Source organism: Rhizobium sp. C104 (genome assembly GCF_022354505.1).
GTDB classification, from domain to species: Bacteria; Pseudomonadota; Alphaproteobacteria; order Rhizobiales; family Rhizobiaceae; genus Rhizobium; species Rhizobium redzepovicii.
The window spans coordinates 173,014-288,356 of the sequence record NZ_CP092350.1 but is presented as its reverse complement, the minus strand read 5'-3'; the positions used below and the strand labels follow the sequence as shown (position 1 = coordinate 288,356).

Annotated in this window: 103 protein-coding genes, 12 pseudogenes and 1 riboswitch (2 of these 116 only partly in view); of the genes and pseudogenes, 51 read left to right on the top strand and 64 right to left on the bottom strand. The window is 61.0% G+C overall.

Annotated elements, in window-relative coordinates:
* Positions 1-582, top strand: partial view of an SDR family oxidoreductase gene (locus MF410_RS25825; RefSeq protein WP_131710870.1) — the 3' portion only. The gene continues 210 nt to the left of window position 1, outside the view; the window shows 582 of its 792 coding nt (coding positions 211-792); its start codon lies beyond the left edge, outside the window; its stop codon occupies positions 580-582.
* A 363-nt stretch (positions 583-945) separates the two neighbouring features.
* Here the strand turns inward: MF410_RS25825 and ugpC (MF410_RS25820) are convergent, their stop codons facing one another.
* From ugpC (MF410_RS25820) to MF410_RS25800, 5 genes are all read right to left on the bottom strand, one after another.
* The gene (gene ugpC, locus MF410_RS25820; RefSeq protein WP_097629062.1) at positions 946-2,079 is read right to left on the bottom strand and encodes a sn-glycerol-3-phosphate ABC transporter ATP-binding protein UgpC; all 1,134 of its coding nucleotides are present in this window, start codon (positions 2,077-2,079) and stop codon (positions 946-948) included.
* A gap of 90 nt (positions 2,080-2,169) precedes the next feature.
* Positions 2,170-3,375: an extracellular solute-binding protein gene (locus tag MF410_RS25815; protein WP_097629061.1), complete on the bottom strand. Its 1,206-nt coding sequence runs from the start codon at positions 3,373-3,375 to the stop codon at positions 2,170-2,172.
* A gap of 73 nt (positions 3,376-3,448) precedes the next feature.
* Positions 3,449-4,306: a carbohydrate ABC transporter permease gene (locus MF410_RS25810; protein WP_003594798.1), complete on the bottom strand. Its 858-nt coding sequence runs from the start codon at positions 4,304-4,306 to the stop codon at positions 3,449-3,451.
* Positions 4,303-5,187 (bottom strand): sugar ABC transporter permease, encoded by an 885-nt coding sequence (locus MF410_RS25805; RefSeq protein WP_049735830.1) that lies wholly within the window; start codon positions 5,185-5,187, stop codon positions 4,303-4,305. Before MF410_RS25805 ends, MF410_RS25810 begins: the two co-directional genes overlap by 4 nt.
* 13 nt (positions 5,188-5,200) lie before the next feature.
* The gene (locus MF410_RS25800) at positions 5,201-6,358 is read right to left on the bottom strand and encodes a Gfo/Idh/MocA family oxidoreductase (protein ID WP_239620495.1); all 1,158 of its coding nucleotides are present in this window, start codon (positions 6,356-6,358) and stop codon (positions 5,201-5,203) included.
* A gap of 330 nt (positions 6,359-6,688) precedes the next feature.
* On the opposite strand from MF410_RS25800, the pseudogene yghX reads away from it, so the two are divergent.
* Positions 6,689-7,577 (top strand): annotated as a pseudogene (gene yghX, locus MF410_RS25795) (YghX family hydrolase).
* 68 nt (positions 7,578-7,645) lie between these two features.
* On the opposite strand, the pseudogene MF410_RS25790 reads toward yghX, so the two are convergent.
* A pseudogene (locus MF410_RS25790) lies at positions 7,646-8,216 on the bottom strand (MmgE/PrpD family protein); the annotation flags it as partial.
* Here MF410_RS25790 and MF410_RS25785 point away from each other — a divergent pair.
* The 11 genes and pseudogenes from MF410_RS25785 to MF410_RS25735 form a co-directional block, all read left to right on the top strand.
* Positions 8,215-9,066, top strand: a pseudogene (locus MF410_RS25785) (amidohydrolase); the annotation flags it as partial. The pseudogenes MF410_RS25790 and MF410_RS25785 sit on opposite strands and share 2 nt — an antisense overlap.
* Before the next feature lie 142 nt (positions 9,067-9,208).
* Positions 9,209-10,342: a transporter substrate-binding domain-containing protein gene (locus tag MF410_RS25780; RefSeq protein ID WP_097629049.1), complete on the top strand. Its 1,134-nt coding sequence runs from the start codon at positions 9,209-9,211 to the stop codon at positions 10,340-10,342.
* A gap of 1 nt (position 10,343) precedes the next feature.
* Complete coding sequence (locus MF410_RS25775) at positions 10,344-10,967, top strand: ANTAR domain-containing protein (RefSeq protein WP_097629048.1); 624 nt, start codon at positions 10,344-10,346, stop codon at positions 10,965-10,967.
* A gap of 194 nt (positions 10,968-11,161) precedes the next feature.
* Positions 11,162-12,007 (top strand): nitrilase family protein, encoded by an 846-nt coding sequence (locus MF410_RS25770; RefSeq protein ID WP_131710809.1) that lies wholly within the window; start codon positions 11,162-11,164, stop codon positions 12,005-12,007.
* Positions 12,008-12,037: 30 nt separating this feature from the next.
* Positions 12,038-13,186 carry a substrate-binding protein gene (locus tag MF410_RS25765; RefSeq protein WP_131710810.1) on the top strand — a complete coding sequence of 383 codons (1,149 nt, stop codon included), beginning with the start codon at positions 12,038-12,040 and terminating at the stop codon, positions 13,184-13,186.
* Between the two features lie 51 nt (positions 13,187-13,237).
* A complete protein-coding gene (locus tag MF410_RS25760; protein WP_222134797.1) occupies positions 13,238-14,071 on the top strand; it encodes a branched-chain amino acid ABC transporter permease in 834 nt (277 codons plus the stop codon).
* On the top strand, positions 14,058-15,821 hold the full coding sequence (locus MF410_RS25755) for an ATP-binding cassette domain-containing protein (RefSeq protein WP_206099931.1): 1,764 nt from the start codon (positions 14,058-14,060) through the stop codon (positions 15,819-15,821). The genes MF410_RS25760 and MF410_RS25755 overlap by 14 nt, the downstream gene beginning before the upstream one ends.
* Positions 15,814-16,521 (top strand): ABC transporter ATP-binding protein, encoded by a 708-nt coding sequence (locus tag MF410_RS25750; RefSeq protein ID WP_097629043.1) that lies wholly within the window; start codon positions 15,814-15,816, stop codon positions 16,519-16,521. The genes MF410_RS25755 and MF410_RS25750 overlap by 8 nt, the downstream gene beginning before the upstream one ends.
* Before the next feature lie 10 nt (positions 16,522-16,531).
* Positions 16,532-17,692, top strand: coding sequence for an amidase family protein (locus tag MF410_RS25745; protein ID WP_131710813.1), 1,161 nt, complete (start codon positions 16,532-16,534; stop codon positions 17,690-17,692).
* Between the two features lie 180 nt (positions 17,693-17,872).
* Positions 17,873-18,765: pseudogene (locus tag MF410_RS25740) on the top strand (pirin family protein).
* Positions 18,766-18,787: 22 nt separating this feature from the next.
* On the top strand, positions 18,788-19,006 hold the full coding sequence (locus MF410_RS25735) for a hypothetical protein (protein ID WP_097629041.1): 219 nt from the start codon (positions 18,788-18,790) through the stop codon (positions 19,004-19,006).
* A 42-nt stretch (positions 19,007-19,048) separates the two neighbouring features.
* Here MF410_RS25735 and MF410_RS25730 read toward each other — a convergent pair whose 3' ends face one another.
* Entirely contained in the window at positions 19,049-19,489 is a 441-nt protein-coding gene (locus MF410_RS25730) for a DMT family transporter (protein ID WP_131710815.1), read from the bottom strand.
* On the bottom strand, positions 19,486-19,971 hold the full coding sequence (locus tag MF410_RS25725) for a DMT family transporter (RefSeq protein ID WP_131710816.1): 486 nt from the start codon (positions 19,969-19,971) through the stop codon (positions 19,486-19,488). The genes MF410_RS25730 and MF410_RS25725 overlap by 4 nt, the downstream gene beginning before the upstream one ends.
* Positions 19,972-20,150: 179 nt before the next feature.
* On the opposite strand from MF410_RS25725, the gene MF410_RS25720 reads away from it, so the two are divergent.
* Positions 20,151-20,390, top strand: coding sequence for a hypothetical protein (locus MF410_RS25720; protein WP_097629038.1), 240 nt, complete (start codon positions 20,151-20,153; stop codon positions 20,388-20,390).
* 66 nt (positions 20,391-20,456) lie between these two features.
* Here the strand turns inward: MF410_RS25720 and MF410_RS25715 are convergent, their stop codons facing one another.
* Positions 20,457-22,223, bottom strand: a complete 1,767-nt coding sequence (locus MF410_RS25715; RefSeq protein WP_097629037.1) for an SLC13 family permease — start codon at positions 22,221-22,223, stop codon at positions 20,457-20,459.
* Positions 22,224-22,415: 192 nt separating this feature from the next.
* Between MF410_RS25715 and ligD (MF410_RS25710) the strand changes: the two genes are divergently transcribed.
* From ligD (MF410_RS25710) to MF410_RS25675, 8 genes are all read left to right on the top strand, one after another.
* Complete coding sequence (gene ligD / locus MF410_RS25710; RefSeq protein WP_097629036.1) at positions 22,416-25,058, top strand: DNA ligase D; 2,643 nt, start codon at positions 22,416-22,418, stop codon at positions 25,056-25,058.
* A 181-nt stretch (positions 25,059-25,239) separates the two neighbouring features.
* Positions 25,240-25,965, top strand: coding sequence for an FCD domain-containing protein (locus tag MF410_RS25705; RefSeq protein ID WP_131710871.1), 726 nt, complete (start codon positions 25,240-25,242; stop codon positions 25,963-25,965).
* A 50-nt stretch (positions 25,966-26,015) separates the two neighbouring features.
* Positions 26,016-27,005 carry a D-erythronate dehydrogenase gene (denD, locus tag MF410_RS25700; protein WP_097629034.1) on the top strand — a complete coding sequence of 330 codons (990 nt, stop codon included), beginning with the start codon at positions 26,016-26,018 and terminating at the stop codon, positions 27,003-27,005.
* Positions 27,006-27,152: 147 nt separating this feature from the next.
* Entirely contained in the window at positions 27,153-28,220 is a 1,068-nt protein-coding gene (gene ugpC, locus MF410_RS25695; RefSeq protein ID WP_097629033.1) for a sn-glycerol-3-phosphate ABC transporter ATP-binding protein UgpC, read from the top strand.
* A 156-nt stretch (positions 28,221-28,376) separates the two neighbouring features.
* Positions 28,377-29,681, top strand: a complete 1,305-nt coding sequence (locus MF410_RS25690) for an ABC transporter substrate-binding protein (RefSeq protein WP_131710818.1) — start codon at positions 28,377-28,379, stop codon at positions 29,679-29,681.
* Positions 29,682-29,825: 144 nt separating this feature from the next.
* Entirely contained in the window at positions 29,826-30,758 is a 933-nt protein-coding gene (locus tag MF410_RS25685) for a sugar ABC transporter permease (protein WP_097629031.1), read from the top strand.
* Between the two features lie 10 nt (positions 30,759-30,768).
* Positions 30,769-31,686, top strand: coding sequence for a carbohydrate ABC transporter permease (locus tag MF410_RS25680; protein WP_097629030.1), 918 nt, complete (start codon positions 30,769-30,771; stop codon positions 31,684-31,686).
* A gap of 123 nt (positions 31,687-31,809) precedes the next feature.
* Complete coding sequence (locus MF410_RS25675) at positions 31,810-32,490, top strand: redoxin domain-containing protein (RefSeq protein ID WP_131710819.1); 681 nt, start codon at positions 31,810-31,812, stop codon at positions 32,488-32,490.
* A gap of 35 nt (positions 32,491-32,525) precedes the next feature.
* Here MF410_RS25675 and MF410_RS25670 read toward each other — a convergent pair whose 3' ends face one another.
* Positions 32,526-33,119 carry a TetR/AcrR family transcriptional regulator gene (locus MF410_RS25670; RefSeq protein WP_097629028.1) on the bottom strand — a complete coding sequence of 198 codons (594 nt, stop codon included), beginning with the start codon at positions 33,117-33,119 and terminating at the stop codon, positions 32,526-32,528.
* Between the two features lie 157 nt (positions 33,120-33,276).
* Between MF410_RS25670 and MF410_RS25665 the strand changes: the two genes are divergently transcribed.
* The 3 genes from MF410_RS25665 (at position 33,277) to MF410_RS25655 (ending at position 34,921) form a co-directional block, all read left to right on the top strand.
* Entirely contained in the window at positions 33,277-33,675 is a 399-nt protein-coding gene (locus MF410_RS25665) for a RidA family protein (protein WP_179612893.1), read from the top strand.
* Between the two features lie 326 nt (positions 33,676-34,001).
* A complete protein-coding gene (locus MF410_RS25660) occupies positions 34,002-34,466 on the top strand; it encodes an NUDIX domain-containing protein (RefSeq protein ID WP_131710821.1) in 465 nt (154 codons plus the stop codon).
* Between the two features lie 173 nt (positions 34,467-34,639).
* Positions 34,640-34,921 carry a hypothetical protein gene (locus tag MF410_RS25655; RefSeq protein WP_054184529.1) on the top strand — a complete coding sequence of 94 codons (282 nt, stop codon included), beginning with the start codon at positions 34,640-34,642 and terminating at the stop codon, positions 34,919-34,921.
* A 42-nt stretch (positions 34,922-34,963) separates the two neighbouring features.
* Here MF410_RS25655 and MF410_RS25650 read toward each other — a convergent pair.
* Positions 34,964-35,942, bottom strand: a pseudogene (locus MF410_RS25650) (SPFH domain-containing protein); the annotation flags it as partial.
* Positions 35,943-35,953: 11 nt separating this feature from the next.
* On the opposite strand from MF410_RS25650, the pseudogene MF410_RS25645 reads away from it, so the two are divergent.
* Positions 35,954-36,239: pseudogene (locus MF410_RS25645) on the top strand (dioxygenase); the annotation flags it as partial.
* 99 nt (positions 36,240-36,338) lie between these two features.
* Here the strand turns inward: MF410_RS25645 and ligD (MF410_RS25640) are convergent.
* The 10 genes and pseudogenes from ligD (MF410_RS25640) to MF410_RS25595 form a co-directional block, all read right to left on the bottom strand.
* On the bottom strand, positions 36,339-37,391 hold the full coding sequence (gene ligD, locus MF410_RS25640; protein WP_097629026.1) for a non-homologous end-joining DNA ligase: 1,053 nt from the start codon (positions 37,389-37,391) through the stop codon (positions 36,339-36,341).
* A 65-nt stretch (positions 37,392-37,456) separates the two neighbouring features.
* A pseudogene (locus MF410_RS25635) lies at positions 37,457-37,607 on the bottom strand (transposase); the annotation flags it as partial.
* A pseudogene (locus tag MF410_RS25630) lies at positions 37,593-37,739 on the bottom strand (SOS response-associated peptidase); the annotation flags it as partial. The pseudogenes MF410_RS25630 and MF410_RS25635, both read right to left, overlap by 15 nt.
* A gap of 114 nt (positions 37,740-37,853) precedes the next feature.
* Positions 37,854-39,059: an MFS transporter gene (locus tag MF410_RS25625; protein ID WP_239620630.1), complete on the bottom strand. Its 1,206-nt coding sequence runs from the start codon at positions 39,057-39,059 to the stop codon at positions 37,854-37,856.
* 203 nt (positions 39,060-39,262) lie between these two features.
* Positions 39,263-40,447: an MFS transporter gene (locus MF410_RS25620; protein WP_183854503.1), complete on the bottom strand. Its 1,185-nt coding sequence runs from the start codon at positions 40,445-40,447 to the stop codon at positions 39,263-39,265.
* A gap of 337 nt (positions 40,448-40,784) precedes the next feature.
* Positions 40,785-41,699: an SMP-30/gluconolactonase/LRE family protein gene (locus MF410_RS25615; protein ID WP_183778170.1), complete on the bottom strand. Its 915-nt coding sequence runs from the start codon at positions 41,697-41,699 to the stop codon at positions 40,785-40,787.
* 17 nt (positions 41,700-41,716) lie between these two features.
* Entirely contained in the window at positions 41,717-42,664 is a 948-nt protein-coding gene (locus MF410_RS25610) for an ABC transporter permease (protein WP_183778168.1), read from the bottom strand.
* Positions 42,661-43,608: an ABC transporter permease gene (locus MF410_RS25605; RefSeq protein ID WP_183778166.1), complete on the bottom strand. Its 948-nt coding sequence runs from the start codon at positions 43,606-43,608 to the stop codon at positions 42,661-42,663. Before MF410_RS25605 ends, MF410_RS25610 begins: the two co-directional genes overlap by 4 nt.
* Positions 43,605-45,056 (bottom strand): sugar ABC transporter ATP-binding protein, encoded by a 1,452-nt coding sequence (locus MF410_RS25600; protein WP_183778164.1) that lies wholly within the window; start codon positions 45,054-45,056, stop codon positions 43,605-43,607. Before MF410_RS25600 ends, MF410_RS25605 begins: the two co-directional genes overlap by 4 nt.
* A gap of 72 nt (positions 45,057-45,128) precedes the next feature.
* Positions 45,129-46,145, bottom strand: coding sequence for an ABC transporter substrate-binding protein (locus MF410_RS25595; RefSeq protein ID WP_183778162.1), 1,017 nt, complete (start codon positions 46,143-46,145; stop codon positions 45,129-45,131).
* 279 nt (positions 46,146-46,424) lie between these two features.
* Here MF410_RS25595 and MF410_RS25590 point away from each other — a divergent pair, with 279 nt between their 5' ends.
* Both MF410_RS25590 and MF410_RS25585 read left to right on the top strand, forming a co-directional pair.
* Positions 46,425-47,663 carry a sensor histidine kinase gene (locus MF410_RS25590; RefSeq protein ID WP_183778160.1) on the top strand — a complete coding sequence of 413 codons (1,239 nt, stop codon included), beginning with the start codon at positions 46,425-46,427 and terminating at the stop codon, positions 47,661-47,663.
* Positions 47,664-47,676: 13 nt separating this feature from the next.
* Positions 47,677-48,399, top strand: a complete 723-nt coding sequence (locus MF410_RS25585) for a response regulator transcription factor (RefSeq protein WP_183778158.1) — start codon at positions 47,677-47,679, stop codon at positions 48,397-48,399.
* Positions 48,400-48,439: 40 nt separating this feature from the next.
* On the opposite strand, the gene MF410_RS25580 is transcribed toward MF410_RS25585, so the two are convergent.
* The 8 genes and pseudogenes from MF410_RS25580 to MF410_RS25545 form a co-directional block, all read right to left on the bottom strand.
* Positions 48,440-50,764, bottom strand: coding sequence for an EAL domain-containing protein (locus tag MF410_RS25580; RefSeq protein ID WP_239620629.1), 2,325 nt, complete (start codon positions 50,762-50,764; stop codon positions 48,440-48,442).
* A 199-nt stretch (positions 50,765-50,963) separates the two neighbouring features.
* On the bottom strand, positions 50,964-51,785 hold the full coding sequence (locus MF410_RS25575) for a DUF1206 domain-containing protein (protein ID WP_183778154.1): 822 nt from the start codon (positions 51,783-51,785) through the stop codon (positions 50,964-50,966).
* 417 nt (positions 51,786-52,202) lie between these two features.
* The gene (locus tag MF410_RS25570) at positions 52,203-53,162 is read right to left on the bottom strand and encodes a sugar phosphate isomerase/epimerase (protein WP_131710827.1); all 960 of its coding nucleotides are present in this window, start codon (positions 53,160-53,162) and stop codon (positions 52,203-52,205) included.
* Positions 53,159-54,161, bottom strand: a pseudogene (locus MF410_RS25565) (Gfo/Idh/MocA family oxidoreductase). Before MF410_RS25565 ends, MF410_RS25570 begins: the two are co-directional and overlap by 4 nt.
* Before the next feature lie 93 nt (positions 54,162-54,254).
* Positions 54,255-55,079: an ATP-binding cassette domain-containing protein gene (locus MF410_RS25560; RefSeq protein WP_239620626.1), complete on the bottom strand. Its 825-nt coding sequence runs from the start codon at positions 55,077-55,079 to the stop codon at positions 54,255-54,257.
* A 10-nt stretch (positions 55,080-55,089) separates the two neighbouring features.
* Positions 55,090-55,899: an ABC transporter permease gene (locus MF410_RS25555; RefSeq protein ID WP_239620624.1), complete on the bottom strand. Its 810-nt coding sequence runs from the start codon at positions 55,897-55,899 to the stop codon at positions 55,090-55,092.
* A gap of 59 nt (positions 55,900-55,958) precedes the next feature.
* A complete protein-coding gene (locus MF410_RS25550) occupies positions 55,959-56,141 on the bottom strand; it encodes a hypothetical protein (protein WP_239620622.1) in 183 nt (60 codons plus the stop codon).
* A gap of 98 nt (positions 56,142-56,239) precedes the next feature.
* Complete coding sequence (locus MF410_RS25545; RefSeq protein WP_222148546.1) at positions 56,240-57,205, bottom strand: substrate-binding domain-containing protein; 966 nt, start codon at positions 57,203-57,205, stop codon at positions 56,240-56,242.
* Between the two features lie 314 nt (positions 57,206-57,519).
* On the opposite strand from MF410_RS25545, the gene MF410_RS25540 reads away from it, so the two are divergent.
* From MF410_RS25540 to MF410_RS25530, 3 genes are all read left to right on the top strand, one after another.
* Entirely contained in the window at positions 57,520-58,563 is a 1,044-nt protein-coding gene (locus tag MF410_RS25540) for a LacI family DNA-binding transcriptional regulator (protein WP_239620619.1), read from the top strand.
* 448 nt (positions 58,564-59,011) lie between these two features.
* Positions 59,012-59,404, top strand: coding sequence for a hypothetical protein (locus MF410_RS25535; RefSeq protein ID WP_222148547.1), 393 nt, complete (start codon positions 59,012-59,014; stop codon positions 59,402-59,404).
* Positions 59,405-59,638: 234 nt separating this feature from the next.
* On the top strand, positions 59,639-59,938 hold the full coding sequence (locus MF410_RS25530; protein WP_239620617.1) for a hypothetical protein: 300 nt from the start codon (positions 59,639-59,641) through the stop codon (positions 59,936-59,938).
* A gap of 150 nt (positions 59,939-60,088) precedes the next feature.
* On the opposite strand, the gene MF410_RS25525 is transcribed toward MF410_RS25530, so the two are convergent.
* A complete protein-coding gene (locus MF410_RS25525) occupies positions 60,089-60,496 on the bottom strand; it encodes a carboxymuconolactone decarboxylase family protein (protein ID WP_222148548.1) in 408 nt (135 codons plus the stop codon).
* 306 nt (positions 60,497-60,802) lie between these two features.
* Here MF410_RS25525 and MF410_RS25520 point away from each other — a divergent pair, with 306 nt between their 5' ends.
* On the top strand, positions 60,803-61,726 hold the full coding sequence (locus MF410_RS25520) for a TauD/TfdA family dioxygenase (RefSeq protein WP_275593036.1): 924 nt from the start codon (positions 60,803-60,805) through the stop codon (positions 61,724-61,726).
* 46 nt (positions 61,727-61,772) lie between these two features.
* Here MF410_RS25520 and aspA read toward each other — a convergent pair whose 3' ends face one another.
* The 5 genes and pseudogenes from aspA to MF410_RS25495 all read right to left on the bottom strand — a co-directional run bounded on the left by aspA (position 61,773) and on the right by MF410_RS25495 (position 67,645).
* Positions 61,773-63,200, bottom strand: coding sequence for an aspartate ammonia-lyase (aspA, locus tag MF410_RS25515; RefSeq protein WP_222148550.1), 1,428 nt, complete (start codon positions 63,198-63,200; stop codon positions 61,773-61,775).
* 99 nt (positions 63,201-63,299) lie between these two features.
* Positions 63,300-64,402, bottom strand: a pseudogene (locus tag MF410_RS25510) (asparaginase).
* Between the two features lie 71 nt (positions 64,403-64,473).
* Positions 64,474-65,943 carry an amino acid permease gene (locus tag MF410_RS25505; RefSeq protein ID WP_222134787.1) on the bottom strand — a complete coding sequence of 490 codons (1,470 nt, stop codon included), beginning with the start codon at positions 65,941-65,943 and terminating at the stop codon, positions 64,474-64,476.
* A gap of 223 nt (positions 65,944-66,166) precedes the next feature.
* A complete protein-coding gene (locus tag MF410_RS25500; protein WP_222134786.1) occupies positions 66,167-66,874 on the bottom strand; it encodes a FadR/GntR family transcriptional regulator in 708 nt (235 codons plus the stop codon).
* Positions 66,875-66,934: 60 nt separating this feature from the next.
* A complete protein-coding gene (locus tag MF410_RS25495; protein WP_183854529.1) occupies positions 66,935-67,645 on the bottom strand; it encodes a FadR/GntR family transcriptional regulator in 711 nt (236 codons plus the stop codon).
* A gap of 598 nt (positions 67,646-68,243) precedes the next feature.
* Here MF410_RS25495 and MF410_RS25490 point away from each other — a divergent pair.
* Entirely contained in the window at positions 68,244-68,558 is a 315-nt protein-coding gene (locus MF410_RS25490) for a hypothetical protein (protein WP_239620616.1), read from the top strand.
* Positions 68,559-70,313: 1,755 nt separating this feature from the next.
* Positions 70,314-70,604: a ribbon-helix-helix protein, CopG family gene (locus tag MF410_RS25485; RefSeq protein ID WP_097629070.1), complete on the top strand. Its 291-nt coding sequence runs from the start codon at positions 70,314-70,316 to the stop codon at positions 70,602-70,604.
* 193 nt (positions 70,605-70,797) lie between these two features.
* Here the strand turns inward: MF410_RS25485 and MF410_RS25480 are convergent, their stop codons facing one another.
* The 7 genes from MF410_RS25480 to MF410_RS25450 form a co-directional block, all read right to left on the bottom strand.
* The gene (locus MF410_RS25480) at positions 70,798-71,619 is read right to left on the bottom strand and encodes a bifunctional allantoicase/(S)-ureidoglycine aminohydrolase (protein ID WP_097629005.1); all 822 of its coding nucleotides are present in this window, start codon (positions 71,617-71,619) and stop codon (positions 70,798-70,800) included.
* A 79-nt stretch (positions 71,620-71,698) separates the two neighbouring features.
* Complete coding sequence (locus MF410_RS25475; protein WP_183778140.1) at positions 71,699-73,534, bottom strand: ABC transporter ATP-binding protein; 1,836 nt, start codon at positions 73,532-73,534, stop codon at positions 71,699-71,701.
* A 21-nt stretch (positions 73,535-73,555) separates the two neighbouring features.
* Positions 73,556-74,752, bottom strand: a complete 1,197-nt coding sequence (locus MF410_RS25470) for an aminotransferase class V-fold PLP-dependent enzyme (RefSeq protein ID WP_097629003.1) — start codon at positions 74,750-74,752, stop codon at positions 73,556-73,558.
* Positions 74,753-74,821: 69 nt separating this feature from the next.
* Positions 74,822-75,334: a RidA family protein gene (locus tag MF410_RS25465; RefSeq protein ID WP_041672209.1), complete on the bottom strand. Its 513-nt coding sequence runs from the start codon at positions 75,332-75,334 to the stop codon at positions 74,822-74,824.
* 48 nt (positions 75,335-75,382) lie between these two features.
* Positions 75,383-76,252 (bottom strand): ABC transporter permease, encoded by an 870-nt coding sequence (locus MF410_RS25460; RefSeq protein ID WP_097629002.1) that lies wholly within the window; start codon positions 76,250-76,252, stop codon positions 75,383-75,385.
* Positions 76,252-77,193, bottom strand: a complete 942-nt coding sequence (locus MF410_RS25455) for an ABC transporter permease (RefSeq protein ID WP_165503881.1) — start codon at positions 77,191-77,193, stop codon at positions 76,252-76,254. The genes MF410_RS25460 and MF410_RS25455 overlap by 1 nt, the downstream gene beginning before the upstream one ends.
* Before the next feature lie 81 nt (positions 77,194-77,274).
* Positions 77,275-78,801, bottom strand: coding sequence for an ABC transporter substrate-binding protein (locus MF410_RS25450; protein ID WP_097629001.1), 1,527 nt, complete (start codon positions 78,799-78,801; stop codon positions 77,275-77,277).
* Between the two features lie 66 nt (positions 78,802-78,867).
* Here MF410_RS25450 and MF410_RS25445 point away from each other — a divergent pair, with 66 nt between their 5' ends.
* Together MF410_RS25445 and MF410_RS25440 are read left to right on the top strand one after the other, a co-directional pair.
* On the top strand, positions 78,868-79,032 hold the full coding sequence (locus MF410_RS25445; RefSeq protein WP_165503882.1) for a hypothetical protein: 165 nt from the start codon (positions 78,868-78,870) through the stop codon (positions 79,030-79,032).
* Positions 79,029-79,613, top strand: coding sequence for a DUF1349 domain-containing protein (locus MF410_RS25440; protein ID WP_097629000.1), 585 nt, complete (start codon positions 79,029-79,031; stop codon positions 79,611-79,613). Before MF410_RS25445 ends, MF410_RS25440 begins: the two co-directional genes overlap by 4 nt.
* Positions 79,614-79,681: 68 nt before the next feature.
* On the opposite strand, the gene MF410_RS25435 is transcribed toward MF410_RS25440, so the two are convergent.
* The 13 genes and pseudogenes from MF410_RS25435 to MF410_RS25370 all read right to left on the bottom strand — a co-directional run bounded on the left by MF410_RS25435 (position 79,682) and on the right by MF410_RS25370 (position 95,162).
* On the bottom strand, positions 79,682-79,996 hold the full coding sequence (locus tag MF410_RS25435) for a colicin (RefSeq protein WP_097588476.1): 315 nt from the start codon (positions 79,994-79,996) through the stop codon (positions 79,682-79,684).
* 22 nt (positions 79,997-80,018) lie between these two features.
* A complete protein-coding gene (locus MF410_RS25430) occupies positions 80,019-80,270 on the bottom strand; it encodes a MafI family immunity protein (protein WP_097628998.1) in 252 nt (83 codons plus the stop codon).
* A 167-nt stretch (positions 80,271-80,437) separates the two neighbouring features.
* Positions 80,438-80,920: a hypothetical protein gene (locus MF410_RS25425; protein ID WP_239620615.1), complete on the bottom strand. Its 483-nt coding sequence runs from the start codon at positions 80,918-80,920 to the stop codon at positions 80,438-80,440.
* A gap of 8 nt (positions 80,921-80,928) precedes the next feature.
* Positions 80,929-81,375: a hypothetical protein gene (locus tag MF410_RS25420; RefSeq protein WP_239620614.1), complete on the bottom strand. Its 447-nt coding sequence runs from the start codon at positions 81,373-81,375 to the stop codon at positions 80,929-80,931.
* Between the two features lie 108 nt (positions 81,376-81,483).
* Positions 81,484-81,861 carry a hypothetical protein gene (locus MF410_RS25415; RefSeq protein WP_131710846.1) on the bottom strand — a complete coding sequence of 126 codons (378 nt, stop codon included), beginning with the start codon at positions 81,859-81,861 and terminating at the stop codon, positions 81,484-81,486.
* A 280-nt stretch (positions 81,862-82,141) separates the two neighbouring features.
* Positions 82,142-82,771, bottom strand: a complete 630-nt coding sequence (locus tag MF410_RS25410) for a hypothetical protein (RefSeq protein WP_239620613.1) — start codon at positions 82,769-82,771, stop codon at positions 82,142-82,144.
* Between the two features lie 421 nt (positions 82,772-83,192).
* Complete coding sequence (locus MF410_RS25405; RefSeq protein ID WP_183778128.1) at positions 83,193-83,696, bottom strand: hypothetical protein; 504 nt, start codon at positions 83,694-83,696, stop codon at positions 83,193-83,195.
* Positions 83,697-83,867: 171 nt separating this feature from the next.
* Complete coding sequence (locus MF410_RS25395; protein ID WP_239620631.1) at positions 83,868-84,134, bottom strand: toxin C-terminal domain-containing protein; 267 nt, start codon at positions 84,132-84,134, stop codon at positions 83,868-83,870.
* Between the two features lie 1,035 nt (positions 84,135-85,169).
* Positions 85,170-91,641 (bottom strand): annotated as a pseudogene (locus tag MF410_RS25390) (hemagglutinin repeat-containing protein); the annotation flags it as partial.
* Between the two features lie 91 nt (positions 91,642-91,732).
* Positions 91,733-92,287 carry a hypothetical protein gene (locus MF410_RS25385; protein WP_097628993.1) on the bottom strand — a complete coding sequence of 185 codons (555 nt, stop codon included), beginning with the start codon at positions 92,285-92,287 and terminating at the stop codon, positions 91,733-91,735.
* A 44-nt stretch (positions 92,288-92,331) separates the two neighbouring features.
* Positions 92,332-92,799 (bottom strand): hypothetical protein, encoded by a 468-nt coding sequence (locus tag MF410_RS25380; RefSeq protein ID WP_097628992.1) that lies wholly within the window; start codon positions 92,797-92,799, stop codon positions 92,332-92,334.
* A gap of 13 nt (positions 92,800-92,812) precedes the next feature.
* Complete coding sequence (locus tag MF410_RS25375) at positions 92,813-94,534, bottom strand: ShlB/FhaC/HecB family hemolysin secretion/activation protein (protein WP_239620610.1); 1,722 nt, start codon at positions 94,532-94,534, stop codon at positions 92,813-92,815.
* A 13-nt stretch (positions 94,535-94,547) separates the two neighbouring features.
* Positions 94,548-95,162 (bottom strand): invasion associated locus B family protein, encoded by a 615-nt coding sequence (locus MF410_RS25370; protein ID WP_097628990.1) that lies wholly within the window; start codon positions 95,160-95,162, stop codon positions 94,548-94,550.
* Positions 95,163-95,866: 704 nt separating this feature from the next.
* Positions 95,867-95,963: riboswitch (TPP riboswitch) on the top strand.
* A 50-nt stretch (positions 95,964-96,013) separates the two neighbouring features.
* On the opposite strand from MF410_RS25370, the gene thiM reads away from it, so the two are divergent.
* The 10 genes and pseudogenes from thiM to MF410_RS25320 all read left to right on the top strand — a co-directional run bounded on the left by thiM (position 96,014) and on the right by MF410_RS25320 (position 105,368).
* Positions 96,014-96,817 carry a hydroxyethylthiazole kinase gene (gene thiM, locus MF410_RS25365; RefSeq protein ID WP_222148554.1) on the top strand — a complete coding sequence of 268 codons (804 nt, stop codon included), beginning with the start codon at positions 96,014-96,016 and terminating at the stop codon, positions 96,815-96,817.
* Positions 96,814-97,449, top strand: a complete 636-nt coding sequence (gene thiE / locus MF410_RS25360) for a thiamine phosphate synthase (protein WP_222148555.1) — start codon at positions 96,814-96,816, stop codon at positions 97,447-97,449. The genes thiM and thiE overlap by 4 nt, the downstream gene beginning before the upstream one ends.
* The gene (gene thiD, locus MF410_RS25355; protein WP_097628987.1) at positions 97,446-98,279 is read left to right on the top strand and encodes a bifunctional hydroxymethylpyrimidine kinase/phosphomethylpyrimidine kinase; all 834 of its coding nucleotides are present in this window, start codon (positions 97,446-97,448) and stop codon (positions 98,277-98,279) included. The genes thiE and thiD overlap by 4 nt, the downstream gene beginning before the upstream one ends.
* A 216-nt stretch (positions 98,280-98,495) precedes the next feature.
* A pseudogene (locus tag MF410_RS25350) lies at positions 98,496-98,974 on the top strand (GNAT family N-acetyltransferase).
* Between the two features lie 24 nt (positions 98,975-98,998).
* Positions 98,999-100,021: a glycoside hydrolase family 3 N-terminal domain-containing protein gene (locus MF410_RS25345; RefSeq protein ID WP_222148556.1), complete on the top strand. Its 1,023-nt coding sequence runs from the start codon at positions 98,999-99,001 to the stop codon at positions 100,019-100,021.
* A gap of 42 nt (positions 100,022-100,063) precedes the next feature.
* Positions 100,064-101,707 carry an ABC transporter substrate-binding protein gene (locus MF410_RS25340; RefSeq protein ID WP_183778112.1) on the top strand — a complete coding sequence of 548 codons (1,644 nt, stop codon included), beginning with the start codon at positions 100,064-100,066 and terminating at the stop codon, positions 101,705-101,707.
* A gap of 107 nt (positions 101,708-101,814) precedes the next feature.
* Positions 101,815-102,792 carry an ABC transporter permease gene (locus MF410_RS25335; RefSeq protein ID WP_222148557.1) on the top strand — a complete coding sequence of 326 codons (978 nt, stop codon included), beginning with the start codon at positions 101,815-101,817 and terminating at the stop codon, positions 102,790-102,792.
* Position 102,793: 1 nt separating this feature from the next.
* The gene (locus tag MF410_RS25330) at positions 102,794-103,672 is read left to right on the top strand and encodes an ABC transporter permease (protein WP_239620608.1); all 879 of its coding nucleotides are present in this window, start codon (positions 102,794-102,796) and stop codon (positions 103,670-103,672) included.
* Positions 103,669-104,472 carry an ABC transporter ATP-binding protein gene (locus tag MF410_RS25325; protein ID WP_222148559.1) on the top strand — a complete coding sequence of 268 codons (804 nt, stop codon included), beginning with the start codon at positions 103,669-103,671 and terminating at the stop codon, positions 104,470-104,472. Before MF410_RS25330 ends, MF410_RS25325 begins: the two co-directional genes overlap by 4 nt.
* A complete protein-coding gene (locus MF410_RS25320) occupies positions 104,469-105,368 on the top strand; it encodes an ATP-binding cassette domain-containing protein (protein ID WP_239620607.1) in 900 nt (299 codons plus the stop codon). Before MF410_RS25325 ends, MF410_RS25320 begins: the two co-directional genes overlap by 4 nt.
* Positions 105,369-105,374: 6 nt before the next feature.
* Here MF410_RS25320 and MF410_RS25315 read toward each other — a convergent pair whose 3' ends face one another.
* Positions 105,375-105,812 carry a VOC family protein gene (locus MF410_RS25315; RefSeq protein ID WP_012555158.1) on the bottom strand — a complete coding sequence of 146 codons (438 nt, stop codon included), beginning with the start codon at positions 105,810-105,812 and terminating at the stop codon, positions 105,375-105,377.
* A gap of 243 nt (positions 105,813-106,055) precedes the next feature.
* On the opposite strand from MF410_RS25315, the gene MF410_RS25310 reads away from it, so the two are divergent.
* The gene (locus tag MF410_RS25310) at positions 106,056-106,736 is read left to right on the top strand and encodes a hypothetical protein (RefSeq protein ID WP_222148561.1); all 681 of its coding nucleotides are present in this window, start codon (positions 106,056-106,058) and stop codon (positions 106,734-106,736) included.
* A gap of 14 nt (positions 106,737-106,750) precedes the next feature.
* Here the strand turns inward: MF410_RS25310 and MF410_RS25305 are convergent, their stop codons facing one another.
* From MF410_RS25305 to MF410_RS25295, 3 genes are all read right to left on the bottom strand, one after another.
* Positions 106,751-107,545 carry an aldolase/citrate lyase family protein gene (locus MF410_RS25305; protein WP_222148562.1) on the bottom strand — a complete coding sequence of 265 codons (795 nt, stop codon included), beginning with the start codon at positions 107,543-107,545 and terminating at the stop codon, positions 106,751-106,753.
* Positions 107,546-107,606: 61 nt separating this feature from the next.
* Positions 107,607-107,807, bottom strand: coding sequence for a hypothetical protein (locus MF410_RS25300; RefSeq protein ID WP_222148563.1), 201 nt, complete (start codon positions 107,805-107,807; stop codon positions 107,607-107,609).
* Positions 107,808-107,895: 88 nt separating this feature from the next.
* Positions 107,896-108,801 (bottom strand): LysR family transcriptional regulator, encoded by a 906-nt coding sequence (locus tag MF410_RS25295; protein ID WP_183778098.1) that lies wholly within the window; start codon positions 108,799-108,801, stop codon positions 107,896-107,898.
* A gap of 94 nt (positions 108,802-108,895) precedes the next feature.
* On the opposite strand from MF410_RS25295, the gene betC reads away from it, so the two are divergent.
* Positions 108,896-110,410 carry a choline-sulfatase gene (gene betC, locus MF410_RS25290; RefSeq protein WP_239620604.1) on the top strand — a complete coding sequence of 505 codons (1,515 nt, stop codon included), beginning with the start codon at positions 108,896-108,898 and terminating at the stop codon, positions 110,408-110,410.
* 18 nt (positions 110,411-110,428) lie between these two features.
* On the opposite strand, the gene MF410_RS25285 is transcribed toward betC, so the two are convergent.
* Entirely contained in the window at positions 110,429-111,289 is an 861-nt protein-coding gene (locus MF410_RS25285; protein ID WP_097628973.1) for a TIM barrel protein, read from the bottom strand.
* A gap of 65 nt (positions 111,290-111,354) precedes the next feature.
* Positions 111,355-112,725, bottom strand: a complete 1,371-nt coding sequence (locus MF410_RS25280) for an amidase (RefSeq protein ID WP_239620603.1) — start codon at positions 112,723-112,725, stop codon at positions 111,355-111,357.
* A gap of 274 nt (positions 112,726-112,999) precedes the next feature.
* Between MF410_RS25280 and MF410_RS25275 the strand changes: the two genes are divergently transcribed.
* Positions 113,000-113,278, top strand: a complete 279-nt coding sequence (locus MF410_RS25275) for a hypothetical protein (RefSeq protein WP_179867176.1) — start codon at positions 113,000-113,002, stop codon at positions 113,276-113,278.
* 89 nt (positions 113,279-113,367) lie between these two features.
* Complete coding sequence (locus tag MF410_RS25270; RefSeq protein WP_097628971.1) at positions 113,368-113,799, top strand: DUF1810 domain-containing protein; 432 nt, start codon at positions 113,368-113,370, stop codon at positions 113,797-113,799.
* Between the two features lie 101 nt (positions 113,800-113,900).
* Here the strand turns inward: MF410_RS25270 and MF410_RS25265 are convergent, their stop codons facing one another.
* Positions 113,901-114,098 (bottom strand): hypothetical protein, encoded by a 198-nt coding sequence (locus MF410_RS25265; protein ID WP_097628970.1) that lies wholly within the window; start codon positions 114,096-114,098, stop codon positions 113,901-113,903.
* A gap of 70 nt (positions 114,099-114,168) precedes the next feature.
* Positions 114,169-114,792 carry a TetR/AcrR family transcriptional regulator gene (locus MF410_RS25260; protein WP_097628969.1) on the bottom strand — a complete coding sequence of 208 codons (624 nt, stop codon included), beginning with the start codon at positions 114,790-114,792 and terminating at the stop codon, positions 114,169-114,171.
* A 124-nt stretch (positions 114,793-114,916) separates the two neighbouring features.
* Here MF410_RS25260 and MF410_RS25255 point away from each other — a divergent pair, with 124 nt between their 5' ends.
* Positions 114,917-115,132: a hypothetical protein gene (locus tag MF410_RS25255; RefSeq protein ID WP_097628968.1), complete on the top strand. Its 216-nt coding sequence runs from the start codon at positions 114,917-114,919 to the stop codon at positions 115,130-115,132.
* Positions 115,133-115,187: 55 nt separating this feature from the next.
* Here MF410_RS25255 and MF410_RS25250 read toward each other — a convergent pair whose 3' ends face one another.
* Positions 115,188-115,343: the 3' portion of a winged helix DNA-binding protein gene (locus tag MF410_RS25250; protein ID WP_222148567.1), read on the bottom strand. It continues 375 nt past the right edge of the window; the window shows 156 of its 531 coding nt (coding positions 376-531); its start codon lies beyond the right edge, outside the window; it ends in the stop codon at positions 115,188-115,190.

Here is a 115,343-nt window from a genome sequence, read left to right as displayed (position 1 = left end):
GAAGGGTGTGACGCTCTCGTCGCCAAGGTTCCTCATGTGGACATCCTCATCAACAACGCGGGTATTTTTCAACCGCTCGACTTCTTCGAGGCGAACGACGAGGTGTGGGATCGCCACTGGCAGGTAAACGTCATGTCGGCCGTCAGGCTTTCGCGTGCCTACCTTCCGGGCATGCAGAACGTCGACTGGGGTCGCGTCATCTTCATCGCGTCGGAATCCGGCTTTAACATTCCGGTGGAGATGATTCACTACGGCGTCAGCAAGACCGCCGATATCGCGGTTGCCCGCGGGCTCGCCAAGCGCATGGCTGGTACCGGCGTTACCGTGAACTCGGTCCTCCCCGGCCCAACACTGTCCGAAGGCGTCGAGGCGATGCTTGCCGAAGAGCGTGCGAAGACGGGCAAGCCGATCGAGGAGGTAGCGGCGGACTTCGTCAAGAAGCATCGTGGCAGTTCGATCATCCAACGAGCTGCAAGCGTCGAGGAAATCGCCAACCTCGTAACCTATCTGGCGTCGCCTTTGGCATCCGCGACGACCGGGGCTTCCATGCGCGTCGATGGAGGACTGATCGACACGCTCTGAGGTGATGCCTCGCCTGCTGGTCGTGATTGCCGGCCTGCGAAAGTCGGAGCACGACCGGGGCAGCGTTGGCGTGTCGATTGGATGACCGCAATCGTGTCCAGATGCTCTACGTCAAAACGAACGGAAGTCCGCTCTGCGGCAATGGCAAGGTCTGCCATTGCGACTGATAAGGAGGCGCAATGCAGTCATATCCCCCGATGACATCCCAAATGTGCACGCGAGATTCTGCTATCTGCGGGAGATCCGCCAATAAGTTCGTTAGTGAAAAACAGCCCTCCTGCCGACGGGGCAAGCAATTGCTTCGAGTGTCACGTCCCCCCGCTTAGCCGACTGGCAAGCCGAACCGCCGACACACCGTCAGCTTCAAGCCGCCGTCGGGTTGATGACGTTCATATCGATTTCAGTCAATTCCACCCGCCGCTCAAACGCAATACCCGCCTCGTCGAAGAGATGGCAGTCGGCGGCATTGATGCCCGTGGCAACCGGGGCATCGGCGCGGATGCCGACGCTGCCGGGCAGCATCGCGCAGAAATTCTCGGCCTCGCCGTTGAGCGAGGCATAGGCGACCGTATTGGCGCCGAGGCGCTCGATGACGGTCGGGGTCACGGTGAAGACGATATCGCCGCCGTTCAGCTGGATATGCTCCGGGCGGATGCCGAGCGTCAGGGTTTTGCCGGCCATGCCGTCGCGCGCCGTCACCGGCAGGACGGCGGTCTGGCCGAGATAATCGACTTCGACGCCGGCGGCGCTGACGCCCCTGCAGGTGACGGACAGGAAATTCATTTTCGGGTTGCCGATGAAGCCGGCGACGAACTGGTTGGCGGGCTTGTGATAAAGCTCCAGCGGCGCGCCGGTCTGCGAGATATTTCCGGCATCGAGCACGACGATGCGGTCGGCCATGGTCATCGCCTCGACCTGGTCGTGCGTCACATAGATCATCGTCGCCTTCAGCTGCCGGTGCAACTTGGCAAGCTCGATGCGCATGTCGGCGCGGAGTGCTGCGTCAAGGTTGGAGAGCGGCTCGTCGAACAGGAAGATTTTCGGTTCGCGCACGATGGCGCGGCCGATCGCGACGCGCTGGCGCTGGCCGCCGGACAGCATGCCGGGTTTCTGTTGCAGCCGCTGTTCGAGGTGAAGGATGCGCGCCGCGTTTTCCACTTTGGCCTTGAGCTTTTCCTCTTCCATCCTCTCGACCCGAAGCGGGAAGGCGATGTTCTCGAAGACCGTCATGTGCGGATAAAGCGCGTAGGACTGAAACACCATGGCGATGCCGCGCTTGACCGGCGGCAGGTCGTTGACCCTGATGCCGTTGATGACGATATCTCCAGCCGTCGTCGCATCGAGGCCGGCGATCATCCGCAAGAGCGTGGATTTGCCGCAGCCCGACGGCCCGACGAAGACGACGAACTCGCCGTTCTTCACCTCGAGCTGCACGCCCTTAAGAACTTCGTAGTCGCCGTAGAATTTCTGAACTTTGTTGAGAAGGAGCTGTCCCAAAAATCTGTCTCCGCCGGCGGTCTTCGTCGCACATTCAATAGAGGGAGGGGCCGCGGCTCGTGCCGCGACCCCAGGGAGCCTCAGGAGGGCTTATTTGAAGGCTTCGATTTCACCGGCAGCCTTCTTCAGCGCTGCTTCCGGTTCGGCCTTGCCGGTGACGACCGACTGGATCATCTCGATCATCGAGTTCTGGAAGCCCTTATAGTCGGTGAACAGCGGCTCGGGACCACCATAGCTGATGCCCTCGATGAGCGGCTTCCAATAGGGATCCTTGGCGACGAACTCGTCGACCTTTGCCGAAGGACGCAGCGGGGTGAGGCCGGCGCCGCCCTGCAGCTCGTATTCCGACTGGACGTCGGGCGAGGTGATGAACTTGGCGAACTCGGTCGCCTTGTCCTCGACGCCGGAGCCCTTGAAGATCGCCAGGCTGTCGGTGATCAGCAGCGTGCCGGGGCCCTTGGCATCGGGGCCGAGCGGCAGCGTCGTGATGCCCCAGCTGATCTGCGTTTTCTTCAGGCGGTCGGCGGCACCCGAACCAGCCTGGATCATCGCCACCTTGCCATCGAGGAAGATGGCGCGGACTTCGTTCTGCTCATAGGCCGTCGGGCCTTCTTCGGAGTAGGGGACGATATCCTTGTAGGCCTTCAGCGCGGCGAGAATCTGCGGGCTGTCGAGCGTGACCTTGCCGTCGGCATCGGTCACCGCGCCGTTATTGGTATAAACCCAATGCATGAACTGGTGCATCGTGTTGTCGAAGGTCTTGGCGGAAAGACCGAAGCCCGGAATGCCAGTCTTTTCCTTGATGGTTTTGGCCATTTCGATTTCTTCGGCCCAGGTCTTCGGCGGCTTCTCGGGGTCAAGGCCGGCCTGCTTGAAGAGATCCTTGTTCCAGTAGAGCGCCTTGGTGGAGAAGGCGATCGGAACGCCCCACTGGTTGCCCTCGAAGGTCACCGTATCGACGATGTGGGGGTAATAGGTCTTCTTCTCATCATCGGTCATCGGCACCGGAACGATAAGGTCGTTCTGCGCGAATTCCTTCAACGTGCGCGAGCCGACATAGGCCATCGCCACCGGCGTGCCGGCGGCAGCGAGCGTCGTTGCCTTGTCCTGGCACTGCGCCCAGCCGACCACCTCAGGCGTGATCTTCCAGCCTGCGTTCTTTTCTTCCCACTGCTTGATGTATTTGGTATGGACCGGGTCGATCGTGTCGCCGCAATAGATCCAGCTGATTTCCTTGTCGGCCGCATGGGCAGTGACCGCAGTCAATGCCGTCGAACCGAGCAAAGCGAGCGCCATAAGGCCTGTCTTGATTGTTATGCTCACGTCGTGACTCCCGTTCTTGTGTTAGCTGTTCACTCGTTTTTTGGTCTTATTGTTTCACCGCACCGGCGGTCAGCCCGCCGACAAGGTAGCGCTGAAGGAAGAAGATGACGACCATCGCCGGCGCGATGCCGACGAAGGAAGCCGCCATCAGTTCGTTCCAGATGACCTCCTGCTTGCCGAAATAAGCAAAGAGACCCACCGGAAGGGGCATGTATTCGGTCTTCGAGTTGAAGGTCAGCGCGAAGATGAATTGCTGGGCGTAAGCGCCGATGAAGGTGGTGATGGCGACGACGATGATCCCCGGCATCGCAATCGGCAGGATGACGCGGCGCAGCGTGTAGAAGTGGCTGGCGCCATCCATATAGGCGGCTTCGTTGAGTTCCTGCGGGATACGGATCATGTAGGTACGCAGCAGCCAGATCGCCGAGGGGATCAGGAAGGCCACGCCAGGCACGATCATGGCGAGATAGGTGTTGAGCACGCCCATGCTGCGCATCAGCCGGAAGAGCGGGATCAAGAGCACGGCGCCGGAGAACATGTTCACCGTCAGGAAGGCGCCGAGCAGGATGCCCATGCCCTTGAACTCGAACTTCGCGAAGGCGTAGGCCGCCGGAATGACGAGGCAGAGCACGATCAGCGTGACGATGATCGAGATGAAGAACGAGTTGAAGATATAGCGCCCGAAACCCGGCACGCTGACCCACATCGTCCGATAGGCTTCGAAGGAACCGTTCTCCGGCCAGAAGCGGTAGGGCGAGGAGAAGAGCTGGCTGAGCGGCTTCAGCGACACCATGAAACCTTCGAAGAAGGGCGCCAGCACGAAGAACAGAAACAAGGCGATGCCGCAATAGATCAGGATGATTTCCCACCAGCGGTAACGGTCGATCATGGCAGCACTGCTCATGCGCGCTTCTCCGGGTTGAGGCGGCGGGTGACGCGGAAATAGGCAAAGCAGAAGAGCGACAGGAAGATGCAGATCAGCACGGCGCGCGCCGCCCCTTCGCCGTATTTCTTCGAGCCGATGGCGGTCTGATAGGTGTCGATGATCATCGTCGTCGTCTCGCCGCTCGGCCCGCCCTGCGTCAGGATCCAGATAATGTCGAAGGAGTTGAAAGTGGCGATCAGCGACAGCATCGACATGGTGATGATGGCGGGCACCATCAGCGGCAGAGTGATGCGGCGGAAGCGGTACCAGCGGCCGGCGCCGTCGGTCCAGGCCGCCTCGTAGAGATCCTTCGGAATCGACTGGATCGCCGCCAGGAAGTAGATCGTCACCAGCGGTACGCCGATCCACACGTCGGTGACGATCGTCGCCCAGAAGGCGGTGCTGCCATAGGCGAGGAAGGCGACCGGACCGTCGACCAGACCGAAGCGCTGCAAAACGCCCGATATCATCCCGAACTGGCCATTATACATCCAGCCCCACATGAAGATGCCGATCGCCATCGGCACGATCCAGGGCGGCATGGTCAATAGCCGGAACAGCGAGCGGCCGGGTACGGCGGCATTCAGCATCGTCGCGCCGAAGGTGCCGATCACCATTTTCAGCGCGACCGAAAAGAAGGTCCAGACGAAGGTGCGGAAGATGACCTCGGCAAAGGTGGCGTTGAAGATCTTCTCGTAATTGACCCAGCCGACCCAGTTGGTGGTCTTCTTCAGCGACGCATCGGTGAAGGAGAGAATGAAGGTATCGACGAGGGGATAGGCGACGATGGCGAGAACATAGAGAACGGCCGGAAGGAGGAGGATCCAGGCGAAGATGAAAGCGCTTCTTTGGACACTCATCTTGCCGTCGTCCTCAAGCCGCTCTTGCGTGAAGGGCCTCGTCGAAGCGGTCCCAGATGGGACGCAGGTCGACGACGGTTTTCTTCATCCTCGCTTCGTCCATCGCCAGCGCCAGGATGCCGGCTTCGAGCGCATTCAGCGTGGACACGGGCAGTTCGAGCCCGGTGCGCACGCTTTCCAAAAGGTCGCTCGCCATCTGCTCATCGGCGCCGTAATGCTGGGAGAGCTCAGTGGCGGCATATTTGTTTTCAACCACCTTGTTGCCGGTCAGCTGCTCATGCACATCGAGATAGCCGCGCACGAAATCGCCTTCGGCCATGCCGCGCGAGCCCATGATGGCGAAGCGGCGGAATTGATCGGGCACATTCAGATTGGTGTGGAAGTTCATGCCGACGCCGTTTTCATATTCGACGATCGCCACTTGGTAATCAATGATGTCGGCATCGCTGTCGAAGACCTTGTCGGAGCCCATCCAGCCGCTCGGTTTGCGATGGAAAAGCTCGAGGTCGTTGATACCCTCGCGGGCCGGATCGTTGGCCGGAATGAAGCTCTTGCGGCCGCCGAAACTGGCGACCCGCTCCGGCCTTGCGCCGACGACGCCATTATAAAGGTCGAGGTCGTGGCAGCATTTCTCCAGCATGAAGCTGCCGGAATAGCGCTCGTAGCGGCGCCAATCGCGCATGAAGAAGGCGCCGTGATAGGGCTCGATATGTTCGGAAGCCTCGATCGAGACGATCTGGCCGAGTTTGCCCTCGGCCTGGATGGCGCGCAGATCCTTGTAGAGGGGCGAATAACGCAGCACCAGACCGACCATCAGCCGCTCATGGCCGAACTTCGCCATCAGATGGGCAAGCTCGATGCTCTCGGCGATTGATGTGACGATCGGCTTTTCGCAGAAGACCTTGAGGCCGGCCTGCAGCCCGAGCCTGATATGATCGAGATGCATATGATTGGGGGAGCCGATCATCAGCAGATCGAGCTTTTCGGAGGCGAGCAGTTCCTCCGGCGACCCATAGGCCTTGCCGACCGAAATTCCCTTTTCCGTCAATCCGGGAAGCCCGGCGGGATCCGGATCCACATAGCCGACAATGTCGAAGCTGCTATCGATCGCTTTGAAGACGTAGCCGAGATAGCCGAGCCGGAATCCGAGCCCGATGATTCCCACTTTCATGCCGATCAAGTTCCCAGTTTAGGTAATTTATTTTCTTTAAGTTGGGACAAAAAACGAGAGGCGTCAATAGAAAACGGGCCTCACAGCACGAGTATGAAATTTATTTTCATAGATCGGTAGGCGGCTGCCGATTGCCGGCTGCGACAGGCAGGGCGCGGATTGCAAATGGAAAAGCGCGCACCGCTTGAGGCGGCGGCGGCGAAATCAGCCTCTGCCGCCGCAAGTGGCGATCGCTGCGGCAAGCTCACGCCAAACTCGCGAAATGTTGAAAAGGGTCACGATTTTGCGTGTGTAGGATGGTGCGAAACCCAAAGCCAAGGAGGAGCCATCATGACCCGCATGACAGCCAAGGACTTCCCGCAGGAAATTCTCGAACTCTACGATTACTACGCGCACGGGAAAATCACCAAGCGCGAGTTTCTCGACCGGGCCGGCAAATTCGCCGTCGGCGGGCTGACGGCAGCCGCCATCCTCTCGTCGCTGAGCCCTGATTACGCGCTGGCAACCCAGGTCGAGTTCACCGATCCGGACATCGTGGCCGAATACATCACCTATCCCTCGCCGAAAGGAAATGGCGACGTCCGCGGCTATCTCGTCCGTCCTGAAGAACGCCACCGGCAAAGTCGCGGCCGTGGTGGTCGTGCACGAGAACAGAGGCCTGAACCCCTATATCGAGGATGTGGCACGGCGTGTGGCGAAGGCCGGCTTCATCGCGCTAGCGCCGGATGGCCTCACTTCGGTCGGGGGTTATCCCGGCAATGACGAAAAGGGACGGGAACTGCAGCAGAAGGTCGACCCGGAAAAGCTGATGAACGACTTCTTCGGGGCCGTCGAGTTTCTGATGAAGAGCGACCTCACCACCGGCAAGGTCGCCATCACCGGCTTCTGCTATGGCGGCGGCGTCGCCAATGCCGCGGCAGTCGCCTATCCGGAACTTGCCGCCGCCGTGCCGTTCTACGGCAGGCAGCCGCGCGCCGAAGATGTGCCGAAGATCAAGGCGCCCCTGCTTCTGCATTATGCCGGGCTGGACAAGGGCATCAACGAAGGCTGGCCGGCCTATGAAGCGGCGCTGAAATCCTCTCAGAAAACCTACGAGGCCTATGTCTATCCCGACGTCAACCACGGCTTCCACAATGATTCCACGCCGCGCTACGACGAAGCGGCCGCCAAGCTCGCCTGGCAGCGAACCGTCGACTGGTTTACGAAATACCTTGCTTGAGAGGGGCGTGGCCTGAACGATGCAGTGGGCGGGGCGGGTTCCCCGCCTTCTATCCGTGTCGTGGCTTGTCAGAGCGACTGATGGCCTGCAATCAGGCTCCAGAAGGGATCGTCGCCGGACAGGTTTTCAAAACCGGCAAGCTTGCGAAGTTGCAGGAAAAAACAGCGTCGTACCCATTCCGATTTCCCCAGCGCAAGCAGTCCATGAACTTAACTTCACGTTCGTGATCACTCATCGGCGCTTCGAGCGACCCCTTGGCGTGCAAACGTGATTTCCGATAGATGCGCCCGTCGCGCAACGTGACCGTGACGACATGCGGGAGCCGCTCCACGCCTTTTTCCTCTTCGGCCGAATAGGACTCCATGCCGATGCGCGGCATGAATTCCCGGATTTCCGGCCGTCCGATCCCCTGCCGCGTAAGTCCGAAAGGCTGAGAGCCCCATTGAGGAAAGCTGTCGCCAGGCAGTATTGCATCGAGAAGCGGGCCTGCATCTCATCGGTGGGCTCGGGATAAGCGAGGTTGCGGACGGCGGATATGCCGACTTTCGCCTCGATCCTGGCAATGTCGCCCGCCAAAAGTCCATGCTCCTGCTTCAGATCCAGAAGCGCATCGATCGCGCGATGGGTGGAGGCGCAGCATGCGGCCAACAGCGCCCATCTCGGCCGTTCGGCGCTCGATGCGGTCGAACTCATGAATGTCGGCGTCAATTTCCTGCGTGAACACATGCCGCAGGATTGTCGCGTTCACTACGCGATTACCGACACCGGCGGCAGGGCCGCCAATGTCGTGCAGGCCAGCGCCGAGGTTCTCTATCTGATCAGGGCGCCTGACATGCCGCAGGCGCTTGCGCTTGCCGGGCGCGTCGAGAAAGTTGCACGAGGTGCTGCGATGATGACCGAAACCGAAGTCGAGATCGTGTTCGACACCGCCTCGACGAACCTTCTTCCCAACATTACGCTTGAAACCGCAATGCACGACAACATGGTCACGCTCGGGCCGATAGCCTTCGACGAGGCTGACATCGCCTTCGCCCGGAAAATCCAGGACACCTTCACTGAGGAAGCGATCAAGAGCAGCATCCGCCTCTATCAGATCAGGGGCGATGTGTTCTCCAATGCCAAGGTCGATGGCTCGACGCCCTTGCACACCGGTCTGCGCGATTTCGAGGGACAATCGCATTTCCGCGCCGGATCGACCGATGTCGGCGACGTCAGCTGGGTGACGCCGACCGCGCAATGCTGGGCGCCAGCCTGGGCGATCGGCACCAATCCCCATACATGGCAGGTCGTCGCACAGGGAAAAAGCCCGGCCGCGCACAAAGCCATGGCGCATGCGGCCAAGACGCTTGCGACGACGGGGCTCGCATTGATGACGTCATCGGACCTCCTGGCAGCCGCGAAAGCCGAGTGGCGGGAAAGGACCGGCGGCAAAGCCTATACATGTCCGATCCCCGACAATGTGATGCCCGCAACGGTTCATGGCCGGTAGTTCCCGTGTCCGTCTGTGGCAACGACCTGCATCGCACCCGCTTGCAGGATCCCATGGAAAAGCACTAAGGGTATGGGAGTCGAAAGTGCGGAACTGAGGCATTCACCGCGTTCGAACCTCCAACATTTCGGAAAAGGCAAAGATGACAAGCTCCGAATGGCGGGTGGGAGTGCTGTTTTCCAGAAGCGGAATTAGCGAAATCACGGAAACCGAGCACTTTCTTGGCACCGCGCTTGCGATCGAGGAAGTCAATGCAGCAGGCGGCGTGCTTGGCAAGCCTATCGTTCCGATCGCCTATGATCCGGGCGGGGACCAGGCCGCTTATCGCAATCTGGCGCGGCGGCTGCTCGCAGACGACGACGTCAACATCATCTTCGGCGCGTCGATGTCGGCCAGCCGAAAGGCGGTGCTGCCGATTGTTGAGCGGCACAACGGACTGCTGTTTTATCCGTCGATGTATGAAGGCTTCGAATATTCGGAGAATGTGGTCTATACCGGCGCCACCCTCAACCAGAACACTTTCGCGCTGGCAGAATATCTGCTGCGCCACCATGGACGCCGCATCCTCTTCGTCGGCGCGGATTACATCTATCCGCGCGAATCCAATCGGGTGATGCGGGATGTGCTCGAGGCAAAAGGCGGTGAAGTCGTCAGCGAGCGATATCTTCCACTTCATGCCGACGAACAAACCTTGCGGTCGGTTATTTCCGATATCGTCCGTCTTGAGCCCGATGCCATTTTCTCGACGATCGTCGGCCGGCCGGCACAGCGCTTTTACCGCATGTATGCCGACGCGGGGATCGATCGCAAACGGGTTCCGATTGCCAGCCTGACCATGGCCGAGAGCGAGATTCGCGAGATCGGAGCCGACGCTTGCACCGGCCATATTCTTTCGGCGACCTATTTCCAGACGGTCGAAAACGAGGCGAATGAGCGCTTCGTGGCGGCGTTTAAAGCCCGCTTCGGCCAGGACTTCACCACCAGCGTATGGTCGCAGCCGGCCTATGCGCAGGTTCACCTTTTCGCCCGCGCACTCGCCCGGGCCGGCTCGCTCGAGACCCATCGCATTTCCGAGGAAATTCTCCTGGAGGATTTTTCTGCTCCGGAAGGGCGGATCAATTTTGACGCCGATACCCGGCATCTCTGGCTGCATCCCCGCATCGGCGTGGCGCGGGCCGACGGGCTTTTCGATATTGCCTGGCAGGCGCCCGGCCCGATCAGGCCGGACCCGTACCTGACCGCTTCGCGGTTCGAAGATGTTTGGTTGGGGGCCTGAGATGGCGGGACCAAGCCGGATCGTTCAGGATCTGCGGCGCGCACGCGTTCTGGTTGTCCATCCGCGCGACGAGGACGGCAATTTGCTGATCGCCCACCTCAAACGCCTCGGCTGCGAGGTTCGCGCGACCTGGCCGCTCCCGCCTGCCTTGCCGCCCGACATAGACACCGTCTTCCTGCATGTCGAGGATGTCCAACTCGAGCATGCGCTCGAGATCATCGATCTCCAACAGACGGCGGTCATCGCCATCCTGACATATGAGAGCCCGACGGCACTCCAGGCGATCATCGATCTCAACGCCCACGGCGTTATCAGCAAACCGCTGCGGCCGCTCGGCATTCTGACGCAATTTGCGCTTGCACGCTATCGGCAAAGCTACGAAAAACGGCTCGCCGGCAAGGTGCAAAAACTCGAGGAAACGTTGAAAAGCCGGCGGCTGGTCGAAAAGGCCGTTTCGGCGCTGCGGGTCATGAATGGCCTCGATGAAGAGGCGGCCTATAAGCTCTTGCGCGATCAGGCGACGTCAAGGCGCGTTCCGATGGCGACGATCGCCGAATCGATCATTGCCGCGCAAGACACGATGAAAAGCCTTGGACTGTCGATCGGCGCAAAAACGCAAATTTAAGCCTTGAGTTGTGGTCGCGCACGTCTTGAAAATATTGAATAGAGCGGCTTGACGGTCGTATTCTTTCGTGCCAGCCTAAAGATAACGAGCAGGCTTGCTCAGCGGCAGGGCTGCCGCATTCACATCATGGCTACGTAGCCTCTGGTTCACGGATTGAATTCCGTGCCAGAGGTTTTTTGCGTTTGGAGACGAGATTGAGCATCAAGACCTCGACCGCACGGATGGCAACCGTCGCAACCGTCCAGTTCGAACCCATCGTCGGCGATCGTGCCCATAACCTCGCCGCAATCGAGCGGCTGGCGAGGGCAGCAAAGGCCAAGGGCGCAGAGATCGTCGTTCTGCCGGAACTGGCCGACAGCGGCTACAGCTTCCGTGACGGCGACGAGGTTGCCGTATTGGCCGGTCCGGTACCCGGCGGCCCGACTGCCGAGACGCTCTGCCGCGTTGCCGGGGAACTTGGCCTTTACATCGTCAGCGGCGTTGCCGAGCAGGATGGCGAGCGGTTTTATAACAGCGCTCTTCTCTGCGGTCCGGAGGGATATATCGGCAAATACCGCAAGCTCCATCTCTGGAACAACGAAAACCGTCTTTTCAAAAAGGGTGATATCGGGCTGCCGGTATTTGACTTGCCCTTCGGCCGTATCGGCATCGCCATCTGCTACGACGGATGGTTTCCGGAAACATTCCGCGAGTTGGCGCTGGCCGGCGCGGAACTGGTCTGTGTGCCCACCAACTGGGTGCCGATGCCCGGTGCGGAAAGCGTTGCGGAGCCGATGGCCAACATCCTGCACAAGGCAGCCGCTCACACCAATGGCCTTTACATCGCCTGCGCCGACCGGATCGGCGTCGAGCGCGGCCAATCCTTCATCGGCCGCAGCTTTATCGTCGGCCCGCAAGGCTGGCCTATCTCCGGTCCGGCCAGTGCCGATCGCGAGGAAATCCTGATTGCAAAAATCGATCTGTCGAGCGTCACGGAGACCCGCACGCTCAACAGCTTCAATCATCTGCTCAGCGACCGCCGAGCCGATGTCTACGGGTAATCTCGACCCAACTCAAGAAAGGGGAACAAAATGCAAATGAAAACCATCATCCTGACACTGGCATCAGCGGCATTCGCCACCGCAGCTTTTGCCGAGGATCCAATCAAAATCGGCGTGCCGGTGGGGCTGTCAGGCGCAAACAGCGTGGTCGCCCCGTCGGTCGTCCAGGCTGCCGAACTCGCCGTCGAAGAAATCAATGCCAAAGGCGGCGTGCTCGGGCGGCCACTGGCGCTTGAGATCGCCGACGATGCATCCGGGGCCGCCGGCGCGCAAAAGGCCTTCGATTCCCTGGTTTTCCAGAAGGAGGTGAACGCCGTCATCTCCATGGAAACGAGTGCTGCACGCAATGCCGGACTGCCGATCATTTCCAAGGGTGACGTGCCGTATATCTACACGTCTTTCTACGAAGGCAAATCCTGCAACGCCAAGCTTTTCGTCAATGCCTGGGTGCCTGAACAGCAGGTGCCGCCTGTCGTCGACAATTTCATCGGCAAACAGGGCGCCAAGAAGTTCTTCTTGATCGGTTCGGACTATTCTTTCGGGCGCGGTATGCTGACCTTCGCCAAAGCCTATATCGAAAAAGCCGGCGGAGAGGTCGTTGGCGAGGAATATCTGCCGATGGACGGCAGCGACTGGACGGCCATCATCTCCAAGGTCCGCTCCTCCGGCGCCGACGCCATCATCACCTCGACGGCCGGCGGCGCACCGAACGTGACCTTGACCAAGCAGCTGCGTTCGTCCGGCGTCACCCTGCCTTACGGCAATCTGGCGGTCGACGAAGGCACCGCCAAGAGCATGGGCGCGGATGCCAAGGACATCTTCCTCTCCGCTTCCTACGTCACCGGCATCGACAGCCCCGAGAACAAGGCATTTCTCTCGGCCATGGAAAAGAAGTTCGGCAAGGAACTGCGCACGCCGAACGATCTTTCGGTGCCGCAATATGAGGCGATCTACCTCTATAAAGCGGCCGTCGAGAAGGCCGGCAGCACCGATACGGCTGATGTGCTCAAAGCCCTTCCCGACGTCTCCTTCACCGGTCCGCGCGGCAAGATCTCCATGAACAAGCAGCACCACGCGCCGCTGACGATGTATCTTGGCCAGGTAAAGGACGACGGCAGCGTTGCAGTCGTCGATAGCTTCAAAGATGTCGATCCTGGCGATCAGTGCCCGAATCTCTGAAACCAGCGAGGCGGGGCAGGGTGCCCCGCCTCCAGCATCGGAGTTCTAGAAATGACCCTCTTTCTCGATATCGTCAGCACCGCGGCCATCCTTTTCATCGTTGCCGCCGGGCTGCTTGCGATCTTCGGCGTGCTGAAGATCATCAATTTCGCGCACGGCGCGTGGCTGACCATCGGGGCTTACTGCGCTGTCGTCGTCAGCGGGTTCGGCCTCAATCCGTGGCTTGCCATTCCCTTCGCGTTTCTCGTCGGAGCGATCCTCGGCGGTATCGCCGAACGCTTCATCGTGCGGCCTCTCTATCGCCGGCCGCTCGACGCCATTCTCGCAACCTGGGGCCTTGGCATCGTCATCGGCCAGTTGATCACGCTCTGGTTCGGCCGCGACGTGCAGTTCACGCCGGCGCTGCTGCCCGGCACCTTCGATCTCTTTGGCACCGGCTACTCGGCCTACCGCCTTTTCGCCATTGCCGCGGCTATCGGTCTGGGCCTCGGTTTCACCTTGCTGCTCGATGGGACAAGGCTTGGCCTTTCCGCCCGGGCAGTCATCATGAATGAAACACTGGCGCGCGGACTCGGTATCGACACCGAAAAGGTGCGGCTCGCGACCTTCATGATCGGCACCGGCCTTGCCGCCCTGGCAGGCGTACTGCTGGCGCCGCTGACCAGCGTCTATCCCAATATGGGCGTCGCCTGGCTGACGGGCGCCTTCATGCTGGTGATGGTCGCGGGCTCTTCGTTCGCCGCGCTCGCCGGCGCCTGCCTCATCTTCGGGGCCGCCCAGGTGCTCGTCAGCACCTATTTCAGCCCAATCCTCGGCGGCATCACCGTGGCCGTCCTCTGCGCAATCACACTGCGCATACGTCCGAAAGGATTTGCCCGTGCGTGACAGACAAAAACTCCGGCTTGTCCTTCTACTGGCGCTGGCGCTTGCAGCCCTCCTGCTGATCGTCTTGGGACCGACGTTTCTCGGCCGCTTCAGCCTCAACGTCCTGACGCGTTCGATGATCTACGCCATGCTGGCGATCACTGTCGACTTGCTCTGGGGCTATACGGGTGTTCTCACCTTCGGGCAGGCGGCATTCTTTGGCGTCGGCGCCTATGCCACCGCCATGGTTCTCACCCATATCGGCGCAAGCCCGGCGCTTTTCGTCGTCGCCCTTGTGGCCGCCGTGCTCGTTCCGCTCGTGCTTGGCCTCGCCGTCGGCTGGCTGTCGTTCTATCACGGATCGACACCGCTTTACGCCACCGTGATCTCGCTCGTTGTGCCGATCGTCGTCACACAGCTCGTCTTTTCGGGCGGCACCTGGACCGGTTCATCGAGCGGCCTTGTCGGTTACGACACTCTGCCGCTCGGGCTTCCCGGCTACTTCCGCCTGTCGGGCGCCTGTCTACTGGCATTGGCGATTGTTGCGATCGTCTTTGTCCGGTCGGATGCCGGCCGTCTGCTTGTGGCAATCCGCGACAATGAAGCCCGAGTCGCCTATCTGGGCATGAATCCGGCCCGATTGAAGATCGTCCTGACGGGCGTTCTTGCCGGCGTATGCGGCCTTGCGGGCTTCCTTTATGCCAATGCATCCGGTGTCGTCGCACCAGAGAATACCGGTTTCGTCTTCGGAACCGAACTCGTCGTCTGGACGGCGCTCGGTGGCCGGGGAACGATCATCGGGCCGTTGTTCGGCGCAATCGGTATCGACTATCTGAGCGCTAGTCTTTCGGGCGATCTGCCCTTCCTCTGGCAGCTGATCGTCGGTGCGCTGTTCGTCGTCATGATCATCCTTCTGCCGGGCGGCCTCGCCTCCTTGGTGACGCGTTTCCTCAAGTCCGCAAGCTCCAACAGCGCCCTGAAGTCCTTGCCGACGCGCATCGTCGCCAGGAATGGTGCGGTGGCAGGCAAAAGCCTTCTGTCGATCCGCGGTCTCGGCAAGTCCTATGGCAGCTTGGCCGTGCTGAAGGGCATCGACCTGGAAATCGGCGCCGGAGAACTCGTCAGCCTGGTCGGCCCGAACGGCGCCGGCAAGACCACGCTGATGCGTTGTCTTTCGGACGGTACCGAGCAGATCGAAGGTCAAGTGGATATCATCGGCACCAATATCGCCGGTCGTGCACCCGAACGGATCGTCGCACTCGGCGTCGGCCGGAAATTCCAGGTCGCCAGCATCTTCGACAGCATGACCATCGGCGAATGCCTGAAGATGGCGCGTCTCAGCCGCGAGACGCCCAACCCGATGCGATCGTCCGCCGAGATCATGCTGCCGGCCGCTGCGGCCGAAATCCTGACGCTCACCGGCATGGCCGGCATGCTGGACAAACCGGTCTCGCTGCTGTCGCACGGTCAAAGGCAGGCTCTGGAACTGGCGATGGTCGTCGCTCTGGAACCTCGCATCATTCTTCTCGACGAGCCAACGGCGGGTCTTACCAAGACCGAACGCATGACCATCGGCGCCATCCTCAAGAAACTGACGGACGAGATCGGTTTCGCCGCCATCCTGGTCGAACACGATCTGGATTTCGTGCGTGAGATATCGAGCCGCATCGTGGTTCTCCATCAGGGCAAACTGGTTCTCGACGGCACGGTGAATGACGTGGTCAATTCCGAAACGGTTCGCACCATCTACGCAGGAGGCGCACATGGCTGACGCGTTCAAACTCGAGCTCAGCACTGTGTCGAGCGGATATGGCGCGGTCGATGTCGTCAATGGGGTGTCGCTCGCCATCCGGCCCGGCGAGATCCTCACCCTCATGGGCAAAAACGGCATGGGCAAAACGACGCTGCTGAAGACGATCCTCGGCTTCCTGCGGGTCGGCAAAGGCAAGATCGAGGTCGATGGCGCCCCTATCACCGACAGGAAACCGGCGGAGCTGATCGCTTCCGGAATCGGCTATGCGCCCCAGGAATTGCCGTTGTTTCAGGATCTTTCCATCCGCGACAATCTGCGCCTGGCGCTAAAGGGCGACCGGGACCTGGCATCCGCCCTGGAGAGGGTCTACGGCTATTTCCCGTTCCTAAAGGACCGGTTGACCCAGAATGCCGGCACGCTATCGGGCGGTGAGCAGAAAATGCTGATCCTGGCACGGGCGCTGATGCTGCGGCCAACGCTGCTGCTAATCGACGAAATCTCCGAAGGCCTGCAGCCCTCCGTCGTCCAGAACATCGCCAAGGCGTTGAGGGACGACCGTGAGAAACGCGGCACGACCATCCTGCTGGTCGAACAGAACCTGGATTTCGCCCTTTCGGTAGCGGATCGCTGGGCCATTCTCAAACTTGGAGCGATCGAAGACGAAAGCGCCAATGGTCCGGACAGCCGCAGCCGTGTCTTGCAACATCTGAAGATCTAGGGAGCGGTAAGTGCAGGACCGGTGGAATGCATTCATGCCCTATCCCGACGTCGATGTCGGCCATGCGTCCACCGGCCCACTTTCCGGCCTTCGCCTGGCGGTAAAGGACCTTTTCGACGTTGCCGGCTATCCAACTGCGGCCGGCAATGCCGCGGTGCTCGCTGCATCGGGCATCAGGGCAGCGACGGCGCCTTTGGTCCAGGCGCTTCTGGATGCCGGCGCCTGTTTCGTCGGCAAAACCAATACGGACGAACTCGCCTATTCCCTCATCGGCGGCAACGTCCATTTCGGCATGCCGAGAAACCCGCGCGATCCTGACCTTATTCCCGGTGGATCGTCTTCCGGTTCGGCCGTCGCAGTTGCCGCCGGCCTTGCGGATATCGGGCTTGGAACAGACACGTCCGGCTCCATCCGGCTGCCCGCCGCCATCAACGGCCTCATCGGCTGGCGGCCGACACATGGAAGCCTCGACAACAGGGCACTGCGTGCGCTGGCGCCAAGTTTCGATGTGCCGGGTTTCATGACGAGAAGTCTGGAACCCATGGACGCGGTGATGAGCGCCGTCGGCATGCCCGCGGCAAATGACCGACCAATATCCATTCTCATTCCCGCAGATATCTTCGAAACCATCGACGGCGCGATCGCCGATGAGATGATCGCCAGCATTCGATCGGCGGTCATGCCTATTCGCAAGATCGACTCTATTTCCTCATTCAGCCTCGCGGATCTTGCTGTGGCGTTCATCACCATCCTGCAAAAGGAGGCCTGGGAAAGCAACAAAACGCTCTTCGAGCAGGCCCCGGAGGCAATTGCGCCCGATATTGCCGCGCGCCTTTTGTCAGGATCTCGCCTCGAAGACTGGGAAGTGCGCGAGGCGCGTGCGATTGCCAAGCTCTTTTCCGGGGAAATCGACCGATTGCTGGGCGAAAATGTAGTCGTCGCTCTTCCGACCTTGGCCATGAGCGCGCCAACCCGCGATGCCGAACCGGAAAGTTTTGCCGCATTTCGTTCCGCTTGTATCAAGCTTCTGTGTCTCTCGGGCCTCAGCGGCTGCACGCAGTTGGCGTTCCCAATCACCGATTGCGCGGGCAATATTTCGCTTTCGTTGCTCGGCGCAAGGAGCACCGACAGGATGCTTGTCTATGTGGCTCGACAAATAAGAGCTGAGTGAACGAGCATGCGACGGGCGGGGAGGATCGCGTGGTCGGCGATCGCATCGGTCGTGCTCTTCTGGTGCAAGACTGCCGTATAATATATCCTCGAGCAGCAATTTAAAACGGCCCTTTCTCAATGGAGGCGCGGCGCTGTCATGGCCTAGTGTCGTCACTGCCTTGCAAGCACGGAGGATGCGATGCTGCTTAAGGGCGAACGGACATTCGTGGTGCGAGACTCGGGCGGCTTCGTCGTGCACGTCAACATGCCGGGATGGCTGAGGCCGAAGCCGACCGATCACGGCCATGGCCCTCTCGCCATGGTCGTCGAATCTCTCCTTGATCCCGGCCGGCAGATCGCGATGCACGAGCACCGGAACGACGAGATCATTTCCTGGGTGCCTGACGGCGTCATGCGTCACGACGACAGGGCCACCGGCCGGCTGGTGATCGACCGCGACCACCTGATGGTGATGAATGCCGGAGCAAGCTTCTGGCATTCCGAAGAGACGCTGGCATCCGATCCGCCGCTGCGGATGCTGCAGATCCTTATTCGACCGCGTGCAACCGATCTCGAGCCGAAAATCCAGTACGGACCGCTGCCGGCGGCCGCGGCAAACGCCTGGCGGCACCTGGTCGGGCCCGAGGGGAAGACGCGCCGTTTTATGTCCGCAGCGCGGTCGACGTCTTCGACATCCGGCTGGAGGCGGGCGCAAAGGTGGAATTCCTCTATAGGCAGGACCGGGACCTCTATTTCTACGTCTTCACTGGGTCCGTTGTCGTCGGTTCACAGATGTTCGCCGAAGGCGAGCAGGGGCTGTCTTTATCGGGTGGCGGGCTCGACGCCGAAGCGGCGGTCCCGAGCATGCTGGTCGCCTTTCTGCTCGATCCGGACGCCCCGGTCACTAGGCAGGGGACGATCGGCGATCACAGGAAGATCCCGTCGGCAATTTTCATCCGCGCATTTCTAAGGTGGAGGAAATTTCGCCATATGTGGTATCGTCTTTTTCGCAACGCCGCCCGAAGGGCAAAAAAGCGATGTGAAGCGAAACAAGACGGAACAAGGATGCCCCTAATGGGTTTCGAACCTTAGCGTTCAATAGGAGGAGCATTTCATGCCTACGGTTGCCGCGACATCCATCACTCCCCCGGACCAGCATCTTGTCACAGCGCGCGAAGCCCTTGAGCCGCTTTACGAGAAGCTCGAGCTTCAAACGGAATCGCTGGTGCTGGCTGCCGCGCTGGAGGCGGGATGGTCTCCGGATGAGGCGACGGAGGCGCTTGCGGCACTCAGACTGCAGGACGCCCTTTCCACCCTTGGACGCACAAATTAGCCCAGATTCCGTCCCTGACAGCTTCGGCAAAATTGCCGGCGGCTATTGCGAGCCGCCGCTTTTGCGTCGCCTCCGGCTGACCATCATTCCGCCGACGATCAGAAGAATTCCGGTCGCATTCGCCCAGAACGAGGTCGGAGCGGCGCGCGCATAATCCAGCGCCACGCTGGTGACCATCTGGCCGCCAATGATCAGCAGAGCCGTATTGACCGCGCCGATGCGCGCAATCGCCCAGGTGCCTGCCGCCACGAAAACGACGCCGATCGGACCACCGAGATAGATATACCAAGGCGCCTCGCCGGCGCCGGCAGGAAGCAGGCCTCCGACAACGAGACCGAGGCAAGTCAGCACAGCAAAGCCGACGGCATGGTTCCAGAAGGATGCGATGAGCGGCGTGGTCGATATGCTCAACCGCCCATTGAGCTGACGGCTGAGGCCGACGAGCACGCCGCCAAGGCAAGCAATGAGAATGAACACCGTCATGCCCCACCTCGCCCAAACAGGATAATCAGCGCGCCGCCGGTAACCACCAGGCCGAGCGCGACGATGTCCCGGACATCCGGGCGCCGCTTTGGCAGACCGAACAGTCCCCAATTGTCGGCCGCCAGGCTGAAAGCGACCTGACCTGCCAAACCCAAAGCCAAGGTGCCGGAGAGCCCGAGCGGCGAGTTGACCGCTGTCGAGGTCAAAATGACCGTTGCGGCGCCGGATACCCCACCGAGATAGGCCCACAAAGGTGCGCGGCCGGGCTTTCCCGCCATCGGCGTGCGTCGGCGGTAGAGCGCCAAAAGAAGAACGACGGCGGCGACCATGCCTGTGCCGTGCGCGGTCCAGGATGAAAACAGCGGATTGCCGTAACGTGCCAGCTCCCCATTCAGATGCACCATGAATGTCAGAAGCCCACCGGTCGCAAAAGCGCCGATGAAATGAATGGGATGCGAATTACGTCCTGCTTGGATGGTCATTGCAGATCCCGTCAAAGAATCGATTGCGGCCGGTATTTTTCAGATTGCTACCACAGCAGGCGCAGCTTTTCAGGAGGCGCAAAAGACGCTGCAGAATCGCAGCATCTTGCATCCGGCCGGAGCTTTCAGCTTCGACATCGGAGTGCTAAACGGCGGCGTTTGCACTTAAAGGAAATATGATGAGAAAATTGCTTCGCCTGCTGCTGGTAATCGCTCTGGCCGTCGTCGTCTTTACCGGTTTTCGCTGGTATCGCTATGTCAGCAACACCGACAGTCCCTATGATGAAATCGGCATCACCCTCAACAATGCCATGCCCGGCCCGATCAACAGCTGGGGCTGCGCCAAGCTGAAAACCACCTTCGCCGGCTCCCTGCCACCTTTGGGCTGCGCCGGCGCCGACGGGACGCAGTGGAAGTAATGCTGCCAGGCTGCGCCAAGGGGCGCAGCCTGAATTGCCTCGCAGGGGTTAACGGAATTGGCCGGGTCAAATCGGCCAGACGGCTAGCAGGGCAGGCACGCTGACGAGCACGACGATGAGCGAGAGTGGCAGGCCCAATCGCGAATAGTCGCCAAATCGATATCCGCCCGGCGCCATGACCAGCGTGTTGCACTGGTGGCCGATCGGCGTGAGGAAATCACAGCCGGCTCCGATGGCCACTGCCATCAGAAACGCATCCGGCCGAAAGCCTAGCTTGGCGGCAAAGGTCGCGGCGATCGGCGCCATGACCAGAACGGTCGCGGCATTGTTCAAAAACGGCGTCACCGCCATGGCGGCAACCAGGATGAGAGCCAGGGCGCCGAATGGCGGAAGCATTTCGGCGGTCCTCGACAGGAGATCAGCGATGATTTCAGTGGTTCCGGTGGTTCTGAGCGAATCGCTGATCGGGATGAGAGCGGCCAGCATGATCAGGATTGGCGCATCGAGATGATGGTAGACTTCGCGCAAGGGAACGGATCCGGTGACCACCATCAGAAAGGCGGCGGCAAAAAATGCCGTCGCGACGGGAACGCCGCCGAAGGCCGTCGCCCCCATCGTCGCCAGCAGGATCATGACGGGGATCAAGCCGTTACGGGCATTGCCGAGCTTTAAATCGCGTTCAACCAGCGGCAAACATCCCCATTCACGCAGGAGATCCGGCAGCTTCTGCAAGTCGCCCTGCAGCACCACAACGTCGCCGTTGCGGATCTTGATCTCGCCCAGACGCTCGGTGAAGCGCCTGTCCCGGCGGCTGACGGCAAGAAGATTGAGGCCGGTATTGTGGAAGAGGGAGACGTCCTTGGCGCTGACGCCGATCAGGCGGGAATGTTCGCCGACGATGGCTTCGACGGAACTGATATCCTGGCGCATCTCGGACTCATGTTTACGATCGGACAGTTGAAGCTTGGCTTCACTGACGATCTTGTCGAGGGCGCTTTGCTCGCCCTCGATGATAAGAAGGTCGCCATCCTTGAGCACGGTGTCGGGAAGAGGCGTTCGTCTTTGGCCGCTGCCGCCGATAATCGCGGTCACCATCGCATCTCCGCCGGCCGGCTTCTGCAGCCAGCTGACGGACCGGCCAATCGCCCCCGACGGCGTGATGACCTTCGCCTCGGTCGTGTAGTTCTTGATCGCCACCGCCTCGTCCATCGACGTTTCCACCCGCGATCTTTCAGGAAGCAGCTTGTAGAACAGCCCTAGAAAGACAATGCCGGCGACCGACAGCGCCAGGCCGACAGGCGTATAGTCGAACATCGTGAACGGCTGCCCGGTAATCTCCTCGCGCACCCGGGAAACGATGATATTCGGCGATGTGCCGATCTGAGTCATAAGCCCTCCGAGCAGCGAGGCGAAAGACATCGGCATCAGGAACATCGACGGTGATACGCGTGATTTCCGGGCCATCTGCACGGCAACCGGGATCATGATCGCCAGCGCACCGATATTCTTGACGAAAGCCGACAGGGCCGCGACGATGGCAACCAAGATGATCAGTTGCATCCGCGGCCCGCGTTTTTCTGGAGAAAATCGGCGCAGCGCCAGATCCATGATCCCGGATCGCGATATCGCCGCACTGACGATCAGCGCACTGCCGACGATGATGACAATGTCATCTGAGAAACCGGAAAAGGCGATTTTGGCAGGAACGATGCCGGCAATGACGGCAACGAGAAGCGAACTCACGGCGACGACGTCGTATCGGTAACGCCCCCACACAAAGGCGCCCATCATGAGCGCGATGATGAGAAGAGAGAGCCATTGGTCAACGCGCATGTTTGCATCCCGGTGGTAGGAATTAACGTTTGAAGGAGGAGAACGATACGACACGATGGCGATTTTTTTCATCGCCTCCGGTCGCCGGCAAATCGGAAGGGCTGAACAGCGGTCGCTGCGATGCGGCCATCATGGAACTTCCAGCCGGCAGCCCGCATTTCGTGCTTTGGGGATGCTGATTCGGAAACGACCATGGCCAGTGACAACCTCTCGACATACCGATCGAAGCGCGACTTTAAAAAAACGGCTGAGCCGAGCGGCGAGAAGCAGATCGCGCGCAGCAATCGCCGTCGCTTCGTCATCCAGAAACATGACGCCACCCGGCTGCATTACGACCTGCGACTGGAACTCGACGGCGTCTTCAAATCCTGGGCTGTCACCAAAGGCCCATCGCTCGATCCGCACGACAAGCGGCTGGCCGTCGAGGTCGAAGATCACCCGCTCGATTATGGCGACTTCGAAGGCACGATCCCGAAAGGCCAATATGGCGGTGGTACGGTGATGCTGTGGGACCGCGGCTATTGGGAGCCCGAGGGAAAGAAGAGCCCGCAGCAGGCGCTCGCCAAGGGCGACTTCAAGTTCATCCTGGAAGGCGAAAGGCTGCACGGCAGTTTCGTTCTGGTGCGCATGCGCAACGATCGCGATGGCGGCAAGCGAACCAACTGGCTGCTGATCAAGCACCACGACGCGTTCTCGGTGGAGGAGAATGGCGCAGCCGTCCTGGAAGAGAACGACACCTCCGTCGCCTCCGGGCGGACGATGGATGCGATCGCCACCGGCAAGGGCCGCAAACCAAAGCCGTTCATGCTCAAGGGCGGCGTTGTTCAGGCGGATGCCGTCTGGGACAGCAACCACGGGCTGGCCGCCGAAGAGAGGAAGGAGGAAGGCCGAGGCGGCAGGACGCCGAAAACGGCGGCAAGGGTCGACATCCCGGATTTCATCGCGCCGCAGCTTTGCCAGACCCTGGAGCGGCCGCCGGCCGGCGAGGGCTGGATTCACGAGATCAAGTTCGACGGCTACCGTATACAGATGCGCATAGTCGAAGGCGAGGTGACGCTGAAGACCCGCAAAGGACTTGACTGGACCGGCAAATATCCGGAGATCGCCGAGGCGGCATCGGCGCTACCCGACGCCATCATCGACGGCGAGATCTGCGCTCTCGACGACCAAGGCGCACCGGATTTCGCAGCCCTGCAGGCCGCCATTTCGGAAGGCAGGACAGGCGATCTCGTCTATTTCGCCTTCGATCTTCTCTACGACGGCGGCGAGGACCTGCGATCTCTGCCTGTCGTCGAGCGCAAGGCGCGGCTTCAGAGCCTTCTTGCGGATGCCGGCGATGACCCTCGGATCCGTTTCGTCGAGCATTTCGAGACCGGCGGCGATGCGGTCCTACGCTCCGCCTGCAAGCTGTCGCTGGAAGGCATCGTCTCCAAACAGGGCGATGCACCCTATCAATCCGGCCGCACCGACAGCTGGGCGAAGTCGAAATGCCGCGCCGGCCACGAAGTGGTGATCGGCGCCTATGCCAAGACCAACGGCAAATTCCGATCGCTGCTGGTCGGCGTCTACCGCGGCGACCACTTCGTCTATGTCGGCCGTGTCGGCACGGGATATGGCGCCAGGAAAGTCGAAACGCTGCTGCCCAAGCTGCAGGCGCTCGAAGCGGCGAAGTCGCCCTTCACCGGCATCGGCGCGCCGAAGAAGGAGGCCGATGTCACCTGGCTGGAGCCCAAGCTCGTGGCGGAAATCGAGTTCGCGGGCTGGACCGCCGACGGCATCGTCCGCCAGGCCGCCTTCAAGGGCCTGCGGGAGGACAAGCCGGCCAAGGAGGTCAAGGCCGAACGGCCGGCCAAGCCAGCAGAAACCGACGTGCCGGAGCCGGCGGCTGAGAAGGCGAGGCCAGCCCGCCGAAAGGGCGCCAAAGCCGAGGTCATGGGCGTGATGATCTCCAATCCGGACAAGCCGCTGTGGCCGGATGCCAATGACCGCAAACCGGTGACCAAAGAGGATCTGGCCCGCTATTATGAAGCCGTCGGCGGCTGGATGATCGCGCATATCGAGGGACGCCCCTGTTCGATCATCCGTGCGCCCGATGGGCTCGGCGGCGAGCAGTTCTTCCAGCGCCATGCGATGCCCGGCACCTCGAACCTGCTCGAACTGGTCAAGGTCTTCGGCGACAAAAAGCCCTATCTGCAGATCGACCGGGTCGAAGGCCTGGCCGCCGTGGCGCAGGTCGGCGCTGTCGAGCTGCACCCCTGGAATTGCCAACCGCATAAGCCGGAGGTGCCGGGCCGGCTGGTGTTCGATCTCGACCCTGGCCCCGACGTACCGTTCTCGACAGTCGTTTCCGCCGCCCGCGAGATGCACGACCGTCTCGACGCGCTCGGTCTCATCAGTTTCTGCAAGACCACCGGCGGCAAGGGCCTGCACGTCGTCACGCCGCTTGCGCTCAACAAACGCAAGCCGCTTTCCTGGGCGCAGGCGAAAAGCTTCGCGCACGACGTCTGCCAGCAGATGGCGCGTGACAATCCCGATCTCTATCTGATCAAGATGACCAAGAGCCTGAGAAACGGCCGCATCTTCCTCGACTATCTCCGCAATGACCGGATGGCGACGGCGGTGGCACCCTTGTCGCCTCGTGCGCGACCGGGCGCCACCGTCTCGATGCCGCTGAGCTGGAGCCAGGTCAAAGCGGATCTCGACCCGAAACGCTTCACCATCCGCACCGTGCCGGCCCTGCTGTCGAAATCATCGGCCTGGCAAGATTATAGCGACGGCCAGCGCCCGCTGGAGCAGGCGATCAAACGCCTGGGCAAAGTCTCCGACGCGGCCTGAGCGCGAACAACAGTCCGCCCGTGGCGGGCATGAATTTTCTCCGCGTGCCGATCTTGCCCTCCAGAAAACGGCTCCAAATTACAGCGGAGTGATCGCCGACATCAAGCGTTTGACAATCCTCTTCCCCTGAGGTCTACTGGCCCACTTACCGGACCAGTAGACCTCAGGGGAGGGCATGGCGATGGATGTGCGAGCCATTCTCGAAGAGGTTGCGACGCTGGGCCGCGCTCCGAAGAAGTCGATGAAGGACTTCGTCGTCCAGAAGATTGCGACCTTCATCGCCACCGGCATCCTCAAAATAGGCGATCCGCTGCCCAGCGAACGTGAACTGGCTGGCGCGCTTTCGGTCAGCCGCGAGACCGTCCGCGGTGCGATTCTCATCCTCTCCACGCATGGAATTCTCTCGGTTGCGCAGGGAACGCGCACGGTGGTGGCATCGGAAGATGTCGGCGAATTGGCTGTCCAGGCGGCGCGCTATCGCGACATTGCGGCCTATAGTCTCGACAATGTTCATGAGGCGCGGCTGCTGATCGAAGCGCAGGTCGTCAGGGCCGCCGCGGTCAAGATGGAAGCGTCGACACTTGATTATCTTAGCAAGTCGATAGCCGCACAGGAATCCGCTTGTGACGATCCCGTCCGGTTTTTGATCTGCGACCGCGAATTTCACACCGCCATCTACCGGTCCAGCGGCAATGCGGTGCTGGCCGACATCGCCGCCGATCTTTACTCCTATCTTCTCAGCCACCGCAGGCGCGTCGTATCGCAGCCCGGCACGATTGCCACCAGCATCGCCGATCACCGGCTGATCCTCGCCGGCCTGGAGACGCGGGATCCGGACGCCGCATGCGCGGCCTTCGCGATCCATGAAACCCGCATTTATACGACAACCAAGCTGCTCCTAGCGTAGTTCGCAGGCAAAGAGCGCAGAGACGAGACATCGAAGACAGGGGGAATAGAATGCATATTCTCATTATCGGGGCAGGAGGAATGATTGGCCGGAAGCTCGCCGCCAGCTTGGCGCGCAGCGGTTCCCTCGGCGCTCGAACGATCACGCGCATGACGCTTGTGGACATCGCGCCGCCGCCGGTGCCGGCGAGCAACGTTGCCTCGGTCGAAGCGCTGGCTGCCGACATATCCGAAGGCGATGCTGCGCAAGCCCTGGCGGCTCGCCGGGCCGACGTAATCTTCCATCTCGCCGCGATCGTTTCCGGCGAGGCCGAGCGCAATTTCGAACTGGGCTACCGAGTCAATCTCGATGGCACGCGATTGCTGTTGGAGGCGATCCGCCATGAGGGAAGCCGGCAAGCCTATGTTCCCCGGCTCGTCTTCTCCTCGTCGATCGCGGTCTACGGCGCGCCGTTTCCCGATCCGATCCCCGACGATTATATCCAGGCGCCGCTCACGAGCTATGGCGTGCAGAAGGCGATATCCGAGCTTCTGCTGTCCGACTATTCGCGCCGCGGCTTCATCGACGGCGTCGGAATTCGACTGCCGACCATCGTGATCCGGCCGGGTGCACCGAACGCTGCCGCGTCCGGCTTCTTTTCGGGAATCCTGCGGGAGCCGCTGGCCGGCCAGCGGGCGGTCCTCCCCGTGGAGGAAACGGTCAAGCACTGGCTGGCAAGCCCGCGTTCCGCCGTCAAATTTCTGATTCACGCCGCGACGCTCGACACATCGTCGCTGGGTGCGCGGCGCACACTGACCATGCCGGGGGTTGCCGCCACCGTTGCCGACCAGATCGCCGCGTTGCGCCGTGCCGCCGGCCCCGAGGCCGTCGATCTGATCGACCGCCGCCGCGACGAGGTCATCGAAGGCATCGTCGCCGGATGGCCGAAATCCTTTACGCCCGATCGTGCGACGCAACTGGGTTTTTCCGCCGAAACCAGCGTCGACGAGCTGATCGAGGTCTACCTCGCCGAGGACGCTCCGGCGGCGCAAGGAGATTGAGGAGACGGCGGAGGCCCCGCGCGGGCACCCCCACAGATGCGGGATTGCGGTGGCTGACGGACGTGGGAGAGATGGCAGCCGCCGGCAAGACAGAGTGAGATACGAATATTTAAGGCATGTAGCGCTCGATTTCTGGGAGGAGTGAGTATGGCAGGCGTTCAATTCGCGGATGTGCGGAAATCCTTCGGTGTGCATCCTGTCATCAAGGGGGTGGACATCGACATTGCCGATGGGGAATTCGTCATCCTGGTCGGCCCCTCGGGCTGCGGCAAGTCGACCCTTCTGCGGATGCTGGCGGGGCTCGAGAATATTTCCGGCGGCGAGATCAAGATCGGCGGGCGCGTGGTCAACACGCTGCCGCCGAAGGACCGCGACATCGCCATGGTCTTTCAGAACTACGCGCTTTATCCGCATATGACGGTGGAGCAGAACATGGGCTTCTCGTTGATGCTCAACAAGGCGCCGAAGGCGGAAGCCGAGAAGCGAGTGAAATATGCCGCCGGCATCCTGGGTCTCGACAAATTGCTCGACCGCTATCCACGCCAGCTTTCCGGTGGCCAGCGCCAGCGTGTCGCCATGGGCCGGGCGATCGTGCGCGATCCGGAGGTCTTCCTGTTCGACGAACCGCTCTCCAACCTCGATGCCAAGCTGCGCGTCGCCATGCGCGCCGAGATCAAGGAGCTGCACCAGCGGCTGAAAACCACCACGGTTTACGTCACCCACGACCAGATCGAGGCGATGACCATGGCCGACAAGATCGTCGTCATGCATGACGGCATCGTCGAGCAGATCGGTTCGCCGCTCGAGCTCTACGACAAGCCCGCCAATCTCTTCGTCGGCGGCTTCATCGGCTCGCCGGCGATGAACATGATCAAGGGCAGGCTCGACCCGGAAGACGCCCGGCAGTTCGTCGCCGCCAACGGCACGCGGCTGCCAGTCGCCAATCCGCCAGCAAGTGCGGTGGGCCGTGAACTCGTCTATGGGCTGCGCCCCGAATATATCTCGCTCGATCCGAACGGTGTGCCGGCCGAGATCGTGGTGATCGAACCCACCGGCTATGAGACCCATCTGACCGTTCGCCTCGGCGGCAGCGATGTCAGCTGCGTATTCCGGGAGCGCGTCAATGCTCGCCCGGGCGAGGCGATCCGCGTCGCGATCGACGCTTCGCACGTCCATCTCTTCGATGCCGAAGGCGGACAGAGATTGACCGACTGATGCCATCCGGCAGCGCGGGAGGGGAGGAGCCTTCCCCGCCGCCGGAGCGCAAGCATTCCGTGGGCGCTTCCGCTCCGGGATGCCAGGCCGCCGTCCACCCAAGCGGGAGGTGGACGCCGGAGAATTGCTTCCGCTGTTTCAATGAGGAGGAATCTCATGACGATCAAGAGACGTGAATTTCTTGCTGCATCGGCAGCCGTTGCCGGCGCTGCCGGCTTCGGCATCAAGCCATCCTTTTCGCAGGCCGAACCGACCTACACGCCGGAAAGCGGCGCAAGCCTGCGGCTGCTGCGCTGGACGCCTTTCGTCAAGGGCGATGAGGAGGCCTGGATCGCCAACACCAAGAAATTCACCGAAGCGACCGGCGTCGAAGTGCGCATCGACAAGGAAAGCTGGGAAGACATCCGCCCGAAGGCTGCGGTTGCCGCCAATGTCGGCTCCGGCCCGGATCTCATCATGTGCTGGTTCGACGATGCCCACCAATATCCGGACAAGCTGGTCGATCTCACCGAGCTCGGCAATTATCTCGGCAACAAGTATGAGGGCTGGTACGACGGCGTAAAGGGATATGCGACGCGCGGCGACACCTTCATCGCCATGCCGCTGACGGCAATCGGCAACGCCGTCGTCTATCGCGACAGCCATGTGAAGGCCGCCGGTTTCGCTGAATTCCCGAATGACACCGCAGGGTTCCTCGAGCTTTGCAAGGCGATGAAGGCAAAGGGCACGCCGGCCGGCTTCCCGCACGGCAAGGCGGTCGGCGACGGCAACAACTACGCCCATTGGCTGCTCTGGAGCCATAACGGCATGATGGTCGATGAAAGCGGCAAGGTGACGATCAACAGCCCGGAGACGCTCGCTTCGATCAACTATGCAAAGGAGCTCTACGCGACCTTCATTCCGGGCACTGAAAGCTGGCAGGACGTCAACAACAACCGCGCCTTCCTCGCAGGCCAGGTCTCGCTGATCGCCAACGGCGTCTCGGTCTATTACACCGCCAAGAACGATCCGAAGCTCGCCGAGATCGCCAAGGACATCCGCACGACGAACTTCCCGATCGGCCCCGTCGGCAAGAGTGTCGAGCTTTGCCAGACGAGCTCGCTGCTTCTGTTCAAGCACACAAAATATCCTGAGGCGGCCAAGGCCTATATCAAGTTCATGATGGAAGCCGACCAGATGAACGCCTGGATCCAGGGATCCAGCGCCTATTGCTGCCAGCCGCTCAAGGCCTTCGCCAAGAATCCCATCTGGACGGCCGATCCGATCCACGCGCCCTATGCGCGCGCTTCGGAGAAGCTGCGCCCCAACGGCTATGCCGGCCCGCTCGGCTACGCCTCGGCGGCAACCATGGCCGACTATGTTCTGGTCGACATGTATGCCGCCGCCGTTACCGGCCAGATGTCGCCGGAAGATGCGATGAAGGAAGCCGAACGCCGGGCCAACCGCTACTATCGCGTCTGAGCCCCGCTTAATGCATGTCGCCCCGAAGGGGGTAACGGTTCCGGGACAACGACATGCATGGAAACAAAAAAAGGACGCGGCGTGCCGGCCTTTCGGCATGCCGCAAGCTCCTCCGGGAGTCCAAACGCGATCTGGAGATAAGCAATGTCGATGGCAAATTCGGGGAATAGGCGTGGGCCGGTCTCTTCGCTCCTGCAGAACAACAATGTGCTCGGCTTCCTGTTCATGCTGCCGGCGGCGGTGTTCCTGGTCTGCTTTCTCACTTATCCGCTGGGGCTCGGCGTCTGGCTCGGCTTCACCGATACCCGGATCGGCCGCGACGGCATCTTCATTGGGCTGGAGAACTACCAGTTCCTGATGGATGATTCCGTCTTCTGGCTGTCTGTGTTCAACACCATTCTCTATACCTCCGTCGCCTCGGTGCTGAAATTCGCGCTCGGCCTCTGGCTGGCGATGCTGCTCAACCAGCATCTGCCCTACAAATCCTTCTTCCGGGCCATCGTGTTGCTTCCCTGGGTGGTGCCGACCGTGCTTTCGGCGCTGGCCTTCTGGTGGATCTACGATTCCCAGTTTTCGATCATCTCCTGGTCGCTGATGAAACTGGGGCTGATCAGCGGGCCGATCAATTTCCTCGGCGATCCAATCAATGCCCGCATATCCGTCATCGTCGCGAATGTCTGGCGCGGCATTCCCTTCGTGGCGATCTCGCTGCTTGCGGGGCTGCAGACGATCCCGGCCTCGCTGCAGGAGGCAGCCTCGCTCGATGGCGCCACGAGCTGGCAGCGTTTCCGCTATGTGACGCTGCCGATGCTGACGCCGATCATCGCCGTCGTGATGACCTTCTCGGTGCTTTTCACCTTTACCGATTTCCAGCTCATCTACGTGCTGACCAAGGGCGGCCCCGTCAATGCCACGCATCTGATGGCGACGCTCTCCTTCCAGCGCGGCATTCCCGGCGGCCAGCTCGGCGAGGGTGCGGCGATCGCGGTCGCCATGGTGCCATTTTTGCTCGGCGCGATCATGTTCAGCTTCTTCGGCCTGCAGCGGCGCAAGTGGCAGCAGGGCGGCCAAGATTAGGAGAATGACGATGTCGACACATTCGAACACAGCCGATCGGGCCAACACCGCCGATCAGATCGTGACCGACAATGCCGAAGGCATGAGCTATCTGAACCGCCTGCCGCGGCGGATCGTGATGCTCTATTTGCCGATGGCCGTCTTCGTCTTCGTGCTGCTCTTCCCGTTCTACTGGATGGCGATCACCGCGGTGAAACCCAACGAGCAGCTGACCGACTATACCAATTACAGCCCGTTTTGGGTGGTCGGGCCAACGCTGGCGCACATCAAATATCTGTTCCTCGAGACATCCTATCCGGGCTGGCTGTGGAACACGATGCTGGTGGCGGTCTGCTCCACCTTCCTCTCGCTGGTGGCTTCGGTGCTGGGCGCCTATGCCATCGAGCGCGTCCGCTTCACCGGCTCGCGCTCGGTCGGCCTGGTGATTTTTCTCGCCTATCTCGTGCCGCCGTCGATCCTCTTCATCCCGCTTGCCTTCATCGTCTTCAAGCTGGGGATCTACGATTCGCGGCTGGCGCTGATCTTCACCTACCCGACCTTCCTCATTCCCTTCTGCACCTGGCTGCTGATGGGTTATTTCCGCTCGATCCCATTCGAGCTGGAGGAAAGCGCGCTGGTGGATGGCGCCAACAGATGGCAGATCCTCACCAAGATCATCCTGCCGCTCGCCGTGCCGGGGCTGATTTCGGCCGGGATCTTCGCCTTCACACTGTCCTGGAACGAATTCATCTATGCCCTTACTTTCATTCAGTCATCGGAGAATAAAACCATTCCCGTCGGCGTGCTGACCGAGCTGGTGCGCGGCGATGTCTTCGAATGGGGGGCACTGATGGCGGGCGCCCTGTTCGGCTCGCTGCCGGTGGTCATCCTCTACTCGTTCTTCGTCGACTATTACGTGTCGTCAATGACCGGGGCGGTGAAGGAGTGACAGCCGCAAATGGCATGCCGAACCGCGTTCAGCGTCTCGACATCGAGCACTGGGCCTTCTTGCAACACGTGGTATAGTTAAATTTCGGTCGTCCTCCGGACGATACGATAAAGGAATTATTCCATGGGAGACCAGAAACGCCCGCTGCAACCTGGAGAAGCCGCGCCCGGATTCGCACTGGCCACGGCCAACTTCGATGGAACCGTCTCTTTCGCCGATTTGAGCGGTCGCCCATTCCTGATCGGCTTCTTTCGCGGGCTGTACTGCCCATTCTGCCGGCGGCAGCTGGAACAGCTTGCGGCGGTACAGCCAACCCTGCGCGCCGCCGGGGTGGAGACCGTGGCTGTTATCAACACGCCGGCGGAACGTGCCCGTCTATATTTCCGCCACCGGCCGACGCCGATAACGCTTCTATGTGACCCGGATTGCCGCACGCACCGGGCCTACGGTGTGCCGCATGCCGAGTTCCTGCCCGAAGGGAGTCGCGAGCAGCCCGAATGGCCCTATAGGACAACGATGGCGCAGTTCCAGACGGCACGCATCAACCCCACCGGCGAACTGCCGGAACCGCTGCACCCGATGGAAGCCAACACGATACTCAACGCCAAGGACGGCTTCGAGCTTATCGAAGCCGATCGTGCGATCTTCGCTGACCATGCGACCCAGCTCGTCGGGCACTTCCTCGTGAATGCGAACGGCACGATCGGCTGGGCACGGATCGAGGCACTCGACGGACCAAACAGCCTCTCCGTCTTCCCGACCGGGGCAGAGATCATCGCCGCCGCCGGCAGCCTTGGACGCTGACCCGCAGCGAACCCTCGGCCAGCGCTGCCAGCGGATCACAGACGCTCCCTAAGCAGACCTGCCGCCAAGGCATGAAAGGCCTCGACCGCTTTCGGCAGCACGCTCTGCGGATTTTCGCTGGCGGCGATCCAGAGTGCCGCATTAAGCGCGGCGCCGCTCAGCAATCGGGCCGTCGCCTCCGCGTCAAGCGGCTTGAGGATGCCTTGTGCGATCAGGCGCTCGACGGTGCTCTTGGTCACCTGCAGACAGGTGTTCTGGCTCGGCCATTGCGAGGGATCGCCAAGCACGGCAGGCCCGTCGAGCAGAACGATGCGTTGGACTTCCGGATTGAGCGCCATCTCGATATAGGCCGCACCCTCGGCGAGCAGGCCTTGCCAATCATTGCCCGCCTGAGCCCCGATATCTTTGGCGCGGGCCGCCATTTCCATGTCGATCTGCTCGACAACCGCTGCCAACAGCCCGCGCTTGTCGCCGAAATTGTGGTAAAGGGCCCCCCGTGTCAGACCGGCGTCCGCCGTCAGCTCGTCCATCGATGCTGCGGTATACCCCTTTTCCGCGAAAGCCTTTCGTGCAGCCGCGATCAACTTGCCACGGTTTTCCTGCATCGTTTCGCTGCGTGTTCTCGCCATCCAGCCCTCTTAAATTCACATACGTCGCGTATACGAGATTGACATACGCCACGTATGCAGAATATTACACATACGTACCGTATATCAAATATTGCGCAAGCCTGTGAAGCGCCACGCCGCGCTGATCGGTCGTTGCCAACGATAAAGAGAGATGAGGATGACGCAACGCGAAGCAATCTTTCCTGCCGACAGGCACGCTCTTTACGAGGAGCACGGCTATTCCGCCGCGATCCGATCCGGCGATCTGCTGTTTGTCTCCGGACAGGTCGGCAGCCGTCCGGACGGAACAGCCGAGCCCGACTTCGAACGCCAAGTCCGGCTGGCCTTTGAAAACTTGCAGGCGACGCTCAGCGCAGCCGGCTGCACGATCGACGATATCGTCGATGTCACCACCTTCCACACCGACCCTGAAAATCAGTTCGCAACCATCATGGCCGTCAAGCAGCAGATTTTCAGCAAGCCACCTTACCCGAATTGGACTGCACTCGGCGTCAACTGGCTCGCCGGCTTCGACTTCGAGATAAAGGTTATAGCCCGCATTCCGGCAAGCAAGTGAAGCGCCACACCCGGCGGCACGGGAAACGCCCTCAAGGTGAAAACACGCAACTTGCGCCGCCGGTCGTGTCAAGAACTTGCCGAGATCGCTAGCCGCCCCTATCTCATGTCGAACAGACTTGATGGAGCGACGAGATGGTGGAACTTGTGGTTGACACTCTCTTCGATACGACGATCGAGATCATTCCTCCGGAAGACAGAGAAGACCAGCCCGATGGCCGTGCTTGCCTATGCTGCAAACGCCGGTGTCGATGGATGGACGATGACGGCTGCGGTATCTGCGAGGAATGTCTGGCCCCATGATGAACGCGGCAAGGGCGTAGCGCGATGGCAATCCGGAGCGCGGGACTTCTCATCTATCGGCGCGTATCCAACGACCTCGAAGTCCTTCTCGTTCATCCAGGCGGCCCCTTCTGGGCTGGGAAAGACGAGGCTGCCTGGTCGATCCCGAAGGGATTGGTCGAGCCGGATGAGGATGAACTTGCGGCGGCGATGAGGGAGACGGCAGAAGAGCTTGGAGTCGCCATCGACGGCAGAGTGAAGCCGCTCGGCGAATATCGGCAGCCTGGCGGCAAGATCGTCGTCGCGTGGTCGATCGAAGCCGATCCGGTATTGGAGGTGAACGCAGTACGAAGCTCTGAATTTCAAATGCAATGGCCGCCGAGATCAGGCCAGATGAAGAGCTTTCCGGAGGTTGACCGCGCGGGATGGTTTTCCCTGGCCGAGGCGGGAACGAAGCTGTTGAAAGGGCAGCGACCGATGCTTGCCGACCTTCTGAAGCATCAGGGGTGATCGGCGCGAAATGATTGCTTGAACCGCCCGTTTCGCTGCACGCATGCGTGAAGCGCGCGGCAGCCATGCGTTGCTTCTGCAGACATCCATCTCCATCTGACAGTCACAGCCGCCTCACTCAATCGAGACAACCGGCGCTGCGACCCGTCTTGGGCACGCGCGAGGAGACAATCATGAACGGCATATCGAAAACGCTGAACGACATGACGCTGGTCGAGCGGTCGAGCCTGCTCGACACCGTCGCCGACGCCCTGGAGGCAACCGCCGAGGAGGCCGAAGGGGAGGGCGACGCCCGCTTCGTCGCCAATTCCATCTGTATCGCCAATACCATCCGCGGATTGTCCGGGGAGCTTGCACCGCGCGATCTGCGGGCAGCCGAGCTGCTCCTCGAGCAGGGTATCATGCTCGTCCACCAATTCTCCAGCAGGGTGAAACCAGGCGGAATGAAGCATTAACGCAAAGTGCAAATCGGGCCGGCAAAGCCGGCCCGTCCGTCATCACTGCTGCTCGATCGGCGCCGGCACTGCAGCCGGTGACGCCGACCGTCCAAGCCGATCGGCGACCAGCATCGACAGCATCATTTCCACAAGGCCATTGGCGGCGCCCTTTTCGCAGCCGGCGCCGCCGACCTGGATCTGCGGCACGAGCGGCAGCCGGCCATTTTCGATCGCCTCGGCAAAGCGCATGAGCACCTGCGAGTGGAGCTGATAGTCCGGCCCACCGAAGGCCGCGACCTTCTTCTCCGTGGCCTCGGCTTCCGCCAGACCGATGGCGCGCACCTTCTGGGCATCGGCAAGACCGGTCGCCTTGATGCGTTCGGCATCGGCAAGCGCCACGGCCTTGATCCGATCGGCCTCACCGAGGCCGGCGAGACGCACTTTCTCGGCCTCTGCCTTGGCGGTGACCCTGAATGGTTTCTGCCTGCTGGCGGGTGCGGGCGAGCTGCGCCTTGCCTTCGTTCTCGCTGATCTCGATGGTCAGCGCTGATGTGGTGATCTTGGCCTGCTGTTCGGCGAGCGCTTCCTTCTCGCGCAACGTGCGCTCCTGGATCGCCGCCGCCTCCTGCAATTTATAGGTCTCGACTTTTTCAACGGCGATCTGACGTTCGCGCAGCTGGATCAGGATCTGCTCGATGCTGTTCTGGCCATTGCTGGCCCGCGGCGTGCCGATCAGCACTTCCTGCAGTTCGAGGCTGTAGGAGTTGAACTTCTCGCGCATTTCGTCGCCGGATTTGCGCTGGATTTCGCTACGCTCCTGCAGCAGTTCGATCAGGGTCTTGGTCTGGGCGATATTCTTGAAATAGGCCGAGACCATCGGATCGAGCGTCTGTTCGACCAGCCGTTTGATATCGCCGAAACGCTGCACGACGAGGGGGGCCTTCATGTAGTCGATATGCACGACGACCGAGAGCCGCAGCACCGGTTCGAACGCATCCTTGGTAATCAGCGACACTTCGGACAGATTTTCGTCCAGCCGTCAACGCGCGCATGGGGCGGGACATTAATCCGCGCCTGGCCGAAATCATGGCGTCGCTGGTCAAGCATCTGCATGCTTTTGCCAGGGATATCAGCCTGAGCCAGGAGGAATGGGCGGTGGCCATCGGCTTCCTGACCCGAACCGGCCATCTCTGTCATGACAAGTGACAGGAGTTCATCCTGCTCAGCGATACGCTGGGCTTCTCGATGCTGGGTGGATGCGATCAACAACCGGCGCCCGCCGGGCGCCACGGAGAATACCGTGTTCGGGCCGTTCCATGTCGACGGGGCGCCCATGTGTTTACGCGAGCGTCGAGATCTTCGAATGGCGGCCCACGCTTGGGCTTCTTCTGGAGAGACTCTCCGACGGCAGCTGAAAACCTGACGATCGCCGACCTCAATTGCCAAAGCCGGTCATATCGAACACGGCGGCGTTGTCCTGAACTTCGCGCAGCCCCTTGTACGACGCATGACGGAGGCTGCCGTCATCCGTCCAGCCGCGAAACTCGATCTCGGCGATGAGGGTCGGCTGCACGAAGACGTAGCGTTTGCCCTTCAAGGGGACGGCGGGCCGGTTCGTCTTCAACCGGTCGAGCGTTTTTTTCAGGTCTTCGGCATCGCTGGCACTGAAACCGGTTCCGACCGCCCCCACGGAAACCCAGTCGAAACCCTTCTTGCCGGCGAGCAGCAGACTGCCGATGCCGCCGCGGGCGGCTGCCGATTGTTCGTAGCCGACGATCATGAAGCTCTCGCTCTCGACGCACTTGATCTTCAGCCAGTCGCCGGTGCGGCCGCTGCGGTAGGGCTGATCGCGATGCTTGGCGATGATGCCTTCCAGCCCATGATGGCAGGCGTGATCGAGGAGCTCGTCACCCGGCAGGTCTATTTCTTCGGAAAAGCGGATCGTCCCACTGCCTTCCGGTATCAGGTCTTCAAGAAGGTGCCGGCGGACGGCAAGCTCGGTGCCTGTGAGGTCATGTCCGTCAAGATACAAAAGGTCGAAGGCGTAGAGAATGGACTCGCTCGAGGCCCGCTTGCCGCCGCGACCGCCGAGCGAACGTTGCAGCGCGCCGAAATCCGACCGGCCGTGTTCATCCATAACCACCGCTTCCCCATCCAGTATGGCGGTGGCCACGCCGAGTTCCTTGGCGGCCGCGGCGATGGTGGGAAAACGATGCGTCCAGTCATGGCCGCCGCGGGTGATGACACGAACGCCCTTCGGCTCGATGTGGATCGCAAGCCGGTAGCCATCCCACTTCGCCTCGTAGAGCCAATCCGGCCCGATCGGCACGCGGGGCTTCAGCAGTGCGAGGCATGGCTCGACCCTCGCCGGCATTGGATCGAACGGAAGGCTTGGCTGGTCGGGATCGCGCTTGCGGATCGGACGAGACTGCAGCGTTGCATTGGACTCGTTGAGGAATGGCAATGAGGGGCGGCGCGAGCGTGTCATCAGCGTTGTCTGTCCTTCCCGGACTGGTTTTCAGGCTCTTCTCCAAACACGATGTCGCCTTTCCCACTCTGCTCAATCGGATTTAGGTCCGGCAAGTATTTCGGCAAGAACCATAGCCTGGCGCCGGCCGCTTTGATGGCATCGCGGATGGCCTTGTTTGTGAGAACCGAGATTGTCGAGAATGACGATGTCGCCGGGCCTGAGGGTTGGGATCAAGTCGGCCCAAGCCTTGCGCTCGAGGACGACGATCTGCCGGTCGTGGTGCGGTGCGATGTCCGGCCCCGGCTCCGTCGTCAGCTTGGTGAAGGCCTGCCGGACTTCCAGCATTTCGCTCCAGATGCCGGAAATGGTAATCTCGCCGCTCTTCGAAATGCCCTGCCCGCAAAAAATCAGTTGGCGAGTGCTGCGAGGATGCCAACATAGAATAGCCTTTGCGCCGGGCAAAGGCAGCATCGGCAGACGCTACACGGCCTGCAAACTCTGGTCCTTCGGCAGCGAGATCGTCATCGCCGCGGCGACGGCAGCCGTAACTGCAACGGCGAGATAGATGCCGCTGAAACTCTCAGTCGAGGTCTGGATCACGCCGCCAAAGAAGTTCCCAGCAGTGCCGCCGATGCCTTGGAGCACGGTGCAGATGCCTAAGACAGTGACCGCGACGCGGGGCGTGGCGCGATGTGAGACGTAGGCCGGCAGCAAGCCATAGATCGGATAAAAGCCCAGCGAAAAGAAGATGCCGGACAGAGTCGAGAGTTCCATCGAGGGATCGAGGACGACGAGGGCGCCGGCGGCGAGGAAGCTTGAGTAACAGGTAAGCATGGCATAGCGCGATCCGAGACGCGACGATATCGTGCCAATGGCGAAGCCTGCGCTTATCCCCACCGCCCCGATCGTTGCCCAGAGCCATGAGGCAAAGCCGACGGAGTAGCCGAGTTCCTCGCGCAGGAACGGCGAGAGATAGGTGAGATAGGGATATGGCATCAGCCCGTTGATGAAGCCGAGCGCGAAGATCAGCGTCACCCATGGCATGATGGAGCGCAGGCTTGCTGAACCGCCAGCAGTTGGCGCCAGCGTTTGGTGACTTGTCCCGCTGTCGAAGAGGCCGGCCCGCCCGAAGAGAATGTGGGTGACAACCGCCAGTGCGATCGTGGCCGCGCCTGTGAGGAACCAGACCATCTGCCAGTGACCGCTTCCGGCGTATGCCGCCACGAGTGCGCTGTTGATGAGGACGCCAAAGGCCGGGGCGCTGGAGATCAGGCTCATGGCAAAGCCGCGCTGGTCTGCTCTTACCACCCGCGAGGCAAGATTAATCATCGGCACGAAAGTCGATGCGCCAGTCGCGCCGGCGACCATCAGCAGGCCGGCAACCACATAGAGATTGTCACTGATGGGGATGCTCGACAGGCAGAGCCCGCAGAGCGACACGGACGCCACCACCGTCCGTGCGGCGCCGATGCGATGGACGAGCCAGGTACCGAGCACGGCGAATGCCACTGTGGAAAACTGCACTAGGCCGGTGACCGTGCCGACGAAGGAATAGTCGAAGGCAAGATCTTTCCGCATGTCGGGGATGATCTGAGGAAAAAGGCTGAGGCCGAATCCGTAACACGTGCCGACGCAGGCGATCATGACGGCTAGGAGGACGTTATCATGGATACGCACGCTAGTCATGATGATCGACCTCTGTTGGCAACCGTGTTCGCGCTCCGGCTCGACGCGATGATCATCTAGCATGAGCAGTCGGCGGACTGTCGGATCTGCGACGCCGGCGGCCTAAAACGCATACAAATGGGACCGCCGAGCATGCGCTACGGCGTGCTCGCCTATGCTTTTCGCCGAACCAATCAAGCCGCCGAAACAGCCAGCTCGATCGATCACCCGTTGACGCTCCGAACGCTCGCAACGCTGCCGCCGCAGGCCGCCCGGCGCTGAGCAAGCACCTTAACCGAAAAGAGCGCGTAGACGATCAACGGAAGGCAGACGAGATAGGATGTCCTGATGCCCGCATGTTCGGCAATGAAACCGAGCAGCGGCGGCGCCAGGAAGAAGACGACGAAGGTCATCTGGCCAAGGGCGGCGACGTTGAGATGCGCCGCCCGATCTGTGCGCTGGGCCGCCGCCGAGACGGCGAGAGGATAGACCGCGCTGCAGCCGGCGCCCATCGCGGCAAAGCCCGCCAGTGCCACATAGGCATGCGGAGCGCCCCAGACAGCGCAAACGCCGATAGCCGAAAGGACAAGCAACATCGTGGCGACGGCCCGCGGGCCAAACCGATCGACCAGCGGATCGACGAACAGGCGCGCCAGTGCCATGCAGAAAGTAAAGAGGGTCAATCCTAGTCCGCCAATGAAGGGCTCGACTGAAAACACGTCGCGCATATAGATCGCCGACCAGTCGATCCCGGCACCTTCGACGAGAAAGGCCGCGATGCCGATCACGCAGAGCGGCATGAGGCTCCGGGTGGGAAGCGCCACCAGTGGCGCCTTGCCTTCATTCAACGGGGTCCGCGCGGGCGCATTGCGCATACCTGAAATCGCCCAGACGCCGAGCACAAGCACCGCTGCAAAGGTCACGGCGAGATGCAGTTGCATCGAAATACCGGCTTGGCGGACGACCGAGGAGACAAGCGCCGTGACGAAGAAGCCGAGGCTCCAGAAACCATGCGCCCTGTTCATCACGCCGCGTCCTAACTGTGCTTCGATGCGATCAATCTCGACATTGAGATTGATCTCCAGCGCCCCGGCGAGCATCCCCTCGACGAAAAGCACACAGAACACGACCGGCGCCGCACCAATCCACGGCACCAGCGACAGCAGCGCAGACGTGCCGAGAACAGTAATGAATGCCGTTGTCCGCGCGCCAAGCCGGGCGATCACGGGCGAAGACAAAGTCAACGAAATCAAGGCGCCGATCGCAGCCCCTATCAATGTCAACCCAAGCTCCGACTTGTCGACGTCAAGCGCAACCTGCAAATCCGGCATCCTCGACAACAGCGCCCCCAGCGACACGGCGAAGAGAAAGAAGCAGACATAGATCCGCTGCTGCGGCGCGATTTTCATGATGCAACTCCGGGAATTGACGCTCGAAGCCGAACGCGCGCTTTTGGACTTGTGATATCTAACTCACAGGGCCGGAGATCAAAACTTTTTTCTGAGGAGATGCGACGGAGCAAGCGATCTTGGGGACGGACCGGCGATTTGCCTGGGCTGCCAAACCATAGGCAGGGCGGCTGGCTTTCTCGACCGCTGCCGGCGGGGACGTTCCGGATCAAGCGCCATGCGGGCGCTTCTGCCCGGCCGATGCTGGCGGTCTAAAGCGCCAACCGCAACCGCGGCTCCATTTTTAGCGGCCCGCCGTTCCACCGACGATAGCGAGACGCCGAGTAGAATCACGCTGTCACGGCATCTGAGCACCGCTGACGGCGACATAGACCGAATAGATCGAACGCGTCGCCGCAATGAACAGCCGGTTGCGCTTGGGACCACCGAAGGTGAGGTTGGCGACGGTTTGCGGCACGCGGATCTTGCCGATCAGTTTGCCGGCCGGATCGAAGCAATGCACGCCATCACCGGCACTCGACCAGAGGTTTCCGTTCACGTCGGTGCGGATGCCGTCCGGAATGCCGTTGTCGATGAGGCAGAAGACGCGGCCGTTTTCAAGCCTGAGGCCGTCGGCCACGTCGAAAGCCCTTATGTGGCGCGGCAGGCTTTCATCGTGGCTTGCCGCCGAATCCGCCACGTATAGAATGGTCTCGTCGGGGGAGAACGCAAGGCCGTTCGGCTGGATGAAATCGGTGACGACAGCCGCAAGCCCCCCGGTCGCCGGATCGAGCCGGTAGACGTTTCGGGTCGGCTGCTCCGGCACGGCGCGGTAGCCTTCATAATCCGACATGATGCCGTAGGTCGGGTCGGTGAACCAGATCGTGCCGTCGGATTTCACCACCACGTCGTTCGGCGAATTGAGCCTTGCGCCCTCGAAACGGTCGGCGAGCACGGTAATCGAGCCGTCGATCTCGGTGCGGGTGATGCGGCGCGTCCCGTGCTCGCAGGAGATCAGCCGACCCTGCCGGTCGCGCGCATGGCCGTTGGTGAAGTTGGACGGTTGCCGATAGACGGAGACGCCGCTCTCGGGCGTCCATCGCATCATACGCTGGTTGGGAATATCACTCCAGAGCAGCTGGTTCGCATCGTTGAACCAAACGGGACCCTCGGCCCAGCGGCAGCCGGAATAGAGTTCGTCGAGGCCGGCGCTTGTTACGATCATCTGCCGGAAGCGCGGGTCGTGGATTTCGTAGATGCTGGCCTCGGCCATGGCGGTCTTCCCGTTTATCACATGCCGGCCCGGCGGCCGCCGGCGAGCATGATGACGCTGATGATGATGAGGCCGGTCATGATGAGGCGGATGCCCGCGCCGACCCCGTAGGTGTTGAGCATGGAGACGACCAGGAACATGAAGAGCGATGCGCCCCAGATGCCCGGCACGTTGGAATCGCCGCCGGCGACGGCGGTGCCGCCGATCACGACGACGGCGATCGACATCAAGAGATATTCGGAGCCCATGTTGAGCGCCGCGCCGCCGGAGAAACAGGCGAGCAGATAGCCCGCGACCGCGGCAAGCACGGCGCAGAACAGGTAGGTGACGAAGCGCGTGCCGTCGACCGGTATGCCGGCCATGCGCGCCGCCGGCATGCTCTGGCCGATCGCCGAGATCCAGCGCCCGTAGATCGTCTTTTCGAGCAGGAACCAGGCAAGCAGCGAGATGAGGAGTGCTACGATCGCCACATTCGGCACACCGAGCGTGTTCAACGTGGTGAACTCCGCCAGCATGGTCGGAGGCTTGATGCGCAATCCGCGGTTCGTCCAGATCGCCGCGGACTGGACGATGAAGCTCATCGACAGCGTGGCGATGATCGGCGGAATGCGCAGGACCTTGATCAGCGCATAATTGCCGAGGCCGACAACAAGGCCGAGGACGATGGCAATGAGAAGACCGGGCAGGATCATGCCGTTTTCGACATTCATCAGCTTCAGCGCCACCGTGCCGGCCAGCGTCATGGTGGCGGGAACCGAGAGGTCGATGTTGCCGGGGCCCAGCGTGATGACGAACATCTGGCCGATGCCGACGATGACCGAGAAGGCGGCGAAGGTGAGGGCTGCCTGCGACAGACCAAGCGTGCTGGCGCCGAGTGTCACCATGATCGTCAGGAACCAGACGGTGAAGGCGGCAAGCCACGACCATATCCAGGGTTTGCCGAACAGACCGAACAGCGGGGTCATCGGCGTTTCTCCCGCTTCTCCAGGCGGTTGAGCATCAGGCGAAGTGCGAGCACGACGATCAGGATCGCGCCTTGCGCCCCGATCTGCCAGTCCGGCGAGATGCGCAGGAAGGACAGGAACGAGCCGGCGAGCGTCAGGGTCAGCGCGCCGATGACGGCGCCGACAGGGGAGACGCGGCCGCCGATGAACTCGCCGCCGCCGAGGATCACGCCGGCAATCGACAGCAGCGTGTAGCGCAGCGCGATATTGGCATCGGCCGAGGTCGTCAGGCCGACGAGGGCGATGCCAGCAAGCACCGCGAACAGGCCGGCAAGGCCGTAGGCGCCGGCGCGTGCAGCGACGATCGACCAGCCGGCGCGCTCGACCGAGCGCTGGTTGCCGCCGATGCCGCGGATCAGCACGCCGAGCGAAGAGCGCATGACGAGGAGATGGGCGACGGCGGCGATGGCGATGCTGGCGACGATCGCCATCGGCGCCAGCGGCGGCTTGACGGTCATAAGCCAGCGTACCCAATCCGGCGCCTGGCCGCCCGGTGCCGGCAGCAGCAGCACGGCAAGGCCGCCCCAGACAAAGCTCATGCCGAGGGTCACGACGATGGAGGGCAGGTTGCGCAGATGGATGACGACGCCAAGGCCCGCATAGATGGCGATTGCGCCGGCAAGGATCAGGATGCCGACCGCCGGGGCATCGCGGAGAAAGGTCGCGGTGACGCAGGCGACGAAGCTGACGAAGGTGCCCATCGACAGATCGAGATCGTTGACCGCCATCACCAGCATCTGGGCGATTGTCGCAAGCGCGATGGGCACAGCCAGGTTGAACAGCAGGTTGAGCCCGACATAGCTCATGGCGCGCGGCTGCAGCCAGAAGACGGCGGCAAGCAGCAGCGTCAGCGACAGAGCGGGGATGGTAAGACGCAAGGCGTCGGACGAAATCCGGAACGTCATGCGGCGACCCCTTCGAAGGAAGCGGCGATGATATTCGTCTCGTTGACGGCGTCGCCGGCGAGTTCGGCGGTGATGCGGCCTTCGCGGAAGACATAGACGCGGTCGCAGAGGCGGACCTCGTCCATCTCAGTGGAGTACCAGATGAAGGTGCGGCCGTGCGCCGCTTCCTCGCGGATGATCGCGTAGACCTCCTGCTTGGTTCCGACATCGACGCCGCGCATCGGATCGTCCATCAGGACGACAGGCGCGCGCGTCGCCAGCGCGCGGGCAAACAGCACCTTCTGCTGGTTGCCGCCGGAAAGCGACAGGATGCGGTTGGCCATATCGGGTGTGCGGATCTCGATCCGCCGCTTCCAATCGACGCCCTTCGTCTGCTCTTCATCGGCGAGGATAAGGCCGTGCCGGGTAAGGTCACCGAGCGAGGCGATGGAGAAGTTGCGCAGGATGCTCCAGAGTTCGAAGACGCCATTGAGGCGGCGGTCGCCGGCGACGAAGGTGACGAGCGGATCGCGCTCGGGCAGCCAGTTGCCGGACTGGGCGGCATGCAGGGCGAGCAGCAATTCGGTCTGCCCGTGGCCGGCCAGTCCCGCCAGTGCGATGATCTCACCCTTCAGCGCCGTGAAGGGAAGGCCTTTCGTCTGATGGGACAGAATGAGCGGAGCGGTGGATTGTTCGCGCGTCGAGCGCTGCGCGGTCTCCTCCTTCGCAACGGTCCCCATCGCTTCGACGAGACCATGATGGTCGAAGCCCGGCGCCGGACGCTCGGCAACGACGCGGCCGTCCTTCATGACGACGATGCGGTCGGAGGTTTCGAGGATCTCGTGCAGGATATGCGAGATGAAGATGACCGAGCCGCCGGCGGCGACGAAGCGGCGGACATGATCGAGCATCTGGCGGGCAAGGCTTGCGTCGAGCGACGAGGTCGGCTCGTCGAGGATCACCAGGCGCGGCGCCACGCCGGCGTTGGAAAAGGCCATTGAAATCTCGACCATCTGCCGCTCGGCAATCGACAGATCGCCCACGGCCCGGCCGCTGTCGATGCCGTGGCCGGGAAAGACGGCGTCGAGGCTCGTCTCGATGATTTTTGCGGCGCGCCGCCGCCAGCCGAAGCCACCGAGATGGCGATGCATGATGCGCGTGTTCTCGACGATGGAAAGGTTGGGGCAGAGCGAAAGCTCCTGGAAGACGCAGCGCACGCCGCGGGCACGCGCGGCATTGATGCCATAGCGTTCCAGCCGTTCGCCGTCGCTCGCAACGCTTCCTTCGTGCGGGGTGAGACCGCCGTTGATCACGCTGACAATCGTCGATTTGCCGGCGCCATTGTGGCCGACGAGCCCGACGCATTCGCCCGGCATGACGCGGAGCGTGACGCCGTCGAGCGCCTTGACCGCGCCGAAGCTCACCTTGGCGTCATCGACGGCGATCACCGCCTTCAAAACCTCATTCATCCTGCCCGCCAGATCCGCTTCACAAAGAATGTCGCGCGGCCATGTGCGGCCGCGCGGCAGTCGCCGGGAGAGTTACTTTGCCGACTCGATGACCTTGATTGCGTCTGCCTGCGTGTATTCCACGTTGGCGACGCCGCCGGCCTGGGTATTGGCGAGGTTGGTTTCGAGATTGTCCTGGTCGATGCGCAGGAAGGGCACGACGAGGTCCTTCTTGACTTCCTTGCCGTCGAGGATCTGCTGAGCGACCCAGAAGGCGAGCGTGGAGACGCCGGGCGCGATCGACACGGACATGGTCTCGTAGCCCTTGCCGTCCTTCTGCTCCTTCCACCACTTCAGTTCGTCTTCGCGGTTGCCCATGATGATGGTCGGCATCTTCCGGTCGGTCGCCGCAATCGCCTGCGCGGCGCCATAACCGTCGCCGCCCTGCGTCACCACGCCGACGATGTCGGGCAGGCTCGGCAGGATGCCGGCAACCGCCTTCTGCGCCACGTCCTGCGCCCAGTCTCCGTGAACGGAGCCGACGACCTTGAACTGCGGGTACTGCTTGACGCCGTCGTGAATGCCGGCCGAGATCTCGTCATCGACGAAGACACCAGCAAGACCGCGGATCTCGAGCAGGTTGCCGCCCTGCGGGAGTTTCTGCGACAGGTACTCCACTTCGCTGCGGCCCATTTCCTTGAAGTTGACGGCGATGCGCCAGGCGCAAGGTTCGGTGACGATGCCGTCGAAGGACACCACGGTGATGCCGGCGTCGCAGGCTTCCTTGACCGCGCCGTTCAGCGCCGTCGGCGAGGCGGCGTTGAGCACGATTGCGTCATAACCCTGCAGGATCATGTTCTGGATCTGCGCGGCCTGTTCCGTTGCCTGGTTCTCGGCGGTGGTGAAAGGGTCGGCTGCGGCAACGGTGCCGGCCTTGACGGCCTCGCCCGTCACCTTGCCCCAGCTCGTCAGCATGGCCTGGCGCCATGAGTTGCCGGCATAGTTGTTGGAAAGAGCGATTTTCTTGGCCGACGTGTCGGCAAAGGCAGAAACGGGCATCGCGGCGCAAGCAATAGCGGCCGATGCCAAAAGCATCTTGCGGATTGTCATGTCTTCCTCCCTGATGATCGCGCCGGTCGGCGGATCGCTTCACTCCTGCCTGCCCAATCGGGGCCGAGTGAAAATTGTTCTTGCACTGAGCTTCCTCCTCTCAGTAAGGGCAGGATGCGGGAGATCGACCGGCCTGTACAGGGGCAAGGCAGCAAGTCGTTTGCGGGTTTTGCGCAATTAGCTGCGGGTTTACGCAAGACGGCGGCGCTTCCGCGGGCGCTTACTGCGAAGGGATCGCGGCGGGTTGAGGAGCCTGTGCCGTCTCGGGGAGGAATCACAATGCTGCATCTCACACCCGCAGCGATGTTCGACCACTATCTCGGTATTTCCCGGCTGCTCGCGGGCCAGCTCGACTTCCGCTCGGCCATCCGTTCGGTTGCGGCCGAGGTCGCCCATATCATCCCGCACGACCACCTCGATGTCTGCGTGCTCTTGGAGGGCGGCAACTACCACACGGCCTACGAGACGGGCATCGAAACCGCCTGGGGCGATCTTGCCGGCGCGCCGGTGGTCAACAGCCCGATCCGTTCGCTGCTCTGGGGCGAGGTGGACTTTCTGCTGGCGGAAGACGCCATGACGGACCCGCGTTTCCATTTCGAGGGTGCGTTCAAGCGGCCGATCGTCGAGGAGTCGCTGAGAAGCCGTCTGCATGTGCCGATGAAGGTGCAGGGCACGATCATCGCGGCGCTCTCCTGTTCATCGCGAACGGCTGGTGTCTATACGATGGAGGATATCGAACGCGCCCGCATCATCGCCGACCTGCTGACGCCCTATTTCTTCGCGCTGCAGGCTGCCGAACAGGCGCAACGCTCGGCGATCGTCGAGGCCGAGGCCCGCGCCCGCGAGGAGGGGCTGCGGCAGGGCGCGCTGAAGCTGACCGAGGCGCTGGAGCAGGAACGCCAGCGGATCGGCATGGACCTGCACGACCAGACGCTTGCCGACCTGACGCGGCTCGCCCGCCGGATCGATCGGCTGTCGCGCAACGGCGAGGTGACACCGGAGGCGCTGGAGCCGGTCTCGCGTTCGCTGCAGCATTGCATGCAGGATCTGCGGCAAATCATCGAACAGGCAAAACCATCTGTGCTCCAGCTCTTCGGTCTCGCGCAGGCAATCGAGCATCATCTCGACCGCTCGACCCGCGACACGGGATCGGCCATCGAATGGGGTCTGGTCGACGAAACGCACGGCGCATTGGAGCGGCTGGAACCGACCGTCAGCGTCGCGCTGTTCCGGATCGCGCAGGAGGCGATCAACAATGCGGTGCGCCATGCCGCGCCCCTCGCCGTGACGGTGCGGCTCGAGGCCGATGAGGAACGGCTGTCGATCGAAATTTTCGACGACGGAACGGGGCTTGCCAAGGCGCGGGGACGGATCGGCGGCGGCATCGACAATATGAAGACCCGTGCGCGGCTGATCTCGGCGCGCTTCACCACCGGGCCCGGCCACAACAATCGCGGGACCGTGGTGCGCGTCGTGCTGCCGCTGACCCCGCACAACCCGGCAAGCGGGCCGGACTGAGGAGAAACGCGCAATGAAGGTTCTGATCGTCGAGGACGACCCGCTGCACCGCTCCTACCTGCACGAGGCGGTCAACGCCGCCCTGCCGGAATGCGACACGGTGATCGAGGCCGAGAACGGAACGGTCGGCGAGAAGCTCGCCCGCGACCACAAGTCGGCGCATATCGTCATGGACCTGCAAATGGCGAGCCGCAATGGCATCGAGGCGGCGCGCACCATCTGGAAGGAGCGGCCCGAGACCCGCATCCTGTTCTGGTCGAATTATTCCGACGAGGCCTATGTGCGCGGCGTCTCGCGCATCGTGCCGGATGGCGCCGCCTATGGCTATGTGCTGAAATCCGCCTCGGACGAGCGGCTGAAGCTGGCGCTGCGCTCGATCTTCATCGAGAGCCAGTGCGTCATCGACCGCGAGGTGCGCGGCCTGCAGCAGAAAAGTCTCGGCCAGACCAACGGTTTTACCGATTCCGAATACGAGGTCCTCGTCGATATCGCGCTCGGCCTGACGGACAGGGCGATCGCCAAACGCCGGGGCCTGTCGCTGCGCAGCGTGCAGAACCGCCTGCAGCAGCTCTACGACAAGCTCGACGTCTACCAGAGCGCCGGTGACGATCACGAGGACGGCCGCTTCAATCTCCGCGCCCGCGCCGTCACCGTGGCTTTCCTGCGCAAGCTCTTGAACTACAGCGCACTGGAGCGGGCAGAGGCGGAACTGCAAGAATGGCTCGACGGAAAGTAGTCCGGAGCGGCTGGAAAACCCACAATTCTGCCCAGGCGGGTCAGGCGATCGCTTTCAACGGCGCCCGGCTGCTTGGCGCGGCCTCAGGCTTGCCGAACAGGAAGCCCTGCATCTGCGCCGGCTGGCTTGCATGAAGTATCGAAAGCTGTTCCTGCGTCTCGACCCCTTCGGCAATCACCGGCAGGTTGAGCGTCGACGCCATCTCGATGACATTCTCGAACAGTGCCCTGATGGTGGGATCGACGCCGATGCCGGCAAGGAAACGTCTGTCGATCTTCAGCTTGTCGAACGGAAAATCCCGCAGATGGGCGAGCGAGGAATAACCGGTCCCGAAGTCGTCCAGCACTACCCGGATTCCCATCGCCCGCAGTTGACCAAGCGTGGAAAGCACGGCGGCCCGATCGCGGAACAGCGCCGTCTCGGTGATCTCGAGCTCCAGGCGGTCCGGCTGCAGCCCGGTTTTCGCAAGAATTTGCGAGAACTGCTCCACCAGGTTCGGCATCAGGAACTGAACCGGCGAGATGTTGACCGCGATCGTCAGCGGGGCCTTCCACGACGCTGCCTCGCTGCAGGCTTCTTCCAGAACCCAGATCCCGATGGGAATGATGCAGCCGGTTTCTTCGGCGGCAGCGATGAAATCCGCCGGTGCAAGGACGCCTCGGCTTGCATGGCGCCAGCGCAACAGCGCCTCGTAGCCGCACGGTTCTTGCGAGGAGGTGTCGACGATCCTCTGATAGACCAGGAACAGCTCTCCTTTGGCGACTGCGTGCCGCAGATCGTGCTCGAGCTGCCGCTTGGCGTGCAGTTCAATGTCCATCGCCGCCTCGAATGTGCAGGCTCTGCCGCGGCCGCCGCTCTTGGCCCGGTAGAGAGCCATATCGGCGTTGTTTCGCAGGCGCCGATCGGTGACGCCATGCTCCGGGTACAACGCAATGCCGATGCTGGCACCGAATCCCGAAGAGGTGGCGAGATCTGCGAACTCCTGCGCGAAGGCGTGCTGCAGATCGGCCGACAACGCTTCCGTCTGTTGGCGGGACGCGTTTTCCAGGATGATGCTGAATTCGTCTCCTCCCATGCGGGCGATCGTAACATCGGCCGGCAAAGTCCGGACCAAGACCTGGGCGACACGCTGCAGAACCGCGTCCCCCGCGGCGTGGCCGAATGTGTCGTTGACGAGTTTGAAACGGTCGAGATCGAGGGCAAACAGCGCCAGGCCGCTTGGGGTTTCGGCAGCGCCGGCGATCGCCATTTCGAAACGCCGGTCGAACTCGCGGCGGTTCGCCAGACCGGTCAGTGGGTCGTGGCGCGCCATATGCTCGATCCTGCGGCTCGCCTCATGGCGCTCCGTCAGATCGCGTACGGCAATCACCTGGCACTCGCGCCCGCGATATTCGATCGTTCGAGCCAGGATCTCGACCGGAATCATGTCCTGGCCGTCGCGCAACACCGCTCCCTGGCAAGTGTCGATGCCGAGGCGCCTTTCGATCGCAAGCACCGCCTCGACCGGTTGCCCTTTCAGAAACGCGGCTGCCTTACCGGCCATCGCAGCGAATTTCTCGTTAAGATCGATGACGACCTTCTCCTGGGCGATGACAAGCCCCTCGAACGAGGCATTCGCCAGCCCGCGCAGATCGGTCAAATGACGATCGAGGAACAGCGCTGCGGCCGCTCCGAGCAGGATCAAGGTGGAGATGACCGAGACGGCGATGGCGATGGCGATCCGATCGACGGAGGAGAGATCGGCATGCACGGGCTCGGCGGAAGGGGTAATCTGGACCCCGCTCATCGACACGGTGTGGAGGCTGCAGATCGCCAGGACGATGCAGGCCGCGCCGGCGAAAATATGAAAACGCCTGCTGGCGCTGTGCCGCAGGGCCGCAACCGCAACGATGCCGAAGCCGATTGCCAACGCACAGGCGACGATCGATTTGTCCGGGACAAGCGAAACCATGCTGAACGGCGTGATGGCGAGCAACCCCACGAAATGCATTGCCGCAATCGCAACGCCGAACAGGACCCCGCCGGATGCCTGGACAAGCTGGCCGCCTTCCATCAAAGCGATTTCAACCGCCACTGCAAACAGTACGACGGCGGCGATGATCGACAGAATGATCAGGGGACCGTCGTAGCCGATCGGCACCGGACCGGCATAGGCCAGCATCGCGATAAAATGGGTTGCCCAGGTGCTGGCGCCGAGAACGACGGCAGCGGCGATGAGCCAGGAGTGGTGATGCTGCCGCACGCATTCCTGCGCACGTGTCAGCATGAAAACCGCCGTCAGGCTGCCGAAGCAGCAGATCGACAGGGCGACGAAAAGCAACGTCCAGTCATGCTGGTCGGCGATACATGAAAGCACAGTGAACATGGCATCTCCCGAAGGTGCGGGGAGGGTGCCAAAGCGGGCCTAACGAAATCATACGGGCTTCGTTAAAATGCCAGTTATCCAGGGAAAAACCACAACGAAAAGACGAAATAAAATATCGCTCGACAAACCGCGGATGGAGGCGGCCGCGACCGCAGTTCTGCTGCTTCAACCGAAGAAAGCCGGCTTCTGGCAAAGCGTATCAGGAGCCCGCCAGCGGGATCGAACGCCTGGCGCCTGCCAATGACGGGTTGGAAATGACGCGGTACCGTGCCTCGACAAGGTTGTATATTCCGAAGGCTGCCAATCCGGCGGCGACGGCGATGTAGAGGAAGGATCCGAACGGAAGCTGGCGGACCCATTCCAGGGCGTCGCCCATGCTGCCGGCCTGTTGCGGATCCACCCGGAAGCCGGCATAGGCGAACAGTATCCCGGTGATCGCAAACACTATGCCACGGGCGACGAGACCGTAAACGCATATCAAGGTCACGATACCCTTGCTGTCCGGTATCTTCACGTACCGCTCGAACTTCCGGGTGATGCCCTTTGCGACCGTCACGATGCCGCCGATGACAAAGCCAGCCCCAACCGCGATCGCAAGGTAGGATCCGAACGGCTGCGACATGATCCATCCAGCCAACCCCTTTTCACCCGAGCCTTCGCTCCCTCCACCGAGGAAGATGGCACGACCAAGTGCATATCCGGCAAGCCCGAGATAGGTGATGGCGCTGCCAAGCAGTGCCGCCCGGATCGCCAAAGCCTTTCCGTCCCGGCCGTGGCCGTCGCTATCCGCCAAGGACTGGGCCAGCCTCCAGGCGACAAATCCCAGAAGTCCAAGACCGATCATTCCGACCCAGATCCGACCGAACGGCTGCGCCAGCAGCGTCGAGAGCGCCGACTTCGTTTCCGGCCGGCCGCCGGCGACGCCGGAGAAGAGCGCGAGCCCGGCTATCAGCAGGAAAACGACACCCCGCGCCGTATAGCCGCCCTTGGCGAGCACATCAAATCGAAAGCCTTTGCTCATCAGCATTTCCTCTCCGTCGCCACCGCGCGAGATTAACGCGCCAGCCTTCCGAAAGTTTGCTGAAAGGGTTCGCAACGGGGGGCGTGGTGGCTACCAGGGACCAGTTCCATAAAGCTGGTTCCATAAGACAGATTACGCCACATTTGTGTGGAGCCGCAAAGTTGGAATGTCCTGTTTCCGCAAAGTTTCGTGCTCGCGTTCCGAACTTGGCCGGCGTTAGATTGCCTGTGGCTCGAAATCGATGGAGGTGAATGCCTTGCGAAAGGCCGCGAGCACGCATTCCGGATCGCCCTTGGCGAAGGTTTCCAAGCAGTCAGGTCAGGAATAGCCCATGTCGCTCAGACGCGTTGCACACGTCAGTGGATAGGCTTGTCCTGCCATAGCATTCCCGCACGGGCTGCGAGTTGAAAGCTCATTTCAGATGTCCTGAAGTTTGAAGTCGGCCGGTGCGATCGGCATGACGCCCTTGAGCAGGGCCACGGATTTTTCCAACCCTTCGAGCGAGTTCAGGAGCACATCTTCATGCTCGATGGAGAGCCAGCCATCATAACCGCCCATCTTCAGCCTATAGCAGAACTGCCGCCACCATTCCTCCCCATGGCCGAAGCCGAGCGTGATATAGGACCAGGAGCGCGATGGAATGTCGGTCAGGCTACCGTTTTCGAGCAGGCTGGTAACGGCCTGCTTCGGTGCGTTCAGGAAGGTATCCTTGGCATGGACATGATAGATGGCCTCGCCGAGTGCTTCTGCCGCGAGCAGCGGATCGGCTCCCATCCAGAAGAGATGCGAGGGATCGAGGTTCGCGCCAACGATGGGGCCCACCTCGTTTCGTAGCTTGAGCAGCGAGGGCACGTTGTAGACGCATTGGTTGCCGTGGAGTTCGAGCGCGATCTTCTCGACCCCGCATTCCTTCGCCAAGGCAACGATTTCGGTCCAGAACGGGAAGAGCTTTTCCTCCCATTGGTATTTCAGGATCGCCTGCGTTTCCGGGGGCCAGGAGGAGACCACCCAGTTCGGCATGGTATCGGTCGGATTGCCTGCAGGCAGGCCCGACATGGTGCAGACCGTCCTGATGCCCATTTCGCCAGCGGCGCGGATGGTGTTCTTCAGCCCCTCGCCTTGCGCCGGATCGGTCGGATGCAGCGGATTGCCGTTCGCATTGAGACTGATCACTTCCAGTCCACGATCAGCGAAGGCCTGTAAGAATTCCTGCTGTGCCGCCCTGTTGCCCAGGGTGTTCTTGAGGATGAAATGCGGGGCTGTCGACCAACCGCAGGTGTTTACCTCGACGCCCGACACGCCCATGCGGGCCGCATTGTCCAGCACTTCAGTGAATGACAGCCCACCGAGGCTGTCGGATACGAAACCCAGCTTCATGCATAGAACTCCGGCTTTTGGATCATGGATACGGGCTGCTTGCAGCCCTCGCTGAGGGCAATCACCCCTGCTTCGGCGACAATCGCGGCCGCATAGCCATCCCATGCGGAGGAGGCGATGTCCGGGAAATTGCCGGTCTCTACAAAGCGCAGGAAGGCACGGTTCTGGCGGCGATAGGCATCGAAATAGCGGCCGCGCCAGTCGGCGTCATAGCCGACATGCTGGCCGCGCGCCCGATCAAGGCGGGTATAGGCCACTTGGTTCATGGCTATGCTTGCCTTCTCACCGACAAGTTCAGCGCGAACGTCATAGCCATAGGCGGCGTTGTTGTTGACCTCGATGTTGACCAGCTGGCCGTCGGTGGTTTCGAGCACCATCATGACCGGCGCGACCAGCGCATCCGTGCGCTTCGGCTGAAAGGCCGAGATCGAGGCGTATGCCGTGCCGAGCACATGGCGCACGATATCGAATTCATGCGGGGCGGAATTGGTGATCGCCATCGCACCGGTGAAATCGGAGGCAGGAGTTTCGACATTGCGGTGGAAGTTGTGCATTATCAGCGCCCGGCCGAGCGTGCCATCCGCAAGGGCAGCCTTCATCTCCACGTAGGACTGATCGAAGCGGCGCATAAAACCAAGCTGGACGAACTTCTGGCCTGCAGCCTGTTCGGCCTGCATGACCTCGAGGCACTCCTTCGAAGACTGCGAAAGCGGCTTTTCGCAGAGCACCTTCTTCCCAGCCCGGATGCAGGCCAGCGACAGGGGCGCATGGGTAAAATCCGGGCTGGCGACGATGACCGCATCGACGTCGGCCCGCGCAATCACAGCCACCGGGTCACTCGCGGCATCCACAAGCTCCATGGGCTTCGGCCATCTTGCGGGCTCGGCCCACATCCATGTCGCAAACCACCTGAAGCGTAGCCCCCGGCATTTCCTCGGTTACGATCTTTGCGTGGTCGGCTCCCATGAGCCCCGCACCAATGACTGCTATTCGCAACATTGGACAAACTCCTTCCTCTCAGTCAGCGCTGTTGCCAACTGCTGCATGTCATTAGATTTCAAATGCATGTCGTGGCCTATGGCATCCATCTCCTCAATGGGCAGGCAGTGGGGGATGCCCATCATGAGTTTCCATATAGCCTTCAATGGAGGCTTCGAGATTGGCCATGGACTCCCCACCCGCCATGAGGTCTGCAATCTGCTCTCTGGTCTTCTCACCCTTGCGGAAGTCGGCGGCAATTGCGCCACGGATCAGAACGGCAAAATGATCGCCGACGGCCATGGCATGCATCACTTGGTGGGTAATGAAGATCACGGCGAGTTCCCGGCGCTTGGCTTCGTTGACGATGCGAAGCACATGCGCGGCCTGCTTGACGCCCAATGCCGCCGTCGGCTCATCGAGGATCAGCACGCGGGCGCCGAAATAGACGGCGCGGGCAATAGCCAGGGACTGGCGCTCACCGCCGGAGAGACCACCTACCAGTCGGTCCCCGTCGGTAATGCGTGTTATTCCCATTTTCCGCACTTCTTCGACCGCCACCCGATTGGCTTTCTGGCGGTCGAAAATCTTGAACGGCCCCCATCCCTTCGTCGGTTCCGATCCCATGAAGAAGTTGCGGCCGATGGACATCAGCGGGTAGGTGCCACCGAATTGGTGAACGGTCGCGATACCACGCTCTTGTGCGTCGCGGGGGCTGGAAAAGACGGTAGGTTGACCGTCCATCAGGATTTCGCCTCGGGTGGGCTGATAGACCCCGGAAAGGGTCTTGATGAGTGTGCTTTTGCCCGCCCCATTGTCACCCAATAGGCAAAGTACCTCGCCCTTGCCAACTTTCAGGCTGATGTCATTGAGGACGTCGATATGTCCGAATGACCTGTCGACATTTCGCAGTTCGAGAACGGTTTTCTTGTCGGACATGCTCGCCCCCTTACTTTTTCTTGGACGCCGACCAGCTTGTAGCCAGATGACGGAAGGTGTCGTTGAGTAGAACGGCGATCAGGAGCATGACACCGATAATGAGGAAGGACAGGTTACGGTCGATATCGGTAAAGCCGATGGCCTGAGTGACGATGGAAAGCGTGAGCACGCCGAAAACGATGCCCATCACGGTTCCAAATCCTCCCGTGAGCAGAACCCCGCCCACGACGACCGAGATGATCGTATTGAAAATAAGTCCGAAGTTCGCCTGAGACGTGGCGGAACTGAAGGTCATCACTTGGAGCACACCCGCGAATGCTGCGGAGGTAGAACACAGCATGAAGAGCGCGATCTTCATCCAGGCAACGGGGATACCAGCGTTCCTGGCGCTTTCCTGGTCACCGCCGAGTGCAAAAACCCAGCTGCCCTTCGGCGAATAGTGGAGAAAGAAGGCAAAGGCCGCGATCAGTCCGGCCCACCAGAATGCGGAGGAATTGAATCCATAGACCTTTCCGCCGAAGAGCGATTTTGCCCAATCCGGCGCATGGTAGAATGAGTTCGTGTTGTTGATGAAGAAAATCGACAGATAAAGGGTTAGACCCGCGACGGCGAAAAGTGTCGCCAATGTCACAATGAACGAAGGTACCCGCGTTCGCGTGACGATATAGCCATTGATAAAGCCAATAAGGGCTCCGATGGCCAAGGCAGCTGCAATGCCCACAATGACCGGCATTTTGTAGTGTTCGCAAATGATGGCCACCGTCATGGTTGCTGCAGGCAGGACTGCACCAGTCGAAATGTCCAGTTCGCCTGCAATCATAAGGAACCCCACGGGAATCGCTATCATCCCTACGAGCGACGCGAAGTTAACCCAGGTCGTCACGCCAGGGATGGAGAGAAAATTGCGGCTGTATCCGAACACCGAAAAAGAATGAAGACGGCCACAAAACCCATGAAAGCACCCGCCGCCGGGCTGCGGAAGAAGGCCTTGAACGAAGAAGTACGCGATCCTGCAGTGCTTTGGTTCTGGACATGGAGCTTGTTGGAGATGGTTTCGGTCATTTGCGTCTCGATCCTCATATAAACAGCGCGAACTCGGTGAAGAGTTCAGAGTTGAAAGGGCCCGGCAACTGGTACCGGGTCCCCATCCTTGGAGCCGATCAGCGTGCGCCGAGCTTCACGCCTTCGATCGCCGAGACCACGTTAGACTTGTCGACGATCGCCGGGCCGGTCAGGACCGGCTTCGTTGCGATAGCCGTGCCGAACTTCAGGTTCGCGAACAGCATCGAGGTTGCTAGGAAACCCTGGAGATAGGGTTGCTGGTCGATTGCGAAGGTCTGAGTGCCTTTCGAGATACGGTCGAGGACCGATGCCGACATGTCGAAGGTGCCGAGCTGAATCTTGCCCGTCTTGTCCTGCTGTTCGATGGAACTGGCAGCAGCATCGGAGGCCCATGCCGCAAGCGTGATCACAGCGTCGATGGACGGATCGGCAATCAATTCCGACTTGATGGCCTCAGAAGTACCGTTCATGTCCTGGTCCAGGTTCGCGGGGACGCGAAGGATGAAGGTCTCCGCACCAGCCTTCTTGGCGCCGTCCTGAACGCCCTTGCATCGGGTTTCAAGGTTTACCGCACCCGGGTTCTGGATGTGGCAGAGGATTTTCTTGGCACCATGAGAAGCGAGATACTTGCCGCCCTCTACGCCTGCCAGATATTCGTCCGAACCGAAGTAGTTCAGAGCACCATAGTTATCCATTTCGCTCTGGCCAGCGTTGAAGGAAATAATGACGACGCCCTTGTCACGCGCGGCCTTAAGCGCCGGAGTTTCGGATTCCGGCAGCCAATTCGGAATAGCAATACCCTTGGCACCCTGTGCAACGGCCTGTTCGATCAGCGATGCGAGGTCCGGACCGAAGTTGTCGTAATTCTGGGTCTGCATGAAGTTGACGGTTCCGCCATTGGCCTTGACCATCAGCGACGCATCGTCAACGCCCTTCTTGACCATGTTCCAGAAGCCGTCCTGAGCAGAGCCTACGATGACGGCAATATCGGTGTCTCCGGCATGCGCGCTGGAAGCCAGCATGAATGCCATAGCGGCGGTAGCGATTTTCTTGGTGAACGACATGTCGAATTCCTCCTCAGGTTAAAGCCGCATTTCTGCAGTCTCGACATTTGTTTTTTGGCCGTTCGGCCGATCCCGGCAGGCGCGCACAGATCCGCGATCCCAACGCAGTTGCGTTAAGCCTCCTCATTCAAATTGTGCGATGGGCCTCCCCCAAAGTGCTGACGCTCGAAAACGGCCAAGCCCAATCAGCGCTTATTGAATGCATTGTTGACATCTTTCATGTCAACGCGGATTAATATCCACTCACGAATTCGTCTCATATCATACCGAAATGACGACATCTTGAGACTTTTTGAGATTCGCCCCAAGAGAGAATGGAATTTCTTGATATGAAAAGGCCAACGATTGCAGACCTTGCAAAGGCTGCTGGAGTGTCTGTGTCAACAGTCAACCGCGTTCTCTACGAACCCGAGTTTGTTCGCGAGCATACCCGAACACGGGTACTGGCCGCCGCTGAAGAGATCGGATTTTACGGGCTAGGGACCATCAAGCATGCCATCAAGGCTCCGCAGATGGCACACCGGCTCGGTGTGCTCCTGCAGCGCAAGGAACGCACTTTCTATCGGCTGCTGGGCGAAGCGATCACTCAAGCCGCACAGACATATCCCGGTGGCGGTATCGAGCTGACACTGGAGTTTCTCGAAGATTTGACACCGGAGAAGGTGGCAACGCACATCCTCTCCTTGGGGAGCAGATGCGAGGCAATCGCTATTGTGGCTCCGCAGCATCCGATTGTAGCCGATGCCATTGACAGCGTGCTTGAACAGGGAGTCCCGGTTGTCTCCCTGATCGGTCCACTGACGGCAAAAGGAAACATCAGTTTCGTTGGTCTTGATAACTGGAAGGTAGGCCGGACTGCCGCATGGGCCTTTGACAGGATGGTCCGTGTTCCAGGTAAGATTGGCATTCTCGTGGGAAGCCATCGCCTGCGCAATCAGGAAATGAACGAAAGTGGATTTCGGTCCTACTTTCGTGAACATAATTCCGGCTTCACGTTGCTTGAGCCACTGCCAACTTATGAATCTGCCGTTGTAGCCAGGGAACATGTCGAAAAGCTTCTAACTGAACACCCTGACATGTGCGGGCTATACATCTCGGGCGGAGGTGTCACGGGAGCAATCGCGGCACTTCGAGCGACGCCAAAACGTGATGACTTTGTCGTCGTTGGCTACGAACTCTTCGAAGACACTCGTGCCGCGCTGATCGATGGGACATTCTCATTGCTGATCTCCCATCCGATTGAACGCTTCGGTTCCGAAACGATCGCCACATTGATGAAGGTCAAGACCGCTGGCCCTGATGCCGGCGTATTCAGGGTGACTTTTGGCTTTGACATGTACGGTCCAGAATGCATCTGATCCTTCAAAACGGCGCGGCGACGAGTGGATGGAGCAGGTCACCGACGAGGATTAATCATCCTGCTCAAAACCCTTGCGCCAACGTGATCGCCGTTCTCCGCTTGTGAACTGCCTCTTTCGACAGAGGGCACTTCTTATTTCGTTATTTTGAAGATGACTGGGGAATGCCTCCGCGCTCGGCACCGCCATCAGTGATGCGGTGTCGGACGTCTCCCATAAGAGTTTTGCTGCCGAGGTGGCGAGCGGGTGACGATCGTCGAATTCGAGTTCCGAGAAAATGCGCCGATCATGCCATCAAATAAGTAGGTTTCGGAATGGCACGTATCAATTCAATTTGCTTGTGACCCGAGGTGCAATGCGGCTAACTCCCTGCATTTCATTCCGCCGCCTGGATCAAGCTGTTCCCTTCCCAGAGCTATACGGCTGATGCGCGTTTTTTTGAGATTGCATGCCCGTGTTCCATTCCGTGCGCCACATTCGTGCCCATCCTCAACTTTTTCTCCTCGCCTTCATGATCTTCGTCCAGGGCTCCGCCTATGGCTCGACCCTGCCCTATCTCTCGATCACGGCGATCCGCGAACTGGGTATGAGCGATCAGGCCTATTCGGTCCTGGTCTTCGTGACATCGGCATCGGCGGTCACGATCAGCGTTTCGCTCGGCATTCTCTCCGACCTGATCGGCGACCGGCGCAGGATCATGATCGCCATGGCGCTGATGGGAGTGGCGGCTATGGCGCGATCTTTTTCTTTCTTCAGTTCCGGTGTTCATAGCCGCCACGGCATTCGTCATCCCGTTCTTCCAGTCGGTCAGTTCGCTGATCTTCGTGGGTGTGCGGGCTGAAACGGCCACCCTTCCGGGTCGGGAGGCTGCCGCGATCAACGCCACAGTCCGGGCTTTCATGTCGGCCTCCTGGGTCATCATCCCGGCGGCGATGGGACTGGCATTCGCCGGCTCGGCGAGCATGATGGGCGCCTGGGGCGTCGCCGGGCTGTGCGCGAGGCCCTCACTCATGCACCTCTGTCTTGCGCAGAGCCCGGCAGATATGTTCTGGACGGAGCGTCGATCGATATCCGGTTGAACGGGATGCTCGATGGAACAAGGATCACCGCGACCGAAGCCGGGCAATTGTCATTTTCCATCGTGGTGGAAGATCAAAGTGTCTCCGTGCAGCTGCCGCAAGACGACGGATCGATCCGTTACGCCGCGGCCGTTGCCGATGCGGCGGATCTGAGAGTCATCCACGACAAGGGCATCTTGGAGATTTTTGCTGACGGAGGAGCCGTCTGCGGCAGGCGACGCAACTATCTCAACGTCAGACCGGACAAGCTTGTTATTCTATCAAAAGCACATATGAGCATTTTCAGCGGGGAGTAATCGCATCGCGCTGTAGTCGCTCTAAGAGGTAGCTTCTGTACATCGATGCCGTAGCGGCAAAATTAGGCAAAGTTGGAATATCACACTCCCCGCATTTGATGATGCGGGAGATTGCTGACGGGACTGGTGCTTGATCTGAGACGTCGGTTCCTATCGCACCTCGAATTCCGGATCGGGCGGAACCTGCATGGCGAGAGCGAGATGATTTGTCTGCGCGGCAAGCCCGATGATCGTCAGGAGTTCGCCATGTTGGGCATCGGTCATCCCGCGCGCACGAGCGGCGGCGGTGTGGGATTGAACGCAATACTGGCAGGCATTGGCCGTCGACACCGAGATGTAGATCATCTCGCGCGTCAACGGATCGATGGCGCCTTCCACCGTCATCACTGATTTGAGCGTTTCCCACACCCGTTTGAGATTTGCCGGATCGTTCGCAAGAGCACGCCAGAAATTATTGATGAAATCGGTCTTGCGTGTCGCCCTGATGTCATCGAACACCGCTTGCACGGCCGGAATGGCCGCGGCCTCTTGATCCGACAGAAGTTTGACTGTTGCCATCGAAAGTTCCTTTCCGGGCGCCGATCTTCGGCCTCAAACATGATTTTGCTCGGCGATCCCACGCCGCCGGCGGAAGATACGAAGAAACGCCAACGGCCGCCAGCCTCCCTGCCGGCGAGGAAATCGAGGCGGCTGTTTCACGAAAACAGCTTAAATTAGAAATTATTGTCTACAGATTTTGCAGATTATACGGTTCCATAGCCCCGTCGAATTCAGCGCTGAGTTTTCGAACTCCCAATGGATGCATGCCTGGGTGCATGTGACCTGCCGACTTCTTGCAATATCAACAGGAGATTTCCATGAGCAATCCGGTTCTCGTCAATCAGATCATTCCCGAGTTCCGACGTCGTCCCGCTGACCGGCCGTGTCGGAGCCGAAATCAAAGGTATCCGCCTCGGCGGAGAGCTTTCGGATGCAACGGTGGCAGCCATCAACCAGCTTCTCCTGAAGCACAAGGTCATCTTCTTCCGCGATCAGGGACATCTTGAGGATTCCGAACAGGAAGCCTTCGCGCGCCGCCTCGGCGACCTCGTGCCGCATCCAACCCAGGGATCGGTCGCCGGTACGGCCTCCATCCTCAATCTCGATTCCAGCCGCGGCGGCGGCCGGGCGGACCAGTGGCACACCGACGTCACCTTCGTCGACGCCTATCCCAAATTTTCCGTCCTGCGCGGCGTCGTCATTCCGGCGGCTGGCGGCGACACGATCTGGTCCAACACCCACGCCGCATATGAAAGCTTGCCGGCGCCGCTCAAATTGCTGGCGGATAATCTGTGGGCCATTCATAGCAATGCCTATGACTATGCCGCCGTGCGCCCTCGCGCCACCGCTGAAGAGAAGAAACATTTCGAGGAAGTTTTCACCTCGACCATCTACGAGACCGAGCATCCGGTCGTGCGCGTCCATCCGGAAACCAGTGAAAGATCGCTGCTTCTCGGCAACTTCGTTCAGCGACTTGTCGGCCTTTCGAAGAGCGACTCCGCGAAACTCTACGAAGTGTTCCAGTCCTACGTCACCGCCCCGGAAAATACCGTGCGCTGGCGCTGGAGAGCCGGAGATGTCGCGATCTGGGATAATCGTGCGACACAGCACTATGCCGTCAACGATTATGGCGACCAGCACCGCGTCGTGCGCCGGGCCACCGTCGATGGCGATGTTCCCGTCAGTATCGACGGCCGTCGCAGCATAACCCACGTCAAGGCTGCCAAGCCGCAAGCAAAAGCGGCGTGATCGCACACATCTGAGTGTCGCCCGGAAGCAAAATGCGCCACATGCCTTACGAGAAAGACAGCTTCTCGCTTGGCCGGGTCAGCGTTTCCGGGCGCAGCACCGCATCGAGGTGCTCCTTCTGCATCAGGCCGCGTTCGAGAAGGATTTCGTAGACCCCCCGTCCGGAATGATGCGCTTCGAGCGCAACCTCCGTGGCGTTGCGGTAGCCGATATAGGGGTTGAGCGCCGTCACGATGCCGATCGATTGCTCGACCGTCTGCCGCAACCGGTCGCGGTTGGCGGTGATGCCGCAAATGCAATTTGCTTCGAGCGTCAGGCAGGCATTGGTCAGGTGGCTCAGGCTGCGATAGAGGCTGTAGAAGATCACCGGCTCGAACGCGTTCAGTTGCAGTTGGCCGGCCTCGGCGGCCATGGTGATCGTCACGTCATTGCCGATCACTTCGAAAGCGACCTGGTTGACCACCTCCGGGATGACAGGGTTCACCTTGCCGGGCATGATCGAGGAGCCGGCCTGGCGTGCAGGCAGGTTGATCTCGTTGAAGCCGGCGCGCGGCCCCGAGGATAGAAGCCGCAGATCGTTGCAGGTCTTGGACAGCTTGACCGCCACGCGCTTCAGAACACCCGAAAGCTGCACGAAGGATCCGCAATCCTGTGTCGCCTCCACCAGGTCAGGTGACGTAACCAGATCGACGCCGACGATTTCGGACAGGCGCTCGCGCACCAACGCCGCATAGTGAGGATGCGCGGTGATGCCGGTGCCGATCGCGGTGGCGCCGAGATTGATTTCACGGATCAGCGAGACCGCCTCGGAAAGCCGGGCCTCGTCTTCCGCCAGCATCAGCGCGTAAGTTCCGAATTCCTGACCGAGCGTCATCGGCACAGCGTCCTGCAATTGCGTGCGCCCCATCTTGAGGACGTCGGCGAACTCGACCGCCTTGGCTTCGAAGGCCCGGCGCAGGATCGCCATGGCGTCGACCAGACGATGAACGCCGATCCATGCGGCAAGCTTCAGCGCCGTCGGATAGACGTCGTTGGTGGATTGCGAGAGATTGACGTGTTCGTTCGGATGCAGGTGCTGGTACTCGCCGCGGCGATGCCCGAGGATTTCCAGCGCCCGGTTGGCAATCACCTCGTTGGCGTTCATGTTGGTCGAGGTTCCCGCCCCGCCCTGGATCAGATCGACGACGAAATGGTCGTGCAGCGCCCCGTCGCGGATTTCGATGCAGGCTGCAATGATGGCGTCGGCCCGCTCCTGATCCAGAAGGCTGAGGCTAACATTGGCCTCAGCCGCCGCCTGCTTGATCGCCGCCAGCGATGCGATCAGATCCGCCGATTCCTTCAGCGTCTGACCGGTAATCGGAAAATTCTCAACCGCACGCAACGTATGCACGCCGTAATAGGCCGCGGCAGGCACGTCGCGATCGCCGATCAGGTCGTGCTCAACACGGATAGCAGTCATATCGGATGTGGTCATGGCAGGAACTTTCGAGTGGGGCGCCGCCGGCACGCATTGCGGCGGCGGCTGAAGACGAGAATGGCTGGTGACGCGGCAGAATAGCCGCGTCCGCAGGCGTCATCGGGTCGGGGCGGCAAGACGAGGATCCTCCCCCTCCGCCTCCGATCCGCGCATCTTGAACGGAAAAGAGACGCCGCCTGTCGTGACACCCATCGTGTTCACACGCTGGGGATGATGGAACGGCGCGAGTTGGCTGCGGATATCAGCCGAACCGATGCCGAGCCGCTCGAGGAGTCTCCGTCACGACGGCGTAAAGGATTTCGAGATTGCCGTCCTCGATCTTGACCGAGATGCCGAGCGCACCGTCCGTTCCCAATCGCCGGGTTGCATCCGAAGCCCGCACGCCGATCGCATAGCTGGCATCGGCCCCGAGCTTGCCGATGAGGGCGCCGTTGAATGCGCGCATCAGCAGCGTGCAGTAGCGTCCCTCGCCCGCGACCATGTCAGGATAGCGCACCATCGCATGGAAGATGCGGGCCAGCGCCGCACCCCGCGCCGACAGCCCCTCACCCGACCCGTCCCCGTCCGCCGCCGAAGCAAGCTTGGCATAAATGCGGGCCAGGCGGTCCAGAGGAAAAGCGGGAGTCGGAAGATTGCATCCGTCGATCCCCCATTCGACATCCCGGACGTCTAGATCGCAGAGTTCGGCGACGGTGCGCTTGACCCTTCCCTGCATCGGATGATCCGGCAAGTGGTAGCCTTCCATGCCCGCGCCGATCGCCCGGGCGCCGGCAAGCATGCCCACATGCTTGCCCGAGCAATTGCTGCAGACGCCCGTCGGGACAAAGTCCTCCTTGATCCATGAGCGGTTGACCGTTTCCGACAGTGAAGGATGACCGCCGCAGCGAAGGTCGGCCTCCTCGGCCTTGATCTTCGACAGCATGGCTCGCGCGCGCGATATGCCGCCCTTCGCTGCTGTGGGACGCGCACATCAGCGCAATATCCGCATCATCGAAGCCGAAACGCTCGACCCCCTCCGTCTCCAGGATGGCAAGCGCCTGGACCGGCTTAGCGGCGGAGCGGGCAAGCGTTATGCGCGCCGGATTTCCCAGCGCGTAAAGCAGCCTGCCCGTTGCATCGACGACAGCCGCGTGGACGCGATGGCTGTTCTCGACGATGCCGCCACGATCGGCGACGACGAAATCCTCACTCGGGGTCATGTCTCTCTCCATTCATGCCGCACCCCGGCGGTAATATGCACCGCCGGGCAAGCTTGGATTGTCGATCGGTGTCAGGCGAGATCAAAACCGCCGCGGTCCTCGCCCTGTTCGGCGGCGAGCATGTAAATGCGCTCACGCATCAGCAGCCAGCCGACGACCAGCGCCGGAATGATCAGCGCCAGAGAAGCGACCGTGTAGGTTCCGACCGGATAGTCGAGCGCCATGAGGATCACGACGACCGCAAGGAAGCCCAGGGTCAGCAGGCCAGTATAGGGCGCGCCGAACATCCGGAATTCGGGCCGCGCCAACTTGCCTTGCCGCGACAGTTGCCACAGCTTGAGCTGGCACAGCACGATCACGCCCCATGCGGCGATGATGCCGAGGGCGGCGACATTCAGGCCGATCTCGAAGGCCTCTGCCGGAACGACGGCGTTCAGCACGACGCCGAAGGCGGTCACGACAGCCGTCACCGCAATGCCGACATAGGGCACGCCGGATCGGTTCATCTTCGCCAGCGCCGCCGGCGCCGAGCCGGAAATCGCCATGGAATGCAGGATGCGGCCTGTGGAATAGAGGCCGGCATTGAGCGACGACAGGACGGCCGTCAGCACGACCAGGTTCATGACGACGTCGGCGCCCTGGATGCCGATCTTGCCGAAGAAGGTCACGAACGGGCTCTCGCCGCCCTTATAGGCGGTATAAGGCAGCAACAGCGACAGCAGCAGAACCGAGCCGACATAGAAGACCACCAGGCGCAGCACGACCGTGCGGATCGCCCGCGGCATGACCTTGCGGGCATTTTCGGTTTCACCGGCGGCGGTGCCGATCAGCTCGATCGAGGCATAGGCGAACACCACGCCCTGGATCACCACCAGTGCCGGCAGGACGCTGTTCGGGAACATGCCGCCGAAATCGGTGATCGTGCTGAGACCCGGAACATGGCCGTCGATCGGCGTGCCGGTGACGACGAAGTAGACGCCGACGATCAGGAAGACGACCAGGGCGAGGACCTTGACGAGGCTGAACCAGAATTCCAGTTCACCGAAGACCTTCACCGACAGAAGGTTCATCGAGAGGACGAGGACCAGCGCCACCAACGCAAACACCCACTGATCGATCATCGCGATCCAGGGGACATAGGCCTTGAAGAAATTCATGTAGAGGGCGACCGCAGTGACGTCGGCGACCGCCGTCATCGCCCAGGTCAGCCAATACATCCAGCCAACCGCGAAGGCGAGCTTTTCACCGTAAAATTCGCGGGCATAAGAGACGAACGAGCCCGAGGTCGGGCGATGGACGATCAGTTCGCCGAGAGCCCTCAGAACGAGAAAGGCGAAAAGGCCGCACAAGGCATAGACCAGCACAAGTGCCGGACCGGCAGCGGCAAGCCGGCCGCCGGCGCCGAGAAACAACCCCGTGCCAATGGCGCCACCGATGGCGATCATCTGGATCTGTCGCGGCTTCAGCGCCTTGTGGTAGCCGAGATCCTCCTCGGCAAAGACCTGGCGATCCGCCTCACTTCTATTTTGCATGACTGTCATTTCTCCTCCCTCCATGGGTTCGGCAACCTCCCGGCCGCCCCTCCGTGCAGACCTAGAAAGATGTTAATCTGCTATGCGGTCTGACAGGTTTGGCGATTTAAGGAAAAACCACCCTGCAGTCAAGGATTTTCACTCTGCTATTTGTGGATGCGTCACCGCCGGCCTGTGGAAAGCCAGCGTCTGGCGACTGAACAACGTCGCTTCCTTGCGCTGGGCGACAAACTTAGCGCGGCGCGGCGCCGATGATGCGGCTGACAGCCGCCTCGACCTTCCTGAGATGAATTTCCATTGCCGTCTGGGCCTCGGCCTCCGACCCTATCCGAATGGCTTCGACGATGGCGCGATGCTCTTCATTCGATTCCTGACGGCGTGGCCCCAAGGCGGTCAGCAGCCCGGATTGCTGCGCCATCGCCTCGCGGACGTCATCGACGATGTCGCGAAAGACGGCATTCTTTGACGCCTCGGCGATCAGCCCGTGAAAATCCGAATCCAGCCGCACCCAGGCCTCGGTATCTTCTTCCCGCTCCATCCGGCCGCAAAGGAGAAGCAGCCGGGACAGCTCGTCATCGCTTCGGCGCAGCGCTGCCCAGCCGGCAGCGGATACTTCGACGAAGGGCCGCGCCTCCACCAGATCACGCGCCGAATAATCGCCGTAACGGATATCTCGGCCACCGCCAGCCGCGAGCACATAGGTTCCGCTTCCCGTTCGCGTCTCCGTCAGCCCCAAAATCTGTAGCGAGCGCAGCGCTTCCCGCACGATCGGACGGCTGACACCGTATTTCGTCGCAAGCTTGGCTTCCGACGGCAGCTTGGAACCGGCGGCAAAACGGCCGGATAGAATGAGATTGCGCAGTTCCTCGAACACCAGTTCCGAGGCGCTTTTTCGACTGAGGATCGCGGAGTCGGATAGCCAGTCTTCTAGATCGTTCATCGCTTTGTCTTCGATCGGCAGAGCCCCGGACGTCCGGGCGCGAAATTGAAAATCATGTCGTCAGCGGCGATTCTCTTCACCGGCAATGCCGATGATGGACCGCTTGACCTCCAGCAGGTGCTCGGCCATGGCTGCCCGCGCATCCCCCTCGCTGCCTGCGGTTACGGCCTGGAGAATGCGGCGGTGCTCGGCGTTGGAGGCTTTACGCCGGCCGCGAACATGCTCCACCAGTTCCGATTGCGTCGAAAGCGCCCCGCGGACATCGGCAACGACCTTCCCGAAGATCGCATTGCCGGAGGCTTCGGCGATCCCTCCGTGAAACTCAGCGTCCATCCGCACCCATATCTGGACGTCCTCCTCCACGTCCATCCGGTCGCACAAGGATGTGAGCGATGCGAGCTGCTCGTTCGAGCGCCGCAATGCGGCCCAGCCCGCAGCCGGGATCTCGATACAGGGGCGCGCCTCCATGAGATCGCGGGCGGAATAAGCGCCGCCGCCGAGCTGCCGCGCCGGGCTTTCCGAAACGACGAAGGTGCCCCGCCCGGTTCTGGTCTGTGTGAAGCCCAGCGTCTGCAGCGAGCGGAGCGCTTCACGTACGATCGCCCGGCTGATGCCGTAACGTTCGGCGAGTTGCACCTCCGCGGGAAGACGGGTTCCGAGCGCCAGTTTCCGACTAACAATCGCCGTGCGGAGATCTTCGAAGACCGCCTCGGCAGCGTTTCTTCGGCTTATCTCTTTCTTCGCCGACAACCATGAATCCATATCCTGCATCGAAGGACGATGCGGGCATTCGAAAGAGCTGTCAAGCAACCGGACAAGTGCGCGGAAAAGGCGCTGTCAGCATCTCGGCGCGGTACGCGAAGTTGCGGTTGATGGCCTTTTAGAGCAGATAGCGGAAGCGCTCTGGCGTGGCAGACCATGCATTTATCGGAAAGGCTTCTGCGTCGCATTCGTCGCCGCCAAGAGATCAGCGAGCCGTCAACTCGATTCGGACACGCTGCGCAAGCGGTTCCCCTCAGCAATCGAGGGCAGAAGCTATAGGTCGCGACGCCACGGTAGGCAAGCCACGACAGGCCCTCGATCGGCTCCTCATCCTGCGCGCTCGTGTAATCGCCTGCGGGTGCATTTCACCGACAGATCGGGAATTCTACAAATACTTTATCGGGACCAATTTCCGGGCGTAAATATTTTTATAATTTTATAATGGTGACCGAAAAGACATTCAGGTAAAATACTTGATCAATAAAACCATTTCGACATTTTATTGTGTTATTCTAAAAGCATGACCTCTTGGAAGTTCCATAGATCGGTTTTTACAACGAAATACACACCGACTTCACCGGCCATGCTAGACAAGCAGGAGGCCAGCATGGTGGCCTCGCGAATTCACAATAAAAAAAGGAGGCAGCAAATGTCGAGGCATAACAACGCCAAACCCTTTATCGCCAGTGACCGCCGCGACTTTGGCGCCAACGGCAGGCGCCCGCACGGCAATCCCTCCGCAAAGGAATTGATCGCCCATGCCGTCGCCGCACGCACCGACCTCGCCGCGCAACCTGAGGAAGCGCGCGCATCTGACGAACTCCGTCAAGCAAAGAAGCCGCGGCATCATTTCACAAAACGTCGAAACGCTGAGACCGAAGATATGAGTTCTGGCTGTCCGGGAACTTCCCACAATGGGTGAACTCAAGCAGGCGCGGAGCGATCACAGCATGAAGATCGCCACTCGGGAAGCTGAGAGGCGTGCCTAGGCGGGTGGCTCAGCGCTCTAATCGGATCGAAGTCTGGATCAGATCTTGGTGGAAGCAGTGGTTGCGCAAGTGCTCTATCAACTTGAGCAAGACCAGACCGGCAGGCTCGCCTCGCGCCAGCATTCTATCGATCGGGCCCTGCTGAATGCAGATCATCTGCCGGTCGACAATCACTGCCAGCGCGAGTTCCAGGTCCTTCGGGGAATTGGTCGTAAGACAGCGACTTCGTATTCAGGGCTTCCATCCCGGCGAGCTTCACCGTCATCATTATAATTTTTAAGGGATGGTTATGGTAGTAATCATCACAACTGAAACTGCTGCGAAACGCGACGAGAATTGGCGACTGCTGTCCATCCTCAAGCGAGCGGACTACGCGACGACAGATCTCGTTGCTTCGGAAAATGGCGACCGTCGCGAAGGGGTGATGGTAGTCCGGCGCATCAGGGCAGCGACGATCTGGGTGCCCGCCTACCCCTCTTAGAGGCGGCGGAAGATGGGCGCCGATCCTGAGGCTTTGGCATCATGGGAAAACGAAGGGAGCGCAACCTGAGCCGGACGCCCCTGCGGAAAGAACTTGATGACCCCGTGAGGCGATTGAGCGAGGAATGCCGAACCATCGTCGTGTTCGCTGATATGGAGATGCCGCGCCATGGTTATCCTGCAGCGACCATGCCAATTACAGGCGCGATTGCCGGCATGCTGTCGGGTGATAGCACCATTGCTCCGGCTTGAGTAAAGGCTGACGGAATCTTCCTTGCACCGAGTTCATTCGGAGGCCGGGCGGCACACATGTGGTAAGTGGCCCTATTGCGCGGACCAACATGATTAAATGAAAGAGATCTCGCCGCCCATCCTTCGAAATACGCGTCAGACCGGATGACGCGGCAGAAAAGATCCAGATATGCGCGAGAGATGAGATGGCTTCGAACGCAATTCAGGACGTGATCGAGAGCGCGTTGCGTCCTGCAGGCCTGAAGAAGGACGGCAAACAGAGCGGAAACCGACCGCTAGTCACGTAGAATCAGGAGATTTATAAGTATTTTTAAATGTCCGCGGCGCATTGCAAAGCACAATCTTGATCGCTTTCCGTTCATCCCAAATATTTAATTTGCCAGCCGCATTGATTAGGCGCAGGATAGATCTTCAGTAGCTTTTTACCCGGGCGCTACTGCGTGGAGGCTGACGGTTCCCTTCGCCCCAAAATTAAGGAGGGCAGCATGTCTTCCAATCTCCACATGTCTGTTCGGACCTCTGACATGGCTATATTGCAGGGCGTACTCGACAACGCAGGATACGATTGCACAAGTAGCCTCGAAGATCCCAAATGTTACAACATCGCCGTCAAATTGCTGTTCAAGCTTTACAATGATGGAATGACCTCGCCCGCCGCCCTTACTATCGAACTCAGCCGGCACTTTGGAAAAGCACCACTGTCCTCGAAATCCTCCGCGGAGTTCGAAAAGAATCGCAAACTGATACAAGGAATCGGACCAGTCGTTGTGGTCAGTCGCCTACCGGCGCCTGAGCAGAACTCGTTAAGTTACTTCTCGCAAACCTCATCCAGTCTCGGTCATCTTTCGACAGTCGCTTTATCAAGCGCGCGATTTCCGACAGATTCCGCTCTCCAAAGAGACAGGCGGCACCTTTAGCGCATGCGGTTGGTGAGGAACGTAGGGAAGCGCACAATGATGACATCGTCCGACGCCGCCACGCTTCTCCAGGATGCAGCGGACCGGATCGCGGACATCCCGCGTTCTGATCTGCAGATTATGCTTCGGCGAGCGGCACTCCGGCTGCGCAATGCGACGACTGTTTCTATGGAAGACGATGTTGATGAAGTCTTGCGGGACCTCGCCGGCGAACTCGGGCAAACACGGGAAGACGTGATGAGATACATCATCAGGGAGTGGATGGTAAAGAACAGCTTCCTGTCCGGGCATGTGCTGGACGAGGATGGCGAGTTGGGCGGATCGGCATAACCTTGCCACGTCTGAGCTCGACATGGAATCGCGACAGAGTTTCAGACGCCCTTTACACTAACTTATCAGATGTGTCGCGTCGGCGGCATGAAACGATAATCCCTGTAACTTCGTATTTGAACCGGCGTCCGCTTGGCCCCGAACACAAGGCTTTATCGTCGTTGCTTGCGGAACTAAGTTCCGGCGACCGACGCTACCAGAGCTTCACGTGCCGGTTGACGTCCTTGTAGAGCAGGTAGCGGAACCGGCCGGGGCCGCCGGCGTAGCAGGCCTGCGGGCAGAAGGCGCGCAGCCACATGAAATCGCCGGCCTCGACCTCGACCCAGTCCTGGTTGAGGCGATAGACCGCCTTGCCCTCGAGCACATAGAGCCCGTGCTCCATGACATGGGTTTCCATGAAGGGGATCACCGCGCCCGGCTCCAGCGTGACGATATTGACGTGCATGTCGTAGCGCACATCGGCCGGATCGATGAAGCGGGTCGTGCCCCAGCGGCCGTCGGTGTCGGGCATGGCCCGGATCGGATGGTCGTCCTCATGGGTGACGATCGCCGGCGGCGGCTCCAGCCCGTCGACCTCCTGAAAGGCCTTGCGGACCCAGTGGAAGATTACAGCAGCCGAGCCGTCATTCTTCAGACGCCAGGCCGAACCGGCGGGGATATAGACGAAGGAGCCGGCGCGCAGCGTATGGCTGACACCTTCGAGTTCCACCGTCATGCCGCCTTCGACGACGAAGAGCACCGCTTCGGCCCGCTTGTCCGGCTCCGGCCGGTCGCTTCCGCCACCCGGCTGAACCTCCATCACATATTGCGAGAAGGTCTCGGAGAAGCCGGAAAGCGGACGGGAGAGAACCCATGCCCGCGTTCCCGTCCAATGCGGCAGGAGGCTGGTGACGATATCGCTCATGACGCCGCGGGGGATGACCGCGTAAGCCGTGGTGAAAACGGCCCTGCCGGAAAGCAACTGGGTCTGCGGCGGCAAACCGCCGAGCTTCGAAAAATACTCTGTCTTGTCCATTGATGCGGCTTTCCGGGCAGATGTCTCTGCATCTGCTTTATGCGCCGCCGGCCGGTTAAGCAACTCCCAACGCCTTTCGTTACCGGTCGGCCATCACCAGATGGCCCGGCCCGACTTCACGATACAAGGTGGCCGGAGGCTGGTAGTCCACGGCACGCATCGGGCTCTTGATTTCGTCATTCGCCACCATGCGTTTTTCGTGGCGCCGATCGGGATCCGGCACGGGCACGGCGGCGATGAGCTTCTTGGTATAGGCATGCTGCGGATTTTCGAAGACGGCGGCGCGCGGGCCGATCTCGACGATCTCGCCGAGATACATCACCGCCACCCGGTGGCTGACGCGCTCGACCACCGCCATGTCGTGCGAGATGAACAGGAAGGCGAGGTTGAGGCTCTGCTGCAGGTCGAGCATCAGGTTGATGACCTGCGCCTTGATCGACACGTCGAGCGCCGACACGCTTTCATCGGCGACGATGACCTTCGGCTGCAGGGCAAGCGCCCGGGCGATGCAGATGCGCTGGCGCTGGCCGCCGGAAAATTCATGCGGATAACGCGCCGCCATGTCCGGGGAGAGCCCGACCTTGACCAGCAGATCGGCGACGACCTCCCTCGCCTCTCTTGCGCTGCCCATCCGGTGCTCGAGATAGGGCTCTGCGATCGCTGCACCCACCGTCATGCGCGGATTGAGGCTGGCGAACGGATCCTGGAAGATCATCTGCACGGATTTGCGCATCTCGCGCAGATCCTTCCTGTCGAGGCCGAGCACCTCCCTGCCCTCGACGAGAACGGAACCCGCCTGCGGCTCGATGAGACGCATGATGGCGCGGCCCGTCGTCGATTTACCGCAGCCGGACTCACCGACGAGCGACAGCGTCTCGCCGGCATGAAGATCGAAGGAGACGTTTTCGACCGCATGCACGCGGCTGGTCAGCCGGCCGAACAGGCCGGAATGGATATCGAAACGCTTGGTGAGGTTCTTCACCTGCAAGACCGGCGTCGCGGCGACGGTATCGGCGGCCTCAGCCGGTATGTCCGATTCGCCTGTCGCCGTATTGACCACGGGAAAACGCAGCGGCCGCCGGCGGCCCTGCATCGAGCCGAGCACCGGCACGGCCGACAGCAGCGCCCTGGTATAAGGGTGTTTGCCGCGGTGGAAAATATCGGCGGTGGCACCGCTTTCCACCTGTTCCCCGCGATACATCACCACCGTCCGATCGGCGATCTCGGCGACGACACCCATGTCATGGGTAATGAAGAGGACGGAGGTCCCCTCCTCTTCCTGCAGCATCTTGATGAGATCGAGGATCTGGCCCTGGATCGTCACGTCGAGGGCCGTCGTCGGCTCGTCGGCGATCAAGAGTTTCGGCCGGCTGGCGAGCGCCATGGCGATCATCACCCGCTGGCGCATGCCGCCGGAGAAACGATGCGGATATTCGTCGAAGCGCGAGGCGGCAGAGGGGATGCGGACTTTTTCCAGCAGCCTGATCGTCTCGGCCCTGGCATCGGTCCGGCTCATATCGGAATGGCAGAGCAGCGCTTCGGAAATCTGATCGCCAATGGTGAAGAGCGGATTGAGCGAGGTCATCGGCTCCTGGAAGATCATCGCCACCTCGTTGCCGCGCACCTGCCGCATGGCCTGTTCCGGCAAGGCCAGCAAGTCGCGCCCACCGAGCATGACGCGGCCTTCGATGCGGCTCATGTCCGGCTGCAGCAGCCGCATGATCGAGAGCGAGGTGACGCTCTTGCCCGAGCCGGATTCACCGACGATCGCCACGGTTTCACCGGGTGCGACGGTGAAGGAGACATCGCGCACCACCGGTTTCCAGGCGCCGTCGACCAGAAAGGACGTCGTCAGCCCCTCGACGGAAAGAACGGTGCTGGCTGAAGCGATCGATTGTGCTTGGACGCTGCCCATGTCAGTCGGTTCCTTTGCGGCTCAATCCGGCCAGCGCAGCACGCCGTCGAAGCGGTGCCGGCTGCGGTTTTCGATCGGGGTTGCGATGATCTCGTTGGAGGCGCGCGCCTTGTCGAGTTCCTCAGCCAGGCGGTTTGCAACGATGACATCCTGGCCCGGATGCAGGTTGCACGGGTCGAGATAGAAATAGCGGTGCTCCACCTCATGGTCGCGTACGATGATCGGCGGGTTGCCCCTCGCCAGCGCATCGGCCAGATCCCAGGCGGTGATATGGGCCTGCTCGGCATCGACGATAAGACGCAGCCGGTCGAGCGGATTGTTGGTCGGATCGGGCTCGATCAGCGCGGTGACGCCGGGACGGCCGTCGAGTGTGCGCTTCCACAGGGTGAGCGAGCCGGTCTCGCGCTCGCGGATGCCGGCATGATCGCGCTTTTCCCAGGCTTCGAGGGCCGCCATGACGCCGAAGATGCTCTCCTTGCCGACCTTCATGCCGCGGCCGATGCCCATGTTCTGCAGAAAGGCATGACGCACCAGCTCCTTCCGGCCGGCAACGATGCCCGAGGTCGGGCCGCCGAGGAACTTGTGGCCGGAGTAAAGGGCGATATCGGCCCCCTGCTCCAGGAAGATCTTCAGGTCATATTCCGAGGCCGCATCGACAATCACCGGCACGCCCCTGGCATGGGCGATCTCGACGAATTCCTTGAGGTTCAGCAGGCCGTAATCGACGACATGGTGGGAGACGACATAGACAGCAGCGGCGGTCTTTTCGGTGATCGCCTTTTCCATGTGGAAACGATGGGTCGATGTTGCCTGGCCCACCAGCACGACCTTGCCGCCGGCCAGCCGGATCGCCTGGTCGACGGGGGCGCCATAACTGACGACATGGCCCATCTGCACCAGCACTTCGTTTTTCTCGGGCACGACATCCGGCAGTTTCTCGATCGCCAGCAGATTGTCGCCGGTGATGGCGCCGGCGACGGCCAGCGAAATTCCGGCCGAGCAGGAGGCGGTGATGAAGCCGGCCTCGCCGCCGGTCAGCCGGGCGATGACGGCGCTTGCCTTGCGCTGCAGGTCGTTGATCTCGACGAAATGCGGCAGGATCGATGCCATCGCTTCGATCGCCTCCGGCACGACGATCGACGCGCCGAGGCTGGTCATCGTGCCGGATACGTTGATGACGGGGCGAAGGCCGAGCGAAGGTCTGATGTCATTGGGCATGAAGGTCTCCAGAAGTCTCAGTCGAGCAACGGGCCATGGTGGACGCTGCTCCGAATATGAAAGCTCTCGTCAGCCATTCAAGGCGACGATCGCCTCGATTTCAACGGTGATGTTGCCGGGCAGCGAGCCGAAGCCGACGGCCGAGCGGGCATGTTCGCCGGCCGCGCCGAAGACGGCAATCAGCAGATCCGAGCAGCCGTTGATGACACTCGGATGATCCTCGAACTCAGGCACGGCATTGACCATGCCGAGAAGCTTGACCACCCGCTTGACGCGGGAGAGATCGCCGAGCGCATCATGCATGACGGCGAGCAGATTGATGCCGGTCAGCCGTGCATGCCGGTAAGCCTCATCGACACCGACATTAGCGCCGACTTTGCCGGCGTGCAGGAAGCCGTCTGCCTCGCGCGGCCCCTGGCCGGAGAGGTAGAGCATATTGCCCTCCACCACATGCGTCACGAAATTGGCGATCGGCGGCGGCGGCGGCGGCAGCTTGATGCCGAGGGCGGCTAACCGTTGGTAAGGCGAATTCTCAACCTTGCCGGCGGCGTTGGGAAACTGATTCACGCAAACTCCTGTCATGCGAATTGGATTAGGCGAATTTCGATTGGCCGACGTCTGGCCAGCGGATTAAAGGTCCTTGCGAAGTCTTGGATCGAGCATGTCCCTGAGGCCGTCGCCGACCATCTGCAGCGACAGCACCGAGAGGATGATGGCGACACCGGGAAACAGCGTCATCCAGTCGGCCTGGCCGATATATTGGCGGCCGGCTGCAATCATCGTTCCCCAGGTCGGAATTTCCGGGCTGACACCGAGGCCGAGGAAAGACAGACCGGCTTCGGCAAGCATCGCGCTGGCGAAGAGGAACGTCGCCTGCACCAGGATCGGCGACAGCAGGTTGCGCAGCACGTGCCGGGTCATGATGTGGAAAGTGGAAATGCCGAGCGCCCTCGCCGCCTCGACATAAGGCAGCTCGCGGATGACGAGGGTCGAGGCGCGGACGATGCGGGCCAGACGCGGCGCATAGACGATCGACAGGGCGATGATCACAGTGGTCAAGGACGGGCCGAGCGCGGCGACGAGGGCGATCGCCAGCAGAATATCCGGGAATGCCATCATCGCATCGATCAGCCGGGCGATCGGCGTATCGAGCTTCTGGAAAAAGCCGGCAAGCAGGCCGAGCGTCACGCCGATCACCGCCGACAGGCTGACGACCGCAACGCCGACGAGCAGCGACAGGCGGCCGGCAAAGATCGTCCGCGAGAAGACGTCGCGGCCGAACTCGTCCGTGCCGAAGAAGAAGGTGCCGCTCGGCGGCTTCAGCCGGTTGACGATGGAAAGCTTGGAGGGCGAATAGGGCGAGACGACAGGCGCGAAGACCGCCAGCAGCACGAAGATCGCCAGGATCAACAGGCCGAAGGCCACCGTCTTGCGCTTGAGCAGACGGCGGACGAATTTGCTGCCGTCGCTCTCGGCTGATTTGATTGCGATATCGGCCATCAGTAGCGCACCCTCGGATCGACCAACAGATAGAGCATGTCGATCGCAAAATTGATCAGCACATAGAGGGCGGCGATGACGAGCAGCGCCCCCTGGATGACGGGGTAATCGCGCCGCAGCACCGCCGAGACGACGAGATTGCCGACACCCGGCAGGCCGAAAACGGTTTCGGTGACGACGGCGCCTGAGATCAGCACCGCCGCCGTCAGGCCGAGCACCGTCAGGATCGGGATCAGCGCATTCTTCAGCGCGTGCTTGAGGATGACCTTGCGCTCGACCAGCCCCTTGGCGCGCGCCGTGCGGATATAGTCGTCGCCTAGCACATCGAGCATCGAGGCGCGAGTGAAGCGCAGGATCAGCGCCGAGGAGACGATGCCGAGCGCAAAGGCCGGCAGTGTCAGGTGATACATTCGGTCCGCGAAGGTCGAGCCGGGGCCGCCATAGCCCGAGACCGGGAAGAGGTTGAGCCGGACGGCGAAGAACTGCATCAGGATGAGGCCGAGCCAGAAGCTCGGGATGCTGGCGGCAAACATCGCCAGCGTCGTTGCCGCCTGGTCGACGAAGGAGCCGCGCCGATAGGCGGCGTAGATGCCGATCGGCAAGGCGATGATGCTGGCGATGGCGAGCGAAAACAGCGTCAGGAAGAAGGTCGGCTCGGCGCGGTCGAGCAGAGCGGAGGTGACGGGCATGTTGAGGAAGATCGACTGGCCGAGATCACCCTTCAGCAGCTGGCCGATATAATAGAGATATTGCAGACTGAGGGATTGATCGAGGCCGAGCCGGGCGCGGAGATCGGCAACATCCTGCGGCGTCGCATCCGGCCCGAGCATGACGGCGGCCGGGTCGCCCGGCGTCACGCGCACGATGACGAAGACGATCGTGACGACGAGAAACATCACGACGATCATGCCAAAGAAGCGCTGGAGGATGTAGCGGATCATGAATGCTGGCCTTCAAGCCCTTGCAGATGCAGCAGAAAAAACCGGCGCCGAGCCCCGCAGGGCCGGCACCGGCGGCGATGCTTACTTCTTGATCGAAGCGTTCCAGAAATACGGCCACGGGGCCGGATCGACACCTTCAAGCTTGACCGACTTTGCCGCGACGGCGTTGAAATCGCCGATCTTCATGAAGGGCGCGTCTGTATAGATAGCCTTCTGGACATCGGCCCAGAGCGCCACGCGTTTCGTCGGGTCGACCTCGGAGGTGAAGGCATCGACGGCGGCCTTGCGGGCCGGCGTATCCCACCAGCCGGGCGAACTGGTCGAGAGCGAGCCGATCAGCGCCGGCTCCGGCAGGAAGGGGCTGTGGGTGATGTAGATATCCCAGAGCTTCGGATCGGTGCGGCGCTGCGTCAGCGTCGCCCAGTCCACCACCTGCATATCGACGGTGAAGCCGGCAAGCTTCAGATATTCGGCGGCGACCTGCGCCATCTTGTAGTGAAATTCGTACTGGCGGCTGGTCAGGATGCGGATCGGCTCGCCATTGTAGCCGGCCTTCTTGGCGGCAGCGGCAGCCCCTTCCGGATCGGCGACGTTATAGGCGCCTTCGACGCCGGCATCCGTCGACCAGGAAAAGGTCTTCGGATAGATGGCGCCGTCGAGCGCATAAAAGTCCTTGCTGCCGAAAGCCGCGGCCAGCATGTCTTCCATGCTGAGCGCCTGGCGGATCGCCTTGCGAACCTCGACATTCCCGGCAACACCCTCCTTCGTGTTGAAGACGAAGACCGGGTAGCCGAAGGGCTTCAACATGACCGGCTGCGAGGCGGTAGAGGCCTTCAGCTTGTCGTAGGATTCGACCGGGATCGAATCGACATAATCATACTGGCCGGAGATGGCGGCCTCGACGCGGGTGTTCGGGTCCGGCACCGGCACGAAGCGGATTTCATCGAGATATTGATGGCGGGCGCCGCCATAACCATTGCTGTCGCCTTCGCGGGACTTGTAGCCGTCGAAGCGGACGAGCTGGATATACTGGTCGGCCTTGCGCTCCTTCAGCATATAGGGGCCGGTGCCGATGAACTCCTTCATCGGCTCATCCTGCTTTTCGGCAGGGATGATGATCGCCGCCGAGTTGTTGAAGGCGAGCAGCGAGGTCAGTGGCGCATAGGGCTGCTTCAGCGTAATCGTCACGGTCGCAGGATCGGTCGCGGTGATCTTGTCGATGAAGCCGGCCACCTGTTTGCCGCGCGAAGCAATCTTCATCCAGCGGTTCAGCGAGGCGACGACATCGTCCGAGGTCATGTCGCTATTGTCGTGGAACTTGATGCCGGTCCTGAGCTTGATCGTATAGGTTTTGCCGTCGGCGCTGATCTCGGGCAGACTTTCCGCCAGCAGCGGCGTGACGTTCCAGCTCTTGTCGAACGTATAGAGCGTTTCGAAAATATGCTGCGTAACGATGCCGACGAGATCGGCCGTCGACGACATCGGATCGAGCGTCGGCGGCTCGCCGATCGTCGCGACATTGATGACGCCGCCCTTCTCCTCAGCAAGCAGGGTCGAAGGCAGGGCGACGAGCGCAGTGCCGAGCAGGAATGCGACAAGCGGTTTCATATGAGAGCTCCCAGTTAAGTTCCACAATTATGTAATTCATGTTTTTGTAACAGAATAAGAGATGAAATGATCGTGTCAAGCGGAAGCCGTGGATTATGTCGTGAGACGAGCGTCGCAGCGGCAAACAGCGCCGAACCGCATGTGCGGCTGGCCGCCTGCGCGAAGCTCGCGCATGATGCGGGCGTGAAGAATCGGCAGCGCCACGGCTTCAATAAAGCGAGGATGGAATGAGCATCGATTTCAACGACGGAAAATGGCTGAACGAACCGGAAAGCTGGCAGGCCGACGCAACCGGCCTGACGCTGACAACAGGCGAGAAGACCGATTTCTGGCGGGAGACCTATTACGGCTTCACCCGCGACAGCGGCCACTTCCTCGCCTTCCCTACGGCCGAGAGCTTTACCGCCCAGATCCGCATACAAGGCGAATTCCGCACCCTCTACGACCAGGCCGGCCTGATGGTGCGCCTCGACGAGAACCGCTGGGTCAAGACCGGCGTCGAATTCACCGACGGCGAAGCCTTCCTCAGCACCGTCGTAACCGACGGCAGGTCCGACTGGTCGGTGTCGCAACCCTTCAAGGAACTCGAGGACTTCCACATCCGCGTCACCCTGGCGGCCGGCGCCCTGCGCATCCAGGCTTCGCACGACGGGAGCTTCTGGCCGCTCTTGCGGCTAGCGCCCTTCCCAATCGCCGACAGATACCAGGTCGGGCCCACCGCCTGTACGCCGGAGCGGAGTGGATTGACGGTGCGGTTTTCGGAATTTTCGATCGGGCCGGCGATTACGACGGATCTGCATGATTTGAGTTGAGGAACGCTGTGACGCATTCAAGCGCCTCATGCCGACTGCACCACCTGGAACAGGAGACACAGCCATCCTCACTCGGGCATGTCGTATTCTCGACGGCAATATACAAACCCAGACAATGCGTCCAAATCTTTGAAAAGCCGCGTTGCGTAGGAACATTCCGTATCGATACGTTCGATCAGTTCCGGTCCGGCAGAGGCGAAAACGTTTGTGGATAATACTTCCGCGCTTTCGATATCAAACTCGGTCGGCTCACGCTCAAGGTAATATCTTATGAGAAGAGCCTTTTCATCGAATTCGACGGCGATGGCCCTAATCGCTGGGTAAATCTCTCCCAGTAGATTTCGCCAGATATTGAGGACAAGCCAGTTTGGTAGTTTGTTCACTGTTGTCGCCCTTGCACTGAGCTCACGAATTCGAATGCCTGAGGAAGTGCCATGTATCCTCCTCCAGGTTCATTTCCTCGGCTAGCTCCCGAATGGTGATCAGTTCCCCTGGAGCCGGCACCACGTCATGCTCGTACAATTGCGTGCATAGATTTTCCAATGCGACTGCGCACTCATTGTGCTTCGCAAGGGATATGTATTCGCCGATATATTCCTCGGGCAGGCGTCCGGTGAAATCACCTATGAGCTTGATCAGCTGTTTCTCAACTTCCATACGCACCTCACGGGGCTTGAGCGCTAAATCTATGAAATAATCCGAGCAACTCACCTATCCATGAGGAATTCGGCATTGCACGAAACACAAACCGTTTACCGGCTGTCCACCCACTCAACTTTCATCCGGTAACGAGTATCTCGGCTTTTTTTGAACCGCCTGCTCCATCAATATTGGAGTGCAGCGCGCGTGGGAGCTACAGCGGTAAAGCGTGCGTCGCTGAAATCATACAGGCGCTGAAAGGCATCTTCGCGCTTGTCGGCATAATATCGGAATTGGCTTTTCGACAATCGGTAGATGCAACCACCCCGGGCGAACACAAGGTCGCCGCCGTCCCAATCGGCCCAATCGCTCTCAGGCAGATCGATGAGCAGGGTTCCGTCGCGATCAATCACACGATAATCGAGGCCGTACCACGCCTTTTGCCTGCGACCGATCGCGTGGAGTATCATTTGGAGGCGCCGACCGTTAGAACCGACCTTTTCCTCAACGTGCGGCTGGCTAAAGCGAAAAATCGCAGGCGCATTCAAACCGCAGTACGGCTCTTCACCGATCTCTACCACTCGCCAACCATCGCGCTCGCGCAGGAGGCCATTGATGGGTTCGTCCTCACCGCGGCCTGGCCGGTTCCCGCACGGCTTGACATGCATTCCCGGCTTTAGCCGAAATCCATCGGCGAGTTTGAAGCTGGCCTCCCACTCGGGGAATGATTCAAAAGCAGTGTTTCCTCATCCTCGAAAATGCCGCCGCCGCCCCAGGCATCCCCTTTCGGCCAAAGGGCCAACGCCGTAAAGAATGGCGGCTTTGATATTGCTGTCCAGCTTCCGTAGGGCGCGCGATTTGTCGCTGCGAAATACACCAGCAGTCGGCCGGACGGGGAAAGATCGCAGCGTCGTTCGTAGATGCGTCCCTTGAACCATTGCCCATGTTCAAAAATATCGTTGCGCAGGTCCCAACGAATTAGCTGCACATGTTTGCTCGGGCCGCGACGGAATATAACACCCGTTCTCGCTCCCCGCGCAAGGATCGCATATAGCCGCGTTGCGGCCGGTTTGTTCCTCTGAACACCTTCGTCTGAGGCGGGGTTGCATTCTTTGATGGTCAACTAGACTGCTTCCCAAGCTTGAGGTGTTTTTCCCGATCCACACCTCACAACGGGCCAGAGCTTACTTCAATTAAACGGGGCAAGGTCAAAGGCTTATCCATGGTTGCGTCACCCAAATAATTGAGAAATGCGGTCCGGGACGGATGACGCCGACTTACCAATGTTGTTTTTGACCAACCAAGGACCGGCAACGAGATCGATATTGTCGATGCCACCTCCATCAAATAAAATCTCTAAATCTTGACGAAACTCCTCAAATCCACCTTCGTATAAGGTTTTTCTAAAGTTACCGTTTTCCTGGCGGATGGATTTTCCAGGATTAAAATCTCCATCAGAAATCAGGAAATTTGCCAGCCGGAGTGCGTGGTTAAATCTGTCGGCTTCAGATTTTTCGTATGGGGCATCCTCTCTGTCGAAGCTAACGACACCGATGATGAACCCGAAGAATATTATATCCCTATCTCCTTCATCATAGAGGTAGTCCACGATTGTCCTTGCATATTCTCGATCCATAGTTTGCTTCTTGTCCGATGGAAGCTTATCGGCGGCCCCCGGCACTGCGAAACTCAGCGCTTATCCGGAGGATTTGAATATACTTTTCGGTTGGGTCGGAGAGGGCGCCAGCAGTATCTCGAGATACACCTCTCAATAAACGTAGAAAACGTCCTGTTCACCACCGTCCAGGTCGTCTTCTCGCCCTTGCAGAGGAACCAACCATTGGTGCTGCCACATTGGAGACCGCCTTCTTTTACTTTCAGAGCTCGGCTCAATTGCTGGGCGGCGTCCTGATGATTGAATGCATGCCCGGCAATTGATCCGCCTGCGCCAAAAAATCGTGCGCGAGTTGTACATTTACGTTGTCGGTTAAGCCTATCACGCCAAAACCAAAATCATCGTGTGGATAAAAAGCCAGATTCCAATCGCGTGAGATCATGAAGCAATGACCGTACAGTCCATACGCAATCATCTTTGCGACAAGTAAAGATCTCACACTTTCGATAGGGAAATCATGCGCTTTCATCAGGGCAATATTCGCCCATTCCCTTTCGACCAATTCAGTATATTCCTGCGAACTAGGATCACACCCAAATCGTTCTTTAAAACCAAATTCTTTGATAAGCCCAGCCCCCACAAGGCCCTCTATTAAATTGGCGTCTCGCTGGTCATCCGCAGCATCGCCGTAATGCCCAACTTCGTCGGAGTTTGCGTGTACCGAGGATGCAATCAAAAAATATTCCAGATCGTTTCTGAAATATCGCATGAAGAAATCGACCGCAGATTCTTCCATGCCCGGCTCATATCGGGTGTCTCTTTCAAAAAAACCGAGGAAGCGATCTGATGCTCCATATCCCGCGAGATTGACTGACATCAGTAGCAACCGAAGGGTATCGCTCATTCTTCTCATGCACAGCTTCGATTCCTTAAACAGACGACCTCTCCTGCGTGGGCGCATCACATAAGTCGCTGCGCCCATGTTTCGGTAAGCTTTGCTCCATTACAAAAGTCACGATGTGAACTGAACCATCAACGATTGGTCCTAAGCAATCGAGATGAAGAGCGGCTACCAGACCCTGCCGTTCGGGGCGCCAGCCGCTCGCATGCGCTCCGATCGCCAGCGCGGACGGCCCCGATCGAGTCTTTCGCGGCCTGTTCTCCGAACGCCAAGCTGTCGACGCTGATGAGACGGACGTTTCTGGACCCCGAGGAAACGGAGCACGGTGGCGATGTAAGACAACGCACGCGGCAAAACGGTTTTGGCCTCATCTTTAAGTTCCGATCGGCTCGCAAGCGCGGCCGCCTGTTCGGGCGTGGTGCCCCTAACCTTCGCGCCGCTTAAAGACAAATACCTCGTTTTGATCGGCACCAATTATTGCAGGGGCATCCACCCTTGTGCAGCTTACAGCCACCTCCTGGTCAGGAAAATGAGACATGATCTCTGTCTCAACCTCGCCCATGTTTTCCTTGTCGATTTCACTTACAGCCAAGTCAAATATCGCGCGTACTTGAATATCTGAACTGCTCCAAGAGCACGTTACCGCTCGTAAATTAGGGCTAACGCTTCCTAGAAGTGACTGCTGTACAGCCAGCAAAACCCGGACGCGTAATTCAGTTTTTTCTGACAGGGTCGTGGCCTCGACGGTACAATTTGCACTCTCTTGCAGCCATAGAAATGATTCCTTTTGTCGTCGGTTTCTCTCACCGGCAACCGGATCAAAATAACTGCCGATGACCTTGCCAAAAGGGTTCATCCGGACGAAGTCGCACGACGTCGCGACAAGAAGGGTAGGCTGCTCGATCATTTCGTATAGACAATTAGACATTTCCCATTTTCCTTCCCAACGAAACTGATGGGGCGGGTGGTTTTGCCTCCGTCAATAGATATTTCCGCGAGTAGTTCTGGATCCTCGAAAGACTGCAGCTCTTTTATTAAATCGCGAATAGTTTTTCCTCTCTCCGTCCAGTTTTGAGCGTCGACGCCGTTTGAGATCATTTCAATCACCTATGCGGTTTAGATTCGTGTCGTAAGTCCCAAGTCGGGTGGCTTTGCTGCCGAGATTCTTGATAGACGTTGCCATCTTCCAAGCGCCCCCGTTATGGCCATCCAAGTCTCGTGTAATATATAGGTTCCCTTTTTTAAACACGGGCTGCCCGCCATGTGTTGTGTCGTTAATCTTTACAAATCCGAGTGCAGTAGCCGCAATTTTTGCCTCACTGTTGGTCTTGTAAACGGGTCCTTTTCCTGCAGCGCCACCCAGCATCGCGGTTGCAATGATCGCATTGATGTCAAGCCCTGTGGCCTCCAACCGATCGATCCTGACGCTCCAGGAAATCGAGGTGTCCTGCCAGATCTTCGAGCGCTCGCCGATTAGCTGTTCGCCGACCAGTGCGGCCGCATTCTGGCCCTCGGCATAAGCCTCGGCATTCGCGCCATCCGGGTCGTCACCATCGAGTTTTTTGATCGCATCAAGGAGCCAGTCGCCCTTCACCCAGGTTTCCACGTCGAGGGGGTGGTCGACGACGAAGGCAAAGCCGGCATTTCTGAGAATATCCGAACGCTTTTCAGCGTCCATCGTATTCAGATAAGCGTAGATGGCATCCTGGCAGTCCTGATAAGACTTGATGCCAAGATGAATGAGTTGACCGTCCCGCTGACGAATAGTGCAATCTGTGGAAAAATCGCCCGCATATGCCGGGGTCACAATCAGGTCGAACAGATTGAATCCCTGTTGCTGGGTGCAGCCTCCGAGAGATCCTCCATTCGCCAGCGCATCCAGGCCTGACTTGATGTTTGCAACTTCTTCCGGAGTCAGTTCCTTGTCCAGGAGGTACTTGTCGATGAAGCCACCTGGCTCGATCGCCTCCTTGATCCCGTTCCCGACGGCCTGCAAGCTGTTGCTGGACATATAAAAATCGAGATCCACATGCTTATCTTTTGTGATCTCGTAAGCTTTGTCGGGATCGCGGTTGAGTTCATCAAGAGGACGCGAGGATGTACCGTCATGTTCGAGCGCTTCCTGCTGTTCCTGATCGCGAATTACAATGTCACCTGAGCCGACCGTGGCGCGAACCGTCTGGCGAGTATCGTCAAGTTGGTAGGAGCCCTCCAGCGTGTGGTTGGTGGTGGAATTGCCGTTCTCGTCCTTGCCACTGGAAAGATCGATGCCGACGTCGACACTGAAGCCTTCATAGTTCATCCGGCCATCGAAGTTGTCATAGGTCAGCGTGCCGGTATCGAGGATGAGGTCGCCGGATTCGGAGACGATCTTGCCGGCACCCAGATGGGTATTGCCGGCGACCGTGACGTCCATCGCGCCAGTGGAAACGAGGCCAGACTGCTCGGTGATCCAGTTCGTTTCGCCGGAGCCGCTGCCGCCGCCGATCTGCACGCCGGAAAGGAGTTGGCCTCCGCCCAAGCTGAAGCCACCGGAGGCAGAGTGGTTGGAGCTTGCCCCGGTGTCGGGAACGGAGAGGATGGTTAGATCGCCGCCAACATTGGCAGTTACCGTGTCACCGGAAACCACCGCGCCCGCGAGACGGGCATCGTTTCCTGATTCAAGGATGATGTCACCAGTGCCGTTGACGTGAGTATTGACCTGAGTGGTTCCATTGGCGTTGGACTTGCCAACCGATGCGTCGGCGCCACCCGTCAGTCCCCCGCTGACACCATTGATGCCGATGCCGGCGGAAACGCCGAAGCTTGCGCCCCCTGACGCGCTGCTCGTCGACGAGCTATCAGTCGCCTGTGCGCTTTCGAGGATGATATCCTTGCCGGCCTTCAGCGTAATATCACCCGCGTTGTCATTATCAGAGATGACGACATTGCCGTCAGCATCGTAACCTGCAGCGATTTGTGCTCCATGACTCGTGAGATCCCCGGAGACTGCCTCGATCGTTACAGACCGCCCTCCGCGTATGTCTGTCAGGACCGGAACAGAGGTTTGCGCCGCCTCCTTTTCCTTCTGATAAGTGAAGCCTACCGTGAGCGACGCCGACCCGACGTTGCCACCCTTTGCAATTTTGTCGAGCGCATCATAGGCCTTGAGCGAGGCAAAGGCGGCGTTAGCTGCGGAATACCCATCAGAGATATTTGCAAGCTTCTGCGCCGCAACGCTCACGCTGTCAGCCGCGCTCACCAGGGAGGTTGAGACCGACAGGCTGATACCCGCGAAGAACTCTTCATGCAGGTGTTCGTAGTTTGTCTGATCTTGCGCCGAGAACAGATTGACGTCGCGTTCAGCAGTGATCCCAACATCGCCCTCGGCCGAGACGTTGGCGGCCTGCAGGTTGGCGTCGCGGCCGGCGGTGATCGTCAGGTCGTTGCCGGCGGAAAGCGTGGCCATCGCGTTGGTCTGCGAGCCTTGCTTCGTCGCGTCAGAAACCGACGACAGGCCGATACCAACGGAAAAGCCGCCGCTGCTCGAGCCGAAGGAAATGCCAAAGCCGGAGCGTTTTTCCTTTTCCTCGGACGAGGCGCTTTCGGCGCCCGGCGTTATGTTGACGTCGCGGGCAGCATCGAGGGTGATGTTCTGGTCGGCATAGATCTGCGAGCCGAGGATGTTGATGTCGGTATCGCGCGACTTGAGTGCGACATCCGTTCCGGCAGAAAGCACCGATGCCACGTTGAGCTCGGAGGCCTGCTTGCCGCTGTTCTGCTGGCTGCCGTAGATCGAAATGAAGCCTCCACCGCCGCCGACCCCGAAGCCGGACTTCTTGCGCGTGATCTCAAGCTCATGCTGCTCGGCCGCACCGATGACCGAGACGCTGTCGCCCTTGACGGAAATCGAACCATCCGCATACGCTTGTGAGCCAGCGATCACCGCAGCGCCGCCGGCATCCAGATTGATATTACCGGATGCCCCGAGTTCGGAAGCGACCGTCGTTTCGTCGTAACTCTTGTAGCTGGATGAGCCTTTGGACAGGAAGCCGCTGCGCGAGCCCTTGTCATCCTTGGCGCTGGTGTCCTTGCCGGAGGCGATGATGAGGTCGCCCTTGGTGGTGATGTTCAGGTTCGCGGCGCCGGCCTCATTGCCGGCTTCGATCTTCGAGGCCGAGATGACCGTGTCCTTGCCGGATTCAATGTCGACGCCGCCACCGCCTGTGATGGCGGAACCGACGGCCGTCGTCGTTTCCTGATGCGTAGTCGTCTTCTCGCTGCTGCCGAGGAAACCGCCCTTGATGCTGAGCTTGGTGTCGAGGGTCGCGGTGTCGGTGGCTTCGGCGATCGTTACGTCACCATCGGCCTTGAGAGCGACCTTGCCGTCGGCGGCGAGCTTGCTGCCGACGATGTTGAGGTCGTGATCGCCGCTGCCGCTGCCTGCCGTCACCGAGAGGTCGCCGCCCGCCGATATCTCTGAGCCGACATGGGTGATCGACGAGGCGGACTTCTTACCGAAGGAGGAACTCGGAGCGCTCCTGCGCGGCCGTGATGTTGATATCGTCGCCTGCGGAGAGCGCGACATTGCCGCCAGCCTTGACGGAGGAACCGGAGAGCAGGATGTCGTCGCCGGCCTTGATCGTCGCATTGGTGCCGGCGGATAGCTGCGATTGCTGCTGGTCGGTGGAGAGGGTCTTGGTGTAGCCGGATTGATTGTCGCGGGCGACATCGGTCGACACCACGGCCACCGAACCCTTGTCGGCAGTCACGTCGAGCGTCGTGCCCGCCTTGGCGGAGCTGCCGATGACGTTGACATTGTCGGTGGCCTTGATCGTCAAGGCCCCACCACTGGCGATCTGAGTGCCGGTGGCATTTTGTTGACCACTATTGTCGACCTTGGCCGCATCCAGCGTTACGTTTTTACCGGTGAGCGAAGCGTTGCCTGTGGCATTGACCTTGACGCCCGTCAGCGCCAGATCGCCGCTGCCGCCGGCAAGCTGCAGAGCGCCGCTTGCCGTCACGCCTGCATTGGTATTGACGACGTTCTGGCCGCCGATCGTCATCGTCTGGGCGGCGAGCGTGATGCCGTTGGTGGCATTGAGCGCCGTATCGCCGCGCGACAGGAACGTGCCGCTGCCCTGGATGGAGCTGCCGGAGACGGTAAGGCCGCCAGCCGACGCGATCAGGCCGGAATTGTCGAGATTGCCGACATTCATATTGACCGAGCCGCCCGCCATGGCCGCGCCGCCGCCGGAAAGCTTCTGTCGGTCAGCGGCGGCAACATAAACGACCGGAGCCAGCACCTGGACGCCGTTGACGGTCTGCCATTGGTAGAGGACGATCGACTCGGCCAGCGCCGCCGCCTGCTCAGGCGTGAGGCCTTGGCCGACGGCCAGGCCATGATCCTTGGCATAGGTGGCACCGTTGTCGAGCAGCGTCTTCATCTGCTCGATGGCGCTGTTGCCGGCGATGAACGTGCTTCTGCCGAGCCCTTCGCCGACGAGCTGCCGCAACTGCGTGTCGATCAGTTGGTTCTCGAAATAGGCATCTCCGAGGAAGGGAACCGTCGTCTCCGGCTGATAGCCGATTTTGTCCATGAAATAGCCGGAGCCATAGAAGGTGCCGACATCGAGGTAGGCTGCGCGGGTTTCGAACAGGAACGTCTGGTTGGCTATCTTGCCGCCGAAGCCGCCGGATTTCGGGTTGGCGGGAGGCGCAAGGGCGGCACCGCCGAGTCCCGAATTGACGTTGAACAGCGCACCGCCGGCGGTGAGGCCGGAGAGCGCCGACAGCGGATCGCCGGGATTGCCTGCCGCCGTGACGCTGGCGCCGCCGGCCATCGAGCCGGCCGCCGATGTGTTGCTGACGCTGCCGAAATCGACGGAGAGTGCACCGCCGGCCTTGATGTTGGCCGATACGCCGCCGATCGCCTCGACGGAGCTGACGATGGTCGAGCCGTTGGCGATGTTCTTCGAGGGATTGGCAGTGCCGTTGGCATTATAGGCGGTGCAGGCACCCTGGGCATGGCAGGTCGTCGTCGTCGTGCGGAAAAGGCTGACGCCGGTATTGGTCAGCGTCGAGCCCTTCAGCGTCGCGTCGCCGCCGGCCTCGATCGAGCTGTAGGCATTGGTGAGATTCGTGGCGTCGACAGTAAGGTTGCGGCTCGCGCGGATCGTCGCTTCCGGGCTGAGCGTGCCGACCAACCGGTCTTCGTAAACCGACTGGCTGAGGTGGGACGACCAATCCCAGCTATAGGTGGTGCTTTCATCCGAGCCGCTGAAATTGACCTCGTCGACGATGAAATAGCGCGACGGATTGTTGGGATCGACAACGGGATTACCGTTCGCGTCCCTTGGCACGCGGGCCCTGATCCATTCGATGATCGGCTCGACCTTTTCGGGTCCATCGGCCGAGATCCATGTCCATGCACGATAGGTCGTGCCGTCGGCAAGCGTCGCCTTCGACCAGAGCAGAGGCTGATAATCCTGCCACAGCCCCGGATCCACGCCGGCATAGAGCTGGTACATGTTCTGATCTGCGGTCTCGAGGTAGCCGAAAGGCAGTCCGGCAGCGACGGGATTGAGCGTAAAGCCGCTGACGACGCCTGACGAAACCAGCACCCCGGTCGTCCATTGCGGCGCAGTAGCCCGCTCGTTTGTCAGATTGCTGGTAAGGATGGACATGTCGTTTCCAGCCTGGATCAGACCGGAAATATTGGTGACTTCAGTGTTTCTTACTCCCGATGTCGTCCCGGCAATCTCAAGATCATTGCCGGCGAGGATGGCGCCTTGATTGTTCGTGAGCACCCCGCCGATGAACAGGCCCGCGTCGTGACCGGCATAGGCAAGGCCCGTGGCGCTGTTGGTGAAATCGTCGGAAATGTTGAATGTTAAATCGTGGCCGGCAGCCAATTGCCCGGCATTGGTCAGCGACGGCAGCGTCAGAGTCAGGTTGTTGGCGGCGAGCAGCGCCGTGCCGACCGTTGTCGAGAGGCTGGAAGCGTTGATGTCGATGTCGCCCGAACCGCCGGCATTGGTAACGGCATTGATCCTGGTGCCGCTGAGATCGGCAGCATCTGATAGATTGAGAGTGAGCCCCCCGAGAGTGATGCTGTTATTGCTGAGATTGGCGCTATCGGCGTTGAGCGTCAGCGTGCCGCCCGCAGCGATGTTGCCTGCGCCGCCATTGGAGAGATCGATAGTGGTGGTGGTGAGCGTCAGGTTTCCCTTGGCGCTGGTGGGATTGCCGTAGCTGATCTGGCCGGCAGCGAAGAGATCGGCACTGCCGAGGCTCTGCAGCTTGGTATAGGCGAGATTCTGGCTGGCATTGGCCGAAAGATCGCCGCTGCTCAGCAGCGCGTTGGAAACGGTGATCGAACCATTCGTGGCGGCAAGGCTTATGTCGCCCGCCGGCTGTAGCACCAGTGCGGCATTGGCGGATTGGGCGGTGGCGGCGAGATCGACGCCGGAGGCGATCGTCGCGGCTGCGATCGAACGACCCGAAGCCGTGACGTCGCCCTCAGCCAGGACATCGCCCGATACGGCGATGTCGGCGCCGGCGGAAAGCGTGAGATTGTTGCCGCTGACAAGCGAGGCCGCGGCGATCGAGCCTGATGTCGCGGTGATCGACAGTGCATCGCCGCTCTTTGCCGCACCGGCAATCTGGATGTCGCCCGAGGTGGCGGACAGGGTAAGGATCTGCCCAGCCATGACGCTGCCGGCAGCAATGCCGCCCGAAGACGACATCAGCACGCTGGCGGCGCTGTTGACCTCGCCGCCGACACTCAACAACCCGCTGCCGCTCGACAGCAGGATATCGTCATCGGCGGCGACCGTATCGAGGGTGATGCCCTGATCCGCTTGAACGGCGACCTTTGCCTTCGACGTGACCTTGGAAGCCGTCACCTTCGCCTTCGAGGAGATCGAAACGCCCTGCTGGCCAGAGACGTTGCCGAGCGAGATCTTGCCGTCGGCAGACAGAGACAGCTCGCCGGCATTGGCGGCCATGTCGCCGCGCATGCGCACGCCGGCGCCCTTTTCGGTGACGACGATCTTGATGCGGTCGGCCTGCATGGCGCCGAGCGCCGAACCGTCGATCGCATATTCCGGTGTGCCTGATGTCGCCGCAAGCGGCGTGGCGTCGCCGGTAGCATAATCGAATTGATTACGGCCAGCCGTGACGCGAAGGTCTTTGCCGTAGACCGCGCCGTTGACGTGCACGGAGCGCGAGACGATATCGAAGAGGTCGACCGCGCCAAGCCCGGCGGCGAAATTGCCACCATTCGGTCCGATGGTGACGTCGCCGCCCTTGACGGTAAAGCCGTTGAGCCTGCCGTCGCCGCCGATATCAGGCGCGCCTGTCGTCAACGTCGCATGCGGCGTGTTGATGAAGCCGCAGCCGTCGCAGGTGATGCCGTTCGGGTTGGCGATGATGACGTCGGCTTTCCCGCCGAACACCTCGATCGCACCGTTCAATGCCGAGCGGTTGCTGCTGATCACCTCGTTGAGGATGACCGATGCCGGACCGGAGCTGTTGAGATTGGGGTTGCCCGGCGTGACACCGCCGAGATTGGAGTTGCCGACCTCGCCCTTGAAGTTGTTGAGGATGAGGCCCGGCGTGCCGACGTTGAAATCGTCGTATTTGTTATGCGACAGGCCCTTGCTGTTCGGCGTGACGATGTCGATGAGCGGCACGCCGTTCGGCGCCGTGCCGACGCCCGGCTGGTTGGCGGTCGGCGCCGTGGTGCTGGCCGAGACCGACTGGGCGTTGGCCAGCATCGGCTGGAGGACCAGCAGCGCGCTGAGCACCATCGCAAGCGAGCGATGGGCAAGCCTGCCGAGCCGGCAGCCAAGACCCTTGCCATTCGAACCAAGACCGGTTTTTTCACGCATCGTTTCGTCTTTCCAAACGCACAACTGGTTTTTGTCTCGACATCAATCACGGCCGGCGCTGCCTTCCCCGGCAGCGCCTCGCCTCGTCTCGTTATTTCTGGGTGAGCCAGGTCTTCACATTGCGGGTGAAGGACTTGGAGAGGCGCTGTGCCATGACATCAGGCGCGCCGGACGTGGTCGCAGCATTGACCGCGACTGCGATGATCACGCCGTAACCGCTTCCGCGCATGGAGAGGTCTTCGCCATGGATGTTTTGCGCTTGGGCGATCAGTTGCCCGGTCTTGGCATCCTCCAGCCGAACGGTTCCGTCGATCATGCTGTCGTGACCACCGATTATGCGGGCCTGCTTTGTGGTGACGTCGAACACATGCAGCGTCACGACCAGCCTGCCCCTGTTAGGGCCACCCGGCACGCCGATCAGTTCCTTCGACATCGTGGCTTGGAGGGTGCGAACCGCGTCGGAGACCTGCTGGTCGGGCTTGTCGCCAAAACCGAATGTCTTGACGTCGGGAGCCAGCTCGATCCGGATCTCGCGCACGGACGTCCGCTGCAGGGCGGCAATCAGCCGAGGATCTGTCCTGGTGGTGACGCAGGACGCCAGGGTCGCCGCCAAAAGGAGAAGGGTTAGAAAACGCACGATACGCATAAGCAACTCCAGGGTTCATTCACGAGTTCAGTTCGTCTGCGGGCTCAGTTCCGGCTGTTGGACGACGAGGCCGGCTTTGGTTTGCTGTCGAGATGCTTGTAGAGTTCGGTCAGCTGAGACTTCGGCGCCGGGCAGCCTTTCGATTTGGCGATGCTGGCCAGGACATTGTTCCTGTTGCGCAAGGCATCGATCTCGACCTTCTCAGGCGATTTCGGGTCCATGAAAAACAGCGCGGGCAGAAACAGCAGCACACCGGTCGCTCCAAGCACGATGTTCTTCCCCTGCGCATCGGTGCGCTCCTTCACCGTCGAGGAGATCTGCCGCTCGTTGGCCTCGAATTCACGCGCGATGCCGGCGCAATCGAAGGCGCTGTCGGACGGGTTGGTCGAAGCGACCGGACGGGCCTCCCGCCCGGCGCAGCCGGCAAGCGACATGGAAAGAGCAAGGATCAGCGCCGTCGATCTTGAAAGGGTTTTGGCGGGCTTGTTCGTCGAAATACTGCGGGTGGTCATTGTCCTGCTTTCGTTACCAATGAGCGGATGCGCTGAAATAAAAGAGCCCGCCGTCGACATCGTCGAGGCTGCTTGCAACAATGTCGGAATAGCCGAGGTCGGCGCTGATATTGCCGCCGACGGTGCGGATGCCGGCCGTCCAGCCGGCGAGGTTGCCGCCTGATATGTCGAAGCGTTTCTGCGCATAGACATGGCCGTAGTCGAAGCCGAGATAGGGGCGCAGTTCGCCGAATGCCTTGGCGGCCGCGCCGCCGCTTTCGTTGGACTTCGTTCTCCAGACGATCTCGTTGTGGCTGAACATGCCGTTGTTGCCGAAGAGCACGCCTTCGCGCGTGCCGCGGACATTGCCGTAGCCGCCGAGAGAGATCTGTTCGGCACCGAGCAGATTGTCCGGGGAATATTGACCGCTGAGCAGCGAGGTGAATTCGAACTGCCGGCCGGCCGCCTGGAACGGCTGTGTCACGCTGACGGTGGCGTTGAATTTCGAAAATCGCGGATCGGCGTTGCCGGCGCCGGGATCGCCGGGGTCCACCGCATCGAAGAGACGGAGCCCCTTGTCGAGGCTGGCGTCGAACATCCAGATGCCGCCGAACATGCGGCGGGAATGGGAAATGCCGATATCACCGACCGTATAGCGGCGGCTGCCGACCTCGATCAGATTGCCGAGCAGGAAGTTGTTGGTCTGCTTGTAGGTCAGGCCGCTGCGGACGGTTGTGATCGAATCCTTGTCGCGAGAGATAACGCGATCGATGCCGAGACCGGCCTGCCCCGAATTGCCGGAGGTTTCGAGCGTGCTGAAGTTTCCCTCGACCGCACTTTCATATTGGTACCAGGAGCCGTTCAGCGACAGGGTGGAGTAGCCGTAGGGCACGCTGACGCTGCCGGAATAGCTGTTGCCGTAGCCATTTCCGTCATTCTCCCACGGATAGCTCGGGCCGCTGTGCTCGTAGGAGAAATTCCACTGGTCATTGATGCCGAGCAGGTCATCGTAGCCGAGCGATGCCGAGCTGCGGGAAAAGCCGGTGCTCTCCTGCCCCATATTGTTGTTGCCGAAGGAGACGTGCCAGGGCCGGCCCGGACGGTTTTCGATGTTGAGGATCGAGGTTCCGTCCTTCGGGCCGGGTAGCATCGCCGATTTGGCGTCGTTGGCCTGCAGCCGGTTCATCTGGTCGAGCCCCTGCTCGATATCGCGGATATTGACGACGCGGCCGATCAGGCCGGGAAAGGCGGTCGCCAGCGAAGCATTGCCGGCCACTTTCCGGCCATTGAGATAGATGTCGGAGAGCGTGCCTTCGACGACCAGCAGACGGAGGATCCTGGTCGTGCGGATATCCTGCTGCGGCACATAGGCGCGCGAGGTCACATAGCCATGATCGATATAGAGATGCGTGACATCCCTCAGGACCGCATTGATCTCGGCGAGGCCGACGCAGCGATTGCCGTAAGGCGCCGTCACCTTACCGATCTCCTGGGCCGACAGCAGGCTCGCCCCATCGATCTCGACCCGCGTGATGTCGAAACAGGCGCCGTTGCCCGGTGCGGCGGGCAAAGCGCCGTTTTCCGCATCCGTGCCGCCGCCTGGTGTGGCGCGCCGCAGGGCATCCAGCCGCTGCGTCTGCGACTGCTCTTCCTGGCGGCGGTTGAAATCATCGGCAGGCGTTTGCGCGTAAGCGGGGGCGATCACCACTGCGAGGGCGGCGCCGGCAATCAGAAAGTATCGAATTTCTGTGGTCATCGGTGAAATTCGGCTACTTCGCGGCGACGGACTGAAGCTCGTCGAGGGCCGGCTTCAGCCCCTTCAGCGAGAAGCGGATATTGACGTCCTGGCCGTTCATCAGCCGCACCAGCCCCTCGGCCGCCGCGCCCTTCTTCAGCGCCGCAGTCATCTTGGTATCCAGCGCCAGCTGCGCCCAGCATCCGGTCTGGTTGCAATTGCGGTAATCGAGCTTGGCGACGGGCTTGCCGTCGGCCTTGATCGACAGGCCCGAGGGCAGGAAAACATTGAGCGGCAGAAGGGCGGTCAGCATCAGCCGCGCCTTGCCCTTGCCTTTGTCGGAAGGCGCGGCAGGCGCCGGCGGCGCGGATATCGCCAGCGTCAGGATATTGACGGGTTTGCCGTCCTTGGTGACTTGCGCCACCTGTGCGACTTCGCAGGCCTCGGTGCCTGCCGAACCCGTGCAGCGATAATACCAGTCGTCGAATTTTTGCGATTTTATCGCCGGCGCAGGTTGCGCCGGCGCCTGTTCCGGTTCTTGACCATCAGGAGATTGCGAAAAGGATGGGCTCGCGCAGGCGATCGATATCAGAATGGGGGCGATCGTCCAAAGGACCCTCTTCATGCCGCTTTTCAAAAATTTCTTCATTTAAAATGCAACTTCAGGAAGATTTTATTTGGGTTGGAAGTCATATCGCTACAATCCGCAATTTGGTCAACCTTAACGTGTCAGCACGGTAAAGTTTGCGTTAGGTATTTATTTCGCGTTCTGGGAGATTACGCTCAGTTTGCCCGAGACCCCATTCGCAACGAAATCGCCAACAGATTCCGAAATTCGAATAAAACCGCTTGGCGAGGGACATGAGACGATGCGCAACTTACGCGAAGCTGGTCACCTGCTCGTTTTTATTGAAAATCAGGCGTATAATCGGATAGGATGAATAATTCCGCATCGGCGGACATCCAGAAAAATCTGCGAAAGATGAGCCGTACTCATTTTGAAGAAAAGACGTTCCAAGGCGCCGGCTTTATCCCCGATGCCGCCCACGAATACTGAGATGTATTTCAGAAATTCGTCACACCCGCGGGTTGCTGCGACTGTTCTTCTCGGAAGGGAAAGGACAACCGAATGGTGAAAAGGCGGCGGCCAATGCAGCCTGGGACGGAATCCGCGGGCCGTATTCGGGAAAACCTGATCAAGACCCGAATCGGCGGCAAGCTCTCGGCCCCCGTAAAGCCCGGGCCTCGCCGTCGAGGATGATAGCGTGCCCGCAGCGGACTTCACGCGCCGCGCCGTCGCAGCACTGTCATTTTCGAGATGACATCCGCCCCGTTCTCTGCGAAAAAGAGCGCGATGAGAGACAGGGGCGTTCGTCGACAGACGGGCTGAGAAGCACCCTTCGAACCTGAACCGGATAATGCCGGCGGAGGGAGTCGCTCGGGGTCGCGGCTTAGCCCGCACGATTTACCCCGTGCCCGCCCCCGCCTGAAAGGGGCCACATGCAGACCAGGAGCACACCAGGAGCCATGCTGAAGGCGATGCGCGAAAAGCCGCCGCTCGTTCAGTGCATCACCAATTATGTCGCGATGAACGTCGCCGCCAATGTTCTCCTGGCCGCCGGCGCCTCGCCGGCCATGGTGCATGCGGCTGAGGAAGCCGGTGAGTTCGCCGGCCTCGCCAGCGCGCTGACCGTCAATATCGGCACGCTGTCGACGCAATGGATCGACGGCATGCAGGCGGCGGCGAAGGCGGCGACCTCGGCCGGCAAACCCTGGGTGCTTGATCCGGTCGCCCATTATGCCACTGCCTTTCGCCGCGACGCGGTCGCTGCTCTGCTGGCGCTCAAGCCGACGATCATCCGCGGCAATGCTTCCGAGATCATCGCGCTTGCCGGCGGCGAGAGCCGCGGCCAGGGTGTCGACAGCCGCGATCCGGTCGAGCAGGCCGAAGGTTCGGCGCGATGGCTGGCCGAGCGCCAGCAGGCGGTCGTCGCTGTCACCGGCGCTGTCGATTTCGTCACCGACGGCGAGCGGGCGGTGCGCATCACAGGCGGATCGGCCTTGATGCCGCAGGTCACCGCGCTTGGCTGCTCGCTCACCTGCCTCGTCGGCGCCTTTGCCGCCACCGTGCCCGAGGATATGTTCGGGGCGACGGTCGCAGCCCTTTCAACCTTCGCCATCGCCGGCGAGGAGGCAGCACTCGGCGCGGCCGGTCCCGGTTCCTTCGCCTGGCGCTTTCTCGATGCGCTGCACGCCCTCGACGCCGAAACGCTCGATGCCAGGGCAAGGATATCGGCTGTATGAAGACCTTCGATCTTTCGCTCTATCTCGTTCTCGATCCCGACCTCTGCGCGGGGATCGGCATGGTCGAGACCGCGCGCCGTGCCGTTGCCGGCGGCGCGACGATGGTGCAGCTGCGCGACAAACATGCCGGCACGGCCGGAATGATCGAGACCGGACGCGCCTTGAAACAGGCGCTTGATGGCACCGGCGCCCGCCTCGTCGTCAACGACGATGTCGAGGCGGCGATCGCCATCGGCGCCGACGGGTTGCATATCGGCCAGGAGGATATGGATGCGGCGACAGCGCGGGCGATGATCGGTCCCGACATGATCCTCGGCCTGTCGGTCGAAACCGCGGCGCTTGCTGCTGCCGTCGATCCCGATCTCGTCGACTATACCGGCGTCGGGCCGGTGTTTGCGACGCCGACCAAGGCCGACCACAAGCAGCCGATCGGTTTTGACGGTCTTGCCAAACTGGTGGCGGTCTCGCCGGTGCCCTCGGTTGCCATCGGCGGGCTCAAGGCGGAGCATGTGGCCGAAGTCTTTGCCGCAGGCGCAAGCGGGCTTGCCGTCGTCTCCGCCATTTGCGGCGCGCCGGATCCGGAAGCCGCCACACACCGCATCGCCGCAGAAATTCGAAAGGCCCGCGCATGATCCGCAACGTCCTCTCCATCGCCGGCTCCGATCCCTCCGGCGGCGCCGGCATCCAGGCCGACCTCAAGGCCTTTTCCGCCCGGGGCGTCTACGGCATGGCGGTGCTGACGGCGCTGACGGCGCAGAACACGCAAGGCGTCAGCGGCGTGCATCTGGTGCCGCCTCCATTCGTCGCCGATCAGATCAATGCCGTCTTTGCCGATGTGCGCGTCGATGCCGTCAAGATCGGCATGATCGCCAATGCCGGCATCGCCGAGGCCGTCGCCGCCGCACTCGACGCAGCTGTGGCCGCAGCACCGGCCGACCGCCGCGGCATTCCCATCGTCATCGATCCCGTGATGATCGCCAAGGGCGGGGCCGCCCTGCTTGCGCCCGAAGCCGTCGACGTGCTGAACCGCCGGTTGCTGCCGCTCGCCACACTGCTGACCCCGAACCTGCCTGAAGCCGCCGCCCTGCTGCACCAGCCGGTCGCGACGAACCGGGCCGAGATGGCGGCGCAGGCCGAAGGCCTGCGGGCGCTCGGTCCGGCCGCCGTGCTGGTCAAGGGCGGCCATCTCGACAGCGACGACAGCCCCGACGTGCTTGCCACAGCCGACGGCCTGCACTGGTTCGAAGCCCGGCGGGTGCCGACCAAGAACACCCACGGCACTGGCTGCACGCTGTCGAGCGCGTTGGCGGCCGAGCTTGCCAAGGGCGCCTCGGTGCCGGAGGCGGTCGCCATCGCCAAGGATTACCTCGCCGGCGCGGTCGCCGCCGCCGGAAGCCTCACCGTCGGCTCCGGCCACGGGCCGGTGCAGCATTTTCATGCGCTTTGGAAAGTGACGGGATAAGCATCCATCATCGACGCACCCCTTTCAATCGAAACGGCTCGGGCTCCCCGGGCCGTTTTTGCGTTCGGCAGCCAGCTTGCTTTTGATCGAGAGCATCATGGCGAGCAGCATCGCGCCATTTGAAAAACGCAGTTGACAAGCTCAGCCAGATAGCCAAGTCTATGACATTAAAAGGGGATATATTCCGCAATAACGGAATACGAGGAGGAATGACCGGTGCCAGACCTGCTTGTGAGTCTATACTCCACAAAGCTTGCCGATCTGAATCGGAAAGCCGATCTTGTCGGTGTCTCCATCCGACCGGCCCTCCCCCGGAACTGCATCTCGTCGTCGACTGGGTTCGCCAGCAGTTCAGCGAAAACTGGGCGAGCGAAGTCTCCGTCGCCTTCTCCCGCCAGCCGGTTGGCTGCCTGATCGCCGTCGACGGCGGCAAGCTGCTCGGCTTTGCCTGCTACGACACGACGGCGCGCGGCTTCTTCGGCCCGACCGGCGTCGACCCGCAAGCCCGCGGCAAGGGTATCGGCCTCGCCCTGTTTTCCGCCTGCCTGCAGACCATGAAGACGCTTGGCCATGCCTATGCCTTCATCGGCGATGCCGGCCCCGTCGATTTTTACGCGAAGACCGCAGGCGCCATCATCATCCCCGCCCCCGACAAGGGCATTTACGAAGGCATGCTGAGACGCACGCCGACCTGACCATCTGATCCCGGAGTTACAGAATTGTCCTCGACCCCGCTCGCCCTTTTCGTCGGCCTTCCCAATCCAGTCCTTTCGGATGATGAATTCGCCCTGTTTCGTGAGACCAATCCGATGGGCCTCTTCGTTGGCCGGCGAAATCAGCGCGAGCCGGAGCAGACGAAGCGGCTGATCGAACGCTTTCGCGAAGCCGTCGGCCGCGACGATGCGCCTGTTTTCACCGACCAAGAAGGCGGCCGCGTGCAGCATCTCGATGCCGGCCCCTGGCCGCTGTTCCGCAGCTTCGGCCAGTTCGCCGAACTTGCGCGCCGCGATTTCGCGCTCGCCAAAAAAGCATTGCGCCTTTCCTCCCAGGCCATGGGGGCGATGATGACGGAACTTGGCCTTTCCAGCGGATGCTCGCCCGTGCTCGACCTCGTCTTCGAGACGACGAGCGCTGTCATCGGCGCCCGCTCTTTCGGCCCCGATCCTGATGTCATCGCCGCCCTCGGCCGCGAGGTGATCGACGGCCTGCTCGAGACCGGCAACATGCCGGTGATGAAGCACATTCCCGGCCATGGCCGCGCAACGCTTGATTCCCACAAGGAACGCCCGGTGGTCGATGCCAGCCGCGAGACGCTCGCTGCGACGGATTTCAAGCCCTTCGTGGCGCTGAAGGATACGCCCTGGGCCATGGTTGCCCACGTCGTCTACTCGGCCTACGACAAGGAATTGCCGGCCTCCATCTCGCCGGTCATGCACGACCTCATCCGCAACGACATGGGGTATGACGGCGTGCTGATTTCCGACTGCATCTTCATGGAATCGCTCTCCGGCACCCTGCCGGAACGCGTCAAACAGGTGCTCGACGCCGGCTTCGACATCGCCCTCCACAGCCATGGCGACGTCAGGGAAAGCGAAGCCGCCGCCAGGGCGGCCCGGCCGCTGACGGACGCAGCTCTCAAGCGGATTGCCGCCGGCAAGGCCCGCCTCGGCAATCTCAAGATCGATGTCCGCGCAGCCCATGCTGAAGTCGAAGACATGTTTGCAAGCGCGCTGGTTTCCTGACCGGCGCGCCATCTCTCACCGCATAAAAAAGGGGAATAAGACATGAAAAAATATCTTCTTGCCGCCGCCCTGACGCTGCTTTCGGGCTCCGCCATGGCGCAAACGGTCCTGACGGCGAATATCGAACCGGCGACGACCTGGGTGCGCAACTTCAACCCGTTCAACCAGACCTCGTCGCGCCAGTCGACGCTCGATTTCATCTATGAGCCGCTGGTTATCTTCAACCGCTTCGACAGCAACAAGCCGGTCTATCGCCTGGCCGAAAGCTTCAAGCTCTCCGACGATCTGAAAAGCATCGATTTCAAGCTGCGCCCGAACCTGAAATGGTCTGATGGGAAACCGCTGACCGCAGCCGACGTCAAGTTCACCTATGATTATCTGAAGAAATTCCCGGCGCTCGACTTCGTCAGCATCTGGAGCTTCATCACCGATGTCAAAGCCGTCGACGATCAGACGGTGCGCTTCACGCTCGCCAATCCGAGCTCGCTTGCCGCCGAGCAGATTTCACAGCTGCCGATCGTTCCGGAACATGTCTGGAAGGATGTTGCCGACCCGGTCACTTTCGCCAACGAGAACCCGGTCGGCAGCGGCCCACTGACCGAGGTTCCGCGCTTCACCGGCCAGACCTACGACCAGTGCCGCAACCCGAACTATTGGGACAACGCCCATCTGAAGGTCGATTGCCTGCGCTTTCCGCAGCTTGCCGACAACAACCAGATGCTGACGGCAACGGCCGACGGCACGCTCGACTGGGGCGTCTCCTTCATTCCCGATATCGACAATGTCTATGTTTCCAAGGATCCGGCCCATTTCCACTATTGGTATTCGCCGAGCAGCATGGTCGCCTTCCTGTTCAACCTGGAAACGGCAAACGAGAACAACAAGAAGGCCTTCAACGACCTGAAATTCCGCCGGGCCGTCTCGATGGCGCTCGACCGCAAGACGATGATCGACGTCGCCGGCTACGGCTATCCGACGCTGAACGAAGATCCCGGCCTGATGGGCGAACTTTACAAGAGCTGGGCGGACCCCTCCGTCAAGGCTGATTTCGGCAAATTCGCCACCTATGATGCTGACGCCGCCAAGGCCCTGCTCGACGAAGCGGGCTATAAGGACAAGGACGGCGATGGTTTCCGCGACAATCCCGACGGCAGCAAGATCTCTTTCTCGATCATCGTGCCCAGCGCCTGGACCGACTGGATCGACACCGTCAATCTCGCCGTCGAAGGCATGCAGGCGGTCGGCATCGACGCCAGGATCGAAACGCCTGAAGAAGCCGTCTGGACCGGCAACCTTATCAACGGCACCTTCGATGCGGCGATCAACAGCCTGCCGGCCTCGGCCTCGCCCTATTATCCCTATAAGCGCGCCTTCAGCGCTTCGGACAAGGGCAAGACCCGCTTCACCGCGCAGCGCTGGTTCAATCCCGAGGTCGAAAAGCTCGTCACCGAGTTCACCCAGACCGCGGATCTTGCCAAGCAGAAGGACGCGATGAACAAGGCGCAGCGTATCGTCGCCGAGAACATGCCGATGATTCCGGTGTTCAACAATCCGAACTGGTATCAGTACAACACCAAGCGTTTCACCGGCTGGTCGACCAAGGAAAATCCCTTCGTCAATCCGTCGATCTCACGGACCAATCCGGCACGCCTCCTGAACCTGCTCGCGCTCGAGCCGGTCAAGTAAGACACCTCCCGGGAGCGGCGTCAGAGCATGATGCCGAAAAGTGTAAGCGGTTTTCGGATGACATCACGCTCATCCAGAAGCGCCGCTCCCGTCACGACGGAGTTCTCATGGCTTTTCTGCTTCGCCGCCTCGTCTTCTACATGGCAGCCTTCATCGCCGCAGCGACGATCAATTTCTTCCTGCCGCGCCTGATGCCGGGCGATCCCGTGCAGATCATGTTCTCGAGCGCCGGCACCGAATTGCCGCCGGAAAGCCTGCAGGCGCTGAAGCTCACCTTTGGCTTCGTCGACGGGCCGCTCTGGCAGCAATATCTCACCTATCTCGGCAGCATCTTCACCGGCGATCTCGGCCGCTCGATCAAATATTTCCCGCTACCGGTCACCTCGGTGCTCGGTCATGCCCTTATCTGGACCGTCAGCCTGATGGGCACAGCGACGATCATCAGCTTTGCGCTCGGCACCCTCCTCGGCATCGCCGCCGCCTGGCGCCGCGGCAGCAGGTTCGATGTTGTCGTCTCCGTCGGCGCGATTTTCGCGACATCGGTGCCGGCCGTCGTCACCTCGCTGATCGTGCTCTTCATCTTCGGCTTCACACTCGGCTGGTTCCCGAACGGCTATGCCGCCGATCCATCGCTCGATCCGGCCTTCAGCCTGCAATATCTCGGCAGCGTCGCCTATCACGGCGTCCTGCCGATGGTCACGCTCTGCACCGTGCTGATCGGCGGCTTCACCGTGACCATGCGCAACAACATGATCAACCTGCTCGGCGAGGACTATATCGTCATGGCCCGCGCCAAGGGCCTTTCCGACCGGCATGTGATGCTCTGGTATGCGGCGCGCAACGCCCTGCTGCCGACCATCTCCAGCCTTGCCATCGCCATCGGCACCATTCTCGGTGGCTCGCTGGTGACCGAGGTCGTCTATAACTATCCCGGCCTTGGCAATATTCTCTACCAGGCGATCCTCGCCCGCGATTACCCCGTCATCCAGGGCCAGCTCCTCATCATGACGGCGACCATGCTGATCGCCAATTTCATCGTCGACGTCAGTTATATCCTGCTCGACCCGCGGCTGAAGGGAGCGTGAGATGAAGAGCCTGCTGCGAAACCGCAAGGCGCTCACCGGCCTCGTCATCATCGCCGTCATCGTCATCGTCGCGATCGCAGCACCGCTGCTGACGCAATACGATCCCGCCGCCCGCACCGGGCGGCCGCACCGGCCGCCGTCGCTCGACCATATTCTCGGCACCACCCGCATCGGCCAGGATGTCTTTGCCCGGCTGATCTACGGCGCCCGCACATCGCTCGCCGTCGGCTTCGGCGCCGGGCTGCTGATCACCCTCGTCGGCACCGCGCTCGGCATCATCTCCGGCTATCGCGGCGGCAAGACCGACGAGATCATCAGCTTTTTCACCAATATGGTTCTGGTCGTTCCCAATCTGCCGCTGCTGCTCGTACTCGCCGCCTTCATCGGCCAGGCAAGCCCCGTGGTCATTGCGCTGATCCTGGGGGCCACGTCCTGGGCCTGGGGCGCCCGCGTCACCCGCGCCGAAACGCTCTCCGTCAAACACAAGGATTTCGTCAAATCCGCCGAGATGATGGGCGAGCCGCAATGGCGGATCATGACATTCGAGATCTTTCCCAACGTGATATCGATCGTCGGCATCAATTTCATCGGCAGCGTCATCTTCGCGATCATCACCGAGGCGACGCTCGAGTTTCTCGGCCTCGGCGACCCCAGAGCGATCTCCTGGGGCACCATGCTCTACAATGCGCAGAAGGCCTCTGCCCTTTCGGTCGGCGCCTGGTGGGATATCCTCACCCCCTGCTTCGCGCTCGCCTTCCTCGGCATCGGCATGTCGCTGCTGAATTTCGCCGTCGACGAGATTGCCAATCCGCGGCTGCGCACCGGCAATCACCCGAAGCGCTGGTCGCTGCTGGTCCGTTCCGGGGAGGGCCGCCTGTGACGCAGCCGCTGCTGTCGGTGAGAAATCTCACCATCGATTATATCGGCGAGCAGAAAGATTTCCGCGCCGTCGACGACGTCAATTTCGACGTCGCACCCGGCGAGGTTTTCGGGCTCGCCGGCGAATCCGGCTGCGGCAAGAGCACCATCGCCTTCGCCATCAGCCGCCTGCACAAGCCGCCGGCGCTGATCCGCAAGGAAAGCCGCATCCTGCTCGACGGCCGCGATGTGCTCGATCTCGACCAGCAGGCGCTTGCCGCCTTCCGCTGGCGCGAGGTCGCCATGGTCTTCCAGAGCGCCATGAACTCGCTGAACCCGGTGCTGCGCATCGAGACGCAATTCTACGACATGCTGCGCACCCACAAGGGCATGAGCCGTGCTGCGGCCCGCGAGCGCACCGCCGAAATGCTGAGGCTCGTCGATATCGCGCCGGATCGCATGCGCGACTACCCGCACCAGTTTTCCGGCGGCATGCGCCAGCGCATCGTCATCGCCATCTGCATGGCGCTCGATCCGAAGCTGGTCGTCATGGACGAGCCGACGACGGCGCTCGACGTGGTCGTCCAGCGCGAAATCCTGCAGCGCATCAACGAGCTGCGCCGCCGCTTCGGTTTCTCGGTGTTGTTCATCACTCATGATCTCGGGCTGATGGTGCAATTCTGCGACCGCATCGGCATCATGCTGTCAGGCAGGCTGGTGGAGCAGAACGCGGCCGTGGCGATCTACCGGACGCCGCAGCACGACTATACGAAAAGGCTCTGGGCCTCCTTCCCCTCGCTTCACGGAGGAGTGCTGCTATGAGCGACGCCATCCTCGCGCTCGACACCGTCGCCAAGAGGTTCGGCCATGGTTCGGCGGCCGTGCATGCGGCGCGCGCCATTTCCTTTTCGCTGCACGCCGGCCGGGCGCTGGCACTCGTCGGCGAATCCGGCAGCGGCAAGACGACCTGCGCCCGCATGGCGATGCGCGAATATCTGCCGACATCGGGCCGCATCCTCTATAAGGGCCGGCCGGTCGAGGCGGCGAACTCCGCCGAAATCGGCCGCTACCGCCGCTCGGTGCAGATGATCTTCCAGGACCCCTTCGCCTCGCTCAACCCCGCCCATACCATCGCCTTTCATCTCCGGCGGCCGCTGAAGCTGCATCGCCCGGAGATCAAAGGAAGCGAGATCGACGTCGCGGTCCGCGAACTGCTGACGCGCGTCAGGCTCGATCCCGATCTCGTCGCGCCAAAATATCCGCATGAACTCTCCGGCGGCCAGCGCCAGCGCGTTAACATCGCCCGCGCGCTTGCGGTCCAGCCGGAGGTGATCGTCGCGGACGAGCCGACCTCCATGCTCGACGTCTCGGTCCGCCTCGGCGTATCGAATCTGCTGAACGAGATGAAGCAGGAGATGAATCTCGGCCTGCTCTATATCACCCATGACATCGCCACCGCCCGCTATGTCGCAGAAGATATCGCCGTAATGTATGCCGGCCAGATCGTCGAATGGGGCAGCACCGCAAGAGTGATCGACAATCCGCTGCATCCCTATACAAGGCTGCTGCTCTCCGCCGTGCCCGATCCGGACGTCCGCTTCGAGGACCCGAAGGCACGCCTCAGGCCCGAGGAGGTGGAGGACATCCGCCGCCGTTCCGCTGCGCCGCAGGACGAGATCGTCGAAGCGGAGCCGCAGCATTTCATACGGATGATCTGAGGCGCCTCAGCTGAGTTCCTGGGCGAGTCCGAGGAGAAGCCCTTCGGGGCCTCTTATGTAGCAGAGCCGATATGTGTCTCCATACTGGACGACTTCGCCGACGAGCTGCGCGCCACGCGCGCGAAGCCTTTCAAGCGTGTCGTCGATGTCCTCAACGGTGAACATGACGCGGAGATAGCCAAGCGCGTTGACCGGAGCGTTGCGGTGATCTGCGACGACATCAGGCATCAGGAAGCGGGAGAGCTCGAGCCGGCTGTGGCCATCAGGTGTGCGCATCATGGCGATCTCGACACGCTGATCGCCCAGTCCAGTGATCCGCCCCGCCCATTCTCCTTCGATCATGGCCCGTCCTTCGAGCTCGAGGCCGAGTTCGCCAAAGAAATCAATCGCCACTGCGAGGTCTTCGACGACGATGCCTACATTGTCCATCCGCTTGAGCGCCATGTTTCCAATCTCCAAAAGTGTCGTTGCAATCTCCGAGGCGTCGCCTCGTGCAACAAAGGACGTGTGAGGATTCCCAGCGCCGACAACCATCCGAGCATAATTCGCTGCTCTTGGCATCGGAAGCTTGAATCATGGACCGCCTCTAGCCACCGCCCCGCCTTCAAACGGTCCCGAGGCCTGCTGACTGGCCCCGCTCATCACCCTACGCCAGGGGACGGTTCTTTCAAATGAGGCGAAACCGTCATGCTGCCCTGGATCCAGCTCGATTCCGCGACCATTCCCGGCGAAGGCGGCGAACTCAGGCTGAAGCAGCGCGGCAGCGAGTTCTCGATCATGCTCGGCGCCAACGAGCTGATGAACAGCCGCCTCAGCGGCTCGGAAGAAGCGCTGGCGACCCTTTCCTGGGAGCGGATCAAGGGGCATCCGAAACCGAAGGTCCTGATCGGCGGCCTCGGCATGGGCTTTACCCTGCGCGCCGCCCTCGCCATCCTTCCCGAAAATGCCGGCGTCACCGTCGCCGAACTGGTGCCGGCCGTCGTCGCCTGGGCGCGCGGGCCGATGGCCGAGGTCTTCAAGGGCTGTCTCGACGATCCGCGCGTCGCCATCCATCAAGGCGATGTCGGCGAGGCGATCCGTGCCGGCAAGGAGGCCTATGACGCCATCCTGCTCGATGTCGACAATGGCCCGGATGGGTTGACCCGCAAATCCAACGATCGGCTCTATGATTTCGCCGGCCTGCGCGCCGCCCGCGACGCGCTTCGCCTCGGCGGCGTGCTCGCCGTCTGGTCGTCCGGCCCCGACCCCGATTTTACCCGCCGCCTGAGGGACAGCGGTTTTTCCGTCGATGCGGTCAACACCCGCGCCAACGGCAAACGCGGCGGCGCCCGCCATGTGATCTGGCTGGCGGTGAAGCCGGCCCGCTGACTAAAGCACCGTAATCAACTGGCCGACGCGATCCTGCGGGCGGCATTGATGGCGCGGCGGGCGCCTGCGCGCAACTGCGTGGTCTCGGCGCCGGCGATGACCAGGTCGAAGCCGAATTTCAATAGTTCGCCGGCCCGCTCGCCGTCGGCGGCGAACGCGCAGGCGAATTTGCCGTGGGCGCGGCAGCGCGCGACGGCATGCTGCATGGCGCTGTCGATTTCGGCAGCGTTCGGCGCCACCTGATCACCGTTCGACAGCGCAATCGAAAGATCGGAAGGGCCGATGAAAATGCCGTCGATGCCGGTCACATCGAGAATGCCGTCGATCGCATCGAGCGCGGCGCGGGTCTCGATCATGGCGATGGCAACGGTGAGCGCATTGGCGTTCTTCAAATAATCGTCGCCCGACAGGCCGGTATGATTCAGCGCCAATGACGGCCCCCAGCTGCGCTCGCCGACGGGCGGATATTTCGTCGTCCGGACCAGGGCTCTCGCATCGTCTGCCGAATTGATCATCGGCGCGATGATGCCGGTGGCACCAGCGTCGAGCAGCCGCGAGGCGGAAGCGAAATCGCCGACTGGGATGCGCGCCAGGGCCGGTTTGCCGGCCAGGCGCACCTGCGCGATGCCATTGGCCGCCGACGGCATGTCCCACATGCCGTGCTGCATATCCAGCACGACGGCATCGAAGGCCTCCTGCGCCAGATGGTTGACGAGCATGGGGTCGGGAATGCCGACCCAGGCGGAGATCATCCCGCCCCGGCTGCCCCTGATCCGGTTCGCAAAGCCGTCTATGTCAGCTGCATCCATGCCATTCTCCCACAATTCTTCAGACCGCCGGCGGCCATTGCTGCCAGGCAGCGGCGGCGGTTCAGACTCTCCGGCGCAGTCGCGAGACGATGAGCATGACAGCAATGCCGGCTGCGGCGAGAATGGCACCCCACAACACCCAGATCGTTTGAGCGATCATGAAGCTCGACGCCGGATAAGGAAAATAGCCGCTTCCCTGTCCGATCCAGATCAGCCCGAGGAGGACCATCAGCAGTCCGATGATATATCCGATCGTTCGCATGCTTGCGTCACTTTCGCTATGGATTCGTTCCCACAATGTCGGCCGCCGCCGCCGATGGCAAGGGTTCTGCTGCGGAGAATAATCCACGTCAGCCGTTCCCTCCGACTTCGCCCATCAGCCAGGCGCCGAGGCTTTCGCTATGCGGGCTTGGAGATCGCGGCGGCACCAGCCAGTAACCGCGGTCCTGCGCCTCGAGCGGCGGGCCGGCTTCGACCAGCATGCCTGCTTGGAGCAGCGTATCGACGAGCCCCATCCAGCCGATCGCCACGCCCTGCCCGCTCAACGCAGCCTGAATGACCAGCGAATAGGTATTGAAGCTGATATCGCCGCGGCCGGCATGGCCGTCGCGCAGGACGGAGAATTCGGTCAGATAACTGCGCCAGTCGAACCAGGGTGATGGCATCGGCGTGTCGAGATGGATCAGTACCGCCTTGGCAAGCTGCCTCGCATCCTCGCACGGGCCGTTGCGATCGAGAAATCCCTGCGTGCAGACCGGCACAACCTTTTCACGCAGCAGAAGCGTACCGATGGCGCCGAATTCCGCCCGCGTGCCGAAAACGACAGCGACATCCGCTTCGTCGCGAAAACCGGCTGAAAATCGCTGCGTCGCGACGATCTGGATGTCCGTTTCCGGATGAAGAAGCCGAAAGCCGTCCATGCGCGGGATCAGCCAAAGCGATGAAAAGGCATAGTCGGTTCTGAGCCGAACAACTGGTCGTTGGGCTTCGGCGCGGAAACTGCGGGCGAGCGCATCGATGTCACCGACCACTTTGGCGGTGACGTCGAGAAGCCGTTCACCTTCGGCAGTCAGCGTCACGCCGCGATGCTGGCGGCGCAGCAGGCTGACGCCGAACTGCTCCTCCAGCCGGCGGATCTGGTAGCTGACGGCCGGCTGGGTAAGCCCGAGCAGCGCTGCAGCCGACGAAAAGCTCCCGAGTCTCGCGACCTCAACGAAGATGCGCATCCATCCAAGCTCAAGCGGGTGGTCTGGCATAAAAATTCCTTTATGCAGGCATTCAAAAATGCCGTCTTTACAGGCGTGAGAATAGGCGTTTCAATAAAATCTGCAAATAGCATAGGAAAACGACATGGCGCGCCCGAATATTCTCATCCTGATGGTGGACCAGCTGAACGGGACCTTGTTTCCCGACGGGCCTGCCGACTTCCTGCATGCGCCGCATCTGAAAGCATTGGCTGAACGTTCCGTGCGCTTCGCCAACACCTATACGGCAAGTCCGCTCTGTGCGCCGGCGCGGGCGTCCTTCATGTCCGGGCAATTGCCGAGCCGGACGCGCGTCTATGACAATGCCGCGGAATTTGCCTCCGACATTCCGACCTATGCGCATCATCTGCGCGCCGCCGGATATCAGACGGCGCTATCGGGCAAAATGCATTTCGTCGGCCCAGACCAGCTTCATGGCTTCGAGGAGCGCCTGACGACCGATATCTACCCTGCCGATTTCGGCTGGACGCCCGACTATAGCAAGCCCGGCGAGCGCATAGACTGGTGGTATCACAATTTGGGTTCGGTGACCGGCGCCGGCGTTGCCGAGATCACCAACCAGTTGGAATATGACGATGAGGTTGCCTACCACGCCACCCGCAAGCTGTTCGATCTCTCACGCGCCCACGACGGACGCCCCTGGTGCTTGACCGTCAGCTTCACCCATCCGCACGACCCCTATGTCGCACGCCGCAAATTCTGGGATCTCTATAAAGACTGCCCGGCGCTTGACCCGGCGGTGGCGCCGATCGCCTTCGAGCAACAGGACCCGCATTCGCAGCGGCTGATGAAAGCTTGCGACCACGAGGCTTTCGACATCAGCCCGGAAGAAATCCGGCGCGCAAGGCGGGGCTACTTCGCCAATATCTCCTATGTCGACGAGAAGATCGGCGACATTCTCGGCGTGCTGGAACGGACCCGCATGGCCGACAACACGATCATCCTCTTCGTTTCTGATCACGGCGACATGCTCGGCGACCGCGGCCTCTGGTTCAAGATGAACTTCTTCGAAGGATCGGCGCGCGTCCCGCTGATGATTGCTGCACCCGGCTGGAAGCCGAAACGCATCGAGCAGCCGGTCTCCACCCTCGACGTGACGCCGACGCTCGCCGGTCTTGCCGGGATCGACATCACTGCGTTGAAACCATGGACCGAGGGCGAGGATCTCGCGGGCCTCGCCGAGGGCACCGGCAGCCGCAGTCCCGTGCCGATGGAATATGCCGCTGAAGGTTCCGAAGCGCCACTCGTTTGCCTCAGGGACGGTCGCTACAAGCTTTCGCTCTGCGACAAGGACCCGCCGATGCTGTTCGACCTAGAAGCCGATCCTCAGGAGCTGGACAATCTGGCGGGAAAGCCGGCGCATGTAGACACCCTGGCGAGGCTTGCCGACCAGGCTAGGCGGCGCTGGAACCTTGCCGATTTCGATGCAGCCGTGCGCGAAAGCCAGGCGCGCCGCTGGGTGGTCTACGCGGCGCTGCGCAACGGCGCTTATTATCCCTGGGACTACCAGCCGCTGCAGAAGGCCTCGGAGCGCTATATGCGCAACCACATGGACCTGAACGTGCTCGAGGAAAACCAGAGGTTTCCGCGCCAGGAATGAGCGCGAAATCCTTTGGGATCAGGCCGTCCTGCGCGCCGGCGACTCGCGCAGGAAATCCTCGATGAACTGCTTTTGCAGCAGGATGCCGTCCCATTCGTCGGGGAAGAAGGGCGAGTCGTAGATCAGCGTGAAGGGGCCGGCGTAACCGGCCCGCTCGCACATCTCCAGGCACTTGCGGTAATCCTCTGCATCGAGGCCGGCAACGGTGTAATCGGCCTTGGCATGGCAGATTTCCGCCCGGCGCATGATGTCGGCGAGACCCTCGTATTTCGCGGGCGCTGCCCAATTGCCGAGGTCGCCGTTGAGGCCGACCTTGGCGTCCAGCCGATCCAGCAGCCAGTTCATCTCCACGGGCGACGGCAGCAGGTCGAACCAGTTCTCGACGACGACGCGCACACCGCTACCTTCGGCTTTTTGGGCCAACCAGCTGAGGTGACGGGCGGCACGGCTCAGGTTTTCCTCGGTCGGCTTCTGCTTGCCGGCGATGACGCGCATTCTCTGCGCTCCAAGGGAAACGGCGATATCGATCCACTGCGCCATCCATCTGACGTCGCGTTCAGCCGTCTCGGGATGGCTTGGATCGCCGTCCTCGACGAGCAGTGTCTGGAACAACACGTCCGAGGCCGTCATTGCGTCGCGCAATTCACTTAGATAGCCGGCCTCAAGGCTCGGCAGATGGAAGGAACATATCTCCAGACGATTGACGCCGCGCGCCGCAAGCGCCGCCGGCATATCGATCAGTGCCGCGGCACCAGGGCCATAAGGTTTTTTCGGCGCAGAACTTTTGTCAGGATCGGGGCTGTAGCCATAAACGGCACCGAGCAGCCGATGCAGCGACCACGTCGAAACAGCGAAGCGTCCGTTTTGCAAGATCTGCACGTGCCTTCCTCCCAGATTTCCTCCTGCCATCAATCGCAATAAAAGCCCGGCGGTTCAATTGCCAATCAGGCGAAATCGCCGCGGATGACCGGCTCGGCGGCTAGGGCAACTCCCAGCAGCGCTTCGTCGCGACGGGCGGTGGCCGAGAGCAGCAGGCCGACCGGCATGCAGGAGGCACCCGTGCCGCAGGGGATGGAGACGGCGCACCAGTCGAGGAAATTGCCGAGCGCGGTGTTGCGCAGCGTCTTGTTGTTGGTCGCGAAGAACAGCTCGTCGTCCTGCTCCAGCGGACCGATTGGCGGCGCGACATGGGCGACCGTCGGAAAAGCGAGCAGGCGGTCGCCGACAAGGCGCTCGACATCCGCGATCATCCGTTTGCGCGCATCGAGGATCGCCAGGTAATCGGCCAGGGTCGTCCTGCTTCCCAGGCGGGTGCGCATGACGACGCGGTGGTCCATCCTGTCCGCGTCCGGTCCGGCCAAGCGCTCATGGTGAAGTGCGAAAGCTTCGGCGGTGACCAGCGGGCCATATCTCGTCATCAGATCGAAAATCGCGTCGAAGGCGGGAATGACGGCACGGGCAACATGGGCGCCGGCCCTTTGAAGCCGCTCCAAACCGGCCTCGAAGGCGGCGATGACGCCCGGTTCGGCTCCGTCGAAGACGATATTTTCAGGCACGAGCAGTTCCAGGCCTTGCAACGGACGCTCGACGACATCTGGCGCGATCCGGCCGCGCATCGCCGCATCGATCCACACCGCATCCCTGACGCTGCGGCAGAGCGGCCCCAGCGAATCCAGGCTCTTGGCCAGCGGATAGACGCCTTCCATCGCATGACGGCCGCGGGTCGCCTTGTAGCCGACAATGCCGTTGAAGGCGGCGGGTATGCGCACCGAGCCGCCGGTGTCCGTGCCCATCGCGACCGGCACCAGGCCGGCTGCGACGGCGACACCGGCACCCGAGGACGAGCCGCCCGGAATGCGCGGGAGATCGGTGCCACGCGGATTGACCGGCGTGCCGTAGTGCGGATTGATGCCGAGGCCGGAAAAGGCGAATTCACTCATATTGGTGCGGCCGATAGAGACCATGCCCGCCTGCCTGAGGAAGCCGACGACGGCCGCATCGCGCCTGGCCGGCGCATCGGCGGCCAGCACGACGGATCCCGCCGTCGTCGCCAGGCCTTCGATATCGAAAAGATCCTTCCAGGCGATTGGAACGCCGTCCAGTAATCCGAGCGATCGGCCTTCCCGCAGACGTTTGGAAGAGGCGCGCGCTTCCTCCATCGCGCGGCTTTCGGTCAACGTGGTGAAGACCGCCTTGTCGGCATAATCAGCGATGGTGCCGAAGAAAGCCTCGGCCACATCGACCGGATCGGCCGCGCCACCTTGAATGAGGACGGAAAGCTGGGCGATCGACATCGCGCCGAAGGATTTGCTCATGGGACGATCCACAGAAAGATGATCCTCTGGACTACCCCGGATCATTCCGGCGAGCCAGAGCATCACGATATTTTGCATTTATTAGGACGATTTTTTGAACACTGAGTTTGCAGATTGCCCCTTCAATTGCCGCGATTAAAGACACACATGCTGCACGCATGCGGAAGTCGGTCCGCCATGAGGGTTGAGAGTTTATTCTTGAGAGGCCGGCGCCGCATGTGTTGCAGGAGTAATTTAGATGACAGATTGTGAAACTTTGACCCGTCGCCAGGATATGGTGACCCTCCATGTGAAAGAGGACGAAACCACCGGCTTGGGGGAGCGCGACTATGTGGAACATGTCAGCGCCCAGAAACTTTCGGGCTTCGAGCGCATTGTCGTCGTCGCCGCGCTGGCTCTCTTGAGCTTTGTCGGTTTCGCCGCATATTCTTCCGATGAGACGGACCCGGTGACGACATCGGCCATCGCTGCCCCCGCCGGCGACAGCGCGCCGCACCATCAGCCTTACGGCCATTGCCGTGAGAGCAGCCCGTACGCTGAAAGGGTCTGCTGAAGGCGAGCTCGGCTCGCGCGGGTAAAATCACCTCGCCGGGCATGGAGACCTCGGCCCAGGCTGCATAATGCAGGAAAAGGGAAAGGACCATGGCCGGTGATATCGATTACAATCTCGACCGTTTCGTCCACGCTCAGAACGGCGTCTACGAAAAAGCGCTCTCGGAGCTGAAAGCCGGGCGCAAGACTTCCCACTGGATGTGGTTCATCTTCCCGCAGATATCAGGTCTCGGCACCTCGCCAATGGCGGAAAAATACGCGATCCGCTCGGCTGAGGAAGCCACCGCCTATCTCGCCGATCCCATTCTCTCCAGCCGGCTGCTGCGCTGCGTCGAGGCGATCCTGTCGGTGGAGGGCCGATCGGCGCATGAGATCCTCGGTTCGCCCGATGACCTGAAGCTGCGCTCGTCAATGACCTTGTTTGCCGCAATCAGCGACCATGGCTCGCCCTTTCACCGCGTGATCGAGCGTTTCTATCAAGGGAAATTCGACGACCGGACGATGGATATCCTCCGGACTTAGAATAGGGATTTGGGTCCGGTCGGCCTAATGTCGCCCGAGACTGCTCACAGCTTTCCGCACTCTCTAATTTAGAACAGGATTCAGGCAGGCCGGGCTTGAAATCATCCTGTTCTGGCGGCCCGGCCTGATTCCAGCTCGTCAATTTCGTCGGAAATTTCGCTCAGCCGCTGACGCAGGTCGCTGTCGGTGCCGTCATCGACCTCTTCCTCGCCGAAACAATAGCGCGCATCGTGAAGCTCCAGCTTGGCTTCGAGTTCGGCGCGTTTGGCATACAGGCGCTTGAGATAGACGTAGTTCATCTCCCGGTCTCCATTGTCCTCCGGTGAGGGAAAAACGGTATGGAAGCGGTAAGGTTCCCGAAAAACCGGTTCAGGCGAAAGAGGCGATCGCCGCATTGCAGGCCTTGGCGAAATGACCGCAGCAGCTGGCAGCACCCATCGCCTGGCGGCTGACGCGAGCACCTTCGAGCAGCAGCGTCAGCGTATCGGCAAGAAGCTCCGGCTCGCGCGCATTGGCCGCCGAACAGAGCGCGGCCAGACGATCACGCTGTTCTGCCTTGTGGCGCTCGATCATCTCGTGGGCGGGATGGCCCTCGCCCTTCAGTTCGATGGCGGCATTGGCGAGATCGCAGCCGGCGGGCTCGCCGTTCAGACATTGCGCCCGCATCTCCACCCAAGCGTAGAGCTGGGCGCGCGGATTGCCGGGATAGGCCGCCTCCAGCTCGCGCCAGATCGCACCCGCCTTTTCCGACGCGCGGCGCAGCGTCTCGCAGACAAGCTCGTCCTTCGAGCCGAAATGCCGGTAGAGCGTCATCTTGTTGGTCAGAGCCGCGTCGGCGATGGCATCGACGCCGATGCCGCGGATGCCGCGCTCGCGGAAAAGCTCCGAGGCGGTCGAGACGATACGTTCCCGCGGCGGGATGCGATCTTCTGGAACGGCTGCGGAGATTTCATTCGAAGTTTCTGATTTTTTTGCGGACGTAGTCCTTGACATCGATGTGACCGATCGGTAACAAATGCATTGTTACTTACCGGTAACACCACCAAACGCGAAAGTCAATGAGAACACGGCAGCGCAAAGTGGAACACGGGCGACCGCCCACGAAAGGAGGACAACCATGAGAAAGACCAGAGACGACCTGACGATATCCGAAGCCCTTCGCGACCCCCTGATCGCCATGGTGTTGCGCGCCGACGGCGTGAAGCTTGAAGATTTCAAGCAACTCCTTGAGACGGCCGCCGGCAAACGCGAACCGCGCTCGACGCCGGTCGGCAACATCATTGGAGCGATCGCAAGCCGCACCAATCTGCCGGCGATGCCCTGCTTCGGCTGAACACGCTGCCTGAAAATTTCGGGGGATCTCTCCCTGCCCCCGTCAAGGGCTGTCGTCAGATAGAGGCGGCGGCCCTTGCTGCTTGATCATAGTGGCCGGAAAGCGCCCTGAGCGTCGCCGCCACCGCCGATGCCGCTGCGGCATCGAGCCCCAACCCCTTGACCGATTCCACCAGCAGCGCTTCGCGCACCGCCCGATATTTCAGGCAGAT

Coding starts and splice junctions, on each gene's coding strand:
- MF410_RS25715 (WP_097629037.1), bottom strand. CDS start 22,223: ATGCGCGTTGACCAATGGCTCTCTCTTCTCATCATCGCGCTCATGATG.
- MF410_RS25750 (WP_097629043.1), top strand. CDS start 15,814: ATGGCTGACGCGTTCAAACTCGAGCTCAGCACTGTGTCGAGCGGATAT.
- MF410_RS25275 (WP_179867176.1), top strand. CDS start 113,000: ATGGTGACCCTCCATGTGAAAGAGGACGAAACCACCGGCTTGGGGGAG.
- MF410_RS25370 (WP_097628990.1), bottom strand. CDS start 95,162: ATGAAGAAATTTTTGAAAAGCGGCATGAAGAGGGTCCTTTGGACGATC.
- MF410_RS25460 (WP_097629002.1), bottom strand. CDS start 76,252: ATGGCCGATATCGCAATCAAATCAGCCGAGAGCGACGGCAGCAAATTC.
- MF410_RS25720 (WP_097629038.1), top strand. CDS start 20,151: ATGAGAAAATTGCTTCGCCTGCTGCTGGTAATCGCTCTGGCCGTCGTC.
- MF410_RS25590 (WP_183778160.1), top strand. CDS start 46,425: ATGCTGCATCTCACACCCGCAGCGATGTTCGACCACTATCTCGGTATT.
- MF410_RS25685 (WP_097629031.1), top strand. CDS start 29,826: ATGTCGATGGCAAATTCGGGGAATAGGCGTGGGCCGGTCTCTTCGCTC.
- MF410_RS25765 (WP_131710810.1), top strand. CDS start 12,038: ATGCAAATGAAAACCATCATCCTGACACTGGCATCAGCGGCATTCGCC.
- MF410_RS25585 (WP_183778158.1), top strand. CDS start 47,677: ATGAAGGTTCTGATCGTCGAGGACGACCCGCTGCACCGCTCCTACCTG.
- MF410_RS25660 (WP_131710821.1), top strand. CDS start 34,002: ATGGCAATCCGGAGCGCGGGACTTCTCATCTATCGGCGCGTATCCAAC.
- MF410_RS25690 (WP_131710818.1), top strand. CDS start 28,377: ATGACGATCAAGAGACGTGAATTTCTTGCTGCATCGGCAGCCGTTGCC.
- MF410_RS25320 (WP_239620607.1), top strand. CDS start 104,469: ATGAGCGACGCCATCCTCGCGCTCGACACCGTCGCCAAGAGGTTCGGC.
- MF410_RS25340 (WP_183778112.1), top strand. CDS start 100,064: ATGAAAAAATATCTTCTTGCCGCCGCCCTGACGCTGCTTTCGGGCTCC.
- MF410_RS25670 (WP_097629028.1), bottom strand. CDS start 33,119: ATGGCGAGAACACGCAGCGAAACGATGCAGGAAAACCGTGGCAAGTTG.
- ligD (WP_097629026.1), bottom strand. CDS start 37,391: ATGACACGCTCGCGCCGCCCCTCATTGCCATTCCTCAACGAGTCCAAT.
- MF410_RS25500 (WP_222134786.1), bottom strand. CDS start 66,874: ATGAACGATCTAGAAGACTGGCTATCCGACTCCGCGATCCTCAGTCGA.
- MF410_RS25620 (WP_183854503.1), bottom strand. CDS start 40,447: ATGAAAATCGCGCCGCAGCAGCGGATCTATGTCTGCTTCTTTCTCTTC.
- MF410_RS25625 (WP_239620630.1), bottom strand. CDS start 39,059: ATGACTAGCGTGCGTATCCATGATAACGTCCTCCTAGCCGTCATGATC.
- MF410_RS25260 (WP_097628969.1), bottom strand. CDS start 114,792: ATGTCAAGGACTACGTCCGCAAAAAAATCAGAAACTTCGAATGAAATC.
- MF410_RS25280 (WP_239620603.1), bottom strand. CDS start 112,725: ATGAGCAAATCCTTCGGCGCGATGTCGATCGCCCAGCTTTCCGTCCTC.
- MF410_RS25570 (WP_131710827.1), bottom strand. CDS start 53,162: ATGAAGCTGGGTTTCGTATCCGACAGCCTCGGTGGGCTGTCATTCACT.
- MF410_RS25605 (WP_183778166.1), bottom strand. CDS start 43,608: ATGACGTTCCGGATTTCGTCCGACGCCTTGCGTCTTACCATCCCCGCT.
- MF410_RS25815 (WP_097629061.1), bottom strand. CDS start 3,375: ATGGCGCTCGCTTTGCTCGGTTCGACGGCATTGACTGCGGTCACTGCC.
- MF410_RS25300 (WP_222148563.1), bottom strand. CDS start 107,807: ATGCGAACGATCGGATATATCATCGGACTGCTGATGGTCCTCCTCGGG.
- MF410_RS25555 (WP_239620624.1), bottom strand. CDS start 55,899: ATGATTGCAGGCGAACTGGACATTTCGACTGGTGCAGTCCTGCCTGCA.
- thiD (WP_097628987.1), top strand. CDS start 97,446: ATGATCCGCAACGTCCTCTCCATCGCCGGCTCCGATCCCTCCGGCGGC.
- MF410_RS25450 (WP_097629001.1), bottom strand. CDS start 78,801: ATGAAACCGCTTGTCGCATTCCTGCTCGGCACTGCGCTCGTCGCCCTG.
- aspA (WP_222148550.1), bottom strand. CDS start 63,200: ATGACCACATCCGATATGACTGCTATCCGTGTTGAGCACGACCTGATC.
- MF410_RS25545 (WP_222148546.1), bottom strand. CDS start 57,205: ATGTCGTTCACCAAGAAAATCGCTACCGCCGCTATGGCATTCATGCTG.
- MF410_RS25730 (WP_131710815.1), bottom strand. CDS start 19,489: ATGACGGTGTTCATTCTCATTGCTTGCCTTGGCGGCGTGCTCGTCGGC.
- MF410_RS25525 (WP_222148548.1), bottom strand. CDS start 60,496: ATGGCAACAGTCAAACTTCTGTCGGATCAAGAGGCCGCGGCCATTCCG.
- MF410_RS25255 (WP_097628968.1), top strand. CDS start 114,917: ATGAGAAAGACCAGAGACGACCTGACGATATCCGAAGCCCTTCGCGAC.
- MF410_RS25380 (WP_097628992.1), bottom strand. CDS start 92,799: ATGACCACCCGCAGTATTTCGACGAACAAGCCCGCCAAAACCCTTTCA.
- MF410_RS25405 (WP_183778128.1), bottom strand. CDS start 83,696: ATGTCTAATTGTCTATACGAAATGATCGAGCAGCCTACCCTTCTTGTC.
- MF410_RS25305 (WP_222148562.1), bottom strand. CDS start 107,545: ATGGATGCAGCTGACATAGACGGCTTTGCGAACCGGATCAGGGGCAGC.
- MF410_RS25385 (WP_097628993.1), bottom strand. CDS start 92,287: ATGCGTATCGTGCGTTTTCTAACCCTTCTCCTTTTGGCGGCGACCCTG.
- thiM (WP_222148554.1), top strand. CDS start 96,014: ATGCAGACCAGGAGCACACCAGGAGCCATGCTGAAGGCGATGCGCGAA.
- MF410_RS25725 (WP_131710816.1), bottom strand. CDS start 19,971: ATGACCATCCAAGCAGGACGTAATTCGCATCCCATTCATTTCATCGGC.
- MF410_RS25375 (WP_239620610.1), bottom strand. CDS start 94,534: ATGACCACAGAAATTCGATACTTTCTGATTGCCGGCGCCGCCCTCGCA.
- MF410_RS25760 (WP_222134797.1), top strand. CDS start 13,238: ATGACCCTCTTTCTCGATATCGTCAGCACCGCGGCCATCCTTTTCATC.
- MF410_RS25485 (WP_097629070.1), top strand. CDS start 70,314: ATGACATCGTCCGACGCCGCCACGCTTCTCCAGGATGCAGCGGACCGG.
- MF410_RS25800 (WP_239620495.1), bottom strand. CDS start 6,358: ATGAAAGTGGGAATCATCGGGCTCGGATTCCGGCTCGGCTATCTCGGC.
- MF410_RS25595 (WP_183778162.1), bottom strand. CDS start 46,145: ATGACAATCCGCAAGATGCTTTTGGCATCGGCCGCTATTGCTTGCGCC.
- MF410_RS25610 (WP_183778168.1), bottom strand. CDS start 42,664: ATGACCCCGCTGTTCGGTCTGTTCGGCAAACCCTGGATATGGTCGTGG.
- MF410_RS25560 (WP_239620626.1), bottom strand. CDS start 55,079: ATGTCCGACAAGAAAACCGTTCTCGAACTGCGAAATGTCGACAGGTCA.
- MF410_RS25810 (WP_003594798.1), bottom strand. CDS start 4,306: ATGAGCAGTGCTGCCATGATCGACCGTTACCGCTGGTGGGAAATCATC.
- MF410_RS25425 (WP_239620615.1), bottom strand. CDS start 80,920: ATGCATGTCAAGCCGTGCGGGAACCGGCCAGGCCGCGGTGAGGACGAA.
- MF410_RS25295 (WP_183778098.1), bottom strand. CDS start 108,801: ATGCCAGACCACCCGCTTGAGCTTGGATGGATGCGCATCTTCGTTGAG.
- MF410_RS25475 (WP_183778140.1), bottom strand. CDS start 73,534: ATGGGCAGCGTCCAAGCACAATCGATCGCTTCAGCCAGCACCGTTCTT.
- MF410_RS25600 (WP_183778164.1), bottom strand. CDS start 45,056: ATGAATGAGGTTTTGAAGGCGGTGATCGCCGTCGATGACGCCAAGGTG.
- MF410_RS25470 (WP_097629003.1), bottom strand. CDS start 74,752: ATGCCCAATGACATCAGACCTTCGCTCGGCCTTCGCCCCGTCATCAAC.
- MF410_RS25495 (WP_183854529.1), bottom strand. CDS start 67,645: ATGCAGGATATGGATTCATGGTTGTCGGCGAAGAAAGAGATAAGCCGA.
- betC (WP_239620604.1), top strand. CDS start 108,896: ATGGCGCGCCCGAATATTCTCATCCTGATGGTGGACCAGCTGAACGGG.
- MF410_RS25550 (WP_239620622.1), bottom strand. CDS start 56,141: ATGACCGAAACCATCTCCAACAAGCTCCATGTCCAGAACCAAAGCACT.
- MF410_RS25655 (WP_054184529.1), top strand. CDS start 34,640: ATGAACGGCATATCGAAAACGCTGAACGACATGACGCTGGTCGAGCGG.
- MF410_RS25265 (WP_097628970.1), bottom strand. CDS start 114,098: ATGAACTACGTCTATCTCAAGCGCCTGTATGCCAAACGCGCCGAACTC.
- MF410_RS25430 (WP_097628998.1), bottom strand. CDS start 80,270: ATGGAAGTTGAGAAACAGCTGATCAAGCTCATAGGTGATTTCACCGGA.
- denD (WP_097629034.1), top strand. CDS start 26,016: ATGCATATTCTCATTATCGGGGCAGGAGGAATGATTGGCCGGAAGCTC.
- MF410_RS25465 (WP_041672209.1), bottom strand. CDS start 75,334: ATGACAGGAGTTTGCGTGAATCAGTTTCCCAACGCCGCCGGCAAGGTT.
- MF410_RS25455 (WP_165503881.1), bottom strand. CDS start 77,193: ATGATCCGCTACATCCTCCAGCGCTTCTTTGGCATGATCGTCGTGATG.
- MF410_RS25735 (WP_097629041.1), top strand. CDS start 18,788: ATGCCTACGGTTGCCGCGACATCCATCACTCCCCCGGACCAGCATCTT.
- MF410_RS25535 (WP_222148547.1), top strand. CDS start 59,012: ATGCCCGTGTTCCATTCCGTGCGCCACATTCGTGCCCATCCTCAACTT.
- MF410_RS25665 (WP_179612893.1), top strand. CDS start 33,277: ATGACGCAACGCGAAGCAATCTTTCCTGCCGACAGGCACGCTCTTTAC.
- MF410_RS25315 (WP_012555158.1), bottom strand. CDS start 105,812: ATGGCGCTCAAGCGGATGGACAATGTAGGCATCGTCGTCGAAGACCTC.
- MF410_RS25540 (WP_239620619.1), top strand. CDS start 57,520: ATGGAATTTCTTGATATGAAAAGGCCAACGATTGCAGACCTTGCAAAG.
- MF410_RS25480 (WP_097629005.1), bottom strand. CDS start 71,619: ATGGACAAGACAGAGTATTTTTCGAAGCTCGGCGGTTTGCCGCCGCAG.
- MF410_RS25395 (WP_239620631.1), bottom strand. CDS start 84,134: ATGCTGGGTGGCGCTGCAGGAAAAGGACCCGTTTACAAGACCAACAGT.
- MF410_RS25615 (WP_183778170.1), bottom strand. CDS start 41,699: ATGGCCGAGGCCAGCATCTACGAAATCCACGACCCGCGCTTCCGGCAG.
- ligD (WP_097629036.1), top strand. CDS start 22,416: ATGGCCAGTGACAACCTCTCGACATACCGATCGAAGCGCGACTTTAAA.
- thiE (WP_222148555.1), top strand. CDS start 96,814: ATGAAGACCTTCGATCTTTCGCTCTATCTCGTTCTCGATCCCGACCTC.
- MF410_RS25270 (WP_097628971.1), top strand. CDS start 113,368: ATGGCCGGTGATATCGATTACAATCTCGACCGTTTCGTCCACGCTCAG.
- MF410_RS25805 (WP_049735830.1), bottom strand. CDS start 5,187: ATGAGTGTCCAAAGAAGCGCTTTCATCTTCGCCTGGATCCTCCTCCTT.
- MF410_RS25775 (WP_097629048.1), top strand. CDS start 10,344: ATGGCGGGACCAAGCCGGATCGTTCAGGATCTGCGGCGCGCACGCGTT.
- MF410_RS25310 (WP_222148561.1), top strand. CDS start 106,056: ATGCTGCCCTGGATCCAGCTCGATTCCGCGACCATTCCCGGCGAAGGC.
- MF410_RS25505 (WP_222134787.1), bottom strand. CDS start 65,943: ATGACAGTCATGCAAAATAGAAGTGAGGCGGATCGCCAGGTCTTTGCC.
- MF410_RS25490 (WP_239620616.1), top strand. CDS start 68,244: ATGGTGGCCTCGCGAATTCACAATAAAAAAAGGAGGCAGCAAATGTCG.
- MF410_RS25445 (WP_165503882.1), top strand. CDS start 78,868: ATGATCGTGTCAAGCGGAAGCCGTGGATTATGTCGTGAGACGAGCGTC.
- MF410_RS25575 (WP_183778154.1), bottom strand. CDS start 51,785: ATGAGCAAAGGCTTTCGATTTGATGTGCTCGCCAAGGGCGGCTATACG.
- MF410_RS25440 (WP_097629000.1), top strand. CDS start 79,029: ATGAGCATCGATTTCAACGACGGAAAATGGCTGAACGAACCGGAAAGC.
- MF410_RS25580 (WP_239620629.1), bottom strand. CDS start 50,764: ATGTTCACTGTGCTTTCATGTATCGCCGACCAGCATGACTGGACGTTG.
- MF410_RS25675 (WP_131710819.1), top strand. CDS start 31,810: ATGGGAGACCAGAAACGCCCGCTGCAACCTGGAGAAGCCGCGCCCGGA.
- MF410_RS25410 (WP_239620613.1), bottom strand. CDS start 82,771: ATGAGCGATACCCTTCGGTTGCTACTGATGTCAGTCAATCTCGCGGGA.
- MF410_RS25335 (WP_222148557.1), top strand. CDS start 101,815: ATGGCTTTTCTGCTTCGCCGCCTCGTCTTCTACATGGCAGCCTTCATC.
- MF410_RS25680 (WP_097629030.1), top strand. CDS start 30,769: ATGTCGACACATTCGAACACAGCCGATCGGGCCAACACCGCCGATCAG.
- ugpC (WP_097629033.1), top strand. CDS start 27,153: ATGGCAGGCGTTCAATTCGCGGATGTGCGGAAATCCTTCGGTGTGCAT.
- MF410_RS25705 (WP_131710871.1), top strand. CDS start 25,240: ATGGATGTGCGAGCCATTCTCGAAGAGGTTGCGACGCTGGGCCGCGCT.
- MF410_RS25330 (WP_239620608.1), top strand. CDS start 102,794: ATGAAGAGCCTGCTGCGAAACCGCAAGGCGCTCACCGGCCTCGTCATC.
- MF410_RS25780 (WP_097629049.1), top strand. CDS start 9,209: ATGACAAGCTCCGAATGGCGGGTGGGAGTGCTGTTTTCCAGAAGCGGA.